The 115,343-nt window shown below is 61.4% G+C and carries 90 protein-coding genes and 5 pseudogenes (2 of these 95 cut by a window edge); 33 read left to right on the top strand and 62 right to left on the bottom strand.

What is annotated here, in order from left to right; all coding sequences use genetic code 11:
• The 4 genes and pseudogenes from WI560_RS12535 to WI560_RS12520 form a co-directional block, all read right to left on the bottom strand.
• Positions 1–621: the 5' portion of a serine hydrolase domain-containing protein gene (locus WI560_RS12535; RefSeq protein WP_375308254.1), read on the bottom strand. It extends 636 nt beyond the left edge of the window; the window shows 621 of its 1,257 coding nt (coding positions 1–621); the start codon lies at positions 619–621; its stop codon lies beyond the left edge, outside the window.
• A 308-nt stretch (positions 622–929) separates the two neighbouring features.
• Positions 930–1,940 (bottom strand): cytochrome d ubiquinol oxidase subunit II, encoded by a 1,011-nt coding sequence (gene cydB / locus WI560_RS12530; RefSeq protein ID WP_375308253.1) that lies wholly within the window; start codon positions 1,938–1,940, stop codon positions 930–932.
• Positions 1,937–3,379, bottom strand: a complete 1,443-nt coding sequence (locus tag WI560_RS12525) for a cytochrome ubiquinol oxidase subunit I (protein ID WP_375308252.1) — start codon at positions 3,377–3,379, stop codon at positions 1,937–1,939. Before WI560_RS12525 ends, cydB begins: the two co-directional genes overlap by 4 nt.
• 219 nt (positions 3,380–3,598) lie before the next feature.
• A pseudogene (locus tag WI560_RS12520) lies at positions 3,599–3,745 on the bottom strand (LysR family transcriptional regulator); the annotation flags it as partial.
• On the opposite strand from WI560_RS12520, the pseudogene WI560_RS12515 reads away from it, so the two are divergent.
• A pseudogene (locus WI560_RS12515) lies at positions 3,732–3,824 on the top strand (oxidoreductase); the annotation flags it as partial. The pseudogenes WI560_RS12520 and WI560_RS12515 overlap by 14 nt on opposite strands.
• Positions 3,825–4,075: 251 nt before the next feature.
• Here WI560_RS12515 and WI560_RS12510 read toward each other — a convergent pair.
• Positions 4,076–5,383 carry a cation:proton antiporter gene (locus WI560_RS12510; protein ID WP_375308251.1) on the bottom strand — a complete coding sequence of 436 codons (1,308 nt, stop codon included), beginning with the start codon at positions 5,381–5,383 and terminating at the stop codon, positions 4,076–4,078.
• Positions 5,384–5,626: 243 nt separating this feature from the next.
• A complete protein-coding gene (locus WI560_RS12505; RefSeq protein ID WP_375308250.1) occupies positions 5,627–5,995 on the bottom strand; it encodes a DUF2200 domain-containing protein in 369 nt (122 codons plus the stop codon).
• A 600-nt stretch (positions 5,996–6,595) separates the two neighbouring features.
• On the opposite strand from WI560_RS12505, the gene WI560_RS12500 reads away from it, so the two are divergent.
• A complete protein-coding gene (locus WI560_RS12500; RefSeq protein WP_375308249.1) occupies positions 6,596–7,381 on the top strand; it encodes a Crp/Fnr family transcriptional regulator in 786 nt (261 codons plus the stop codon).
• Between the two features lie 29 nt (positions 7,382–7,410).
• Here the strand turns inward: WI560_RS12500 and WI560_RS12495 are convergent, their stop codons facing one another.
• The 3 genes and pseudogenes from WI560_RS12495 to WI560_RS12485 form a co-directional block, all read right to left on the bottom strand.
• Entirely contained in the window at positions 7,411–7,683 is a 273-nt protein-coding gene (locus WI560_RS12495; protein WP_375308248.1) for a hypothetical protein, read from the bottom strand.
• Between the two features lie 388 nt (positions 7,684–8,071).
• Positions 8,072–8,455, bottom strand: a pseudogene (locus WI560_RS12490) (hypothetical protein); the annotation flags it as partial.
• 529 nt (positions 8,456–8,984) lie between these two features.
• Complete coding sequence (locus tag WI560_RS12485) at positions 8,985–9,671, bottom strand: LuxR C-terminal-related transcriptional regulator (protein WP_375308247.1); 687 nt, start codon at positions 9,669–9,671, stop codon at positions 8,985–8,987.
• 765 nt (positions 9,672–10,436) lie between these two features.
• Here WI560_RS12485 and WI560_RS12480 point away from each other — a divergent pair.
• Positions 10,437–10,943, top strand: a complete 507-nt coding sequence (locus tag WI560_RS12480) for an H-NS family nucleoid-associated regulatory protein (RefSeq protein WP_375308246.1) — start codon at positions 10,437–10,439, stop codon at positions 10,941–10,943.
• A gap of 40 nt (positions 10,944–10,983) precedes the next feature.
• Here the strand turns inward: WI560_RS12480 and WI560_RS12475 are convergent, their stop codons facing one another.
• Positions 10,984–11,205 (bottom strand): hypothetical protein, encoded by a 222-nt coding sequence (locus WI560_RS12475; protein WP_375308245.1) that lies wholly within the window; start codon positions 11,203–11,205, stop codon positions 10,984–10,986.
• Positions 11,206–11,481: 276 nt separating this feature from the next.
• Here WI560_RS12475 and WI560_RS12470 point away from each other — a divergent pair, with 276 nt between their 5' ends.
• The 3 genes from WI560_RS12470 (at position 11,482) to WI560_RS12460 (ending at position 14,424) form a co-directional block, all read left to right on the top strand.
• Complete coding sequence (locus WI560_RS12470; protein WP_375308244.1) at positions 11,482–12,360, top strand: 2OG-Fe(II) oxygenase; 879 nt, start codon at positions 11,482–11,484, stop codon at positions 12,358–12,360.
• A 98-nt stretch (positions 12,361–12,458) separates the two neighbouring features.
• Positions 12,459–13,421 carry a hypothetical protein gene (locus WI560_RS12465; RefSeq protein WP_375308243.1) on the top strand — a complete coding sequence of 321 codons (963 nt, stop codon included), beginning with the start codon at positions 12,459–12,461 and terminating at the stop codon, positions 13,419–13,421.
• 1 nt (position 13,422) lies between these two features.
• Positions 13,423–14,424 carry a methionyl-tRNA formyltransferase gene (locus WI560_RS12460; RefSeq protein ID WP_375308242.1) on the top strand — a complete coding sequence of 334 codons (1,002 nt, stop codon included), beginning with the start codon at positions 13,423–13,425 and terminating at the stop codon, positions 14,422–14,424.
• Between the two features lie 46 nt (positions 14,425–14,470).
• On the opposite strand, the gene WI560_RS12455 is transcribed toward WI560_RS12460, so the two are convergent.
• The 10 genes from WI560_RS12455 to WI560_RS12410 all read right to left on the bottom strand — a co-directional run bounded on the left by WI560_RS12455 (position 14,471) and on the right by WI560_RS12410 (position 29,491).
• Complete coding sequence (locus tag WI560_RS12455) at positions 14,471–15,085, bottom strand: transglutaminase-like cysteine peptidase (RefSeq protein ID WP_375308241.1); 615 nt, start codon at positions 15,083–15,085, stop codon at positions 14,471–14,473.
• Between the two features lie 818 nt (positions 15,086–15,903).
• On the bottom strand, positions 15,904–17,217 hold the full coding sequence (locus WI560_RS12450; RefSeq protein WP_257178622.1) for an HlyD family type I secretion periplasmic adaptor subunit: 1,314 nt from the start codon (positions 17,215–17,217) through the stop codon (positions 15,904–15,906).
• Positions 17,214–18,917: a type I secretion system permease/ATPase gene (locus WI560_RS12445; protein WP_375308240.1), complete on the bottom strand. Its 1,704-nt coding sequence runs from the start codon at positions 18,915–18,917 to the stop codon at positions 17,214–17,216. The genes WI560_RS12450 and WI560_RS12445 overlap by 4 nt, the downstream gene beginning before the upstream one ends.
• A gap of 326 nt (positions 18,918–19,243) precedes the next feature.
• Complete coding sequence (locus WI560_RS12440; protein WP_375308239.1) at positions 19,244–21,739, bottom strand: Ig-like domain-containing protein; 2,496 nt, start codon at positions 21,737–21,739, stop codon at positions 19,244–19,246.
• A gap of 769 nt (positions 21,740–22,508) precedes the next feature.
• Entirely contained in the window at positions 22,509–23,276 is a 768-nt protein-coding gene (locus WI560_RS12435) for a class I SAM-dependent methyltransferase (protein ID WP_375308238.1), read from the bottom strand.
• Entirely contained in the window at positions 23,263–24,558 is a 1,296-nt protein-coding gene (locus WI560_RS12430; protein WP_375308237.1) for an O-antigen ligase family protein, read from the bottom strand. The genes WI560_RS12435 and WI560_RS12430 overlap by 14 nt, the downstream gene beginning before the upstream one ends.
• A gap of 79 nt (positions 24,559–24,637) precedes the next feature.
• The gene (locus WI560_RS12425; RefSeq protein WP_375308236.1) at positions 24,638–25,507 is read right to left on the bottom strand and encodes a right-handed parallel beta-helix repeat-containing protein; all 870 of its coding nucleotides are present in this window, start codon (positions 25,505–25,507) and stop codon (positions 24,638–24,640) included.
• 122 nt (positions 25,508–25,629) lie between these two features.
• A complete protein-coding gene (locus WI560_RS12420) occupies positions 25,630–26,634 on the bottom strand; it encodes a glycosyltransferase family 2 protein (protein WP_375308235.1) in 1,005 nt (334 codons plus the stop codon).
• Between the two features lie 68 nt (positions 26,635–26,702).
• Entirely contained in the window at positions 26,703–27,872 is a 1,170-nt protein-coding gene (locus WI560_RS12415) for an acyltransferase family protein (protein WP_375308234.1), read from the bottom strand.
• 59 nt (positions 27,873–27,931) lie between these two features.
• Positions 27,932–29,491 carry a class I SAM-dependent methyltransferase gene (locus WI560_RS12410; protein ID WP_375308233.1) on the bottom strand — a complete coding sequence of 520 codons (1,560 nt, stop codon included), beginning with the start codon at positions 29,489–29,491 and terminating at the stop codon, positions 27,932–27,934.
• Between the two features lie 137 nt (positions 29,492–29,628).
• On the opposite strand from WI560_RS12410, the gene WI560_RS12405 reads away from it, so the two are divergent.
• Positions 29,629–30,948 carry a glycosyltransferase family 4 protein gene (locus WI560_RS12405; protein ID WP_375308232.1) on the top strand — a complete coding sequence of 440 codons (1,320 nt, stop codon included), beginning with the start codon at positions 29,629–29,631 and terminating at the stop codon, positions 30,946–30,948.
• Positions 30,949–30,968: 20 nt separating this feature from the next.
• Here the strand turns inward: WI560_RS12405 and WI560_RS12400 are convergent, their stop codons facing one another.
• The 9 genes from WI560_RS12400 to WI560_RS12360 form a co-directional block, all read right to left on the bottom strand.
• On the bottom strand, positions 30,969–32,165 hold the full coding sequence (locus WI560_RS12400; protein ID WP_375308231.1) for a DegT/DnrJ/EryC1/StrS family aminotransferase: 1,197 nt from the start codon (positions 32,163–32,165) through the stop codon (positions 30,969–30,971).
• Complete coding sequence (locus WI560_RS12395; RefSeq protein ID WP_211419293.1) at positions 32,105–33,106, bottom strand: NAD-dependent epimerase/dehydratase family protein; 1,002 nt, start codon at positions 33,104–33,106, stop codon at positions 32,105–32,107. The genes WI560_RS12400 and WI560_RS12395 overlap by 61 nt, the downstream gene beginning before the upstream one ends.
• The gene (locus tag WI560_RS12390; RefSeq protein WP_375308230.1) at positions 33,103–34,281 is read right to left on the bottom strand and encodes a DegT/DnrJ/EryC1/StrS family aminotransferase; all 1,179 of its coding nucleotides are present in this window, start codon (positions 34,279–34,281) and stop codon (positions 33,103–33,105) included. Before WI560_RS12390 ends, WI560_RS12395 begins: the two co-directional genes overlap by 4 nt.
• 121 nt (positions 34,282–34,402) lie before the next feature.
• The gene (locus WI560_RS12385; protein ID WP_375308229.1) at positions 34,403–34,915 is read right to left on the bottom strand and encodes an acyltransferase; all 513 of its coding nucleotides are present in this window, start codon (positions 34,913–34,915) and stop codon (positions 34,403–34,405) included.
• 31 nt (positions 34,916–34,946) lie between these two features.
• Complete coding sequence (locus WI560_RS12380; RefSeq protein WP_375308228.1) at positions 34,947–36,437, bottom strand: oligosaccharide flippase family protein; 1,491 nt, start codon at positions 36,435–36,437, stop codon at positions 34,947–34,949.
• Positions 36,438–36,468: 31 nt separating this feature from the next.
• Positions 36,469–37,530 carry a Gfo/Idh/MocA family protein gene (locus WI560_RS12375; protein WP_375308227.1) on the bottom strand — a complete coding sequence of 354 codons (1,062 nt, stop codon included), beginning with the start codon at positions 37,528–37,530 and terminating at the stop codon, positions 36,469–36,471.
• A 69-nt stretch (positions 37,531–37,599) separates the two neighbouring features.
• Positions 37,600–38,862, bottom strand: coding sequence for a UDP-N-acetyl-D-mannosamine dehydrogenase (wecC, locus tag WI560_RS12370; protein WP_375308226.1), 1,263 nt, complete (start codon positions 38,860–38,862; stop codon positions 37,600–37,602).
• On the bottom strand, positions 38,855–39,979 hold the full coding sequence (wecB, locus tag WI560_RS12365; protein WP_375308225.1) for a non-hydrolyzing UDP-N-acetylglucosamine 2-epimerase: 1,125 nt from the start codon (positions 39,977–39,979) through the stop codon (positions 38,855–38,857). Before wecB ends, wecC begins: the two co-directional genes overlap by 8 nt.
• A gap of 3 nt (positions 39,980–39,982) precedes the next feature.
• On the bottom strand, positions 39,983–40,774 hold the full coding sequence (locus tag WI560_RS12360) for a WecB/TagA/CpsF family glycosyltransferase (RefSeq protein WP_375308224.1): 792 nt from the start codon (positions 40,772–40,774) through the stop codon (positions 39,983–39,985).
• Positions 40,775–40,947: 173 nt separating this feature from the next.
• Here WI560_RS12360 and WI560_RS12355 point away from each other — a divergent pair, with 173 nt between their 5' ends.
• Positions 40,948–41,835: a glycosyltransferase gene (locus tag WI560_RS12355; RefSeq protein WP_375308223.1), complete on the top strand. Its 888-nt coding sequence runs from the start codon at positions 40,948–40,950 to the stop codon at positions 41,833–41,835.
• Between the two features lie 26 nt (positions 41,836–41,861).
• Here the strand turns inward: WI560_RS12355 and WI560_RS12350 are convergent, their stop codons facing one another.
• The 8 genes from WI560_RS12350 to rfbC form a co-directional block, all read right to left on the bottom strand.
• Positions 41,862–43,052 (bottom strand): hypothetical protein, encoded by a 1,191-nt coding sequence (locus WI560_RS12350; RefSeq protein ID WP_375308222.1) that lies wholly within the window; start codon positions 43,050–43,052, stop codon positions 41,862–41,864.
• 25 nt (positions 43,053–43,077) lie between these two features.
• Positions 43,078–44,505, bottom strand: a complete 1,428-nt coding sequence (locus WI560_RS12345; RefSeq protein ID WP_375308221.1) for an HlyD family type I secretion periplasmic adaptor subunit — start codon at positions 44,503–44,505, stop codon at positions 43,078–43,080.
• Complete coding sequence (locus WI560_RS12340) at positions 44,502–46,655, bottom strand: peptidase domain-containing ABC transporter (RefSeq protein WP_375308827.1); 2,154 nt, start codon at positions 46,653–46,655, stop codon at positions 44,502–44,504. Before WI560_RS12340 ends, WI560_RS12345 begins: the two co-directional genes overlap by 4 nt.
• Before the next feature lie 677 nt (positions 46,656–47,332).
• Positions 47,333–53,941, bottom strand: coding sequence for a DUF4082 domain-containing protein (locus tag WI560_RS12335; protein WP_375308220.1), 6,609 nt, complete (start codon positions 53,939–53,941; stop codon positions 47,333–47,335).
• A gap of 72 nt (positions 53,942–54,013) precedes the next feature.
• Positions 54,014–54,928, bottom strand: coding sequence for a glucose-1-phosphate thymidylyltransferase RfbA (gene rfbA / locus WI560_RS12330; protein ID WP_375308219.1), 915 nt, complete (start codon positions 54,926–54,928; stop codon positions 54,014–54,016).
• Positions 54,837–55,826 (bottom strand): dTDP-4-dehydrorhamnose reductase, encoded by a 990-nt coding sequence (gene rfbD / locus WI560_RS12325; RefSeq protein WP_375308218.1) that lies wholly within the window; start codon positions 55,824–55,826, stop codon positions 54,837–54,839. The genes rfbA and rfbD overlap by 92 nt, the downstream gene beginning before the upstream one ends.
• Before the next feature lie 8 nt (positions 55,827–55,834).
• The gene (rfbB, locus tag WI560_RS12320) at positions 55,835–56,893 is read right to left on the bottom strand and encodes a dTDP-glucose 4,6-dehydratase (protein ID WP_375308217.1); all 1,059 of its coding nucleotides are present in this window, start codon (positions 56,891–56,893) and stop codon (positions 55,835–55,837) included.
• Between the two features lie 10 nt (positions 56,894–56,903).
• Positions 56,904–57,461: a dTDP-4-dehydrorhamnose 3,5-epimerase gene (rfbC, locus tag WI560_RS12315; protein ID WP_375308216.1), complete on the bottom strand. Its 558-nt coding sequence runs from the start codon at positions 57,459–57,461 to the stop codon at positions 56,904–56,906.
• A 291-nt stretch (positions 57,462–57,752) separates the two neighbouring features.
• On the opposite strand from rfbC, the gene WI560_RS12310 reads away from it, so the two are divergent.
• The 3 genes from WI560_RS12310 to WI560_RS12300 all read left to right on the top strand — a co-directional run bounded on the left by WI560_RS12310 (position 57,753) and on the right by WI560_RS12300 (position 63,851).
• Positions 57,753–60,086 (top strand): AAA family ATPase, encoded by a 2,334-nt coding sequence (locus WI560_RS12310; RefSeq protein WP_375308215.1) that lies wholly within the window; start codon positions 57,753–57,755, stop codon positions 60,084–60,086.
• A 69-nt stretch (positions 60,087–60,155) separates the two neighbouring features.
• Entirely contained in the window at positions 60,156–62,243 is a 2,088-nt protein-coding gene (locus tag WI560_RS12305; protein ID WP_375308214.1) for a hypothetical protein, read from the top strand.
• A 141-nt stretch (positions 62,244–62,384) separates the two neighbouring features.
• A complete protein-coding gene (locus WI560_RS12300; protein ID WP_375308213.1) occupies positions 62,385–63,851 on the top strand; it encodes an exopolysaccharide biosynthesis polyprenyl glycosylphosphotransferase in 1,467 nt (488 codons plus the stop codon).
• 49 nt (positions 63,852–63,900) lie between these two features.
• Here the strand turns inward: WI560_RS12300 and WI560_RS12295 are convergent, their stop codons facing one another.
• Complete coding sequence (locus WI560_RS12295) at positions 63,901–64,269, bottom strand: H-NS histone family protein (protein ID WP_257177899.1); 369 nt, start codon at positions 64,267–64,269, stop codon at positions 63,901–63,903.
• A 709-nt stretch (positions 64,270–64,978) separates the two neighbouring features.
• Here WI560_RS12295 and WI560_RS12290 point away from each other — a divergent pair.
• Positions 64,979–65,362: an H-NS family nucleoid-associated regulatory protein gene (locus WI560_RS12290; protein ID WP_375308826.1), complete on the top strand. Its 384-nt coding sequence runs from the start codon at positions 64,979–64,981 to the stop codon at positions 65,360–65,362.
• Between the two features lie 89 nt (positions 65,363–65,451).
• Here the strand turns inward: WI560_RS12290 and WI560_RS12285 are convergent, their stop codons facing one another.
• The 3 genes from WI560_RS12285 to WI560_RS12275 form a co-directional block, all read right to left on the bottom strand.
• Positions 65,452–66,477 (bottom strand): nucleotidyltransferase family protein, encoded by a 1,026-nt coding sequence (locus WI560_RS12285; RefSeq protein WP_375308212.1) that lies wholly within the window; start codon positions 66,475–66,477, stop codon positions 65,452–65,454.
• A 37-nt stretch (positions 66,478–66,514) separates the two neighbouring features.
• The gene (locus WI560_RS12280) at positions 66,515–67,642 is read right to left on the bottom strand and encodes a serine/threonine protein kinase (RefSeq protein ID WP_375308211.1); all 1,128 of its coding nucleotides are present in this window, start codon (positions 67,640–67,642) and stop codon (positions 66,515–66,517) included.
• 166 nt (positions 67,643–67,808) lie between these two features.
• Complete coding sequence (locus tag WI560_RS12275; protein WP_375308210.1) at positions 67,809–68,051, bottom strand: hypothetical protein; 243 nt, start codon at positions 68,049–68,051, stop codon at positions 67,809–67,811.
• 676 nt (positions 68,052–68,727) lie between these two features.
• On the opposite strand from WI560_RS12275, the gene WI560_RS12270 reads away from it, so the two are divergent.
• From WI560_RS12270 to WI560_RS12250, 5 genes are all read left to right on the top strand, one after another.
• The gene (locus tag WI560_RS12270; RefSeq protein ID WP_257177893.1) at positions 68,728–68,943 is read left to right on the top strand and encodes a hypothetical protein; all 216 of its coding nucleotides are present in this window, start codon (positions 68,728–68,730) and stop codon (positions 68,941–68,943) included.
• Positions 68,944–71,228: 2,285 nt separating this feature from the next.
• On the top strand, positions 71,229–71,768 hold the full coding sequence (locus WI560_RS12265; RefSeq protein ID WP_375308209.1) for a hypothetical protein: 540 nt from the start codon (positions 71,229–71,231) through the stop codon (positions 71,766–71,768).
• Positions 71,769–71,957: 189 nt separating this feature from the next.
• Positions 71,958–72,308, top strand: a complete 351-nt coding sequence (locus WI560_RS12260) for a hypothetical protein (protein WP_375308208.1) — start codon at positions 71,958–71,960, stop codon at positions 72,306–72,308.
• Positions 72,309–72,737: 429 nt separating this feature from the next.
• The gene (locus WI560_RS12255; RefSeq protein ID WP_375308207.1) at positions 72,738–72,980 is read left to right on the top strand and encodes a hypothetical protein; all 243 of its coding nucleotides are present in this window, start codon (positions 72,738–72,740) and stop codon (positions 72,978–72,980) included.
• Positions 72,973–73,833, top strand: a complete 861-nt coding sequence (locus WI560_RS12250) for an alpha/beta hydrolase (RefSeq protein WP_375308206.1) — start codon at positions 72,973–72,975, stop codon at positions 73,831–73,833. The genes WI560_RS12255 and WI560_RS12250 overlap by 8 nt, the downstream gene beginning before the upstream one ends.
• Here WI560_RS12250 and WI560_RS12245 read toward each other — a convergent pair.
• The 10 genes and pseudogenes from WI560_RS12245 to WI560_RS12200 all read right to left on the bottom strand — a co-directional run bounded on the left by WI560_RS12245 (position 73,763) and on the right by WI560_RS12200 (position 84,539).
• Positions 73,763–74,176 (bottom strand): Rieske (2Fe-2S) protein, encoded by a 414-nt coding sequence (locus tag WI560_RS12245; RefSeq protein WP_375308205.1) that lies wholly within the window; start codon positions 74,174–74,176, stop codon positions 73,763–73,765. The genes WI560_RS12250 and WI560_RS12245 overlap by 71 nt on opposite strands.
• Entirely contained in the window at positions 74,148–74,852 is a 705-nt protein-coding gene (locus WI560_RS12240; protein ID WP_375308204.1) for an ABC transporter ATP-binding protein, read from the bottom strand. Before WI560_RS12240 ends, WI560_RS12245 begins: the two co-directional genes overlap by 29 nt.
• The gene (locus WI560_RS12235; RefSeq protein WP_375308203.1) at positions 74,845–75,627 is read right to left on the bottom strand and encodes an ABC transporter ATP-binding protein; all 783 of its coding nucleotides are present in this window, start codon (positions 75,625–75,627) and stop codon (positions 74,845–74,847) included. Before WI560_RS12235 ends, WI560_RS12240 begins: the two co-directional genes overlap by 8 nt.
• A pseudogene (locus WI560_RS12230) lies at positions 75,627–76,671 on the bottom strand (branched-chain amino acid ABC transporter permease). The gene WI560_RS12235 and the pseudogene WI560_RS12230 overlap by 1 nt, the downstream one beginning before the upstream one ends.
• Positions 76,668–77,540 carry a branched-chain amino acid ABC transporter permease gene (locus tag WI560_RS12225; protein ID WP_375308202.1) on the bottom strand — a complete coding sequence of 291 codons (873 nt, stop codon included), beginning with the start codon at positions 77,538–77,540 and terminating at the stop codon, positions 76,668–76,670. The pseudogene WI560_RS12230 and the gene WI560_RS12225 overlap by 4 nt, the downstream one beginning before the upstream one ends.
• 69 nt (positions 77,541–77,609) lie before the next feature.
• Positions 77,610–78,764: an ABC transporter substrate-binding protein gene (locus WI560_RS12220; protein ID WP_375308201.1), complete on the bottom strand. Its 1,155-nt coding sequence runs from the start codon at positions 78,762–78,764 to the stop codon at positions 77,610–77,612.
• A gap of 71 nt (positions 78,765–78,835) precedes the next feature.
• Positions 78,836–80,029 carry a 2Fe-2S iron-sulfur cluster-binding protein gene (locus tag WI560_RS12215; protein WP_375308200.1) on the bottom strand — a complete coding sequence of 398 codons (1,194 nt, stop codon included), beginning with the start codon at positions 80,027–80,029 and terminating at the stop codon, positions 78,836–78,838.
• Positions 80,026–80,862, bottom strand: a complete 837-nt coding sequence (locus tag WI560_RS12210; protein WP_375308199.1) for an FAD binding domain-containing protein — start codon at positions 80,860–80,862, stop codon at positions 80,026–80,028. The genes WI560_RS12215 and WI560_RS12210 overlap by 4 nt, the downstream gene beginning before the upstream one ends.
• Positions 80,859–83,252 (bottom strand): xanthine dehydrogenase family protein molybdopterin-binding subunit, encoded by a 2,394-nt coding sequence (locus WI560_RS12205; protein WP_375308198.1) that lies wholly within the window; start codon positions 83,250–83,252, stop codon positions 80,859–80,861. Before WI560_RS12205 ends, WI560_RS12210 begins: the two co-directional genes overlap by 4 nt.
• Before the next feature lie 9 nt (positions 83,253–83,261).
• Complete coding sequence (locus WI560_RS12200) at positions 83,262–84,539, bottom strand: amidohydrolase/deacetylase family metallohydrolase (RefSeq protein WP_375308197.1); 1,278 nt, start codon at positions 84,537–84,539, stop codon at positions 83,262–83,264.
• 154 nt (positions 84,540–84,693) lie between these two features.
• Here WI560_RS12200 and WI560_RS12195 point away from each other — a divergent pair, with 154 nt between their 5' ends.
• The 8 genes and pseudogenes from WI560_RS12195 (at position 84,694) to WI560_RS12160 (ending at position 92,996) form a co-directional block, all read left to right on the top strand.
• Positions 84,694–85,188, top strand: coding sequence for a MarR family winged helix-turn-helix transcriptional regulator (locus WI560_RS12195; RefSeq protein WP_375308196.1), 495 nt, complete (start codon positions 84,694–84,696; stop codon positions 85,186–85,188).
• 290 nt (positions 85,189–85,478) lie between these two features.
• On the top strand, positions 85,479–86,897 hold the full coding sequence (locus WI560_RS12190) for a cytosine permease (RefSeq protein WP_375308195.1): 1,419 nt from the start codon (positions 85,479–85,481) through the stop codon (positions 86,895–86,897).
• A 9-nt stretch (positions 86,898–86,906) separates the two neighbouring features.
• Entirely contained in the window at positions 86,907–87,845 is a 939-nt protein-coding gene (locus tag WI560_RS12185; RefSeq protein ID WP_375308194.1) for an acetamidase/formamidase family protein, read from the top strand.
• Between the two features lie 733 nt (positions 87,846–88,578).
• The gene (locus tag WI560_RS12180; protein WP_375308193.1) at positions 88,579–88,725 is read left to right on the top strand and encodes a hypothetical protein; all 147 of its coding nucleotides are present in this window, start codon (positions 88,579–88,581) and stop codon (positions 88,723–88,725) included.
• A 52-nt stretch (positions 88,726–88,777) separates the two neighbouring features.
• The gene (locus WI560_RS12175; protein WP_375308192.1) at positions 88,778–88,981 is read left to right on the top strand and encodes a hypothetical protein; all 204 of its coding nucleotides are present in this window, start codon (positions 88,778–88,780) and stop codon (positions 88,979–88,981) included.
• Between the two features lie 1,727 nt (positions 88,982–90,708).
• Positions 90,709–90,909 (top strand): annotated as a pseudogene (locus WI560_RS12170) (cyclic nucleotide-binding domain-containing protein); the annotation flags it as partial.
• Between the two features lie 89 nt (positions 90,910–90,998).
• The gene (locus tag WI560_RS12165) at positions 90,999–91,328 is read left to right on the top strand and encodes a Crp/Fnr family transcriptional regulator (RefSeq protein WP_375308825.1); all 330 of its coding nucleotides are present in this window, start codon (positions 90,999–91,001) and stop codon (positions 91,326–91,328) included.
• 1,449 nt (positions 91,329–92,777) lie between these two features.
• A complete protein-coding gene (locus WI560_RS12160; RefSeq protein ID WP_211419474.1) occupies positions 92,778–92,996 on the top strand; it encodes a hypothetical protein in 219 nt (72 codons plus the stop codon).
• A 658-nt stretch (positions 92,997–93,654) separates the two neighbouring features.
• On the opposite strand, the gene guaA is transcribed toward WI560_RS12160, so the two are convergent.
• A complete protein-coding gene (gene guaA, locus WI560_RS12155; RefSeq protein WP_375308191.1) occupies positions 93,655–95,253 on the bottom strand; it encodes a glutamine-hydrolyzing GMP synthase in 1,599 nt (532 codons plus the stop codon).
• A 177-nt stretch (positions 95,254–95,430) separates the two neighbouring features.
• Here guaA and WI560_RS12150 point away from each other — a divergent pair, with 177 nt between their 5' ends.
• From WI560_RS12150 to WI560_RS12135, 4 genes are all read left to right on the top strand, one after another.
• Entirely contained in the window at positions 95,431–95,802 is a 372-nt protein-coding gene (locus WI560_RS12150; protein ID WP_375308824.1) for a nuclear transport factor 2 family protein, read from the top strand.
• A gap of 152 nt (positions 95,803–95,954) precedes the next feature.
• Positions 95,955–97,064: an endonuclease/exonuclease/phosphatase family protein gene (locus tag WI560_RS12145; RefSeq protein ID WP_375308190.1), complete on the top strand. Its 1,110-nt coding sequence runs from the start codon at positions 95,955–95,957 to the stop codon at positions 97,062–97,064.
• 107 nt (positions 97,065–97,171) lie between these two features.
• Positions 97,172–97,504 carry a DHCW motif cupin fold protein gene (locus WI560_RS12140; protein WP_375308189.1) on the top strand — a complete coding sequence of 111 codons (333 nt, stop codon included), beginning with the start codon at positions 97,172–97,174 and terminating at the stop codon, positions 97,502–97,504.
• Between the two features lie 265 nt (positions 97,505–97,769).
• Entirely contained in the window at positions 97,770–97,979 is a 210-nt protein-coding gene (locus tag WI560_RS12135) for a cold-shock protein (protein WP_008141931.1), read from the top strand.
• Positions 97,980–98,189: 210 nt separating this feature from the next.
• On the opposite strand, the gene WI560_RS12130 is transcribed toward WI560_RS12135, so the two are convergent.
• On the bottom strand, positions 98,190–99,488 hold the full coding sequence (locus tag WI560_RS12130) for an RsmB/NOP family class I SAM-dependent RNA methyltransferase (protein ID WP_375308188.1): 1,299 nt from the start codon (positions 99,486–99,488) through the stop codon (positions 98,190–98,192).
• A gap of 38 nt (positions 99,489–99,526) precedes the next feature.
• The gene (locus tag WI560_RS12125) at positions 99,527–99,949 is read right to left on the bottom strand and encodes an MAPEG family protein (protein WP_257177887.1); all 423 of its coding nucleotides are present in this window, start codon (positions 99,947–99,949) and stop codon (positions 99,527–99,529) included.
• Positions 99,950–100,110: 161 nt separating this feature from the next.
• On the opposite strand from WI560_RS12125, the gene WI560_RS12120 reads away from it, so the two are divergent.
• Together WI560_RS12120 and WI560_RS12115 are read left to right on the top strand one after the other, a co-directional pair.
• On the top strand, positions 100,111–100,725 hold the full coding sequence (locus tag WI560_RS12120) for an acriflavin resistance protein (RefSeq protein ID WP_375308187.1): 615 nt from the start codon (positions 100,111–100,113) through the stop codon (positions 100,723–100,725).
• A gap of 69 nt (positions 100,726–100,794) precedes the next feature.
• Complete coding sequence (locus WI560_RS12115) at positions 100,795–101,637, top strand: metallophosphoesterase family protein (RefSeq protein ID WP_375308186.1); 843 nt, start codon at positions 100,795–100,797, stop codon at positions 101,635–101,637.
• Positions 101,638–101,650: 13 nt separating this feature from the next.
• On the opposite strand, the gene WI560_RS12110 is transcribed toward WI560_RS12115, so the two are convergent.
• The 6 genes from WI560_RS12110 to guaB form a co-directional block, all read right to left on the bottom strand.
• Complete coding sequence (locus WI560_RS12110) at positions 101,651–101,947, bottom strand: hypothetical protein (RefSeq protein WP_375308185.1); 297 nt, start codon at positions 101,945–101,947, stop codon at positions 101,651–101,653.
• 150 nt (positions 101,948–102,097) lie between these two features.
• Positions 102,098–103,048 carry a hypothetical protein gene (locus tag WI560_RS12105; protein ID WP_375308184.1) on the bottom strand — a complete coding sequence of 317 codons (951 nt, stop codon included), beginning with the start codon at positions 103,046–103,048 and terminating at the stop codon, positions 102,098–102,100.
• A gap of 54 nt (positions 103,049–103,102) precedes the next feature.
• Positions 103,103–104,923 (bottom strand): caspase domain-containing protein, encoded by a 1,821-nt coding sequence (locus WI560_RS12100; protein WP_375308183.1) that lies wholly within the window; start codon positions 104,921–104,923, stop codon positions 103,103–103,105.
• Between the two features lie 141 nt (positions 104,924–105,064).
• A complete protein-coding gene (locus WI560_RS12095; RefSeq protein ID WP_375308182.1) occupies positions 105,065–106,099 on the bottom strand; it encodes an NADP-dependent oxidoreductase in 1,035 nt (344 codons plus the stop codon).
• Between the two features lie 417 nt (positions 106,100–106,516).
• Positions 106,517–107,569 carry an IS110 family transposase gene (locus tag WI560_RS12090; protein ID WP_375306222.1) on the bottom strand — a complete coding sequence of 351 codons (1,053 nt, stop codon included), beginning with the start codon at positions 107,567–107,569 and terminating at the stop codon, positions 106,517–106,519.
• 176 nt (positions 107,570–107,745) lie between these two features.
• Entirely contained in the window at positions 107,746–109,239 is a 1,494-nt protein-coding gene (guaB, locus tag WI560_RS12085) for an IMP dehydrogenase (protein WP_375308181.1), read from the bottom strand.
• 512 nt (positions 109,240–109,751) lie between these two features.
• On the opposite strand from guaB, the gene WI560_RS12080 reads away from it, so the two are divergent.
• Complete coding sequence (locus tag WI560_RS12080; protein ID WP_375308180.1) at positions 109,752–111,242, top strand: MFS transporter; 1,491 nt, start codon at positions 109,752–109,754, stop codon at positions 111,240–111,242.
• Between the two features lie 205 nt (positions 111,243–111,447).
• Here WI560_RS12080 and WI560_RS12075 read toward each other — a convergent pair whose 3' ends face one another.
• Positions 111,448–112,143, bottom strand: coding sequence for an RlmE family RNA methyltransferase (locus WI560_RS12075; RefSeq protein ID WP_375308179.1), 696 nt, complete (start codon positions 112,141–112,143; stop codon positions 111,448–111,450).
• A 1-nt stretch (position 112,144) separates the two neighbouring features.
• Positions 112,145–113,218: a Ppx/GppA phosphatase family protein gene (locus WI560_RS12070; RefSeq protein ID WP_375308178.1), complete on the bottom strand. Its 1,074-nt coding sequence runs from the start codon at positions 113,216–113,218 to the stop codon at positions 112,145–112,147.
• Between the two features lie 209 nt (positions 113,219–113,427).
• On the opposite strand from WI560_RS12070, the gene WI560_RS12065 reads away from it, so the two are divergent.
• Positions 113,428–115,343, top strand: the 5' portion of a protein-coding gene (locus tag WI560_RS12065; RefSeq protein ID WP_375308177.1) for a xanthine dehydrogenase family protein molybdopterin-binding subunit. 457 nt of this gene lie beyond the right edge of the window; only the first 1,916 of its 2,373 coding nucleotides appear in the window; it begins with the start codon at positions 113,428–113,430; its stop codon lies beyond the right edge, outside the window.

The following is a 115,343-nucleotide window of genomic DNA, read 5'->3' as shown; positions in this document are numbered from 1 at the left end:
GTTGGCGCGCCGAAGGCCCCACACGTCCGAGTTCTTGTCGGTGTAGATTTCGGTGTAGGCAAGCCCCGTGGTCATATCCATGACCTCGTGCACCCGTGCGTCCCCGAACCCGCTTGTCTTCAGCTCCGGCACATAGTCCGTCACGAGCGCCTGCGGATCGATCCTGCCCTCGGCGACCAGCATGCCGGCGAGCACGCCGGTGAACGACTTCGTCACGGACATGCCGATATGCGGCTTGTGCGGCCTCAAGGCGCCGAAATAGCGCTCATAGATCAGCCTGCCCCGGTGCAGCACCGCGATGCCGTCGGCGTACGTCTCCTCCAGCATTTTTGCGAAAGTCATGGGCCGCCCGTCCATCGTGATGGAAGGCACCGCGCCGATATCGTGATCTTCGCGTGGCAACACGGATGCAGGTCCTGCCCCGCGCCAGACATTCACGGTGGGCACCAGCTGGCGGATGTTGCTCCAGGCCCAGCGCAATTCGGGGAAGCTGCGGAATGAGCCGTCCTGGAAGGTGATGGTGCGGTCGGGAGACGGCGGGAAGCCCCGCATCCAGCCGAGGGCTTCGGGATCGGTGGAGGTGGCAGCGGGCTGCTGGCTGGCGGCAGTCGCGACGGACATGAAGCGGGCTCCTTGAAGACGATGCGGATGTCGTATCACGGGAGCACAGGTCGGGGCATCCGACGTTTATGCCGGGTAGCTACGCACAGTCGGGATGACGTGGCCAAGCGTGCACGCGAGCGCCTCGCGGCGCCGCGCCATGCCGAGAGAGGAGTGACAGTCCTGCCGATCCTGCGCGCTCCGGACTCCTCATCCCGTCTTGAGCAACCACCGGATCGGCAATGCGATCACGAAGAGCGTCGTGACACCTGCGGCCCACAACGTCACGAACCATAGCAGTTGCCTCCAGGTCCGGGATGCGCGCTGCATCAGTGATATCCCTCGCCGTGCCGGACCTTGCCGCGGAATATCCAGTAGACGTAGCCGGTATAGACGAGGATCACCGGCACCAGCACCGCTGCCCCGACGAGCAGGAACAACTGGCTGCTGGGATGCGTGGCCGCCTGCCAGATCGTGACGGAAGGCGGCACGATCATCGGCCACATGCTGATGCCCAGCCCGGCATAAGACAGCAGGAAGAAGCCGAGCGCGCACAGGAACGGCATCCCGTCCTCACCCCTTGCGAGCGCGCGCTGAAAGCGCCATGCCAGCAGAGCCAGGAGGATCGGCACAGGCGCTGCGTAAAGCATGTTCGGCAGCGTCAGCCATCGCTCGCGAAAGGCCGCGCTTTGGATGACCATCATCAAGGATATGACCGCGATGAAGCCGAGCGTCGCAAAGCCGAGAACGCGTGCATAGTTGCGGCAGCGTGCCTGAAGGGCGCCGTCCGTCTTCCAGATCAGCCAGCACGCGCCGAGCAGGCCGTAGCCGACAACCAGGGCAATTCCGGTCAGCACCGAGAAAGGAGTGAGCCAATCCCACCAACCGCCGGCGTAGGCGCGCCCCTCCACGCGAATGCCCTGCACGATGGCGCCGAGGCAGACGCCCTGCAGGAAGGCCGCGGCAAAGCTGCCCCACGAAAATGCGCGGTCCCACCAGGTCTCACCGGCGGATGTCCGAGCCCGAAACCGCATCTCGAAGGCGACGCCGCGAAACACCAAGGCGAGCAGCATCAGAATGAGCGGCATGTAGAGCGCGGGAAAGATCGTCGCATAGGCCAGCGGAAACACGGCGAACAATCCGCCGCCGCCCAGCACGAGCCAGGTTTCGTTGCCGTCCCAGACCGGCGCCACGGAATTGACCATGACGTCGCGCTCGGCTCTTGCCGCCTCGGCCGGAAACAGGATGCCGACGCCAAGGTCGAAGCCGTCCATCACCACGTAGAGCAACACCGCCGTGGCGATCAGCAGCGCCCAAATCAGTGTGAGGTCGATGCTCATGGCCTGATCCCCGCCTGCCTTGGTTCTGTTCCGTGCGTCTCGCGATTGACCAGCCCTGGCGCCGGCGTGATGCCGGCCGTGCGCACCGGCTGGCCTTGCGGCGGTCCGTGCTCGCCGGCTTCAGGCGCCTGGCGGAAGAGGTGAAACAGATACGCGATGCCGGCGCCGAACACGACGAAATACACCACGACGAATGCGGCGAGCGATGCGGCCACCGCCGGCGCGGCGATCGGCGCGACGCTATCGGCCGTCCGCAGCAATCCATAAACCGTGAAAGGCTGTCGGCCAGCCTCTGTCACGGTCCATCCGGCGGTCACCGCGACGAGCCCGGACGGCCCCATCGCCACGGCAAAGCGGTGCAGCCATGGCGAGTCATAGAGATTGTCGCGCCAACGCAGGATGAGCGAGGCCACACCCAGCGCGATCATCAGCATGCCCAGACCGACCATGATGCGGAACGCCCAGAACACGAGCGGAATATTGGTGGGCCAAGTGTCCTTCGGAAACGCCTTCAGCCCCTTGACCTCTCCATCGAGGCTGTGCGTGAGGTAAAGACTCGCGAAGCCGGGAATGGCAATCTGGCCGTGGGTGACGCCGGCATCGGCATCCGGCATGCCGAACAGAATGGAAGGCGCGCGGCGCTCGGTCTCGAAATGACCTTCCATGGCGGCGACCTTGGTGGGCTGGTGGTGATACGAATTCACGCCATGCAGATCGCCGATCAGGAGCTGCATCGGCGCCACGATCGCGGCCATCCACATCGCCATCGAAAACATGATGCGAGCGCGCTCGTTCATCCTGTCCCGCAGGAGATGCCAGGCGCCGACCGCGCCCACGATCATCGCGGTCGTCAGGTAAGCCGCCGTCACCGTATGGGCGAACCGATAGGGGAATGACGGGTTGAAGATGATCGCGAGCCAGCTCTCGGGAATGAACTGGCCGTCCGGTCCTGTCCCATGTCCCATCGGCGTCTGCATCCAGGAATTCGCCGCCAGAATCCAGAAGGCCGAGAGCAAGGTGCCGCCCGCGACGAAGCAGGTCGCAACGAAATGCAGGCGTGGGCCGACGCGGCCAAGGCCAAACAGCATCACCCCAAGGAAGCCCGCCTCGAGAAAGAATGCCGTCAGCACTTCGTAGCCAAGGAGCGGTCCGAGCACCGGCGATGTCTTGTCGGCAAATACCGACCAGTTGGTGCCGAACTGGTACGACATGACGATCCCCGACACGACGCCCATGGCGAAGGCGACAGCAAAGATCTTCAGCCAATAGCGGTAGGTATCGAGATAGGCGCCGCGGTCCGTCCACAGCCACAGGCCTTCGAGCACGGCAAGATAGCTCGCCAATCCGATGGTGAAGGCGGGAAACAGGAAGTGCCAGACAACCGTGAAGGCGAACTGGAAGCGCGCAAGATCCAACGCGCTGGGCAGTAAATCGGACATAGCTCCGCCCCCGACATCAATTGCGGCCCGCAGGTAACGCTTTCAACCTGCGCGGGTTCCAGCGGCCTCGATCATGTCGAGGGCTTCAGGCATTCTGCAGGCACTGTCCCTGGACGATATCGTCGGCACATTACGGTCTCAATAGGCCTGAATGTCCTACCCTCGCACGGTCTGCAGCGGCTGCGCGTAGCGCCAGATAGCTGTGCCATGCGACGCAAATCATCGTGAACGCCGCAGATGCTCGACCAGCGCGCGCAGCTTGGGCGCAAGATTGCGCCGGCTCGGATAGTAGAGATAAAAGCCGGCAAAGTAGGGACAATAGTCTTCCAGGATCGGTACGAGTTCGCCCCGGGACGCGATTGCCCGCGCCGTCCGCTACGCGATCGAGCAGCCGGACGATGTCGATGTCAGCGAGATCGTCGTCCGACCGACAGCAAGCGTCTGAGCAGGGAGCGATGGGAACCCGGCTTCACCGCTGTCAACCGGGCCGAGTCGTTCCTCGCCGCCCTTGCCGCCTGCATGATCATGGGCATCGAGCGGTGACGCCGATGCATCCCGACTTCTTCCAAAGCAGCAATGTCGGCCCGGATACGGGTATCAGCGCCAAGACCTGCCCGCTTCTCCTTTAAGCCGGCACCTGATCGAATCTATCGCGTCAGATGCCGCGATACACAACCGAATGCAGCTCCCCTCCTCCTACGCCGACGCCGGTCTCTTCTGGCTTGGCGGCGGAGCTTCCTCGTCGGCGTCTGGATCGCGCCCCTGGCTCCTGTCGAGCAGTCGCATGACAGGCGTGACCGTCAGCCCGTGAAGCAGAATCGAGAACAGCGCGACGAGGCCAACGATCGCCCACAGCCGCTCGCCGACCGTCAGCTCCATATGGTTGAGCCCATAGGCCAGATAGTAGAACGAGCCCACACCTCGGATTCCGAAGAAGGCCAGCGTCATCTTCTCCGAGAAGCGAGCCTCGAATCCAGCCAGCGCGATCAGCCCGCCGATCGGCCGGATGATGAGCAGGATCGCCAACGCGGCCGCCACGTCCACCAAATGAAGCGGGCGGAGCAAACCGCTGACCAGCGCTCCGCCGAACAACAGCAGCAGGACCATCATGGCCAGGCGCTCCACCTGCTCGGTGATGTCGTGCATTTGCCGGTTGAATTCGTGATCGCGGTGCGATCGCCGTAGCGTCAGCGCGGTGACGAAGACGGCGAGGAAGCCGTAGCAATGGATCAGTTCGGTGACACCGTAAGAAACGAATGTGGCGGCGATCGCGATGAGACCGTCTCCCGTCTTCGCCAGCTTCGTGTCGGCGGGAACGTGGAACGTAAGCCAGCCGAACAGCCGGCCAATGAGCCAGCCACCGATCAGGCCGGCGCCAATCTCCCACAGCACATTGTGCAGCAGCCACTTCCCCGCCCATGGCTCCCCCGTCGTCGCCGCCAAGCCGAGGGCGATCGCAAGGTGCACGAAGGGAAAGGCGAAGCCGTCGTTCAAGCCGGCCTCGGATGTGAGGCCGAAGCGAACCTCATCCTCTTCGCCGGTCTTCGGAGGCCCGACCTGAACGTCCGACGCCAGCACCGGATCGGTCGGCGCCAGGCTTGCCGCCAACAGCAGCGCCGCGATCCAGGACAGGCCCAGCATCCACCCGCCCAATGCCGTGATTGCCAGGATTCCGATCGGCATCGTGATCGCCAGCAGCCGCCAGGTAACGCTCCACTTTCGCCAACTGAACGGGCGATCGAGCTTCAGGCCGGCCCCCATCAGCGCGATGATCACGACGAACTCGGTAAAACGCTCGGTGATCTCGGGATAATCGAGCGGCAATGGCCGGAGCGTGACCGCCGGCAGCGAAAAGATCGCAGCACCGATCCCAATGCAGACGATCGGCAGAGACAGCGGCAGCCGCTTCAGGGCGAGCGGCAGCCACGCGACGAGCGCGATCAGCAGACCCGCTCCCGTCAGGATCAGGATGTATGGTTCTGGGGCAAAGGAGGAGACCTGCACCGTGCTTCAACGCCGCAAGGTTGAGAACGGTTCACACGCGGACGACGATTCTGTGGGCTGTCGACACCTATCGATCAAGTCGGCGCGCCGTGAACGACCACGGTCGAGCCATTGCCTGGCCAAGCACTGTCATGTCTTCCGGATCGACACGACGACCTCGACTCTCATCCAGCTGGCCGCTTTACAGGGCCAAAACCGCCCATACGGACGGCTTCAGCGTGCGGACGATCTTTGATCAGCCACTCAGTTCGACCCGCCAGGCACTTCGCTACGCAGGATGGTTTTCATCGCCTTGCCCTTGGCGAGTTCATCGATCAGCTTGTCGAGATAGCGGATTTCCCGCATGAGCGGTTCTTCGATGTTCTCGACGCGGACGCCGCAGATCATGCCCGTGATGAGCGAACGCGAGGCATTCATGCGGGGGGCGTGAGCGAAGAAATCTTCAAAGGAGGTTTTCTTCGCGAGTTCCTTGTCCAGTGTCTTCTGCGTGTGTCCGGTCAGCCAGCAGATGATCGCGTCGACCTCCGCCTTCGTGCGGCCCTTCTTCTCCGCCTTCGCCACGTAGAGCGGATAGACGCTCGCAAAACTCATCGTGTAGATCTTGTGCGCCATCCGTCCTCGAAGTGTTTGCCCCTACTCCCACTCGATTGTTCAAAGCGACCGTAAGACGCTGACTGGTAACGACAAGTCGGAGGCGTTGGCGGCCAAATGCCGCTAACCGGTCTGTAAAAGACCAAAGCTCCTGAATCCACAGACAAATTTGCTCGCTTTGGAGCGTCGATGGTTTCAGCAACTATCGACGTCGATTGACTGAGCCAACTTGAGCACGCGCTGGTCCCTGTCAGTGCCCTGATTTGCAATACCGTCGATGTGGCGGGCCGACAAGCAACAACACAACGCGGACGACGCCGTGGCCGTTCGCTCCATAAGGTAGCAGCATTTGCAGTTGCGCGAGCTTGCCGCCCGCCCAGCGAACATGCTGCGCGCCAGATCGGGCCCGTAGGATCGATCGCTGCAAGTCACCAGCGCAGCTGCGATGGCACGATAGGCACAGGATCTTCACCGGAGCGTATGATTCTCGAGCTGGCACGCGAGCCATAGATCAGGGAACCATATCTGTGGTGGTCGGTTGGATTGCCGTTAGGCTGGCCCTGCAGAGCAGCCCATACGCCGGCGTGAGTTAGTGCCGAGCATCCGTCGGGAGACAATCCCATGATGGAACACGCAGTCGACAATCTCTTGTTAGCACCGCTGCCGCCAACAGATTTTGCTTTGCTTGCGCCTCATCTGCGTAGTGTCGTGATCCAACGCGATTCCGTGCTCGTCCGATCTGGCGATCGGATCGAACATCTCTTTTTCCCGCTCAGCGGCGCGATCGCCGCTATCACGGAGTTGCCGAACGGGCAGACCGTCGCCACGGCGATCATCGGGCACGAGGGGGCTGTGGGTTTGACGGCATCGTTAGGCGCGTCCGCCTCACCCGCGACGGCGGTCGTTCGCATACCAGGGACCGCGCTGCAGATCTCTCGCGCACAATTTCTGGCAGCGCAGCATCGCAGCCCTGCAATCGCATCCATGGTGCAGGTCTTCACGATGTCGTTGCTGACGCAACTCCAGCACGTAGCGGCATGCAATGCACTGCATTCCGTCGAAGCCCGCCTGGCGCGCTGGCTGCTTCACATTAACGATCGAGCGAATGGCGGCGAGCTGCTCCCGCTGACCCAGGAAACATTGTCGGAATTGCTGGGCGTCCGCCGCACCACAGTCACACATGTCGTGAGCACAATGCGCGCATCGCGAGCACTGAAATCCAATCGGCGCGGCCAGCTCGAGATTGATCGGCCACGGCTCGAAGCGTTGGCATGCGAGTGCTACAAAGTCATGAGCTGCGAAATTGATCGAATAGTTTCACGGGGCGCGATTGGACCGGTTCATGGGACGCGGACGCGGGGTGCCGTCCACTTGCCTGGCAGCCGAAGAGCCGGCACAAGCTCATAGAGCCCGTTTGCCTGTAGGCATCAAGCCCCTCATTCATTCGCCTTGCGGCGCTCGTTACAACAACCGGACTTATTGCGACCAAGCAGCGCGGGCAGGAGCTTTGCCTCTGCGAAGCTACGACGACCGCTCGCGGTCCGGGCTGGAATACGCAACCTGCCCACCTTCCGCAGCTCGCGCTGGCGATTCTCCTCTCGACTCACCCATTCTCTGAGCTCCTCAAGCTCCGCGAGTTCGGTGACAAGCGCTTCGAGGCGCTGTCGAAGCAGAGCCCGGGGATCGCCGGCTTGAACGGGGCTATTCATGACGCGCCTCCTGGTCGAGCTCTTAGAACTCGCCCACTTTCGAGAGTCGGGAAAAATATGCAATCCTGGGAAAATTGCACTAACATGTGACATGTTGCGCGCAAAGGCTGCGGCGGTGCATCGAGAGGCCGCTTTGCTGTCGGTATGCTTGCGGCCGGCGCGCCGGCGCCAACGGCCCAGCATTGCCTCGCCGTCCAGCCGCCCACGGAGGTGCGTGCCGTTGACAACGCTCCTACCGGCCCGTTTCGGTTACGATGGAAATCCGAGTACTAGCTCCGGGGCAGTCCGCCTTGCGCCTTTCCTCGTTCTCTTCGTCGGCGCAATCGACCCCGCCATCAGCGGTTGGAATTCCGGAGCCGCCGCCGGTTGCGAAAGGCCCTTTGCCTCCACCACCGGATCCGCCGCCTCCACCGGATCCGCCGCCGCCGGATCCGCCATCCTTGCGAGATGTCCCTCCGGCGCGAGACGATCCAGTAGAGGGACCGCCCGGCGCTCCGCCACCTCCCGATGACCCGCCGCTGGAACTCCCCGACCCCGCCGCGGACGGCCGATCATTATCGAAGACCGACGGCCCCCGGTCGTTCTGTGTCACTCCACGCAGTCCGCCCGAACTTGCAATGGCTCTGGAGGTCAGAGATGTGGATAGAAGAAGGGTCATCACTGGGGGTGTCACGGCCGCAAATCTTCCGCAGGTTTTCAAAAACGCCCGCCGGTCGTCGTCTTCGTTGCCGTTCCGGGTCACGATACGCACTCCTCGATTTAAATATTTCATCAAGGCTATTATATATTAAATAACTTTTCAACCAGGAATTTTCTTTACCCGAATGGCGCTGCCGAACGTGCGCTGCCGTACGATCGTCGGCAATTTTCGGGCTCGCCGCTTCCACTTTCCGACGCACCCTGTCGCTCCCGCGCGATTTCGAGTTGCCCTCGCAATTTAATATTGCTATTATCAATTTAATACGATTCAACACAGATGCGATATTTGATCATGTTGGATCATTGCGATGCCACTGCAATTCCATCGGTCCCTGGGCGACATGGAGATCTGGAGCGCGAGCAGCGACGGCTTCTCGTTCGTCATCAGTTTCGGAAGCCCCGGAGGTCCCGGCTTTCACGGCCGCACCGGCTACTTGGCAAGCTGGCGCCCGCTCTACAAGAACCAAGCTGCAATCAAGATTGGCGGCTCGCCGTTTCGAACGCTAGCCGAGGCCGAAGGGGCCTGCCGCACCGCAATTGGGCATCTGGCACCGCGATAAGCCCGCCGCTTTGCTCACGCTCCGGAACCGCAAGGCGCCCCGTTAGTCCTCGACCGGATCCTGCTGCAACAGAGCACGAGCATTGAGCTCACCCGACGCTGCGTGCGGTTCGCTCCGCGAAATCGCCAATGCCGCGAGCAGTGTACGGTTGCTCACATCCAGCTTCTGGAAAATGTGATGGAGGTGGACCTTGATCGTCCCGTCGACAAGATTCAGCCGACGCCCAATCGCTTTATTCGATAGACCCTCCGACACGAGCCGCACGATCTGACGCTCCCGGCCCGTGAGTAGCTTCAGGGCCTGATCACCGGCGCGGGGCTCCTCGCTGGCCTGCTCGGCGCTCGGCGAGACCGCTGCTTGGTCCTGCGTAGCCTCCCGCAGGGTCGCGACCAGCAACTCCGGATCCGCGTCTTTCGGAAGGACGATGCAGGCGCCGTCCAGGGCAAGCCTTTGTAAGTCACGGTCGCCCGTGGTAACGGCGAAGAAGACGATCGGCAGGCCCGGGCTCACAGCGATTGCGGGAGCGAGGATCTGCTGCGGACTGACGTCGGGCAGTGCAGCGTCGACAAGCGCGATGTCCGGCACAAGAGATCGGATGGCCTCGATGCAGCTCGCACCATCGCTGCAAGACGCGACGACCGTGAAATCACGTTGCATCGCAAGAACGCTCTTGATGCCTTGCAAGACGATCGGATGTCGATCCGCAATGACAATTCTGATGCGGCGCATGTTGCCCCTGCCTATTGCTGATAACCCCCCGTGCAGCCGTTTACTCCAACACGCTGTTCGCGAGGATAGCCAGTCCGCTCGACCGTAACGCCGCGCCGTCAAGTCTTGGCCTGCCCGGCAACATCTAAGGTGCGCCACCGTAACTTGCGCAGCGAATGCGCGCAGCACCGTAAGAATGCGGTGCTTTCCGCAAAACTTCAGCCCGTAAATCCCGAACCCAAGGACCGCGTCCTCGACAACTTAGGGCAGAATGGACCGGAAAATTCTCTCAGAAATGTCGTCCGTGCGCCGGTTGGTTGCCTGGCATTATGGTCAACACCCAATTAACTTCGTTGGCGTCGTTATTACGAATGATATATTGGTGCCTTCACGATTCAAATCTAACATTCGACGAAGTTTTAGCGAAAGCGACGCCTTCGACGGCCTCGCTTCAGAAAGGGAGAAAAGTAATACTATTCATCAAGACAAAGCTGGGCAAGTAATTACGAAAATGGCGGCTGCGTCGTTTCACGGCTCGTCCCAGCACTGATTAAAGCTGCTCACCCCACGTTGGAGTGCATTTCCTCAATTCAGCACCTTCAATGGACGGGTCGCAGGGGCGTCGTCGGCAATGAGTAGGTGTTCACATGTATTCTTCGGCTGTTTTGCGTCAAACTCATCAAGCCCTGATCATTCAATTCACTGAATTGCAGAACCTACGTAGTCGCGTGTCGATGGCCGAGCAGCGGTTGCTCGCGCCGAGGCGGCGCCCCCAGGGGCGGGCGCTTGGAAGGCGATTGCGCATTCGAAGGCACGAGCCCGGCCGGTAACTCCGACCGCCAGGTTGAAATCGGCCCAGGCGCGCGCAAGTGGATCGCGCTTGCCGGACCCCCGCTGGACCTGATAATTCCCCTCAGTTTCGGTTCGGGGGTATTGGGGACGGCTTCTATGGAGAAAGACGACTGGGCGTCCATGACCACAGCCGAGCTGTGGCGACTTTACGATGAGGTCACGACTGTCCTTGGCCGCAGAATGACCGCGGAGAAAGCCAAACTCGAAGAACGGCTTCGCAGGATTGAGGGGACGGCCGCTGCGGCCCAGAACGAGGAACGTTCTCGCCGCCCCTACCCCCCAGTGCTGCCGAAATACCAGAACCCGAAGAATCCCTCGGAAACTTGGTCGGGTCGCGGTAAGCAGCCCCGATGGCTGAAGGCTCAGCTTCGAGCCGGCAAGAAGCTGCATGATCTCCTGATCGATCGCCCGTCCGCACAAAGGCGCCGCCGGACCGGTTGAGCCCGGCCCGCTGCGGCGGCTGCCCGTTGCACCGCAAAATTTATCGGTCGTGATCTTCTTTCCGGTTGGGGCTGCCGTCACCGCCGCCATTGCCGAAGCCATTGTTGCCCCGCACAATGCGACCGCCTGAACTGGCTATCGCAGCTGAGGTCAGCGAGGTGGAGAGCAACAGCGTCACGGCTGGCGGGGTCACGGCGGCAAACTTGCCGCAGCTCTTCAGGAATTCGCGACGATCGTCGCCTTCTGCATCGAGATGAGTCATAAGCTCGTCCTACTCCAATCCCAGCCTCATTCAAGATAAACCGCGGCTCACCAGCGGGCAAATTAAATATGATAATTTTGATGATTTAATTTCGGCCGATCACATTTGCGCCGGGATCCGACGGCAGTTTCGATGACACCCCTACTGCGCCCTGAACTCAGACTCCGATGTATTTACTTTTGACATTTAATTTTTGATGATTTAATATTACATTTAATCTGGGAGAGGTCGACAGCCCGGGGATAGCGTCCCCAGGCACAGTCGGAGTCTGCGGAATTGCATGTTGATTTCCAACTTCACTCGCTGAGCGGCATCCTTGCCCGCATCGACTCTCTGCGCGACGAATATGTAGCCGCCAAACCTTGGCCCCACATCGTCGTCAACGACGCCTTTCCCGAGAGGCTGTTGGACGTGGCCGCGGCCGAATGCACCGCCCTCCAAGAGGCGCGTCTGATTACCACGAATACTGATTGCCAGGTGAAGCAGGAGATATCGGATCGATTGGGGCCGGCCACCCAGCATCTGCTGAACCTGGTGGACAGTGCCCGCTTCCGAGAATTCATTTCGGCGGTCACGGGCGTTCGTGATCTTCTTTGCGATCCGACACACAAATTTGCGGGAGTACATCGAACGCCTCCAGGGGGCTTCACGAAGATTCACCGCGATTTCGAAGTTCACCCGACGACCGGGCTGTTCCACCGGGTCAATTTGCTCGTCTATCTCAATCGGGATTGGCCCGAAGCTTACGGCGGCAGCCTCGAATTGTGGCCTGCGGATATGTCCGCGCTTGGATGCCGCATCTTCCCGCGGTTCAACACCATGATCCTCTGGGAGACGCACGGCGCCACCCTCCACGGCCTTCCGGATCCGGTCACCTGCCCGCCTGGTCGAATGCGCCTTTCAGTCGCATCCTATTACTACACGACGACGCGCCGCGTCGCCGCGTCGGGCGAACGCCGCGTCCGGTATTGGGCCGCGCGACCAGGCGAGGATCGAGCGATCGAGCGAATGTGTTGGCAGGATCACCTTCGTACGCTCATACCCGACCCACTCTACAACGTGCTCCAGGCAGCGCGCGATCGGATATCCGGAGTGCGCCGGTCGAAAGAACCAAAGCTGGCCTCTTTCAGCGGCAACAGCAGGATCGATCAATGACCGGGAACCGAACGACGGCGGTGCAATTGCGAGCTGGCGATGCGGAAACGAGGGTTCTTCGCAGGCCGGGCTTCTCGCCCGTTCGACTGCGAACGCTGATGAAGCTCGCCCTCGCGGACACCGGGCTGGATATGTCGGGAATGACTGTGCTGACCGAAGCCGCGACCGGCGCGTATGCCGTGACCCCGGTGCTTGCTGCAATGGCAGGAGCCAAGCACGTCTACGCGTTCACGAAATCTGGCCGCCATGGGACCGCGTCCGACGCCAAGCGGGAGACTTTGGAGCTCGCAGCCCCGCTGGGCGTCGCTGATCGCATCGAGATTCTGGGCACGATAAGTCCTGAGGTCCTCCACAGCGTCGACATCTTAACCAACAGTGGCCACCTTCGTCCTCTTACAGCCGAGCTGATCGCCCAACTGCGGGATGACGCCGTGATTGCCTTGATGTTCGAGGCTTGGGAATTTCGTCATGAGGACCTCGATATCGAAGCGTGCGCACTGCGCAAGATCCCGGTGGTCGGCGTCAACGAGCGGCACCCCGCTGTCGATGTCTTCTCGTTCCTGGGCCCGCTCGCCGTGAAACAGTTGCACGACTGTGGTCTGGCGGTCCTCGGCAACAGAATCGGCCTGCTCTGCGACAATGACTTCCTTGCCCCGGTGCAGAACGGGCTTCAACGCCTGGGCGCGAACGTCGAGGCGTTCAACAGCGTTGCGGCGGTCCATCCCGGCGCGTGGGACGCCTTCGTCGTCGCGTTGCGGCCCGCGGACTCGCCGCGCGTCGGCCAGGGAGAGGCTGCGCATCTGGCTGCATGCGCCCCTGCCGGCGCGATTGTGGTGCAGTTCTGGGGCGACATCGATCGAGCGGCGCTGCAAGCCAATGGTCTCGCGGTCTGGCCCATGCAGTCTGTCGGACAGGGCCACATGGGCATTCTTCTGTCCGAGATCGGTCCCGAGCCGATCGTACGATTGCAAACGGGCGGCTTGCGCGCGGCCGAATGGGTTCGCCGCGGCGGCGCCTTGACGCGAGATGGATTCGCCCAGCTCGTACCATGGCAGGGGTGACATGACAGAGCAGCTCCTGCCCGACGTCGTACTCCTCGCGGACGGACCGACCGGCTTCACGGCGCTTCGCTCATTGGCGGCGCGGTGCCGCGTAGTGCAGATCTTCCGGAAACCGGACCAGCCCGAGGCGGGCGCGCTAAGGTCATTTGCGAACAATCGCGACATCCCGATCGCGGAGCTGCAGGAACTGGCACAACTTCGGAAAGTGATCGCGGACGCGCGCCCGGCGGCCGTTGTGATTTCTTCGTTCGATAGGATCATCCCGCCGCACATTCTCGCATTGTGCCGCTTCGTCAACGTCCACTATTCACTTTTGCCGCACTATCGCGGTCGCGCCAACGTCAACTGGGCGATCATCAATGGCGAGACGACTGCCGGCATCAGCATTCATCTCGTCATCCCGGAGCTCGACGGCGGCAATCTGCTGTTTCAGCAGGCTATCCCGATCGGCAAGGATGACACGGTCACCGCGCTCTACGAGCGCCTCAACGCGATTCAGGAACGTGAACTCGGCGGGGTCGTGGTACGAGCGATCACCGGTTACCAGGGCACGTCTCAAAATGCCGACCATGCCTCCTATGGCTGCGCCCGTGTTCCGGAAGATGGAGAGATAGACTGGCGGCAACCTACCGATACCATCGACCGGCTGATCCGCGGCTTAACGCCGCCATTTCCTGGTGCCTTCACCCATCTTGGCGGCCATCGGTTCATCATTGCCAACGCTTCACCTCGGGTTGACGCGCCCTGCTATATCGGCCGCGTACCAGGCCGGATCGTCGGGCGGTCGCCTACCGATGGCTGGGTGGATGTGTTGACTGGCGACGGCGTGCTGCGCCTGTTCAGCGTCCTTCCTCCCAATTCCGAGCGGCCGTGTGCTGCCGCTTCCGTCATCGGATCGACGCGAGCGACCCTCGGGCTGTCGCGTCTCGACCTTCTCCACCGGATCGTCGCGCTTGAAGATAGGCTCGCCTCGCTGGAGCAGCTCAAATGCGCTCCCGAGTAAGCACAACCGTTCAGGCCAGGGAAGGCTCAGAGCATAAGCTCCTGTCTCATACCCCTTCCCGTCCAACCGTGGCCCACAGCCCGTCACGGCCCGGGCTCTGCACGCGAACCCAGCGATAGGACGTCCGCGACCACGGCTTGATCTGTGACGTCAGATTGTCGAGGACCAGATCGCCGCTTCTGGTACGCACGAGAAGCACCAGATGATGTTCACCGGAACTGACGACGACTTCGCCTAATAGGAGGACGCGCGAGGGCCAGCCGCGCCGAAGCAAGTCGTGGCGCTTGCTCACCGCGTAATCGTTGCAATCGCCACGCGCGGGGTGGATAGTCCATACCTCGCCCGAAAGACCAAGCTCGTTGCGGACCGGTTCTATCGCCAGATTGACGGTACGATTGATCTCCCGCAGGTCTGCCCATCGCTTCTCGGTCAACCGGATCGGGCCGCCTCGAAAGGAGCGTCGCGGGCGACATTCGGCCTGATAGCGCAGGCAAAACACCGTGTAAGTGAGGGGCGGCAGAGCCGGGCGCCCCAGCTCGATGTGCGAAGAATCCGCCTGGGGGACTCTCGGCATAACCAGCAAAGCCGCTCGCGCCCACTGAACGCCTCCGATGACGATTGCTATGGCCGCTGCGATGACCGGGCCCGAGGTTCGATGCATCTGCCGATCCCCCTCCGTGCGTCAAACCGTGTCGGTTCAGCCGGCGCAAACGCCCGACCCACATAATCGATATTTAATACATTATATTCCATTATATTTAAATAGCCATAAATATTAAATCCGCCACTCATGCGCGACGCGCAGCTGTGACGCCGCTTCAACCGACGCGCGGAAAAGGGGAACGACACCGTTTCGATCGGGGCTGTATATTCGGGTGAATGGTGTTTAAGCGGCGCGCGGCAAAGGGCTCGCTCCGCACGGCGGCGCAATAATTGTTTGGCACCAATGTAATTTAATCGTTGATTTGAATAATTACCGGCGTCAAACCTTCAAACGGGCGATCTCGGGCGGGACCAGTCACATGCCGGTCGAACTACTCGTCATTCTCGGAGCTGAAGCTTTGCTACTGGGCTTCGTAGCCACAATGAGGCTGCATGCCAGGCGAATGGACGTCCTGAGCGGACGATCATTCGAGCGCCCCATCGTCTCGCGGGGAGAGAAACGACATCCAGCGCGGTCGCTCCGTCGAAAGCTCCGCGATTTACCGCGGTTGACCGGGAGGTGGACGATCTCATTACGCTCGTTCCACCGGATTTTCTACAGCGCGCCGATAGCCACAATTCTGCTACGGCTCCTTCAAACCAGAGCGCCATCGCCGGTCCGGTTTCAGACGTGCGCGCGTCGGGCCGGCGCGCCCGTCCTCGGTGCTTGCGACCGCCCGGCCGTGCCTTCTTCGGCTGGTCGCAACACCGACGCGCAGGAAAAACACGCCGGTCCCGGATCCATGCAGTCGAGCGCTGCTGCCATCTTGCACCAACTCAGCGCTCCTTAAACGCCCTCCCGGCCTGATCCTGCAGCGGCTTGAGCAGGTATGAAAGCGCGGTCCGGCCTGCCGTCTTGATGAAGACCTCGACTGGCATGCCGGGCAGCAACTTTGCGGCCCCGAGCTCCGCCAGCGCTTCCGGCTTCAGCAGGACGCGGCCTGTGTAGTAACTCGTGCCGGCACGCTGATCCTGCGTGATGTCTGCCGAGACCATGCTGACCTCGCCATCGATTTCGGGCGTGGTCTTCTGGTTGAAGGCTGCGAAGCGCATTGTCGCAGTCTGCCCCACATAGACCTGGTCGATATCCTTCGGTGCGATCTTGACCTCGACCGCAAGCGAGTCCGCATCGGGGACGATCAGCATGATTTGCTCGCCAGGAGATATCACCCCTCCGACCGTATGGACGCTGAGCTCATGGACGCGGCCGGATTGCGGCGCCCTGATATCGACGCGATTCAACTGGTCGACCGCCGCTGTCTTGCGCTCGCCCAGCTCGGAGAGTTTCGAGCGCGTTTCGATCAGGTCCTTGCCGACCTCCGTTCGGAGGTCCTGGTCGATCTGAATGATCTGGAGTCCGATTTCGGAGATCTTGCCCTTCGACTGAGCGATCATTCCTGCGAGCTGGCTGCGCTCGCCTTCGATGCGGGCGGAGTCGCGCTCGAGGGAATTGAGCCGCGTGATCGGCACCAGATTCTTCTGCCAGAGGCTGCGCACACCCTCCAGCTCCTGGCGGATGAATTCGACTTCCTTCTGCTTGGCCTCGGTCTGACCCGTATAGCCCTTGATTTCGTTTTCCAGCTGCGCGCCTTTCTCCTGCAGTTGCGCTTTTTGGCCGCTCCTCGCCTGACGGCGAAGGTCGAACAGCTTCCGCTCCGCGGTGATCGCACGGCTCGCCTCGGAGTTGCTATCCCTGGCCCGGTCGAGCAGCAATTTTGGAAACACGACCTGCTCGGCACCATCGCGTTCGGCCTCGAGGCGCGCCTGTCGCGCCAGCAGCTCATCGATGCTATTGGTGACGATCGTCGCATTTGCGAGCGTCTGCGTCTGGTCGAGGCGGATCAAAACGTCGCCCGCTTTGACCCGATCGCCCTGGCGCACGCGCAACTCACCCACGATTCCGCCAGTGGCGTGCTGAACCTTCTTGACGCTCGAATCCACCACGACGACGCCCTGAGCGATCACCGCGCCCGACAATTGGCTTGTCGTTGCCCAACCGCCGATCCCGAAAGTGACCAGACCCAACATGATCATACCGACGATCATGTAACGCTGGATCGATTGCATCGCCGGCGCCACCTGGCCGCTCATCGGCTGCCTCCTTGAGCTTCCGCCACCACCTTGAGCGGCACGGGATTCCGCAAGACCTTCCTGAGGACCTCCTCTCTCTTTCCGAAGGACTGAACCCTGCCCTCCCCGAGGCACAAGACATGGTCTACGGCTTCAAGCGCCTTTGGACGATGGGCGACAACGACGACTATCCCGCCGCGGCGACGCACGTTTAGGATCGCCTCGGTCAGCGCCTCTTCGCCCTCGGCATCGAGATTTGACGAGGGCTCATCGAGCACGACCAGGAACGGCTTGCCGTAGAAGGCACGTGCGAGCCCGATACGCTGCCGCTGCCCCGCCGACAGCGCCAATCCCCCCTCGCCGATTTTCGTGCCGTACCCATCCGGAAGCGAAAGGATAAGATCGTGCGCACCCGCGGCATGCGCGGCCTCCAGCACAGCGGCGGCCGTCGCCTGCGGATCAAACCGCGCGATGTTCATCGCAATGCTGCCGTCGAACAATTCGACATCCTGAGGAAGGTAACCAATGTGCTTGCCGAGGGCGTCAGAAGACCAGTGCTCCAGCGCGGCGTTGTCCAGCCGTATCCGGCCTCGAATGCACGGCCATACCCCCACCAGCGCTCGGACGAGCGTCGATTTTCCGGATCCGCTCGGTCCAATGATTCCGACAGCCTGCCCGCTCCGCAGTTGGAACGACACTTCATGGACGGTGGGCCTCTCCGAGTTCGGCGCGCCAATAGAGAGATGCTCGACGGTGAGGGCTTCAACAGGAGGAGGCAGTGCCAGCCGTTCTTCCTCGGCAGGCAAAAGCTTCAGCAAAGCATCGAGCCGTTGTCCCGACTGCCGCGCGGCGACGAACCCTTTCCAGTTCGCAATGGCCAGTTCGACGGGCGCCAAGGCCCGCGCGCTGAGGATCGATCCGGCAATGATGATGCCGGCCGTCGATTCCTGGTTGATGACAAGGACTGCGCCAACGGCAAGAACCAGCGATTGCAGGATCGCCCGGAAGATCTTGGAGGCGCCTCCGAGGCTGTTTGCGACATCGCTGGCGCGCTCATGGGCTGCGAGATACTTCGCGTTGACATCCCGCCACCGCAGCGCCGCCTGCTGCCGCATGCCCATGGCTTGCAGAACTTCGGCATTTCGTCGGCCCTCGAGCGCCAATGCCGTTCGCGAAACTGCGAGACGCGAGGATGCCCTTGCCGGCCCGCGCGTCCGAGTCTCCGTGAGCATCGTGATGCCAACGAGCACCAGCGCGCCGGTCAACGCGGTGACGCCGATCCAAAAGTGAAAAAGAAAGCAAACGCCGAGATAGATCGGCATCCAGGGCAGATCGAAGAGCGCCGTCGGCCCGCCGCTCGACAGGAAGCTGCGGACCTGATCAAGATCCCGCACCGGCTGCAAGCCGTCGCCATCGGCCCTGGTCTTCAAAGGCAGGCGAACAAGCGCATCGAATATGCGAATGCCGAGCCGTTCATCAAAATACCGGCCGACCCGCGCGCTGATCCTGCTCCTGACGAAGTCGAGCCCACCCTGAAACAGGTAAAGGACCGTAGCCAGAACCATCAAGGCGACCAAAGTCGGTATGCTGCGCCCGGGCAGCACGCGATCATAGACTTGCAGCATGAAGAACGAGCCGGTGAGCATGAGGAGATTGCTCATGCCGCTGAAGGCCGCGAGCGCCCAGAATATCCTGCGGCAAGACCGCAGGAATGCGGACATCTCTGACTGCGGCTCCTCATAGTTCTCCGTCGGCCGGAAACGACCGACGAATATCCGTTGCCGAAGGGCTTCAACCAAGCGCCTTGCCCAGCCGACGAGCCGCGACGTCGGCGGTTCGGCCTCATTCGCCAGCCGGCGCCCGACCGACCATAGTCCTGACAAACGCATAATTGGGATTCGATAAAGATTCGCAGGCGGGGGAATTACCCCCCGCCGTCCAGTATCAGTCATGACACCTGCCCTCTAGTCATGCCTATGCGGGGGATCTCCTGAGAGATCCCCCGAGGCAATTGTTGAGTACCAGTTTTTGTCTGGCGAGCCGTCCCCTACGCGAAGTGGAAGTCGTGGCTGTTCAGCTTGTCGAGCTGCGTGTTCTTCAATGTGAGAGTGTCGCTCCCCGTCGCGATAACGACGTCGTGGCCTGACTGGGCGGCGTGGGAGAGAACGCTCGCAAAACTGTCGAATACGCTCTTGCTGAACTCGATCGTGTCGTGACTAGGTCCGCGGGCAGCGAAGTCCTTGATAACATCCTGGCCGAAGTTCGGCGCAAACTGGAACGTATCCGCCCCCGCTTTGCCAACCATGACATCGTTGCCGGTGGTGCCGGTCAGCGTGTCGCTGCGGCCCGAGCCGATCATCGCCGCGCCCGAGCTGGTTCCGACCACGTGGCCTGTCGTGTCGACCTGCTCCGCGGTGAAGGCATGGGACTTGCCCGACAGGTCGGAGGTCTGGAAGCTCCACTTGCCGTCGGCGTCCGTTGTGGACGAACCGACCGAGGTCGTGCCGTCATACAGCTTGATCTCGCTGTTGGGATCGGCCGTGCCCTTGATCGTTGCCGTGTGATCCCAGTTCTGGCGCACATTGGTGACCTCCACCGTCGAAGTGCCGCCGCCGCTGTGCGAGCCAATCGGCGGATCGATCGGCTGCGACAAGGCGCTGGTGTTGCCGGCTGCGTCGGTGGCCGTCGCGGTGAAGGTGTGTGACCCGTGCGTGAGATTCGGGGTCGTCACGCTCCAGTCGCCGTCACTTGCAACGGTCGTAGTGCCAAGCAGGGTCGTGCCCTCGTAGAGCTTGATCAAGCTCCCGGCTTCCGCCGTTCCGGAGACCGTTGCGCGGTTATGCGTGGTCGGATCGCTCAACAGAACCGGAGCATCGGGGGCAGCGGTATCCACCGTGACATCCAGCGAAGTCGATGCCTTGCTGGTCACGCCTGAGACTGTGTCGGTCGCAGTGAAGCTGTGCTTGCCGTCCGGTAGCGCGGCGGTGGTGTAGTGCCACGCTCCGTTCGCATCCGCCGTGACCGAGCCGAGCTTGGTCGCGCCGTCGAACACCTTGACCGTGCTGTTGGCGACCGCAGTACCCGCTAGGGTCACCGTCTTGTCGCTTGTGATGTGATCACCGGTAGTGCCGGTATCGTTTGAGAACGAGGCGATCTTCGGCGCGGCGGGCGCTGTGGTGCCCGTGCCCGACGTGCCCGAGCCGGTGGTACCCGAGGTCCCTGAACCGGACGTGCCCGAACCGGTGGAGCCCGTCGTCGTCCCAGAGCCAATGATCGCATCCACGGCCGCCGACGCAGCGCTGACGTTGCCGGCAACGTCGGTCGCCTTCGCCGCCAAGGCGTGCGAACCGGCCGACAATGCAGACGTCGTGACGCTCCACGCACCACTCGAGTTGGTTGTGGCCGTCCCGACCTGAGTCGTCCCGTCAAACACCTTGATCGTGCTGTTCGCTTCAGCGGTCCCCGACAGAACGACCTGGTTGGCAGAGTTGACAGTGTCGCTCGCGATCGTCGGTGCAGCTGGCGCCTTGGTGTCGACAATGACCGCCACCGCAGCCGATGCCACGCTCGTTTGACCCGACGAGTTGGTCGCGGTCGCCGTCAACGTATGCTTCGCATCGGTCAAGACCTTGGTGATGTAGTCCCAGCTTCCGGTCGAAGTCGCTGTCGCCGTGCCGATCTGCGTCGAACCGTCATAGACTTTCACGGTGCTGCCAGCCGCGGCGGTGCCGTGCAGAGTGATCTGATTGGCGTCAGTGATGCCGTCGCCAGTCTTGCCCGTATCGGGCGACCAGGATGCGATGGCCGGCGCTGCCGGGACTTCCGGCGTTGCGGGGGGCGTCGTCGGTGAGGTCGTCGTCGTACCGCTATTTGCCGACGTATTGAGCGTCGACGCCAGCTGCGCGCCGTCCGTGTAATTCCCGGAGAACACCGAATTGTTCCCGCGGATCAACGCGTCGCCGTATTGCGCGCCACCAATGTGATTGTTGGTGAACGACACACCGGTGATCGAGGCGGTGCCCAGATTGGAGTCCGCGTATACGGTGTAAGCGCCACCTGTTAGCAGATTGTTGGTGACTGTGACATTCGAGACCGGCCCGAAGTCGTTGTCGATCATGACCGCCGAGGTCCACCCCCACTGGTTGATGATCGAATTGCCGCTGATCTGAATGTTGGAAAGGCCTCCATCGATCTGGATGCCGTCATAGTGCGGCGATCCGCCTGCCTGGAGATCGTGGATGTAGTTGCCCTGGATGACGGAGTTGCTCCCGGGAACGATGCCATTCTCCACGTTGAAGATGTTATTCCCGATGAACGTGCCGCTCCCCATGATGCCCTGATTGCCCGTGCCATCCGGTGCCCGGCCGGTGCCATCGATGGTGCAATTCTGGACGACTGCGCCCGAGACTCCGGAATCGATGGTCACCCCGGCCCATCCGCCGGACGTGATCTTGCAGTTCTCAAGCGTCACGTTGTCCGCCTTGATGTAGACGCTTCCGGTGATGTTGAGTCCCGAAACCACCGCTCCCGCCTGCGTAATCACTACGTCTCCCGAAGGAGTGAGCGTTACCCCCGCAGGCACGCCGGTGTTCGTTGCGTCAGGCCATGCATTCGTTGTGGTCGCCAAAATGGTCTCTCCGTCTTTTCTGTATTATTCCCCGTTAATCGCCACCAGCATTTATTGTGGATTTGCACCCTCGATTTAATCGTGATCGAGATACGCCGGTGACGTGCTTGCACGGCGTTAATGGTCGTCAGCAGAAGGCCTTTTTTTGACAAGACCACGGCTCCGCCAAGGTCATTTCGCCGCAAACGCCGCCAGATTCTTGTTTTCGGAAATGCGGAGAAAAAATCTACGCCACGGGAATCAAAAGCGATTTCGTTTTAGCGGCGATCAGCTCGGCGTAAAATACGCCCGTCATGCACTTCACAGAAAAACTTCGCTCCAGCTAGCGACCTGGGCCAGCGATCACGATTGAAGAGCAGGCACGAAGACCAACTTCATCGCCCGCAGCATTAAATAAACCAACGGATGTATAAATAAATATGTCAGCGCATTATTAAATGCAGCGCACGAATCGTCGTTGCAGCAAATCGCGGCAAGACACTCCGCACATGGTTGCTGTGATCGCGACGCCCAAGATGACGTAGTGAATGAACTTGAATGATGGAGCGCGATCGCTTCGACTTCGCGCGAATGCAGAACAGCAAAAGGAGTCATTCAAATAGCGTCGCGGACGAGAGACTGCGGCAAGGGCTGTCGTCCAACCGCCAATTGTTTTCGCCGGCGGCCATCAAAGCATTACCGGCGTCTAAGCCTTCCGGCACAGAAATACTTTCTCACCCCGGATAAGCCCATATTGCGCAACTTGCGGCTCGACCGCGGTATATTCATCGACGACGAAGCCCGCACGTTCCAGGCGGCGCCGGAAATCACGACCGAAGAAGCGGACGTGATCATGCTGATTGAAGTACAGGATCCGATCCTCTACTGTTCTCTGCCTCGACCGATCCTCAAACGTCTCCTGCCACCCTTCGATGAGCGGGATCATCGCGACCAAGGTGCCCCCCTTGCGCAGGATCCGGAATAGTTCGGGGATTGCCAGGCGATCATTCACGTGCTCCAGGATGTGGCAGCAGATGATCAAATCGAGCCTGTTATCCTCGAGATCGATCTTTTCGATGTTGATGTCGAGATCAGCGCCGCTACCGCCGAATTCACAGGTGAGATAGCTGCGCGGCTTCCTCGCCTTTATATACCTCGTAACACCCGCTTCGGGCGCGAAGTGAAGGATATCCTTTCCCGTAAACAAGTTCTGCTCGGCGTCGCAGAGCGCCAACAACCGGTGCCGCTCGTGTGACAGACAGTTCGGACAGAGCGAGTCGAAGTTGATCCCCAATGCCAGCGGATTTGCGTACGCAAAGAAGCGGCCGCGATACCCGCATACCGGACAAGACCTCTCGAATCGTCCGAACAGGAAGCGGATCGTCCGTAGCCCGCTGCGCAATGACCAGACATAGGGGCGCAATCGTCCCTTGATGCTTCCGGTCGACGATGGTGCCACGTCAAAATTGCTCATCTTGCACTCCCAACATTTGCCATTCCCTGAGCGAAGCACGCACTCCGATGCAAACGCCCCAGAACGTCCACATGTAGTTCCAGAAATGCACCGTCAAACCTGTGAACAGGAAGACCATGCAGGCGATCGTAAAGCCCCTTTGAATCTCGGTCGAACGAAGTCCGGGCACGGGCAGCATCGCCGAGAGATTTAGAACGATAAGGAGGATGGTGACCGGTATGCCGTAATGCAGGCTCGTGACGAGCCACACGCTGTCGACGGTTCGGTCGAGCAGATAATAGCCGAACGTCACGAATCCCGCTCCGGTCAGCGGCGACTGCCACACCTGCGCGGAGACTGCGTCCCAGATCATGAGGCGATAGAATCCAGTCTGAGGTTCCAGCGTCGCGTGAGACAGCAGCCAGCTGAGAGGATTGTTTGTCACGGCAGTGACGGCAACCAGGAACATGCCCGCCCCGATCCAAAGGAGATGCCATCGCCAGGGGAGGCGACACAACAACCGGTCGTAGACGTAGCTCGACACGACGAGGACCATCCCCATGACGGCGGCCGAAGATAGCGACAGCAATCCGCCGAAGAAACATAGACATGCCCACGAAAGACGCTTGATGGGGCTCGCGGTCGAGAACAGCACGATGGCGGCAGCCAACGAACAGAAAACGCCGTAGAGAATTGGATGGTCGAATGTCGCTATTGCGCGCCGCAGACCCGCCCGCACTCCATCTGCACTCGACTTGCCGTCGTCCACAAAGGAGTCAGGCTGCGGTAGGAGTGTCGCCATGATCTCGCGAACGATCCAATGCCCCGTCAACACGTCCGCTACCGCAACGCATATCGCAATTGCCGTGAATGCCTTGACCAGACGAATGAACTGCTGGACCGCCGGCGGCTCCAGAACGAAGGCTCGCGCGACAAAATATGCTCCGACAAAGTCGAGGGCCTCTGCAACGGCGGAAAACGCCGATTGAGGTCCGGCGGCATAGGCGGCCGCTCCCACCATGGCGAGCGCAAGCGTCCCCGCCAACCCGTCCGACAGCAGGAGCCGCCGGGTGGGCTGCAATAACTGCGCAAGCGCCGGCATCAGCAGGAGTATGAGGGCTATCCTGGTCGGCGTTAGCTTTGCGCCCGCAATCAGCACCTGCAGCCCCGATGGCAAGACGATGCCCATGAGAAGGAGGGGGACGGCCCAACTGATGCGATGAGGAATGGTCGATCGGACCCCCGCCCCCGTCGCGCGAATTCGCGCGTCCCCCGCAACGAAAGCATCGCTGGGATAGCTCATGAGGCGATCTCCCCGAAGGGGCTGAAGCAGCCCATCAGGTCCGGCAGACTGTCCGGTTGGCTAGGCACGTGCGGGCGCTTCATCTGATTGCCTCCTGCGCCGCGACTTTGCCAAAGTTCAGATTGCGGACCAGGTGCCAGCCGTCAGTCGCATTTCGAAGATAGGTCGGCCGATTTTTCCGAAACAGGGTGGGCCCATACTGTCCGGAACCGATGTGATTGTCGGTGATTGAAACATTCGAGATCGGATTGTCATTGAACTTCCCGTCCGAATAGATCGTATAGCTGCCGCCGGCGAGAAGATTTCCTTCGATGACGATATTGGAGACCGGGCCAAACTCATTGTCGATCATGATAGCGCCGGCCGCGCCGTGCGAATTGATGATCGTGTTGTGCCGGATGACCGTGTCCGAGATGCCGCCATCTATCTGGATACCGTCGTAGTGTGGTGCCCCGCCGGCATTGAGATCGTGAATGAAATTGCCTTCGATCAGATTGTCCTTTCCGGTCAGCACGATCCCATTCTCGACATTGAAGATATTGTTACGTTGGAACGTGCCCTGTCCCATGATGCCCTGGTTTCCATTGCCATCGGGACCGGCACCCAGACCGTCGATCGAGCAATCCCTGACGACAATTCCTGTCCGATGCGGATCGATCTTGATGACGGCCCACGCTTTGGCCGAGATGCGGGACGTCTCGATCGTCACGTTGTCGGCGTTGACCGTTACGCCGCCCTGAATGTCCAGTCCCGAAATTGTCGTGCCGGCGACGGCAATCGTGAGCGGACCCGATGGCTTCAGCTTGAGATCCCGAGGCGGCCCCGTGTTGCTTGCGTCCGGCCATTCGGAGGCGAATGCCGGCTTTGACGGGTTATTCGGTTCAGCTACCACACCGGCCGGAATTTGGAGCGCTGCGACCGCAGCTGCTATACGGGCAGCGTAGAGCACAATTTCGCTCCCAGCACGCTTGCGCCCAAACGCATGCTCTCCGGCCGCTCGCCATCTCCGCCACGGTCCCGCTGCGCTATTGGATCTCATCGTTCTTCTCACCTGCCGCAGCCCCCACGCCCTCATGCCGGTTCGGCTCTCTGTACCTCGTAACCGCCAACCCACTCTCGCCGACGCCTCCAGACGGCTTCCCAGTACACCGCATTCTCCTGCCATTCCGCATTGCGCGCCAACGCGGCTGCCATCCTGTAGCCGTACCAGCGTGTGAGCGGCACGATCAGGTGCAACGCTTGCCCAATCGTCCGCGCGGGCCAGCCAAAGTGGCGGTTGATCAGGGTAATTCTCCCCTTGAACACCTTCACTCTCTTGTCGACGGGCACGACGTCCGATGCTCCGCCATAGTGGACAATGGTCGCCTCAGGCGTGATCGCAGGCCGCGCACCGAGCGATCGTGCGCGATGGCAAAGGTCCGCTTCCTCTCCGTACATGAAAAAGGTGGGGTCGAACCCGCCGAGCCTCTCCCACAGCGGTCGGTCGATCAGCAGAAAACACCCCGTAACGATGTCGACATGCCGCGAGGAATCTCGGTCCCAACCGCCATAGGCCTCGGAATTGAGAATCGGATTGCGACGACCGAAGTAGGTAAGCCCCAGCGCGAAGCACAACAAATTCCACAGACTGATTCTTCGAAAGCACGAGGTGCGATTGAGGCTGCCATCCGGAAAGACAGTGCGGCCGCCCCAGACGTGAAAGGAAGCGTTCGCGTCGGCGAACTCCAAAAGACGATCGATCGCGCGATCGAGAATAATGGTGTCAGGATTGAGTAGGAGCAATCGTCGGCCCCGCGCCTGTTTTGCAGCCAGATTGTTGGCGCGCGCAAAGCCGACATTACTGTCTAGGGTAAAGAGCTTAACGTCTGGAAACTGGCGCGCAATTGCGGCAGCCGACTGGTCGGAAGAGTTGTTGTCGACGACGATCACCTCATAGCTCACCGTCACCGTCTCCGCGTCGATCGATGCCAAACAGTCGAGCGTCATCTCGCGGGTATTGTAGCTCACGACAATGATGGAGAGATCCAGCTGCCGATCCACCCCCTGACGTTCATCATCATGGTATGCGCTGCACATAGCCGCTTCGCTCCTTTCGCCGCTCGTCGCGCTATCGCTTCGGCCTGAGATCGGGTGCTGGTGTCATTTCACTCCGCTGCGCCGGCCCCAATTGTTCCTGTCAGACTTTTGCTCTGCTCATGACGGTGCGCGGCCGGGTGACTCTCAGCGCGTCGTCCGCTGCCTGCGCGTGCAATGTGCGACGACACCCAACGCGAAACCGACGCCTTTTGCTTCAGCGCCGGCGCTTCGACAAATCGCCAGGAAGCATACGCCAGAACGAGAGTTACCGATCCCGCTAGCAAGGCCAGCGGCCAGCCGGTTGCGAGATCAAATAACGTCAGGAATGCCAATATGACCGGTGAATGGATCAGGTATACCCCGTAGGACAGATCGTGCTTAAGTGGCACTCGGCTGGTGACCTCGGAGAGCCCGAGATAGACTACGACGTACGGTACACACAGCGGCAGCGCCACCGCACCCATCCCGCTGGCAAGACCAATCAACGCGAATCCCGAGGCGGCTGCGGCCCCGATTCCGGAGAACGGGATAGTTTGACGGTAGAGGTAGAGGTTCGTACCGGCGATGAAGTAGACGAAGAGACCGATGAAATCCAAGAGCCGTTGCGGACAGGCAGCACGCAGCGATGGCGAGAGCGCCAGCCCAACATAGGCGAGATAGACCAGAGCGAAACTGATCACCGTCAGCACACGTCGGCGGAGAAAGCCGGCCACGCTCAGCGCCGCCAGCACCGCATATGACCAGACTTCGACATTGAGCGTCCATAGCGGTCCATTGACCTGCACCTCCTGTCCATGCCGCATCACGCCGGGCAGGTAGTGAGACATCAGGGTAAGAACGTTCTTCAGATACAAGTATAGCTCGGCGCTACCGAAGTATTCTGCCAGGGAATAAGTCGTCAGGGCTGGCCCCAGCACGAACATGGACGTGATGACGACGACGAACAGTGCAGGCAGAATGCGCAACGCCCTATTTACGCCGAACCGGATGAGATCGCCGGATCGGGCTAGGCCAGGCGCCAGTAGGAAGCCGCTGACGCAAAAGAAGATGATGACTGCAAATAAACCAAGCTGGATGAACCCACCGCTGAACCGATAAAGGACGTCGTTCACTCCCCACCAAGCATGGTGACCAACCACTACGAGTGCGGCCGCAAGTCGAATTTGATCAAAGCCGGGCCCTCGGGCCGAAAGGACGGCCAGCCGATCACCGATCGTCGTCGCCCTGACCGGAATCATCGATCTCTCGTTTCGTGATTTTCTGTCATTTTATCGGATACATACGATGTTAAGCTGCACTAAATCGGTCCATTTTGACCGAAACGGTGACCCTCCACCTCGGCTCCCTGATCCTGAAGGCCAGCAAATACGGTCGTCTCGTCGTCATTTGGCATCCCGCTCGAGGCGGTGACGACGATCGAAGCCGCAAGGCCAAGCAAAAGGAATTCCGGTGCGAAGGTGCTCAGCCTAGAGGTCATGCCGAACAATCCATCGTCACGATCCGCTGGAATTCCGAACATCTTCTCAATTCGCAACCCCGCGTCGGTGCACCACCTCGCCAGCCTGCGCGCCGAAGCAAAATGAGCGCCGGCAGCGTCGTAGCCGCTGCGCCGCCCGGATTGGAGACCCGCTCCGAGATAAGAACGAATGCCCCTGGGGGACAGCGTGTTGGGCATCTGGATCACTGCTATCGACTGCTCGTGCATGAGCGTCTGCAGCTTCCGAAGCAGCTTTCGCGGATCCGGAGCCAGATGCAACAGGTTGAGGCAGAGAATGCAATCGTAGGCGCCGCGATCGGAATCGATGCTATCCAGATCGGCGTAGATCATCTCAATCCCGTCGCTGGCGGGCCCAGCCGCAATGACCGGATCCAGAGGGATCGCCGCGACATGCAGACCTCGCGCTTGCAGCCGCCTTTCTGTTCTGCCAGAGCCACAACCGAGTGAGAGAACGCTGCGCGCCGATGCCGGCACGAGGGAGATCAACTCCTCGGATTCGGGTTCGTAATAGTTCTTGGAAAAACTTGCGCGACGAAGGCGCGTCTCCGTTGGAAGCAGCGAGTAAGGTAGGCGACGGCCGTGCGCGATCTCCAGCAGAATCTCCTTCTGCCTGCCAAGTTCGTCCAGCCCGACCCCCATCCGGCCGACATACCGGTTGGTGAGGTGATGGACCGTGAAATCCTCCAGGTGCGAGATTGGCACCAGCTTCTTCAGACCACATTGGGTGTATGGATCCGTGGCAGCCGAACAGGCGAGATCATACCTCCCCTGATGCGGAGCTACGTCGAAGCCGCCCGAACGCAGCGCCTTGCCCAGCTGCTCCCGGGTGAGGGCAAAGCAAGCGGCGTGCTCGTTGGTAAAATGCGCCAGAATATAGTCGCCGCGCCATTTGACCGACGAGGGATCCCAGTGAAAGTGAGCGTGGATGTCAGGGTAATTGCGCTGGCCGTCTTCAGCGAATTCAACCCGCAGAAACCCGGCTACTTCGTCTTCAGGCAGAACCGACGTTACATCCAGCCAGGCACGGATGTTCTTCTCTGTGATCAGAATATCGTCTTCAGAATAGATGAACAGATCGTACTGGTCATGACGTTCCACGAAGAGTTTCTTGTGTGCGAACGGCAGGGACCATGGGTCCTTGGTTGGCATGCCAACAATGCATTCCGCCCCGGCTGTCGGGCCCTTGTCGATGTTAGACAACACCACGATATCAATGGCGCAAGACATCGACCTGTACTCTCTAATGATCCGCTCGAGGTAGCGGTCATTCGACGTTCCATGACTTGCAATCGCGACCAGCACGCGGGCCGCGGTACCGCTGGTCGAGCTCGTCAAATGCTGGGCAGCATGCTCGTTCATTGCGCCGGGATCTCGGTGGAGGCGTCCAGCCATTTCCAAATTTAATATAAGCGCAGAGTATATAATAAAATTGGATTGGTCGAGATTATTGTGATTTAATTTTGGATTATTATGGCGACGCTCGGAGAACCTCTCGCATGAAGGTGCTGGTCTATCCGCATTCCATGGAACTGGGTGGATCGCAGCTCAACGCAGTCCAGCTTGCCGAGGCGGTTCGAGACCTCGGCCATCAGGTCACTGTGGCGTCGGAGACCGGGCCTCTTATGGACAGGGTAAGAGAGACGGGCCTCGAACACATTGAAATTCCCCGGCATCGAGCCCGCCCCTCGCCGCGTGTCAGCCAAATGCTCCGCAATATCGTTAACGGAGGCGGAGTGGACGTGGTGCACGGTCACGAATGGCCCCCAATAGTCGAGGCTTTTCTGAACGTTGGACTATCGACGCGAACTGCCGTGGTGGGAACGGTCATGTCGATGTCCGTCCCCTCTTTCCTACCTCGCAGTGTCCCCCTGACCGTGGGCACGGAGATGATCCGCCGCGCTGCCGTCGCTGCAGGACATCAAGATGTCACCCTGCTCGAGCCGCCAGTGGATACGAAATCTGACCATCCCCTCCTCGATGGCACGAGTTTTCGCGTCGCTCAGAATATCGGACCTGATGAGATCGTCATTGCGATGGTCTGCCGGCTGGTGCCGAACCTGAAACTGGAGGGCCTGCTCTCGGCGTGTGATGCCGTCGGAGCAATGGACCTCGACGGTCTTACGGTGCGGTTATTGATCATAGGTGATGGACCGGCCCGCCCGACCGTCGAAGCGCGGGCGGCCAGAATCAATGCGCTACTCGGCCGGACCGCCGTCATATTGGTGGGCGAGATGTCCGATCCTCGGCCTGGCTATGCTGCCGCGGATGTCATTATCGGCCAAGGTGGTTCGGCGCTGCGCGGCATGGCTTTTGGCAAGCCGCTAGTGGTCATTGGAGAGGACGGGTTCAGTGAGCTGTTGACGCCTGAGAGTGCGCCGACATTCCTGCGGCAGGGTTGGTATGGGCTGGGAAGCGGCTCTCGTGGTGCCGGCCCCGATGCACTTCGGTCGGCTCTTGAGGTCGTTCTCGTCTCAACGTCCCTTCGCCAGGAGCTTGGCAGTTTCGGCCGACGACTGGTGGAGAATCGCTTCAGCCTAGCACACGCGGCGAGGACGATAGAGCAAACCTATCTGCGCGCACTGCGCGGCAAGATTGCGCGCGGGCGCCGACTGACAGATGCCGGTCGATGTGCTGCCAGCCTTGCCCGCTATAAGATACAGCGAAAATATCAGCGTTGGATGGGTTTGGCTTCCGCGGAGGACGATAATGATCGGGCGCGAATCTCCCAGGTGCTGTCCGCAAGAGCGATCACCCCTTGTTCAGTCAGAGTCGCGCGGGATCCGGCAAGTGAGGTATCCCGGGAAACCGATTCCTGACCGGCCGCGATGGCCCAGGTTCAACGGGCGAGTTCATTCTTGACCGCGTCGGCGATACGCTCCTGGTCCGCTGAGCCCATCTGCGCATAAAGTGGAAGCAGGATCGCGTGATCCTGAGCAAGCTCGGATTGTCGTAGATCATGGCGCGGCTTCGCGTCCGCGTACGGCGGCTCGCGATGCGAGCACATGATGCCTCTCCGCGTAGCGATGCCCTGGTCGAGCAGCGATTGCATCGTTGCCCGCTGATCCAATCGATCGGGCAAGCGCACACAGTAGCTCTGCCAATTCGATCGCGCCCACTCCGGTTCGAACGGTAACCGCAGCCCCTCTATATTCCCAATCAATTGGTCGTAACGCGATGCCAGCGCGCGCCGGCGCGCAATCAGTTGCGGAAGCCGCTCCAGCTGCTTGCGCCCGATCGCGGCCTGCATATCCGTCATTCGATAGTTGTAGCCGACGAGGACGTACTCTTCGAAAATGACACGCTGCGAGCCGTGACGCACAATATCCGGGACGCTCATCCCGTGTTGACGTAGCAGCCTGAACTTGCGATCGAGCTCGGGATCGGACGTGGTGAGCATCCCCCCCTCACCTGTTGTGATCACCTTTCGTGGATGAAAGGAGAAGCAGGCAATGTCTCCATGCGGCTTGCCGATCGCTTCCCATTGCCCGTTCATGCAGATCTGCGATCCCGCGGCACAGGCCGCATCCTCGATCAGGGCGATCCCGTGGCGACGCGCCACGGCCACGAGCGCGGCCATGTCGCACGGCATGCCCATCTGATGGACCGCGATGATCGCGCGTGTGCGCTCGGTGATCGCTTCTGCCAGCCGATCGCAATCCAGGTTATATGTCTCGGGCTCGATATCGACAAAGACAGGGGTGGCGCCCTGATATCGGATCACGTTCGCCGTTGCTATGAAGGAATGGCTGACCGTGATCACCTCATCCCCGCTGCCGACGCCCAGCGCGGCCAAGGCGAGCTGCAGGGCGGTCGTGCAATTCGCGACCGCGCAGGCGTGCTGGGCCCCGACAAGTGCGGCGAACTCTTCCTCAAACGCAGCTACCTGCGGACCTTGCGAGACCCAGCCCGACAGTACGACGGCGCGCGCGGCATCGGCCTCTTCGTCCGCGAGCAGCGGCATAGCGATCGGGATCACGATGCCGCTGCCTGCCGCTGACGGTCCGAAGCGACATCGCGTTCTGATCGCCACCATTTCACGAGGTCGGCGAGCCCCTGCTCGAGCGAGACCGTGGCGCGGAACCCTAGCAGACGCTCCGCCTTTCCCGTCGATGCCAGCCGTCGCGGCACCGGATTGACCGAGCGCTCAGGTGCGAATTCGGGTGTCAAGCCGCGGCGTCCCATCACCGACGCAAGTACGGTAGCCAACTCTGTCAGGCTGGTTTCAGTACCGCTTCCGACGTTGAAGACCTCATCGGTAATCTTTGCCCGGGCGGCCAGGATGTTGGCGCGCGCGACATCGCGGACGTGAACGAAATCCATGGTCTGACAGCCGTCACCAAAGATTACGGGAGGTAATCCAGCCTCCAGCCGCTCCATCCAGCGGATCAAGACCTCGGTATACCGTCCGTGGATATCCATCCGGCTACCATAGACGTTGAAGTACCGAAATGCCACGTAATCAAGGCCGCAAACGTCATTGAAGGCGCGCAGCAAGCCTTCGTTGAAGGCCTTGGCTGCTCCATAGAGCGTCCGGTTGTTGTACGGATTTTGCCGCTCGGTTGTCGGAAACTCCTCTGCCATGCCATAGACGGATGCCGAGGACGCTGCGATGATTTTTTCGATGTCGTGCTTGATGCACAGCTCAAGGAGATCATAGGTGGCGTCAACCATGACCTCCTTGGCCAGGCGCGGCTCCGCCGCGCAATGCGTGATGCGCAGCGCGGCCTGGTGAAACACGATGTCAGCAGCCTTCACCAAGGCTTCCATCAACTTGCGATCGCGTATGTCGCCATGAACCAGTCTCACCGGCCCGCGTCCGAGCGCGCGCCGGAGATTTTCCGGTCGGCCTCTCACCATATTGTCGAGGGCAACGATCTCAATACACCCCTCATCGCAGAGCAGATCAACGATGTGGGAGCCGATGAATCCTGCTCCGCCGGTGACGAGAACACGCTTCCCCTTGAGCTCAATCAAGACGCCCTCCTGTTGCAGGAACTCGTTAAGATGTTTTGTGAATGCAACGATCGGTTGCTGACGGCCTGTGTGGGTCGCAATGCTCCGGCGTTCCTCAAAGTGGAGACAACTGTGGCCGCCCCGTCCGGCAGCAACTCCGGATAGATGGGAAGGGAGAGAAACTCGTTCGCAAGATTCTCAGTTACCGGCAGATCGCCGGCCCGACAACCGAGTTCTGCATAGGCTTTTTGCAGATGCACTGGGATGGGATAGTGAATCCCAGCGCCGATGCCGGCGTCCCGCAATATGGCCAAGGCTTCGTCGCGCCGTTGCAGTCTGACAGAATAGACGTGATACACGTGGCGGGAGTGCCGGGGCGGCTGAGGACGCGCGAATGGGAGCTCAGACAGCAGTTCGTTGTATCGTTCTGCCAGCGAGCGGCGGGCCTCGGTCCAGCGCTCGATGTAGTCCAGCTTGACATTCAGTACCGCGCTCTGGATCTCATCCATGCGATAATTGTATCCGGCAATGACGTGGTCGTACTTCGCCTCCTGTCCCCAGTCCCGCAGCAGTGACACGCGGCGAGCGAATTCAGGCTGATCAGTTACAACCGCCCCACCCTCGCCGAAGGCCCCGAGATTCTTGCCGGGATAAAAGCTGAAGCACCCCAGATCCCCGATCGAACCGGCACGCCGCCCCCGGTATTCGGCGCCGTGTGCCTGCGCGGCGTCCTCGATGACGACCAGACCATGACGCCGCGCGATCGACATTATGGAATCCATCTCGGCCATCAGCCCATGGAGATGAACCGGCAGAATGGCCTTGGTTCGCGGTGTTATCGCAGCCTCGATCAGACCAGGATCCATCGTCCACGTGACCGGATCAACGTCGACAAAGACGGGTTTGGCGCCGCTGTAGAGAATGGCCGCAGTGGTTGCCACGAACGTCATGGAGACCGTGATCACTTCATCACCCGGTCCAACGCCCGCGGCCAGCAGTGCAAGATGGAGCGCCGACGTCCCACTATTGACCGCAAGGCAATGCGAGGTCCGGCAATATTCCGCAAAGCGGCGCTCGAAGGCCGTCACCTCCGGCCCGAGCACGAAGTGTCCGCTGCTGACCACTCTGGCCACCGCGGCATCGATGTCCGGCTTGATTTGACGATATTGGGCTTTCAGATCCAGGAACGGTATCAAGATTGAACACCTTGGATTTGGCTAGCAATATGGATTTGGCTAGCAATATTTAAAGTTAGCTCGAATTATAATATTAAATCAAGAGCTATTTAAGACAATTAATAGCATTCAATTTGTAGCTTTAAGAGGCCTCGCTGCTGAAGGCACGATCTGCAGGAGCTCGATTTTCGGCTGCAGGCATAATTCGAGCCGGAATCCCCGCAACAGTGGCACCCGCGGGGACGTCCTTCGTCACGACCGAACCCGCGCCAACTAACGCCCCCGCACCGATTGTCACTCCACATAAGATGGTAGCGTTGGAACCGATGGAGGCTCCCCTACCGACGTGAGTGCGCTGCAACGTCCAGTCCGAGGCTTGTTGAGGACGGCCATCCACCGCCGTCGCCCTCGGATGCTTGTCATTTGTAAACATCACACCATGGCCGATGAATACTTCGTCCTCGATCGTTACGCCCTCGCAGACGAAGCTGTGCGAGGATAGCTTGCAGCGTGCACCTATCTTCGCTCCCGCCTGAACCTCGACGAACGTTCCGATCCTGCTCTCGTCACCAACAGTGCAGCCATACAGATTGACCAGCTCCGGATGAAGAATGCGAACATCGCGACCAAGTTCTACGTCGTCTTTGATGGGCATGTCCGAACTCCGAATGATTTGGCCGAAGCTGCTATGGCGCCGTCCGCGAAGGCCATAGCCCCAGCGCCATTCTTGCTAGGCCGGTTGCGGCATAGCGAAACTGATGCAAAAGGGGGTGCCCGGTCACCGTTAGCCCCAGCCACCAACAAAGCAGGGCGACGACAAAGGCAAATCCCAGGCCCGCAAGCGACGAAAGTCTTTGCATGTCCGTCAGTGCGGCACAGATCGATACCCCACCAATCACGAGAGCCGTTACAGCTCCGCTTCTGAATAGGCTGCGTACCAATTCGCCGGGTCGAATACCAAGGTGCCGCCCAAGAAAATGAAACGCCACCGCAGCTTGAAATGGCAACGTCACTAGCGCGGACGCCGCAACGGCGTGCACGCCCAGAAATGATGCGCCGAAGATGACCAAAAGCGAGGGGGGCAACGAAATCAGGGATGAGATCAGCGCATCCTGCACCCTTCCGAGCGCAACAAATACCGGGTAGGTCAGGCAGGCGGCAAAAAGTGCGAGATTGCCAATGCAGAGCAGCTGCACGAGCGGGACGATCTCCAGCCACGTCGGACCGAGCCAGATCAGAATGATTGGCCGGGCCATGACCGCCATAAACGCCAAGAACGGCCACTGCACGGCGGAGAGCATCTGAATGGCCTCCAGATAGACGGCCTTGAGATCGCCCCCTGCTTTGTGTCGCGCGACAACCGCGGGCATCACGACCGGACTTATCACTTGCGTGACCAGCTTGTCGAATATTTGCGTCGATGCGGTTGCTCGGCTGTAAAGTCCGACGGCCGTGAAGTCGAGCACTCTCGCCAGAAACAGCTGCGGTGCCAAGCCATAGAATACGTTTACAACACTCACCGCGCCCGAGTAGAGGCCGAAGCCGACGATCTCCCGGCAGTCCACCAAGGACGGACGCATTGCGCCAAGGTCGTTCCGCAAGATGAGCAACATCACGGCCAGCACGGCGTTACCGGCCACCGCTCCCCAGAGCGGGGCCATGTAGCTGAAGTGGGCCATCGCGAGAGCGACTGAAACGACAGCGATCGTCGCACCTGCCGCAAGGTTGCAGATTGCGAGTGTTCCAAATTGCATCTCGCGACGGAACAAAGCGGCCATGGTTCCAGAAAACGGCAGCAATAGAAAGTTAAGGGCGGAAATTTCGATACCGTAGCGGAGGCGGTCCAGCTCGAAGAGACGTGAGATGGGCTGCGCAAACACGAACAGAACGAAGGCGGTGGCCACCGAGATCATGAGGGTAATCGTGAACGTGGTCTGCACGCTTGCCCGCGACAACTCGCGCTTCTGAATTAGATAGCTTGCGCCTGCAAACTCCTGAAAGCAGGCGGCAATGATGGATGTGATCGCGTTCACCACGGCATAGATGCCAAACTCCTCCGGCGACAGCAAACGGGCCAGCACGGCGGTCGCGAAAAAGACCACCAGCAGGCCGATGTAACGGTCGAGCGCGGAGAACAGGATCGAGCGCTGCACGGACCTCGTTGCACTGTCTGCCATGTCGACTGGGTCCGCTAGGTCGCCGCACGCCTCATGCAATCGCTCTTGGACGCTGCCAGAGCCCATAGGGCTCTCGCAGCAATACCGGCGCCCCCTGTTTTGCGATCGAGCACGATGCCGCTTCCAGGACTTCGATCACGCGGAGCCCGGAGATACCACTGGAAATCGGCTGACCGCCGGTGCGTACGCAATCCACAAAATGCTCCACCTCCGTCTGCAGTGCTTCCGTTGGCGCAATATGCGGAGCCCACATGTCGCCGGCGCGGTACCCGATCCGGAATTGATGCGCATCCTCGGGAGGACCATCGAGTGTGATGCCCTTGTCATAGACCTTGATCTTCTCGGTCGGCTCGAGATCATCGTAGACAATCATCTTTCTACTGCCGCCGATGAACGTTTGGCGCACCTTAACGGGTGAGAGCCAATTGACGCTGACGTGAGCGACGCACGCGTCGGCAAAGAACAAGGTGATGTGCGCCATGTTCTCTGGCGAGCCGACGACGTGGCACGAACCGGTTGCCGAGACGGCGATCGGTTCCTTATCGAGGATATGGTGGATAATCGAGATATCGTGCACCGCCAGATCCCAGATCACATTTACGTCCTTTTGAAACAGCCCGAGACTCGCGCGCGTGCTGTCGTAGTAGTAGATGTCGCCGAGTTCCCGGCTCAGCAGGAGCTCTCGGATCCTCTGGACCGCGGGCGTATAGAGAAAGGTGTGATCGACCATGAGCGTCAATCCGCGCCGATCCGCCTCCTCAATCAAGCGAGTGACGAGCTCAGCGCTCGTCGCAAGCGGCTTTTCGACCAGCACATGCTTTCCGGCTCTCAACGCCGCGAGTGCCAGCTCGTAGTGGGTATGCACCGGCGTTGCGATAGCGATGGCATCGATGCTGGTGTCCTTTAGCAGATCATCGTAGCGACTGGTCGTTTCCACCGCCGGGTAAAGCTGCTTCACGGCGCCGAGTCTTCCTGGGCTCAGGTCGCTCACGCTGACGACGCGGGTGGCGGGATTGATCGAGAAATTGCGAACGATATTGGGACCCCAGTAACCGTAGCCCACTACGCCGATTCCCAGTTGACTGTCTCGCATACTAACCTCGATGCACCCAGAGAAGACGCTTCAATCCTTCCGCCACGGACGATCAGACCAGGTCGGTCGCTAGGTCCGTGCCGGCATGTCCTGCCATATGCCCCGCGTGTCTATGACGTCGAGATGTCGACGCTCTGCCAGGGGTACCATCTTAAACTCGTCGTGATCGACGAGGAGAATTGCGATTTCGCAGCTGCGCAGAGCTTCCTCGATGTTCACAAAGGCGACACGATGATCGGCCAACTGTGGCGGCAGACGGCGAAGGTTCGGCTCAACGACCTTGACTCGTTCTCCGTACTTTGCCGCGAGATGCGTGGCTATTTCCATGGCGGGACTTTCGCGCAAATCGTCGACATTGGCCTTGAAGGTCAATCCACAACAGGCGATGTTTGCATAGGGATGATCGTCGATCAGCGCCTCGGTGCGTTCGATGATCTTCTGCGTCTTGGTGTTGTTGACTTCGCGGCTGGTTCGCATCACCCGGGCGAGATCTGGCGCGGAGTCGATGATGAACCAGGGATCGACCGCAATGCAGTGCCCGCCCACTCCCGGTCCTGGCCGCAAGACGTTGACGCGGGGGTGGCGGTTCGCGATATCGATCACTTCCCAGACATTGATGTCGAACCTGTCGCAGATCAGCGAGAGTTCGTTCGCAAAGGCAATGTTGGTATCGCGGAAGGCGTTTTCCGTCAGCTTGACCAACTCTGCTGTGCGCGCCGTCGTCCCGACGCAGGCCCCGCGAACGAACATCTTGTAGAAGCGTTGAGCACGACGCGTACAAGTTGGCGTGATGCCCCCAATGCACCTGTCATTGTTGATGAGCTCGGTGAGGATCCGCCCCGGTAACACGCGTTCCGGGCAGTAGGCGACGTAAATCGCCCCGTCTTCCTTGCCGTTGACTCCGATGTGCAAATCGGGCCTGCGGTCAATGATCCGCTTTGCGATCGCCTCGGTGGTCCCGATCGGCGACGTCGATTCGAGGATGACGAGATTACCTGGCGCAAGAATATCGACGATTTGGTCGACCGCCGCATGCACGCTCGACAAGTCCGGATGGTTCTCGCGATCAATCGGCGTCGGCACCGCGATGATGAAGACGTCGGCCGCCTGCGGCTTGGTGGATGTCGTCAGGGCCCCGCTCGACACGACCTTGGAAACGAGACCATCGAGATCGGGCTCGGCGATGTGAATTCTTCCGGATGCAACCGTATCGACGATGCGCTCATTGGTGTCGATCCCGACCACCTGCATTCCTCGGCTTGCAATGAGGGCCGCCGTCGGTAGCCCGATATAACCGAGTCCAACGACATTGATCTTCTGGAACTCAGGCATTGAGAAGCACCTTCACGATACGCTCGCTCGCGTGCCCGTCACCGAATGGGTTGTGCGAACGAGCCATGGCCGCATAAGTCTCGTCGTCGTCGAGCAGGCGGAATGTCTCGGCAACGATTTTGTCGTAGTTCGCACCGACGAGACGCGCCGTTCCGGCTTCCACCCCCTCAGGGCGCTCGGTCGTATCCCGCATCACCAGGACTGGTTTCCCGAAAGTGGGGGCCTCCTCCTGGACGCCGCCTGAATCCGTCAAGACCAGATGCGACAACGAGAGAAGGCTCACGAAATCCGTGTATTCCTGGGGGGAAATGAGAACGACCCTCGGGTGATCCGACAACCGGGACGCAAACAGGTCGCGGACATTCGGATTCGGATGCACGGGGAGCACCACGGCAACGTCTTCCCTGCGCAGGATGGTTTCCAAGGCGTTGACGATGTTGATGACGCCGCCGCCGAAGTTCTCCCGCCGGTGGCAAGTCACCAGGATGATACGCCGGTTGCCGTGGCGCTTCTTGATGCTGTCCCAGCGGCCCGAGAGCCCCGGATCGGATTCGACCATGGCTTTTGCGAGGATAAGGGCGTCCACCACCGTGTTTCCGGTGACGTGGATTCGATCGTCCGAGACGTTTTCGGAGCGAAGCGCGCGCGCCGCGCGCTCTGTTGGGGCAAAGTGCTGATCGGCGATTGAGCCGACGATCTTGCGGTTCACCTCCTCCGGCCAAGGAGAATAAATGTCCCCACTGCGCAGTCCGGCCTCGATGTGAGAAACCGGTATCCGGTGGTAATAGGACGCAAGTGCGCCAGCCATGGCAGTTGCTGTGTCGCCTTGGACGATAACCCTGGTAGGCTTCACCTTCTCGAGGAGCTCACCGACTTCCGCGAGCAGCCGTGAGGTTAGATGATCCAGCGTCTGATTGGCAGTCATGACGTTCAGATCAAAATCCGGAACCACTTTGGCGAGCTTGAGAACCTGGTCAAGCAGCTGCCGATGCTGTGCCGTCGCGCAGATCGTCAAGGAAATGTCCTTGCGATTCTCGGCCTTGAGCCGGTTGATGACCGGAAAGAGCTTGATCGCTTCGGGCCGAGTCCCCAGGAGGACAAAGAAATGCTTGTGCACGTCTCACCCTCCGATCCGGCTCGGGCCCCGAGGGGCGGAGCTCGGCCCAAGCGTATGCTGAACCGCCTGCTTGACGAGCGCCTGTGCCAGGATGCCCGCAAACAGCGTGTTCGTCGTGGCATATCGCCACCACATCCGCCCGGGTTCTTGATAGACTCGGTACAGCCATTCGAGGCCCAGCCTCTGAATCGGTGCAGGCGCGCGTCGAACGGTACCTGCAAGAACATCGAACGCGCCGCCCACACCCATGATGAAGGGTACGCCGAGACCATCACGGTGAGCCGCCAGGAAGCGCTCCTTCCGCGGTGTCGGCATGCCGATGAAGAGACAATCGGCCCCGCTGGACCGGATGTCCCGAACGACATCGCCCTCCTGCTCGGGTTTGAAGTAGCCGTCATGCCAGCCTGCAAAGACGAGTGAGGGATGCTTCTCCCGCGCGCGCTGCATTGCCAGATGCAGTACGGGTTGGGCAGCTCCCAGGAAATAAGGCTTGAAGCCTTCCCGCGCACATACTGCGAGCAATTCGACCAGGAGATCGACGCCAGCGACTCGCGACCTCGCCGGAAGCCCCATTGCCCGAGCGCCCCAGAGAATCCCCATGCCGTCTATGCCGACAATGTCACTGTTGGCGACATCGGCCGCGAGCACCGGATCGGTTCGCATCTTGACGAATTTGGCGACGTTCAGCGCAACATGCTGCAGTCGGCGGCGGCTGCGCATGGAGCTGCACGCCAACTCTAGGGTCTCCGCCATGGTCAGCAGGTCGATGGGGCACGTCAGGAACGATGCACGCATTTGAATCGACCTCCAAAATGCAACTTGGTTTAAGTTCTATTTAAGATTATAATAACGATAATAAATGGCAAATATTTAAATGCAAGGATTAAATATGTGCATGCAGTCGACGGCAGGAGCGCCACCGCGCCGGCGGATACGCGCACCGACGGAAATTAAATGGGTGAGATGAAATGATTTCGGTAATTATTCCCCACCTCAACCAGCCGGAGGCTCTGGAAGCCTGCTTGCAGAGCCTCGATGCACAGACCCTGTCCCGGGACCTGTTCGAAGTCATCGTGGTGGACAACGGCTCGGCAATGCCCCCGGTGGACGTCGTTGCCGGCCATCCCGATGCGAGGTTGATGTACGAACCGCATCCCGGTCCCGGTCCGGCGCGAAACGCGGGCGCGGCCTATGCGAGAGGTGATATTCTCGCCTTCATGGATGCGGACTGTTGGGCTCATCCGGGCTGGCTGACCGCGATACACGACGCCTTCCAGCAAGTCAGGCCGGCGACGATCCTTGGCGGAGAGGTCCGCATCTGGTCCGCCGTCGAAGGATCTTTCACCGCGATCGAAGCCTACGAAAGCGTTTTTGGCTTTCGCAATCGCTTGTACGTCACCAAGCACGGCTACTCGGTCACGGCAAATCTCGCGGTCCGCCGCGGCGACTTTGCGAGGGTCGGACCTTTCCCCGGCATTCAGTTCGCGGAAGACATGCAATGGGGACAAATGGCCCTCCGTGCCGGCTGCGAATTTCGCTACGTCCCTGCGATGGTCGTGTTCCATCCTGCGCGGCGCTCGCTTCGGGAGCTGTATGCAAAGTGGGACCGGCAGATCACGCACTACCGCAACATGGCACAGGGCGCGCGCGGCTGGCAGCTACGCTGGTTTGCCACGGCCCTACTCGTCCTCGTATCCCCCGCGGCCGGCGCGTTCACCGTTATGACGAGCCGGCGCCTTCATGGGATAGGCGCGCGCCTCAAGGCGATCGCCGTTCTCTGCGCGGTTCGAAGCCATCGCACGGCCAAGATGCTGGCCTTGCTTCGGAAAGAGGGCGCGGTCGTCTGGAATCGCTAACTGATGCGGCTGCCGTTGCGCTACGACTAGTCACCCGGCAGGCGCGATGGCTTTTCGAAAGCGGCGTTGTGGCTAAGACCCCGCAAATCGGTACGCCGACCGAATGACCACAAGATCCAGCCGAGTTCGTAGCTGCGGCATTCGAGTCGGACTGTCACGTCGGCACTGTCGATCAACGCCTTCCCGTTTTGGAGCCAAGTGTTTCTGAGCGCGCGCAACACCCGCGGAGCCCTGGACTTCAGTTCATGCTCGCGAACCTGCGAGCGGATTGTCAGGCTGAGTTCCGGCACGAGCATGGATCTGCACAATTGGTTGTGGCCAAGCACCCAGTTGAATCCTTTCACCAGGGCATCCCTCGCTCCCCGTCGTCCGAAGCGCTCGGCCCATTCCAGCAGCGCCGGAGCCATTCCATACTGATGGACCGAATAGACCTCGTAAAAGTCGAGAACGCGGCCACTCACTGCATCGAAGAACCACGGCCACTCACCCTGAGGTCCCTGAAGCGCGATCAAATTGCCCACGCAGGCGTCGGCCATGACGAGTGCGGATACGTCCCCGGTGAATTCTCCGTACTGATAGCAGGCGATCGAAAGATAGGTCTGCGTCGCAAATGATGCAAAGCGGCGACGGAAGCCGGACGGCGCATCGAAAAACAATCCGGACTGGCTACGGAAACGCTCCTTCAGGAAACGATAGAGCTGGCCGGCGAAGCCCAGCCACTCCCTCTCGCCTGCCCTGGCCTGCGCGATAACTCCCGTCAGCAGCATGCCGAGATCCTGGGCTCGAAACGCTGACCATTGCGATTCATCCGAAAGAATGGCTCTCAGCTCGAACCTGACCTGCTCCGGGATGGGAAGGCGGAGCTCGGCGGCGGCCCACAACGCCATACCGAACGCATATTTGCGGACAGGAAGGGCGGTCAGACTCATGGCATTCCGTTGAAAGATCTCTGAGAGATCGATGTCAGCCGGAAGTTCCGCGACCCGCGACATCCCGAGCAAGACATTGAGGGTGTAGAACACGTCGCTATGGGCCATCGACTCGTTCGGCGACGCCCGCCCGTCGAGGTGATAAATATGCGACCAACGTCGCTCCCTTGGCAACCAGCAGCGCTCCAGCCCCCTGAGCGCATAGCTCACCAGCGGCGAGTTTGACGACAGCTGCTTCGCTGCAGCCGGCACCATGAGCTTCACACTAGAATTCGGGCTGATCATCATCGAAGTGCACCATGGTAAATCCGGCTCAGTACTCCCGGATGCTTTCATCCAAGCCGCGAAGCAGGGGATAGAGGAAATATGAAATCACCGTCCGCTGTCCGACCTTCATCTCGGCCGTGACCGCCATACCGGGCATCAGCTGAACCCTTTCGGACGGCAGCCGAAGGTGCGTGTCCCGCAGATCGATCAGTACGCGGTAATAGGGAGCTGACGAACGGCGCGCACCTTCGGCCTTCGCGTCTGGCGAGAATGAGTCCCGGCTAATGACGCCGACCTCGCCAGCCGCAGTGCCGTACTTCTGAAATGGAAACGCCTCGAACTTGACCCGCACGGTCTGCCCGACCGTGACCTGCCCGATATCCCTGCCCTCGACATTGACCTCCGCGCGGAGCACCTCGTCCCGAGGGACGAGCACAAACAATGTTTCAGCCTCGCGAACCACCGAACCCACCGTCCGATTGGCAATTTCGAGTACTACCGCATCCGCCGGTGCGTTCAGCACGATCAATTGACGGCGGAGCTCCGCCTTCTTGAGCTCTTCGGCAATGCCATTGCGTTTGGCCAATGTTTCGACGAACTCCTGATAGGCAGCGCGCAGAAACTCGGCGGCGAACACTTTCTGGTCTGCACGGGCTTTGTCCAGGCGATGAATGTTATCGACGATGCTGCCACGAACTCGCGCCAGATTGCTTTCAACCTCCAACCGGGCGTCACGGGATAGCAGGAAATTCAGTCTTGAACCGACTTCCTTGGCCATCAACGCGTTCCGCATGTCCTCAATGGACTGCATATTCTCCAGCCGCTGGGTCAGGACGAGTTCCTCGTTCTGCGCGGTTTTTAGGTTGGCCTGCGCGGACGCGATCTGCGCGTCATAGTTCTGGATCTGAAGGCCGTGAGCTGCCCTCCTCTGGAGATATACCCGCCTCTGCAAGGCCTGATCGGCGTTCGCTGTCTCTTCGACGACGTAGTCCGCGCCGTCCAACTCAGCTCGAAGCCGGTCGATGGAGGCATCGAGAGCGGCCAAGCGGCCGCGCAATTGATCAAGATCGGCTTGAGAAAACGTCGGATCGAGGATCGCGAGTACGTCGCCGCGATTGACGGAGTCACCCGCCTTCGCACGGATCTCCCGAATGACCGACGTTTCCAGCGGCTGCACGACCAGGTTTGGACGTGTCGTGATCAGCTTACCCTGTGCTGTCACAATCATATCCACGCGCGAAACACATGCAAAAGAGATTGCGGCAGCGATGAGGGCGGCGACACAATAGAGCGTGATCCGTCCCACCCGTGGTGGAGCCCGCTGCTCGATCTCGGCTGCGTCTGACTGAAATTGCGCGACAACGCCGGGCCCTGCTGGCGTTGGCCGCTGGAGCCGGCGTCGCGGCCGCGAGACTGGCGGAGACCCGGATCCGCCGGGTGCGGCTTCAACTCTGGTCTTATCAGACGCGGTCATGCAACCTGCCTCGTCTGCTGGTTCCAAAGATGTCGGTAGAAGGTGCACTTCGACAGCAGCGCGTCGTGACGATCGACATCGACGATCCGTCCGCGGTCGATCACCAGAATCTGGCTCGCATCCGACAGCATCGAAAGTCGATGCGATACAATGATGACCGTTCGCCCCTCCGCGATGCGCCGCAGATTGCGCCGAATGATCGCTTCGCTCTCGGAATCCAGCGCGCTGGTGGCTTCGTCGAGGATCAGGATACGCGGGTTCCCCATCAATGCCCGAGCGATCGCAAGCCGCTGCCTTTGCCCTCCCGACAAGTTCGATGCCTGCTCCTCAAGCATGGTATCGAATCCCCTCGGCAGTCGTTCAATGAACTCGTCGGCGCCGGCAAGCTGAGCTGCCCGGACAACCTCCTCGAAAGTGGCGTCACGCCTCACGCAAGCGATATTTTCTCGGACCGTGCCGCGAAACAGGAAATTCTCCTGGAGCACGACCCCGAGGTTTCGCCGCAGATGGGTGAGATCGATCTCGCGCGAATCGTGACCGTCGATCCGCACCAATCCCTGTTGCACCGGATACATCCCCGCGATCAGCCGCGTCAGCGTCGTTTTTCCCGAGCCGCTCCGGCCGACAACTCCAAAGATCGAACCTGGAGCAATTGAGAACGACACCTCATCCAAGGCCGGCGCCCCCTCGTCGTAACGGAACGTAACGTTTTCAAACTCGATCCGGCCGGATAAGTCGGGCCGCAGACCCTCGCGATGATCGTCGCGTTCCAGCTCCTTATTCATGACCTCGCCGAGCATCTTAACGGCCAGCGCCACTTCCTGATATTCGTGCACCATGGTCACCATCTGCACCAGCGGCCCCGAAACCCGCCCCGCCAGCATGTTGAAGGCCACCAGTGCGCCGATCGTCATCTCGCCGCCGAAGACGTCGAGCGCGCCCAAGGCGACGATGCCGAGTGTCATCATTTTCTCGAGGAACCCGGTCAACGCCTGAGCCCCCGCCGAGATTTTTTCGACGCCAAACCGCATCGATACCGCCTGCGCGCAACGATCGTCCCATGTTTTGTTCTGGCTTGGCTCCATCGCCAGCGACTTTACCGTGCGCATGCCGTGCACGGTCTCGACGAGGAGCGCCTGGCGCCCGGCCTCTGCCTGATAAAGCTGGTAGAGCCGCCGCCGGAACGGTCCCATCAGAATGGCAATCACGCTCGCGCTGATGGCGGTGAAGGCCAGCACGACGCATGTCAGTTTGACGCTGTATAGCGCCAGAACAGGCAGAAAGACGAACAGCGAAAGCGCGTCCAAGGCAGTCAGGAACAGTCGGCCGGTCAGGAACTCTCGTATTCGTCCGGCCTGCTGCATGTGCTTCACCAGCACGCCGGCCGAGATGCGCTCGAAGAACGTAACCGGAAGCCCCAAAAGGTGCCGAAACGTCCTGGTGGCGACCCGGATGTCGATCTTGTTCGTGGCGTAGAGCAACAGGTAGCGCCGCAAGAAGCTGAAGATTGCGTCGAAGCAGAGCGCGAGGATAGCGCCGGCGGTGAGCACGTAGAGCGTCGTAAGACTCTCGTGGACCAGAACCTTGTCGATGACGAGTTGAAAGAAGATCGGAAGCGCCAGCCCCAACGCATACAGGAACACCGCAGCGATTGCGACATCGGAGAACAACCGCCACTCTCGCAGCATCTCGGGCACGAACCAGCGCAACCCAAAGGATCTCTGGTTCTGCGCTGGAGCGGTTTCGCGCTTGAACAAAACAACCTTTCCCGACCATCTGGCACAAAATCGGTCCGCATCGACCAGCAGATGCTCGCCGCTCCGCTCCGCCAGCGGATCGAAAACCGTTACAGCGTCGCATTCCGGCTTCGCACCGATGACCAAGACCCAGTTCCGGTTCGAGAGCTCAACGAGAGCTGGATAGGCTTCGCCGAGCCCGCATATCTCCTTCCAATCGAGCTGCACCGCGCGGGCGCGAAGGCCCGCATCACGAGCCATGCGCAGCAGGAGATCGGTCGAGATACCGGTCTCGTCGACAGCATAGGCGTGCCGCATGCGGTCGGAAGGCAGATCGATACCGTGATGGGAAGCGACCCTCGACAGGCATTCAAGTGCGGTTTGAGCAGCCCGACGTGGCTCGTCCTCCGACATGGGCGGTGCCGGTTCACGCCTGTCGATTTCAACGGAAGTTGGTTGAGACATTTGGAGATCGTAAGTTGTCCGAAACTGGCGAGGCGGGCTCGGCTCGCGCGCCCGCCTGTGGTGAGACAATCGGCCCTCTCGGCCGAGAGCGCTGGACGACCCCAGCGTCGACCAGCCCCTGAAGCGCGTTCTGCATCACCTCCACGGAGTTCGCGAATGACTCCACGGAGAAGATCAGCCTTTGGCAAAAGACTTTCTTGGGCGCGTTGTTGCCGTCACGTTCCGTGGGCGAAAGACTGATCAGGTCCACCCTAACGATCGACCCGCCAATCATGACCTCGTCGACCCCGTCTGTATAGAGCTCCGCATGCATCGACCCACTCCTTATGTCGATTGAGATGGTTGGCCTACTCCGCTCATGTCATTCGGGCGCATCGCGATGACGCCGCAGACCGGCCATCTCCACGAAGAACTCCAACTGATCCCGTCCGGTATCGTGAAATCGACCCATGTGGGCGAGATCCATGCGCGCAGGCGCCGCGGCGGCAGCCCGGCGACGGCATATGAGATCCTGTCGTATGCAGCGCGGAGCACGCTCCGTACCGGTTGCGACGTGACGCGTCTCGCGAGCGTGACCGGCGACGCGATAGTCCGTGATAGGCCCGACATGAACTCCCCTTTCTTGTCTATGCAGCGAGCTGCGGCCTGAAGAGAACGTCGACCGCATAGCTGGTCGCGCCGAACGTGTTGGTTGGAAATAGGCTGCCGGATCCGTACGCGTAGACGCCGTTGCCGCCGCTCGAAGAGGACGACGGCGCCGTCAGCGGTCCGTTCGTCACCGCATTGGCAAACAGGTTTGGATCGTCCGAATAGTTGCCGGCAGTGTGGTAGGAGGCGACATAGGTCGTTCCTGCCGTGATCGTGACCGGCGTCGCAAAGTTGACCTGCTGCCAGCCGCTCGCCGTCTCGTTGGTAAAGGAAGCAGTGGCCAATAGGCTCCCCGTGCTGCTCCAGAGATTCGCGACATGCTGCCCGGTGTTGGACGGCCCCTTGTAGAAGCGGAGACCCATGATGTCTCCCGAAGTGGACGCTTGGAACTTCATACCAAGCTCGACCGGGTTCGGGTCATTCACCGTCACAATGCCGGGCGTTGGATTCGAGCTGAACAGGCTTACGGTGGTTGCCGACGGCGCACGAACAATTACGCTCACCCCGGCATTTGCCGAACCGCCCCGGCCATCGGAAACGGCGTAATTGAACGATGCCGGTCCGGTGTATCCGCTGCTGGGAGTGAACGTCACCGTGTCGTTCTGAGCACTGAAGCTGACGGTGCCGTTGACGGCGCCGCTGACGCCGGTGATCGTCAGGGCATCCCCGTTTGGATCGGTATCGTTTGCAAGGAGCGCCGAGCCGGAAATGCTGAGCGGGACGCTTTGGGTCGCGTTGAAGCCGCTGTCGTTGTTGGCGATCGGCGACTGATTCGTGCCGCCGCTCGCATTGCTGAACACGACATCGACCCAATAGTTCGTCGCGTTGAATGTGCTCGTCGGAAACAGATTTCCCGTTCCGTAGGTGTACACACCATTGTTGCTCGCGGAAGCCGTGAGCGGCCCATTCGTGCGATCGGACGTGAAGTAGTTTGACGTAACCGCATAGCGGCCGTTGCTGTGAAAGCTCGCGACGTAGGTGGTTCCGGCCGCAATCGAGACGGGGCTGTTGAATACGAGGGTTTGCCAACCGCTGCTGGTCTCGTTGGAGAAGGCTGCGCTCGCAAGGAGCGTTCCCGTGCTGCTCCACAGGGAGCCGGTGTGGGTGCCTGTGTCGTTCGCACTCTTGTAATATTTGATCCCGGTAATCGCGCCGGCGGCGGAGGAAGTAAACCGTACTCCCAGGTTGACCTGAGATGGATCGGATGTCGACAGCACCGAAGGAGTATCGGAAGCCGAGAACAAGCTGACGGTCGAGGAGACTGTCCCCACCGCAATGTTGAACGTCTCGCTGGCCGTGAGGCCGCCGAGATCAGTTGCGACGGCTCTCACGCCGAACGTGCCGACATCGGCCGAAGTCGGTGTACCGCTGAAGGTCCGAGTCGAGGCGTTAAAGCTCAGCCAGGCCGGCAGTGCCGAACCGTCGGCGGCGGTAGCGCCGTAGCTGAGTGAATCGCCGGAATCCACATCGGTGAACGTGCCCGCCGGCAACGTCAGCGAAAACGCCGAACCTACCGTTGCAGTTTGGTTGACGGTCTGCGCCGCCAGCACCGGCGCATCGTTGGCGCCGTGAATGGTGACCGTGAGCGTGGTCGAGGATGTCGCACCGGCGGCATCACGCATTGTGTAGTTGAAGACGTCCGTCAGTGTGTTGGTCGAAAGCCGCAAGGCTTGAATGGCGGGGTCAGTCTCATTGACCGTATAGGTGAAAGCACCTGAAGCATTGAGCACGAGGCTTCCGTGTGCTCCATTCAGCGCCGAGCCCAGCGTGCCGGACGTCGTACCGAAGCTGACCGCAGTCACGGCCTTCGTATCGCCCGCGTCCGGATCGGTGTCGTTGGACAGTACGTTTCCCGTGGCGGGTGAGCCGCCAGTGCCGTTATTGACACCGCCCTTCTCGGTTGCGTCGCCCGCGTCGGTGACAGCGTTTGGCGGCGCGTTCGCGGTCGTCGTTACGACGATATTGAATGTTTCGCTTGCGGTGAGGCTGCCGAGATCCGTTACAGTTGCCTTCACATCCAGCGTGCCGACGTCGGCTGACGATGGTGTACCGCCAAACGTTCGGGTTGATGCGTTAAAGGTGAGCCAGGCCGGAAGTGCAGAGCCGCTAGCCGTTGTCGCGGTGTAATTGAGCGAGTCGGCGGAATCGACATCGGTGAAGGTGCTCGCAGGCAGCGTTAGCGAGAACGCCGAGCCCACTGTTGCGGTTTGGTTGGCGGTCTGGACCGCCAGCACCGGCGCATCGTTGGCGCCATGGATGGTGATCGTGAGCGTGGTCGAGGATGTCGCGCCGACGGCATCACGCATCGTGTAATTGAAGACATCGGTCAGCGCATTGCTCGCAAGCCGCAGGGCCTGCACGGCGGGATCGGTTTCGTTGACCGCATAAGTAAAGGTGCCTGAGGCGTTGAGCACGAGACTTCCATGCGCGCCATTCAGCGCGGAGCCGATCGTGCCGGAGGTCGAACCGAAGCTGACCGCAGTTACGGTCTTCGTATCGCCCGCGTCCGGATCGGTGTCGTTGGTCAGGACGTTTCCCGTGGCGAGCGAACCGCCGGTACTGTTATTGACGCCGCCCTTCTCGGTGCCGTCGCCCGCGTCGGCCACAGCGGTCGGAGACGTGTTCGTAGCGGCGGATCCATTGAAGATCACGTCGACAAAGTAATTGGTCGACTTGTAGACGTTGGTCGGGAATACGGCTCCGGTACCGTAGGCATAAACGCCATTCCCTGTGGCAGGAGCGCTCAGCTGACCATTGCTGATCGGCGCGGTGAAATAGCTCTGAGTGTTCGAATAATTGCCATTGGTGTGATAGGAAGCAACGTATGTCGTGCCTGCGGTAATGGCTATCGGGCTCGAGAAACTGACCTGCTGCCAACCGCTGGCTGTCTCAGAGGCGAAGGTCGCCGTGCCGAGCAGCGTTCCCGTCGAGCTCCAGAGATGCGCGACGTGAGTACCTGTGTTCAGCGACCCCTTGTAGAAGCGCAGGCCGGTTATCGTCCCGCTGACCGATGCGCTGAACTTGACGCCGACCTCGACCGGGCTGGTGTCGCCCGAATTGGCAACGCTCGGCGTGTCGTTGGTTCCGAACAGGCTCTGCGCCGATATCGGATAGCTGACATTGAGGAAGACCTGGCCCGTTCCACTGGCACCCGCGGTGTCCGTGATCGTGTAATCGAACTGGGCCGCTCCCGCGTAGTTTGCGGCTGGCGTGAATGTCACCGTCTGAGACTGGACGTTATAGCTTACGCTGCCATTGGCCGGATTGCTCACGCCGCTGATCGAAAAGGACAGGCCGGCCGGGTCGGTGTCATTGGCGAGCAGCGCCGATGCCGGAATGTTCAGCACGCCGCTCTGAGTGACCGTGAATCCGCTATCATTATTGGCTTGCGGCAGCTGGCTCGTATTCCTGAAGACGACATCGACCCAATAATTGTCACCATCCTTCATCGAGATATTGGAGGGGAAGAGCGGACCCGGTCCGTAGGCGTAGACGCCGTTCAGGCCACTCCCTGTCGCTGTCAACGAGCCGTTGGTGTGACCTGGGTTGTCAAAATAGAAGTTTGTCGTGGAATAGTGGCCGGTGTTGGTATGATACGAGGCGATGTAGGTCACTCCGGCCTGTATATGGACCGGCGTCGCGAAGTTGACTTGTTGCCAACCGCTCACTGTTTCGTTGGCGAATGTTGCGCTTGCAAGCAGCGTGCCGCTCGACGTCCAGAGATTGCCGAGATGCGTTCCCGTATTCTGGGCGCTCTTATAGAACCGGATGCCTGTAATATCACCCGGCGCGGCGGTGACGAACTTAACTCCGAGCTCCACGGCAGCGGCGTCCGGCGTATCGACGACCGCCGGCGTGTCCGTTGGACTGAATATCGTCAGGTTCGAAGAAGGAGTCACCGTGTAGGCAACGCCGCCTCCTGGGGCTTCGAGGTTCAAACTATCGTCAACGGCCCTGCTCCGAATCGTCAATTGCCCCGGCGCGCCTGCGGCAAACGTATAGGTCCAGGTGGCATTGGACACTCCCACGGTGCTGTTGGCCGGATGCCAGGTGCTGCCGCCGTCGGACGAAACCTCAACACCGCCGATGAGCCCACCGGCATCGCTTGCCGTTCCGGTCACGGTGATGGACTGCCCCTCCACGACGCTCGTGGCGGAGAGATTGGTGATCGTGGACGTCGGGTCGGTGTGATCGGTCGATTGGCTCGCAATCACCAGGCTGGCCTGCAGCGTCGCAGGCTGCACGCCCATGTCGGCGAACAGGTTGACCATGGCCTGTTGGACGTTCCGATCGGTCGGCGTCTGGGGCGCGATGTTGTGCTGGTCATGATCCGACGCAAGGCCCCAGGACCAGAATACAGTACCGGCGCCAAAGACAAGAGCACCACTCACCGGGTCACGAAACTGAACCAGATTGTGAGTGGCTGTCCCGTTGCCGGTCGTGTTGCCGTAGTCGAGCAGGTATTTTGTGGTTTGCACAGTGGTCGAGGAGACACTGACCAGACCGGCCGGGCGGAAGCCGTTGTCCGGTGACGCATCCCATTCATAGCCGAGCAGGTTTGGCGTCAGAGACGCAGTCTGGCCCTGAGCAGTCCCGGCAATCGGCGCGTTGCGCCAGAGCCTCAACTGCGTCATCCCATACGGGATCTCGATCGCGCCGTAAGAATCCCCGTCCACCTGGAAGACCGTTCCGGTCAGCGCGTTGGAGGGGATACCTGACATCCCTCCGGTCGAAGCAAAGCGCGCGTCCATGAACGTTCCCGTCGCCGTCCCTGTCGGGTCGATCAACTGGTTGGCATGGGTATCCTTGTACGAGATCAAAGTCCGATTGGCGGTCTGACTGGGATCAATGCTGGCAGCCAGCCTGGTCTGCCAGTACACCTCGTTGCCGCTCAGAAAGGCCAGATTGACACCGGCACGGCCGGCCGCCTGGACGTTGGCAAACTGGCTGGCGGTCCAATATTCGTCATGACCCACATCCATATAGATCTGGTGATTGAGCAGCAGCGATCCGTTGGTGGCAGCATCGATGCCTGAGATGTAGGAAACGTCGTATCCGTTCTGCTCGAGCCAGTAGATCGCCGGATATTCGGCCGAGAACACCATGTCGTTGGCAGAGCTCGCGAGCCCGCCGTCGCGCGTCGTGATCGGACGATTGTAGCTCACGGCGTAAGCGGAGCCGCCGTCGCCAGGCCCGTTGCCGAAGTAGAGATTGGCTCCGCCCCACGGGTTGTAGGCCTGCCAGGTCTGATCGGCGGTCTGGAACACGATCGCGCTTTGCGATGCATCATTGCGGACCACAAATGGAATTTGAAACACCTGCGTTCCGTCGATCACGTTGGCGATGTACACGCCAGAAACCGCGTCGGTCGGCACGTTCCAGGTATCGGTCACGCTCCAATTGCCGGCATCGACCAGGCCGGTCGAGCTGTCTTTCAACGGCGCCGGTTGCACGACGGAGGTCGCCGCCTGATGCTGCATCGTCGTAATCAGCCTGGCACCGTTGCCGCCGTAGTAGCCAAGCCGGTAGATGTCGATGCGATAGTTCGGCGTGCCTGTTTGGTTATCGACCTTGAATTGGACGGCCCCGCCGACATTGGTGCTTATCGCCGTCGTGAACCCCTGGATTCTGGTCGAGTTTGCGCCAACATCAATCTGCCAGATGTTCGGCGATGTGCCTTGCTTCTGATTTTCCAGAACGATCGGGTTCGTAACTGGATCTGCAACGGCTGTGCCGCCCTGCCCATCACTTGCAAAGGTCCAGTTCGAGTCCTGGCCAGAGAACAGCAGGGTGACATTGCCAGCTCCATTGCTGAAATCGACCGTGCTGATGTTTGAGCTCCGGTCGTAATGGACGGATGCTGACATCGTCGACGTGAAGGCGAAATCCCTGAGATCAATCAGATTGCCGGCTGAAAGCGGCCGATCCGGCGATGAGCTTCCGATCAGGCCATGGAATTCGGCAGAGCGATCGAGCACCAGGGTGCCGACGTCCGTCTCGAAGGAGACGGTTATGCCAGAGAATGAACCGTTGGCGAGGTGCCCGGAGACCGCCCCTCTGATCTCAAGAACTGATCTATCGGCAATCGCGAAGTCACCCGCTCCCCGGACGTCGCCCTTGAAGTCCGCTGCAGCACTCCCCTCACCGCCGGACGGTCCGAGCTTTATGCTGCCGTTGTTGATGGTGTCACCTTCAACGACAAAGGAAGACTCTCGTCCGAGCGCAACAGTCGCACCCGCATCAACGGTCAGGCTGCCGACATCAACATTGACCCTGGTTGTGACAACATAAGATCCCGGCGCATCGATGAAGGCGGCGGACCCGGCGTCCGGAATCCCGCCACTCCAGTTCGCAGCGACGTTCCAATATCCGCCGCTCGAGCTGATCCAATGCGTCGCAACAGTCCTGGAACGTGAAGGCCCAATCGCGCCCCGCAGATCGGACACCTGCCGGGCGGCTAAACCGCCGCTCCAGGACGCATTCCAGGGCGGCACTCCCGACGGGAGCAGATCACTCTCGCTGGAATCGCTCTCCCCCCAGAGGAGAGGCCTTGCTCGATAAAAAACGCTCGCCTTTTGATATAACATGGCCAGCCTACCAATTCGCAGCAAAGCATTTAAATTAAATATGCGGCGCCAGTCAATTATTTAAAATAGAAATCACAGATTTAAATCAGCGTCGGCTGCGACGTCGGTAGGCATCCCGGGCGAGCGCAGGAGTTCATTCAGATACCTGCCGTATCCGCTCTTCTCCAGCGGCTGAATCAGTCCGCGAAGCTGATCTTGACTGATGAATCCTTGGCGAAAGGCGACCTCCTCAACGCAAGCCACCTTCATGCCTTGCCGCTTTTCCAGCGTTTGGACGAACGTCCCTGCATCGATAAGCGACTCGACAGTGCCCGTATCCAACCATGCGAATCCCCTTCCCATGCGCTCGACGTGGAGAGTGCCGGCCGCGAGATAGCGCATTTGCAGATCGGTGATCTCGAGTTCTCCCCGGGGGGATGGCTCGACCCTGCGGGCATACCGCACGACCCGGTTATCGAAAAAATACAGACCGGTGACGGCCCAGTTCGATGTCGGCCTTCTCGGCTTCTCGTCGATTCGTAGTGGGCGGCCGGCGTCGTCAAACGTAACAACGCCGTACCGTTCAGGATCGCGCACGTGATACGCGAACACGGTTGCGCCTTCCTCGCGGGCCGCGGCTTTCACGAGCAGTTCGCGCAAGCCGCCGCCGAAAAAGATGTTGTCCCCGAGTATCATCGCGACGCGATCAGTTCCGATGAAATCGGCACCTACAATGAACGCTTCAGCAAGCCCGCCCGGGCGCGGTTGTTCGGCATAGCTGAGCCGGATTCCCCACTGGCTTCCGTTCCCGAGCAATCGCTCGAACTGGGATCGGTCCGCCGGGGTCGTGATGATCAGGATCTCGCGGATGCCTGCCAGCATCAGTGTCGACAGCGGATAGTAGATCATCGGCTTGTCATAGATGGGCAGCAGCTGCTTGCTGACCACACGTGTGATCGGGTAGAGCCGTGTTCCGCTGCCGCCAGCCAGGACGATTCCCTTCAGCATCGGTGTCTGCTCCTTCGACAAGTTGGTCGAGACAGGTTTCGAGAGAATGGCGCCAGCAGGGTAATCGAATTCCAAACACGCGTTCTGCTTTGGATGACTCCAGGCGCGAGTTTACAGGCCTGCGCGCAGCGCTCGGATACTGCGCTGTCGTGATCGCCTCCAGCGTCGGCGGTCGCCCTCCCCGACGGGATAAACCATCGAAGATTGCCTCGGCAAAGCCATGCCAGGTCGTTGTTCCCTGGCCGGCCACATGGAAAATGCCCGCCGCTGTGCGGCGGTCATCGGTGAGCGACCGCTGTGCGATTTTCAGCAGCGCTGCAGCCAGATCCGCGGCCGACGTCGGGCTTCCGTATTGGTCGCAAACGACCCTTACGATCGGGCGCGTTTCGGCCAGCCGCAACATTGTCCGAACGAAGTTGCTGCCTATCGAGCTGTAGATCCACGACGACCTGACGACGGTCGCCAGGGGATGCGCCGCCAATACGGCCGCCTCGCCGGCTAGCTTTGATGCACCGTATGTGTTTAACGGCGCCGGCACGTCGGCCTCGTCGTAAGCCTCGCGCTTGGCGCCGTCGAAGACGTAATCGGTGGACAAGTGCACAAATGGAATGTTCCTCTGCCATGCAACATCCGCCAGCGCAGCCGCGCCGTCGCGATTGATGCTGAAGGCCTTTCCGACCTCGGACTCCGCCAGGTCCACAGCCGTATAGGCCGCGGCATTAATGATCATGCAGGGGGCGATCGAGGCGACCGTCCTGTCGATCCCGTCCCGGACCTCAAGGTCGAGATCCTCGCGTCCGAGGGCCACCGCAGACAGGCCGCGAAGAGCAGCGGCATCACGAAGGCAGCTGCCCAATTGGCCATTTCGACCAGCAATCAGAATCGGTCGTTCGATCATTGGCAGCCTCAGTGTTGGGTGGCTGGAAGGCCAAGACGCGAGCCGTCGTAAACCATGTTGCGAGCCCGCGCCCACCAGGCGCCGCTGGCCAGATACCATTCCACCGTCTCGGCGAGACCTTGTTCGAAGCTTCGGGTCGGCCGCCAGCCCAGCTCGCTGCGAGCTTTGGACGCATCGATCGCGTAACGTGCGTCGTGTCCCGGACGATCCGGCACGAACGAAATCAACGATCGCCTCGCTGCTGGCCCGGGACGCAATCGATCAAGCGTTTCACAAATCTGGGTGACGACTTCCAGGTTGGAGCGCTCGCTGTCGCCGCCGAAATTATACTTCTCTCCGGCCCTGCCATCGCTTAGCAGCCTGATCAGGCCTGCTGCGTGGTCCTCGACATGAAGCCAATCCCGCACGTTGCTTCCGTCGCCGTAGACAGGCAACGACTTGAATTCAATCGCGTTGAGAATCGTCAGCGGAATGAGCTTTTCCGGGAATTGGAATGGTCCGTAGTTGTTCGAACAGTTCGACACGATCACCGGCAAGCCATAGGTCTTGTACCAGGCGAGCGCGAGGTGGTCGGAGGCCGCCTTGCTCGCTGAATAGGGAGAACTCGGCCGATAAGGGGTATCTTCGCGGAAGCAGTCGGCTGGCCCCAATGAACCGTACACCTCGTCCGTCGACACGTGTATGAACCTGAACTGTCTCTTCCGCTGACTCGACAGCCCGTCGTAATATCGCCTGGCGGCCTCCAGTAAAGTGTAAGTGCCGACAATGTTGGTACTGATGAACGTTGCCGAGCCGGTAATCGACCGATCGACATGGCTTTCGGCCGCCAAGTGGATAACGGCGCTCGGCTGCCATTTGTGGAATAAGCGAGTGACCGCCTCCTGATCGCAGATGTCATGCTGCTCGAATCGATAGCGGCTGGTACCGTCGATGGAGGCCAACGAGGCCAAATTGGCTGCGTAGGTCAACTTGTCGACATTGACGACCGAGGCCTCAGCTTCCAAGGCCAATTGGCGGCAGACCGCAGACCCGATAAATCCCGCTCCGCCCGTCACCAGAACACGCATGAGACGTCCTCTACTCAAACACGGAAGCAAGCTGACCGAAGGTGGGAAGCGCTCGATCCTTCGGCGAAAGCTGGGCCTCTGCGGCCTTCACCGGCCACTCAATTGCCAATTCGGGATCGGCCCAGTAGACGCCGCCATCGTGCTCCGGCGAGTAGACCTCATCGACTTTATAAAGGACGGTGGTTTGAGGCTCGAGCGTACAGAAGCCGTGAGCGAACCCTTTCGGAACGAGCAACTGCTCGTCACTCTCGCTATCCAGCTTGACCGAGACGTGCTTGCCGAACGTCGGCGACCGACGCCGCAGATCGAGCACCACATCAAGGATCGCTCCTCTCAACACGCGAACAAGCTTGGCCTGCGCGAAGGGAGGCCGCTGGAAGTGCAACCCGCGAACCGTGCCGACCCGCTCGGAGCATGACTGATTGTCCTGGATAAAGTCTTGAGAAATCCCATTTTCAGCAAACGCAGAGCGACGGAAGGTTTCGCAGAAATAGCCCCGCGTATCGGACAAGCGCTTTAATCGGACGACCTTTACGTCCGGAATCGCCAAACTTCGCACTTCCAGCATGACCGCACGCTCCGATACGCTATCGCTCGGACGATCGGCCTGATCCCCCAATGTCCTGAACCGAGCGCCTTCGCCAACCAGTTCCGCTTCGCTCCGTTCGCGGTAGACATCGGTTCAATCAGCCGCCGCACCCTTCCTCATCCCAATTAATTATTCTCCCAATTAATGCCAAAGCCAGATTTAATTGGCAATACAAATTTTATCCTATATATTATTTTAAATGTGACAGCGGCCCAATATCTGCCGCGGGATTGCCCCCGCGCGATTGCCGACAGCCGAGAGAAATGTCCGATGCTGCAGACCAATACGCTCCAGAACGATGGGTCACGTCTCCCTCCCCCCATTCAGATGCAGCTGAACGGACAGAACACAGGCGGCATCGGCGAGCTCATTAAATTTGCGCTGGTATTTATACGGCGGCAATACCTCGTCATCATTTTCGTCACTGTCCTCGCAGGTGCCGCCAGCCTCGTTTACCTGAGATTGGTCTCGCCGGCCTATACCGCGCAGGTTCAGGTCCTGTTCGAAAATCCAAGGGCGCAGTTCCTTCAGAAACAATCGCTTCTTTCCGAACCGCTCCTCGACGTCACCCAGATCGAGACGCAACTGCAGATCATCAAATCGCAGGCGACTGCTGCGACCGTGATCAAGCAGCTGAAATTGGCCGATCACCAAGACTTTAGGGAGGGACGGTCGCTGCAGTCCTGGTTAATGGGGTGGCTTCAACGATGGCGGTCGGATCCGTCAGAAGGTGCGCCACCTGCTCCGCGGGAGCAGCCCTCGGAAGCAACGATTGCAAGCTTTCTGGATCGCCTGTCTGCAGGTCGAGTTGGCTATAGTCACGTCATTGAAATCGCATTCACCGCGAGCGATCCAGCGCTGGCGGCAGAGATCGCGAACGCTATTGCGAGAGCCTACATCAATGATCAGCTCGAGGCGAAATTTGAAGCCACGCGAACTGCAACGACTTGGCTGCAGGAACGGCTGCGGAGCCTCGGAGAGGAGGCGCTGACCGCCGAACGTGGAGTCGAGGCTTACAAATCTCAAAATAACATCGTATCGCCCGGGGGAAAGCCGATCGACGAGCAGCAGATCACAGAACTCAACACCCGGCTGGCTACCGCTCGCGCGCAGAGTTCAGAAGCCGCGGCCAAGCTGTCGCGCTACGAAGTTCTCCTCGGCGTCGACCCGGCAAAACCATCCTCGATCGGCAATCTGGACGCCATCGGCTCCGACGCGATGAACAGTCCGATCATTACATCGCTACGCCAGCAGTATCTCGAACTCGCCAGGCGTGAGGCCGAATTGTCCGCCCGCGTCGGCCGAGATCATCTCGCGGTGGTCAACGTTCGAAACAGGCTGCGCGAATTTCGCGTTTCCATTCTGGACGAGGTTAAACGACTTTCCGAGATCAGCCGCAGCGAAGCCGAACTTGCAAAGCAGCGGCAGCAGGAGATCGAAAAGCGTCTTTCCGTGGCCATTGCGCAGTCGCGCCTCACGAACTCGGCAGAGCTGACGATAAGAGACTTGGAAAGTCGGGCGAAGAGTCTGCGGGCCCTCTACGACACATTCCTTCAGCAATATATGGGCTCGGCGCAGCAGGAGACCTTCCCGATCTCAGAAACCCGCGTCATCTTCCCCGCTTCTGCCGCTCAAACCAAGAGCAAACCGAAAGCGAAGGTCGTGCTGAGCTTCGGTCTTCTGGGAGGGCTCGCGCTGGGACTGCTCCTAGGTTTCGTGCGAGACGTCATGGATCGCGTTTTCCGCACGTCTTCACAGCTAGAAGCAGCGCTGGACCTGCCTTGCCTATCCCTCGTGCCGATCCAGAGCTTGCCCAGGCAGCAAAGGTCGGCGGCTCGGCCGCAGCAGGCACAGGAAGCCCCGAACCAACGCATACTTCCGAGCGCTCCGGACATTTGTCGCGCCGTCGTGAGCATGCCTCTCTCGCGGTACACTGAGGCGATTCGATCAATCAAGATCGCGATCGACCATAGCCCGGCGAAGACTCCCAACCAAGTGATTGGCGTGACTTCGGCCCTTCCAAATGAGGGCAAGACCACGATTGCCGCTTCCGTGGCACAACTTATCGGGCACAGCGGAAAGAAGGTGATCATCGTCGACTGCGATCTTCGGAATCCATCGCTCTCGGCTCGACTCGTCCCAAAGGCCGTGGATGGCATTATTGAAGTCTTGAAAGGGACTTGTTCACTCGAAGAGGCGGTATGGCGGGATCCGAACACGACTCTTGCCGTTCTTCCGGCCGTTCAGCGTGGGTCCGTACTTCACTCAAGCGAACTCTTGTGCGACGGCTCGATCTGCAGGCTGTTTGATCGTCTGCGACAAAGCTATGACTATATCATTGTCGATCTTCCGCCGCTGAGCCCGCTTGTCGACGTACGGGTCACCGCTCCTCTGATCGATTGCTACGTTCTCGTCGTCGAATGGGGACGCACGAAGATCGACGTCGTGCAGCATGCACTGCACACCGCTCCGACGATCTCGGACTCGCTGATCGGCGCAGTACTGAACAAGACTGACATTAAGGCGATGGCCCGATACGACGCCCACCGAAGCGATTATTACGATGACAGTCACTACGTTCGATATGGTCTTTCGAGCTCCTGAGCGGCCTTTCGCCATGCATCATGAGCCTGCCGGTCCAAGCGTTGACTCAAGCCCGAGGGGTGACGTTGTATGCTGGACAAGTTTCTGATTGTGGCACTCTTGGTGTCCGTCGCCGCGGCTTTTGCAACACCCGAGTTTCCGCAAGCGCAAGTTCTTTGTCCTGCTCTTCTCGCGATCGCGGTGCTGGCAGCCGCAGTTTTCACCTCATCCTTCGCAATCGCGCGCCTGGTACGACGGTTACGACTGTTTCTGCTCGTCATTCTCGTTGTACCGGCGGTCTACATGACTGTTCAACTCGTTCCAATTCCGATCCACGGGGCCGGCAATCCGATATGGGCCGCCGCATCGGCTGCATTGAATGCCCCCCCTTCTGAACGGCTCACGGTGGACATCGGCGCAACCGTGCAAGCATTCTCGAAATACATTGCTGCTGTCGCCCTCGCGCTCATTGCGGCCATCGTCGCGCTGGATAAACAGCGCGCCTGGCAACTCCTCACCATGCTGGTCTCGATCTCAGCGATTGTCAGTGCGTACCTGCTAATGCGACAGATAATGGGAGCTGACGGTCTCTCGCCCGTCGGCAATCCCGTACCCGACGTGACCGACGCAGCACCGTCGGTGCTGGGCTTGGTGATGTCGGCAGCGATGGCGGCCCGCGCGTTCGAGGAACGCCGCCAGGCCAAGCAAATCTCATTTCGGCTGGCGGCGCCCTTATCGTTCGCAATGCTGGCAACGTTTCTCTGCCTGTCGGCGATCCTTGCCAGGGCAGACGGGACGGGAACCGCCATAGCTGCACTGCTTGGAGCGGGAATCGTTTTCGCAGCGTTCGCGATCCAGAACTGGTTCTATGGGGTTTGGGGAATGGCGAGCGTGTTTGCCACGGCCGCAATTCTCTTTTTGGCGGCCTTCACCCTGCTGCCGGTGAGGCCGAATACCGATCTCGCGATCGCCCTATCTGCGCAGCACCCGGCGGCGACTGAACGGATGCTGCAAGATGCCGGCCAGGTTGGGTCCGGTGCAGGAACGTACGTAGCGCTGCTGCCGATCCATCGCGATATCGGAGGGCCTTCATCGCGAGAGCGGCCGACCGCTGCCGCCGTCATCGCCATCGAAATGGGCCGCCCTTTCCTGTATGGGCTGTTGATAGTTGCGGTACTTGCCGCCTCGGCTTTGCTCAGATGTTCCCTGCAGCGAAAGCGGGACTACGCCTACGCCGCTATTGGTTCCGGTGCTGCGGCTGCGCTAGCCATGCTGGCCTTGGTCGAGGACGGCATTCTCGAGTTCGGCACATCGCTGTTGGCTGCCGCCACGTTAGGGTTGGCGGTTGCCCAAAGCCAGCGTGATACGGCTACTGCGGCCTTGTCGCCGCAATCAACGCGCTCCGTAAGTGAGCCGGATAGTCCGAATCCGGCATCTAAGCCAGCCCGCCAATATGGCAATGTATCCATGCGTATTGGATTGGGCTCTGTCGCTGTCGCCCTGTGCGCGCAAACGGTCTGGCTATACGCTCACCCGCGGTATCCGGGCGGATTGCCGCTTGAAGCGCCTTCCGCCAACCAAGCGGCACGCCAGGCGTCCGTAGGGGCGCCGCTTTCGGGCTCACTGCGCGGGGGCGGCGATTTGCATCCGAGGACACCTGTTCTTGAACAGTTGCCCATAGCCAACGAAGCCGCAGCGTCAAAGCCGGAGATCGGAGCCGATCCGGCTGCGCCGACTGCATTGGCACGGGCACTGCAGTACTCACCGCTACGAGGTGATCTTTGGCTCAAGCTTGCGGCGCTCTCGAAGGAGCAGAGATCGGCGGAATACGACGTCGCAGCTCTGCTGAAACTGTCGTACTACACAGCGCCAAGCGATTTGGCCTTACTTCCGCTACGGCTGACTGTCGCTCTCGGCGAGGTCTCGACGGCAAACGAACCGGAACTGCGTGAACTCGTGCAGCGTGACATCAAGATTGCCCTGACCACACAGCCCAGTCTCCGCCCCGCTCTTGTTGCCGCCTATCAGTCGGCGTCCGCGGAAGGAAAGAGCATTGTGAACAATCTGATTGCGGAGCGGGATTCAGCCGCTCTTCAAAGGAAGGAAATCCGGGCTCCTGCGCCCGGAACGATCGTCTATCCGCCGAACAGTGCACCGGGCCGCGGCACCGGTCGGTAACTCCCGAGGTATTTTGGTCGATCCGATAACGACCGCCCGGCTCGAACCCTACCAAGTGCGGCCAATATTTAAATTCTATATTTTCACTTGAAAGATTCAATAAATTAATAATAGATTAAATGCTGGTCAGAGTACCTCGTCATGAACTTCGTGAACCGACACCTCCCCGATCAAATTGATACGGCTCATGTCAGTCTCGAACCGCCAATATCCCGGCATAAATGGCCCTTGCGGTATGACCGGATCGAACACGTTGCGCTCTGTGCCGATATCGCGACGATTTTGCTCGCGAGCGTCATCTCCACCGTCTTATACCGGTTCCAGAACGTACAGACCGGGGCAGACCACGGCAACGCATTTGGCTTGGCGCTGATTAGCGCGGCTTGCGTGGCTCCCCTCCTGAAGGCTCAAGGCCTCTATCGGCCGATTGAGCTTCTTGTGCTCAAGAACCAGGTTCGGGCCGTCTGTGTCACTTGGGCGTCATTGTTGCTCTTGATCTGGGCCGCATATGGCTTTGCAATTCCCCCAGGTGCCTCTCAGAAACCAGGCCCGCTGTTCGCCATCCTCGGCTTGGCCTTGCTTGTGGCAGAGCGATGGGGGGTCAGGGCACTGCTGATAAGGGGTCTTAGCGAAAGAAAGTTCGCCAGCACCAATATCGTTCTAATCAGCGACCAACCGCTTTCCAAAAACGCCGGCCTGCCGGAGACCCTGGCTATGCACGGATATTGCGTCAGGGCACGGTTCAGCCTGCCGCCGATCGGCTTCGGGCCCGCCGGTCGAAAACGGCTCGCCTCTCGCGTAATCGACTATATTCACAACGTCCCACTCGACCAGGTGGTGGTCGAGGCCTCTCCAGAGCGGTGGCCCGAGCTGCGAGCACTTGTGGCCGATCTCCGGGTTTTGCCCTTCCCGATCATGTTCGTGCCCGTCGGCACAACATCCGAATTGCTTCGACATCCGACACGCAATCTTGGAAGTGCCGTTTGCGTCGAGTTGCAGCGCGGTCCCCTCACCTCCCTCGAGTGCGCATCCAAGCGAATGATTGATGTTTTCGGCGCAGGGCTCGCGCTGGCGATGGCTGCACCACTGCTGGTACTGGCTGCAATCGCAATCAAGCTGGACTCTCCGGGCCCGGTGTTCTTCCGACAGCAACGCTGCGGTTTCAATGGTCGGACATTCCTGATCCGGAAGTTTCGGACCATGCATGTTCTCGAGGACGGCAACGTGATCACTCAGGCGGTCCCTCTCGATCGACGGGTCACCCGCGTGGGCAAGTTGCTGCGGCGGTCGAGCTTCGATGAACTGCCGCAATTGCTAAATGTTCTCGAGGGCAGTATGTCGCTGGTGGGCCCGCGTCCCCACGCCTTGGCCCACGACGGACAGTTTGACAAGCTCGTGCGAAACTACGCCTTTCGCCGCAGGGTCAGGCCTGGGCTGACCGGATGGGCGCAGGTTCACGGCTGCCGTGGGGCAACGCCCACGGCGTCGATGATCGAAGCACGCGTCCAATACGATCTCTGGTACATCGACAATTGGAGTCTTCGGCTGGATCTTGCAATCCTGTTGCGAACTCCTGTGGAAGTACTGCGGGGGCGCAACGCCTATTAGCTCCAAACTCGACCAAAGGCGCCTGCGCCAGTCCCCTCGTGCAGCTAGTTCACGCCCGCTGCCGAAGTTTCGGAGCCGCTTCCCCGATGCGAAACTCCTCGATTCGACGACCGGATTTCACCGCAGCAACCAGCCAACGAGGTCGCTTGCCACGCCCCGACCAAGTTTCGGACGTCTGCGGGTTACGGTATTTCGGCAGCACGCGCGGATATTTGCGCCTCGGCTTGCCCGAGGGAGAGATGCCCGGCGTGCCGGTTTCGGCTAACACGGCCATTCCGCCGCCGAGAACCGCCAGGCGCTTCTCCAGTTCCTGCTTTTCCGCTTTGATCCGATCCGATAAAATGCCGCTAATTTCTTCATGAAGCGACCATAGATCATCGAGGGACATTGCTTCTAGTTCGAGCTTCTTGGTCGACATGCTAGCATCCTGTAGTTGCGCCCATTTAATACTGCCCCAGCGGAGCAATCAAGAACCCAATGTCGGGCCTAGCGAAGAATATTCGGAACCCAACAGCATTTTTATGCTCCACATAACTGCGTCGCCGGTTCCAATCAAGACTGAAAAATGAATTATTCGCTGAATTCAATAGCGGCCCGAGTATAACGCGCGCCCTACGTGCGTCGGCGCCGCGATTCAACCGGATTATGATTGATTAAAGCGTCGCGAGGTCGATCTTCCGCGCCGCCGCCCTCGTGAGGAACACGACTGCGGGAGGCCGCATCCCGGCATTCGTCCTGAAATGCGGATGTCAGCCCGCTGCAGCCGCGACGTTATGATTGCGATATCTCTAAGCGCGAGCTTTCGCAGCTGGATTTGGAGCTGCAGATCTTTGAGGTCGGTCAACGGTTCCGCAGGAGCTATAAACTGCCTGATCGCAACTCGAAGACGTACCAACGGGCAACCGATAATATCCAATGTTTCTCTTCGAGAGCGCGGCAAGCCTTCTTCACCCATCAATAAAACAGAAAATAATCCTCGCAATATACATTTAATAATATATTATTTATTTATTATCACGTCAAATGAAAGCCGACACTGATTCTCAGTCTTTTTGTTCGCCACGCGAAAAACCTTTATTCGGCGTCAGAGACGACTGTTGGGTAGGTTGGTCGATGACGAGAATGCTATGCGCCGGCAAGATCTCGAAGCCATGGATTTTGAAGAACTTTGGCTCCTCCACGAGGAGCTCACGAAGATTCTTGCTGAAAAGATAACGGCCGAAAAGCGCGAGTTGGAAAAACGCCTGGCGCAGCTCAATCAGCCGGACCAATTCGGCGAGGCGGAGGGCGAGGCGACAGAGATGGGCCCAGGCCAGTCCCCTCGCCGTAAATACCCAAAGGTCATGCCGAAATACTTCAACCCCCTCAAGCCGACAGAGACTTGGTCTGGGCGAGGCAAACAGCCGCGCTGGCTGGTCGCAGCGCTTCAATCAGGACACACACTCGAGGAGTTCAGGATTCGCGAGAACGGCGAAGCGTCCAACCGGAATGCCGGTAGTCACGAGCATTGATGGTTTCATCGACGCAAACACCCGCGGGCGCGAATCTTTGGCGAACGGATGGGAGTTACCGGTCGCTCGGCTCGCAGCGCGCTTGCGGCCTACACCTTCCCTGTGCGCACAGCGACGGCCGCCTTCAACAAAAACTGCAAGGTGTCCATTTTCGGGAGGGACCACGATCTACGCGGATGGGCGGCGGCTTGCCAGGCGCCGTTTGCCGCTTTCCGGTAGTTTCCGAGATCCAGCGCCGTCATCGCGAGGAACAGCAAACGCGTGGACGGAAAACGTGCCTGCATTAACTGTCGCATGAACTGCAGGCGGGGAATCAGGCGGGAGCGCATCGTCTGCGGAATATCGACGCCAAGCAGCCCGGCAAGAGCGACCAGTTGGGTTTCAACCGCATTCTTCATCAATTCGCCCGAGACAAGCGAGGCAAGCTTCTCCCAATCAAGGCCTTCGGCGGAATCGTTTAGATCTCGCAATTCAACAAGGTGCCGCAGGTCGAGGTCGCCGAGCCAATAGCCGTAGTCTTGAAACTGATCGTGGATGATCAGCGTGAGCGCTCGGTAGACAGGCGTGGGGATATACACGCGTCCGCTTCCCAGCGGCTCGAGGACGCAATGGTTCAGCGCCTGCCCGATACTTTGGTAGAGGTACGCGGGACCCGGCGCGGCCTGCTGCAGGTCGATGGTCCCGACATCCTGTGACCGGTTCAGCTCGACGTGCCATCTCTGGCCTTCGGCGGGGGTCTGGTAATCAATATCGTAGCCAATTGCACATAGAGCGGCGATTGCCGTTCTGGCCTCGTCCGGCATGACGATGATGTCCAGGTCGGACATTAGCCGAACGCCTCGGCGCTCCCCGGGTGCGGTCGCCAGTGTCGATGTGCCCTTGAGCATGATCGGGGTGATTCCCAAGCGGTTCATCGCAACGACGGCTTCTTCCAGCTGAGCGAGGAGGCGATTATTGCGCAGCTCGTTTCGGCGGTGGATATTGCGGATATATGCGCAGACGTCCTCCGGCAGCGTCGATTCATATTTGCCCACAAAGTCGATAAGCGCCGGCGTCGTCAGAGTCCGATTTGCGAGCCCGATTACGGACGTCCACTCCACGTCGACGGGCGGCATGCCTCGCAAGCAATTGCAGAGGCTCGAGAGCGCGCTGCTATGCCTCACCATCGCACAATTCCACAAGCAAGCGCCGAGCTTCCACCGACTCGCAGTAGGTGAGTTGAAATGATCGCGCGCCCGCGACAATCCGCTTCAAAGCGAAAAAGCCGGCTTGCGATAGCCTTCCGTCAGCGGCGAATGCGTTTTCGATAAGCCGCTTCATCGCATCCAACTGGTCTATCGCGATCAGTTCTTCCGGACCGCTCGCGACCCGATTCAAGAAGACGATCCAGCTCGCGGAGACGCATTGGTTCTGCGCATCTGGAATGGGGATGTACCGCACCCGAACCCCGTCGGAGCGGCAATGCGTCGCGTCATACCTGTCGCCATGCAGCCGGGAGAGCAAGTCCCACGATCCCTCCTTGACAGTGAGCGCAAAGGGAATTCCGCAGATGGTCCCGTCAGCTCCAACCAGCGCAACATCATCGCCGGCGTAGCTAAAGCCGGCGTCCACGAGCTGCAGTGTCAGGGTTGACTTTCCAGCTCCCGGCCGACCGCACAACAGCAGGCCCGCATCGTTTCTCACGAGAGTAGCTGCATGAAGGGAAAAGACCCATCGATCGCTTCGAATAAGCCGCTCGCTGATGTGCGCTTTGATCGTCGGCGCCAGTGCTTCGACTTCACATCTGGAGATTCTAGAATCCTCTCCGCGGAAGAACACTTGCTCGTCCAGCATCGTTGCCTCGATCACAAGGTCGTTGTCGCACGCGCCCTGGTCCGCGACGCAGAATACCGAAAGCAGCCGTCTCAAGAGGTCTCGATTTGCAGTTCGGACGCCTATTTTGTGCCGACCCAGGATCACTGAGAAGGAACAGTCAATCGGCACTTGCCAGTCCGCTTGGAGTAGCGCTTGATCGGCCCAGACATTTACAACCTGGCGGGTGAACTGGCGTGACGCATCCTCGTCAATACCTAGCGCCCCAAGCCCCTGATAGACATCTTCCAGAGAGGCACCTTGCGCCAGCTTGCACCAGATGAATGCCGCTACCTGGTCCAGCTCGAAGATCTTCTGCCCTGCTTCGCTGAAGAGCATTGATCGACCATCCAGCAGCACGAACACTGCATCTGGAGCGGGTCTCAACACCATCTCTGCCGACGATCTTTCCAGCACGGCTCCAGCCAATGTACGAAGGTCCGTCTCGCCCGACGAAGGGCAACGCTATGTCGCGGCCGCGACAGAGGGAAGCCTCGACTACGAGATTCGATCTAGCCCGGCCTGCGGCGCTGCAATTCCCGTTCAGCTGAGCACAAACACGATCGGGCTCTCTTCGAAATGACAATCCGGCCCGTCATGCCGCCAGCTGGCCGTCCTCGCCTCCTCCCTGTGGCGCAACGTTCAAAAGCAGCTCGCCAAGAAAACACTCGCTCGCGGTCAACCGATGAGCATCCAAAAGGTAACGATGAGCTTCGCGATCGGCACTCCGTTCTTTCAGAATGCGCTCCTTCTCGCCGATGCTGGCCAACTCCGCGCGCATCTGGGCCAACAGCGGTGCGTGCGAGACGACGCAATTGTTATGATTTAATTCCCACATCGCTTCCTCCAGCCGAATGAAAGCTTGAATAGGCCAAAGATTACGTGATCGGCAGAAATTGACAACGCTATTTATACAATTAACCTTACATCACAATTTATTTCATGTTTGAACCTGATGCGGCCCACCTAATACAGCTCGCAACCGCTGCAATTGCCTTCGCAAGTGTGAAGAAGCTGCACCTTACCGTATCCCGCTTACATACTCGATTGCGGCCCGCTTCGCGCAGGCTCGCGTAGAAAATATATCCGCGAGAGTCGCAAATCGGACCGACAATGCGCTTTTCTATTTACAAATTAAATTTCAGCGGAGAATATTCGGAAGCTACACAAATGGGAGCCGAACCAGGTGACCGTCAAGAATGATAATGGTTGCGCTGCCGTCGGGGCATTTCGCTCGAAGCCTGAAGAATTGAGCCCTAATATTTGTTTGCGGCTTACCCGCGACTTTACGTTGAGTCTGGAACATCATTCATAACTGCCGAGCCAAAGCCCGGCGGTATCCCACAATTCACGAAAGTAGGAATCCGGTCGGTTGGAGAAGCGCCGTCACGAGCAAGCTGCCCTTTGCTCGACAGCGACCCAGGTGCGATGCCCCCCAAGTGAAGCCGCATCGAGGAGAGCGCACTCCAGCCGACCGGCCCCCCTTATTCGACAACACATCCAGGGAGGTTGGCGTGGGTATGATTATGGTCAAGTGTCCGCAATCCGGTCGCGCGATTCCTACCGGCCTCAAATCCGATCGTGAGACTTTCCTGCGAAGCATCGTGTTTTTCGGCAATACGCTTTGTCCGGCCTGTCAGGCCAATCACAACTGGTTTGCCCGCGAGGCCTGGGTCGAGGAGCCGGTCATCAGAACGATAGAGGTCGCTCGTACTGCGCCGACGTACTGACGCAAATGACGAGGGCGCTTCCGCGACTGCGCCAGCTCCCCTTTCCGATGCAGTCGTTGTTCTTGCAGCGCAGTAGCCGATTTGAGAAATCTTTCGCGCATCGTCGTAAAGCGAACCCGGCGCCTCCGGCAGCCATCGGTTAGACATTATTGGCACATCGTCACAAATCCCAGCTTCCCGTCATGACTTCGGCCAGCGCCTGTTTTAGGGGTGTTACTGTGAGTAACAGAGTTTGCAGCCTGGCTGTTCTGCGTGACACAAGCATCGAACTCGTTAGCCTTCTGGCGCAATTGAAGCGGCTCCGCGAGAGAGTACGAATGGCAGGAGCACGGTGCTCGGGAGAAAGACGACGATCATCGTCGGCATCCGGCGCGCCGAGGCCCCGAGCAATGAGATATCCCACGCAGGGGATTCGCAACTCTAGGCTTTTCTGATCACTTCGCTGCCTGGATAGAACACTAACGCGGATGCGCGGCCTGTTCTCTGGCACTCCGCGAACTGCTGGAGCACTCTTCCTTCCGACATCACGCTTGATGGTTCGCCATTCTCTATTCCGCCAATTCGATCGCGATGAGTTGGTGTCCAAAGCATCCGACGCTCGGTGGACCTCGCTGCTTTGAACGTGACCGATCAAATTTTCCATCTTGAAAATGAAGTCGCGAGCCGCTGCCCATTGGCACGATGGTAGATTCGGCATGTCGGCGCGCACGCAGATCGCGCTGGTCTTCGGGTAAGCTCGGCGCGCGCCATGGTGCGCACAAGCGCGCTGGTGGCTCGAAGCTGCGCATTGAGCGTCGAGGATGAGCACGACGGGGTGGACAATTGGATTGCAACGTACGGCACACGTGGGGCGCCGGGTGGCGCCCCGGTCACGATACCAGCGCGCCAAAAGCCGATTACCACTTAGGAACGATCCCTCGAACTCTCGGGTTGCACTTGTGCTGGTCCACGTTGGACCCGGGGGGCGGCCCCGGGCAATGTCCCTCCCTCCAGTGCCGTACCGGGGCCGCACTCTCGCTTCGACGGCTCAGGCCGCCGGGTGTGCTCCCGCCTCAGGCGGACGTCGACGCGGGAGCACAGAAACAATCGTCAAAACTGCCCACTACTCCCGATCACCAGGCGCAGCACGAAGAATGATCTTTGCCGTGCGTTTGGCGTACGAGCGCTGCTTGGCTATCCCAGCCAGCGAAGAACCAGCAGAAGCGCTTAAGAAAGTTAGGTAACGAGTGCTGACTGTTAGATTTAATCGCGATTTAATGTCGATGAGGAGCATAACTTGATGAAGGTATAAGAGATTCATTTTTTTACTAGCTTTTCCCGCCCGAACGATTCAGACTTCCTTTCATTGAGAACCTATTTTCTCGGGGGAATTCAGATGGGAAAACCTCCTGTTTCCCGTGATGCCTTCCGTGGGCTATTCGCTTTCTATGCGGCAAGGGCTCATCACGACCACGACTCCAAGGGCGAACATTGCCTCTTGAGGCTGTTCAGATCTGCAGAAGATATACCAGAAACTTTACTGCTGCAGTGGTCAGACAGAACTGAGCTACTCGGGTCCGAAACCGTCGGTCGGTTAATGGATCCGCTCGTTCGGCAAATCACAAGAGGCAACGCTCAATACGACCATGCCAGCGACTTTCTCCACACGCTGCTGAGAGACCTCGGGCAAAAAGTGCAGTAATCGAGACTCGCCGGCTATCGTCGCTGCAATCGTCAGGTGCGCGAATTCTCCGCGCTAGCTACCTGCGCCCTCTTCGCGTGCTGCGAAATCTTCGTTTTCGGATTATAGAAGTAAGGATAATTCAGTTGCTTGCTGCGAAAGTCTTCACGGACGATTTTTACTGAGCATTCGATGCCTTAGCCGCGGATCACTCGAAGGCAATCGCGGATCACAGCTGATCACTGAGCTCAGGCTGGGGCTCGTCCTGAATTTCAACATACCTGTGACTATTGCGAGCCGGAGTCTGACGTCCGTTTACGACCACCACGGAAGGAGCTGCAGCGTCGCATGGATGCGCAAACGATCCGGCTTACCTTCTCAGAAGTCGAAGAATTCTCCGTGGACATTGCCGCCACCAGCCTACGAGTTCAGTGCCTAGTGGATGAGGCCTCATCAACGCAAAAGGTTCAAGGCGCACTCTCTCAACGAGTTAATTGATCGAGCACAACGTAAGGCCGTGAGGATTGACAAGAGCGTCGAGGGATTCCTGTCATTTTAGCCTCTTTTCAGCCTAAAAAAGTTCGTTGTTTGGCGCGGGGCAGGATCTCAGCTCGGAGTTCCTGCAATGTTGAAGCAAGTATTTTCTGCGTGTTTCCTTGTTGTCATCGGCCCAATCTGTTCAGAAGCAAGACCTTATCGCATCGGCCAAGCGCCCGAATGCAATGTCATCATGCCATGTGACTTCTCGGCCACCCAGGCGCGCCGCGAACGAACTTTGCTCTCACTGCAGGCGCATCGCCCCAAGCAACTCGCGTTAGCCACGCCCAACAGCGTAGCGGCGGTGAGTGACCGTACTCACGGCCGGATTGTCGGCGGTCGGCCGCCCGGCTGCCCGTCTTCATTCTGTGGTTGTGGCGCAGCGCTGCGAGTGTTTGGTCGTGTCGTGCCTGAATTGAACCTTGCGGCCAACTGGCTACGCTTCCCGCGGACTTCGCCCGCGCCGGGAATGGTCGCGGCGCGGCGCGGGCATGTCTTCGTTCTGGAACAGCACCTCGAAGGCGACATGTGGATGGCGTATGACGCCAACTCAGGCGGACACGCGACGCGGATGCACCCGCGATCATTGCGAGGCTACACGGTTGTCAATCCTCGCGGTGCGGGTTGAACGGTCCCCACGACCGTTGGCCTAACGGTTGGTCGCCGCCCTAACGCCAGCCAGCAGCCATGAACGTGGGCCAGGTGTTGCAATATCCGCCCCCCGAGCCCAGCCGGTGATCTGTTGCGGTCCTGGGCCGCTGCCGCTGCTTGGGTCGCTAGGACTCTGACAAGCAGCTCAATTGCGAGCGTGTCGACGGTGAAGCAGAACATCGCCTTCGGCCTGATGCTCAACGCCAACCATGTCTCGACCGCAGAGCGCGACGCGATCCGCGGCCATTACATCAAGGGCTGGGCCGAGGCGAACGACTCAATCGTGGCAAGAGCGCGGAAGCGATGGAGAATCTTCAGAAAGGGGCACCACAAACAGACGCCGATGGCCGACATCACTGATGTCGTTCAAGGCTCAGAAGATGCTCACGTCCAAGGACTGGAAACGCATGTATTCAGGTGGGACCTGTCACGAACTGAACTGGCTACAACAATCGACAGATTTCTTCATGGCCAACGCAGGCATCAAGGACTTCACGCCCGCGAGCAAGTACTTTGATCCGGGCCTCCATTCAATGCCATGACCTAGATATCACGAGCCTGAGGGGATGTTCGCGCCGAACACCAGTTGTGCGGCGCGCCCCAATCAGAGCATCTGGAATGCAGGAGAAGCTCCGAAGACTGCGCCAAACTACGCGATAACTGCCCGCAGCCCCTACTCCCACTCAATCATTTCGAACGACGTTGCATCGTTGATTTGTAAGCGCAAATTTCTAAATCTGACCGACAATTGCCGACGGTATACCCGCCGCGCTTTTTTGGTCTTGAATTCACATGAAAATTTGAGCCACTCGTAATACTGGTGCCTCCGATACCTATCGGAATCAATCGACTGATCAGGTGGCCTGCCTGGACAAAGACTGCGATACTCGCTCCAGCCCAGAATGCTTACAAATGCCGTCAAGAACGCGTCAGACCTCGCGATCGCTTGGCCACCGTGCCCAACCAGAATAGTCCGCTTTGCGCCAGAAGCTGCCTTACCCGCGAGGGCGGCAAAGTCGCCGACGAGATCGACAAGGCCGAAGACCAGATTGGCATCTCGGCGGCCAGCCCGGCGGAAACCAGAACACCGTTCGATCTGGACAAGGCCAACCCAACGCCTCATACACGTGAGCTGCCGGCCCATTGGACGATCATTCGTCCAGGATCGCATCGGAGAGTTCATGGCTGAAGATGCTCCTTCGAAAGTTCGCCCGCTCGACCCTCGCGCAAGGTGGTCCGAGCTTTCCCTTGCCGAACGCAACGCGGCCTATGACAACAACGCGGCGGTCCAGAACAGCGCGGCCCTGATCGCCGAGCGCAACGAGGCGTCCGGCCGGCTGCGCAGCACGTTGAAGTCCCATCTCGACCTGCCGTACGGCGAGCGGCCGAACAACAAGATCGATCTCTATCTGGCCGAGAAGGCCGATGCGCCCTGCCTCGTGTTCATCCACGGCGGCTATTGGCAGCGCAATTCGCGCGAATTGTTCGCCATGCTGGTCGAAGGCGTCGCTGCGCATGGCTGGTCGGTCGCCATTCCCGGTTATTCGCTGGCGCCCGGAGTGTCCCTGACCGACATCGTCGCCGAGATCCCGCGCGCACTGGACTGGCTCGCCGCGCGCGGCGCATCCTACGGCGTCGGCGGCCCGGTGATCCTGTCGGGCTGGTCCGCTGGCGCCCATCTCGTTGCAATGGCGCTCGGTCATCCCAGCGTCCGTGCCGGCCTTGCGATCTCGGGCGTCTACGAACTGGCGCCGATCTGCGACACGGGACTGAACACCGCCCTCAAGCTGGCGGAGGAGGAGATTGCCACGCTCTCGCCGCTTCGCCTGCCGGTCACTCCCAAGCGGCTAGACATCGCCTATGGCAGCCGCGAGCTCCCCGCGCTCGTGTGCGACTCCATGGACTTCCACGCCAAGCGGGTGGCCGCGCAGGCGCCCGGCCGGCTGCTGCCGGTCGAAGGCGCCGACCACTTCACGATCCTGGAGGCGCTTCGTCGCCCGGACGGCATCCTGGTCGAGGCGGCCCGCCGATTGCTGGATTAGAAAGCCAGACCTGCCCTCCGGTGACCCGGACTGGATAGAGCCGCAGCGGCGGGCTCGGCCAGCCCGGGCAGATCGTTCCATCGCGCAAATCGAACGATGCGGCGTGACGGGGGCAGAACAGGCGTCCTGCGGCCACATGGCCGAGGCCGAGATCTGCCTGTTCGTGCGGGCACGCCCGGTCGCAGGCAACGATATCGCCATCGTTCCAGATCACGAGCACGTCGGGCCTGGCGACGCGCACGGTCCCCTCTGCCTTCAGCCGGTCCAGATCGCAGACGGCAATCCACCCAGGCTCCCCTGCGCCGTCATCGGCATCATCCACCGAGATAGGCCTTGCGAACATGCTCGTTCTCGATCAACTCCGCGCCCGCCCCTGAGAGCACGATGCGGCCATTCTCGAGCAGATGGGCATGGTCGCACATGTCGAGCGCGGCGAAGGCGTTCTGCTCGACCAGCAGGACCGTGGTGCCGGAATCGCGAATGCTGCGGATGATCGCAAAGGTGCGCTCGACGATGTTCGGGGCCAGGCCGAGCGACGGCTCGTCGAACATCACCAGCCGCGGCCGGGACATCAGCGCGCGGCCGATCGCGAGCATTTGCTGCTCACCGCCGGACAACGTGCCCGCCGCCTGCCGGCGCCGCTCCGCGAGACGCGGAAACTCGCTGTAGATCCGGTCGCGATCCGCAGCGATTTCACCCGAGCCGCGCCGTAGATAGGCGCCCATGTCGAGATTCTCCTCGACGCTCATGTGCGGAAACACCCGCCGCCCTTCCGGGCAATGCGCGATGCCGCTCGCCAGCACGACCGGCGGCTTTGCGCCGGTGATGTCGATTCCCTCGAACCGCATCTGCCCGGCGCGCGGCGGAACCAGGCCGGAGATTGCGCGCAGGGTCGTGCTCTTGCCGGCGCCGTTGGCGCCGATCAGCGCAACGAGCTGTCCAGCCTTCACCTCCAGCGAGATACCGCGCAGCGCCGTGACGCCGCCGTAGCCGCAGACCATGTCACGGATCTCAAGCACGTCCCGCTCCATGTCCAAGATAGGCCTCGACCACGGCTGGATCGTTGCGGATCACCTCAGGCGTTCCCTCCGCGATGATCCGGCCGTAGTTCAGCACAACGATGCGGTCCGAGACCGTCATCACCATCGGCATGTCGTGCTCGACCAGGAGGATGGTGATGCCGCGGTCGCGGATGCTCCGGACCAGTTCGACGAAGCGATGGGTCTCCGAGGCATTCATGCCGGAGACGGGCTCATCAAGCAGCAGCATCGACGGCTCTGCCGCGAGCGCCAGCGCGACGCCGACGAGACGCTGCTCGCCATAGGAAAGTGAGCCGGCCGCATCCTGCGCACGGCGTTCGAGCCCGACCCATTCGAGCAGCTCGCTCGCCCGCTGCCGCAGCTTGCGCTCCGAGGCGCGCGCACCCGGCAGCCCGAGGATGGCATCGAGCAGCCGGACCCTGCCTTGCCGATGCAGCCCGATCAGCAGATTGTCGTAGACGGTATCGTTCGGGAATACGCTGGTGCGCTGGAAGGTGCGGATCAGGCCAAGATCGGCAATCTCGTGCGGCCTCAATCCGGCGAGCGTGGTGCCTTGATAAGTCACGCGGCCGGCGCTCGGGGTCAGAAATCCGGTCATGACGTTGAACGCCGTGGTCTTGCCGGCACCGTTCGGTCCGATCAGGCTGACGATCTCGCCTTCGCCGACGGTGAAGCTCATGTCGGAGATCGCGACCAGGCCGCCAAAGCGGACAGCGACCTGCTCGATGGTCATGGCAATGCTGCGTGCCGTCATCACGCCGGCTCCTTGGCTGCGGTCTCAGCGAGCGTGACCGGCGACACGGCTGCCACACGCGGCCGCTTGGCGAACCGCAGCAGAAGCGACGGCACGATGCCACGCGGCAGCATGAACAAGATCGCGATCAGCACGCCGCCATAGGCGATCCATTGCGCCTCCGGCGCCATCACCGGACGCAGCGCGACCGGCAGCAGCCCGAAGATCAGCCCACCGACGACAGGTCCCGCAAGCGATCCCTTGCCTCCGCTGATGACCATGATCACCATCGTGACGGTGTTGATGAAGGCGAACACTTCGGGATCGATGATCCGGATGTAATGCGCATAGAGGCTGCCGGCGGCTCCCGCGATGGCGGCCGAGATCACCGCCGCGAGCGTCAGGGTCTTGGTCACGTCGATGCCGACGGAGACGGCGAGGGTTTCATTCTCCATCAGCCCCCGCATCGCACGGCCGAAATGCGACCGGACCAGCCGCGCGATCAACAGATAGGCGGCGAGCGCGACCACCAGCACGAGATAATAGTTCTGCATCTTGCTGCGTAGCGTCAGCTCGCCGAAGCCGGGCAAGGGCACCGCGAGCGAGGGAATGTTGGTCAGCGCCAGGGGGCCCTGCGTCAGCTCGACCCAATTCAGCGCGACGAGCCTGACGACTTCGGCGAACGAGATCGTCACGATCACGAAATAGGCGCCCGCGAACGCGGAAGGACAGCAAGCCGACGAAATAGCCGCACAATCCGGCAGTGAGGATCGCAAGCACGAAGCCTGCAATTGGCGGCCAGGGCGCATGAACGATGCGCAGTCCGCCGGGTAGACCGATGTCGAAGCCGAGCGAGGTCAGCGCACTGACATAGGCACCGATTCCGAAGAAGGCGATATGGCCGAGGCTGAGCTGGCCGGTGAAGCCGAGCAGCAGATTGAGGCTCATCGCGCCGATGATGAAGATACCCGTCGTGATCAGCGCATTGAGCAGATAGGGATCGCGCAGCCAGAGCGGGACCGAGGCAAGGGCCGCGACGGCGAGAATGGTGATGATCGCCTTCATCCGACGCGCTCCGCGCGCGCGAACAGGCCGGTCGGCCGGAAGATCAGCACCGCAATGATGATCACGAAGCCCATCGCATCGCGATAGCCCGAGGACACGTAGCCGGCACCGAGTTCCTCGGCCAAGGCCAGGATGAAGCCGCCCATGACCGCACCCGTGATGTTGCCGAGGCCGCCCAGGATAACGATCGCGAAGGCCTTGACCGCGGCGAGGTCACCCATCTGCGGGAAGATCACATAGACCGGCCCGAGCAAGGCGCCCGCGGCAGCCGCGAGGCTGGAGCCGATCGCGAAGGTGGAGGTGTAGATCATGTCGACATTGACGCCCATCAGCGAGGCCGTGTCGTGATCCTGGAACGTGGCACGCATCGCACGGCCGAGGCTGGTCTTGTTGATCAGGAGATAGGTCACCACGATCAACACGCCCGCAGCAGCGAGGACGAACAGGCGCAACCAGGACACCGAAACCGGTCCAAGCACCAGCGGCGCCTCCGGAAACGGGCTCGTCACCGATTTGGCGACGCCGCCCCAGATCCAGAGCGCACCGGACTGCATGGCAATCCAGGCGCCGATCATGACCAGCATGGTGGTGTCGATGTCAGAGCCCCGCAATGGACGCAGCAGGGTCAGCTCGATCGCCGCGCCCAACAACCATCCGGCCAGGACCGCAACGGGCAGAGCAAGGAAGAAGTTCATCCCGAGTTGATGCACCACGATGAACATCACATAGGCGCCGAACGTGTAGAGCACTCCATGGGTGAAGTTCACCACGTTCATGATGCCGAAGATCAAGGTCAGGCCGATGCCCAGCAGCGCATAAGTGCCGCCGAGCACGAGCATGTTGACCAGATGCTGGAGAAATTCGCTCAAGGCTGTTCCCGATTGGAGGGAGGATCAGGCGAGAGCGACAGAAGGCGCCCTCGCCCGCGACCGACTGACTTACAGCGTCCTCATGCCGATCTTGCCGTCTTCGATCTCGATCAGGTAGACGTTCGGCTGGCTCTGCCCGCTTTCCTTGCCCTCGGGGCCGGACTTGCGGAACACGATGTCGCCGTTGAGCCCCTTCACCTTGATGTCCCACAGCGCGGCCTTGATAGCGGCCGGCTCTGCCTTGCCGGCCTTCTCGATCGCGGCGGCGGCGGTGCGGATGCCGTCATAGCCGCGGAAGCTTTCGGTGCAGCCGGCGAATTCGAAGCCACGCTTCTTCCATTCCGTGATGAAATAGTTGGTGGCCTCGGGGTTCGGCGTCTTGCCCGGGAACCAGGGCAGGAAGGTGGTCAGATGCATGGTGCCGTTGGCGGCAGCGCCGGCCTGGGCGATGATCTGGTCCGGATTCTGCGAGCCGCCGGTGGTGATGATGCGCTTCTTCAGGCCGAGCGCAGCCGCCTGCTTGAAGATCAATGTCAACTGGTCGACGGCGGTGGTGACGATGACAGTCTCGGAATCCGAGCTTTTGATCTTGGAGAGCTGCGCGCTCATGTCCTGCGCGCCCTGGTCCATGGTTTCGACCAGGCCGATGCCGATGCCCTTCTCCTTCATCATCTTGCCGAAGTCCTCGGCGGTGCCGCGGCCCCAATCATTGTTGATGACGAGGAAATCGACCTTCTTGAGCGCGAGCTTGTCGACGATGCCCTTGAATGCGGCGGCCTCGATCGACGAGGGCGGCGAGATCCGGAAGATGTAGGGATTGCCGGTCGTCGTGATCTTGCTGGATGACGAGGTCTCCACCACCATCGGGGTCTCGTATTCCATCAGCTTCGGCATCACCGCGAGCGTGAGGCTCGAACCCCAGGCGCCCATCAGCACGGGCACCTTGTCGCTGGTGATCAGCTTCTCGGCAACGGCGGCAGCCTCGGTCGGGTTGCTCTTGTTGTCCTCGATCACGAGCTCGATCTTCTTGCCGAGAATGCCGCCCTTGGCGTTGATCTCGTCCGCCGCGATCTTGGCGCCGTTGACGACGTAGGTACCGGACGCCGCGAACGCGCCGGTGAGCGGCTCGTTGACGCCGATCTTGATGGTCTGCGCCTGCGCCGCACTGCCGATCATGGCCGCGGCCAGCGCAATGGCCGGAACCAGTCCTGATGTTCGTGTCATGTCGTCTCTCCAAGATCTACGCTGTTGATGTTGAGTTCAGGCTTCGTCACGTCAGGTGTGCTTGCACACCGTCACCCCGCGCCGCTCCGGCGGCTGAAGACGCGGGCGATTCGCGCGCGCACGATGTCGGTGGCGATCAACCAGAAGCTGAGCTCCGAAGAACTCTCCTGCTTGGGCGGCACGCCGGACATGTGGCGATCCAGATTGGCGGCAAACTCCGCGACCAGGCGCCGGGCCAGATCGCGCACGAGGCCGGGACGGCCGACCTGCGCGAGCATGCCGGTCAAATTGTAGCCGATCGACAGCTCCACCGCGGTTGCCGCGCCGTCGTCGATCGGCACGAGGCGGTAGCGGATCTCGCCTTGCGTCGCAGAATGACTGCGCCGGTCGGCGCCGATGCCGACGATCCGCCCCGACAGCGTGGCGGGATCGCGCTCGACGCGCGCCGCCCCCTCAAACGCGGCCGCGATCGGGCCAAGCCTGATACGGATCACGCCTTCAGTACGCTCCGGTCTCGGCGGCGACGTCAGCGCGACGCCGGGCAGGCACGACGCAATGGCGGCGATGTCGTCGAACATCGCGAATACTTTTGCAGAGGCATGAGGGAGCGTGAAACGCTGTTCAAGCACGATGGCCGGGGTGAAATCGGGGATATCAGCGGCCGCGATGCTGCCGCGGGCAGATGACTTATCTTGCGGCGCTATCTGCAGCGCCTGCGGGTCGCGATCCACCGCGGCCCGCCCTGATCCCGCGGGGCCGAGACAGGTGCGTCCGCCACCGACCTGCGGTGCGATGCTGCGCGCCCGTCTCGCCGCGATCACGGACTGCACAGCGCGCACGATGCCGACATAGCCGGTGCAACGGCAGAGATTGCCGCTGAGGCCGATGCGGATCAGGCGCTCATCGGGCTCGGCGAGACGCAGCACCAGATCGCGCGCCGAGACCAGCATCCCCGGCGTGCAATAACCACATTGCAGGGCATGTTCGCGAGTGAAGGCAGCGCGCAGCTCGACCGTAACCTCGTCCTCGTCGAGGCCTTCGATCGTGGTGACGTCGGCGCCCTCGCATGCCACTGCATAGGTGATGCAGGACCGCGCCGGCACGCCGTCGATCAACACGGTGCAGGCGCCGCAGACGCCATGCTCGCAGCCGAGATGCGTTCCGGTCAGATCGAGCTTGTCGCGCACGAAATCCGCAAGGCTGGTGCGCGGCTCGGCCGCGATCTCGACCGCACGGGCGTTGACGCTGAGGGCGACCGTGCTCATGCGGTGGCCTCCAGCACGGCGCGTTTCAACACGCTGACATGGATATGGCGCTGGGCGGCGTCGTCGATGCCGGCCTGCACCAGCAGCCGGTCGGCGAAATTGGCATCGAAGCGCTGCTTGTAGTCGGCCGCGATCCGGCCGCCGAACAGCTCCGCTGCATCGGCCAGCACCAGCGGCGCCCTGTCGATGGCGCCGATGACGACGCGGCCGGAGGCAGAAGCGGGATCGATCAGCACCGCGCCGATCGCGTGGGCGAACTCGCCGGTCTTGCGGCAGCTCTTGGCATAGCCCCACTGCGCCATGATCGACCGCTGCGGCACGTGGATGGCTTCGACGATCTCGCCGGCCTGCAGTGCCGATTCCAGCGCGCCGACGACGAAGGCTTCGACAGCGAGCGTGCGCGAGCCGCGAAGGCTGCGCAGCGTCACCCGCGCGCCCAGCGCTGCCAACGCCGAGACCCAGTCGGCGGCGGGATCGGCGTGGCTGAGCGAGCCGCCGATGGTGCCGCGGTTGCGCACCGCGCGGTAGGCGATATTGGCGGCCACCGCGCGCATGGCGCCGCGCGTGACGTCCGCGGTGCGCCCGTCCTCGATATCGGCATGCGTAACCAGCGCGCCGAGCACGAGCTCGCTGCCGGATATCTCGGCGCGCTTGAGCTCGCCAAGGCCCGAGATGTCGACGATCAGCTCGGGTTGCACCAGGCGCAGATTGAGCATCGGACCGAGCGACTGTCCGCCGGCGATGATCTTTGCCGCCCCGCTGCCGGCCGCCAGCATCGACAATGCGGCCCCGAGGTCACGCGGACGCTCATAGCTGAAGGGCGCGGGCTTCATGCCGCGCTCCTGTCGGCCGCGCGCGCGGCCAGCATGGCCTCGACAATTCGGTGCGGCGTGATCGGCGACTGCATCAGCTCGACGCCGAGCGGGCGCAGCGCGTCATTGACGGCATTGGCGATTGCGGCCGGCGGCGCGATCGCCCCGCCCTCGCCGATGCCTTTCACGCCGAACTGGGTGTAGGGCGACGGCGTCTCCATATGATCGAGCCGCGCGGCCGGGACCTCGGTCGGGCCGGGCAGCAGATAATCGGCGAGCGTCGTCGCCAGCGGCTGGCCCGAAACGTCGAACGGCATCTCCTCGTAGAGCGCGGTGCCGATGCCTTGCGCCAGGCCGCCATAGATCTGCCCGTCGACAACGAGCGGATTGACCAGCACGCCACCGTCCTCGACGATCACATAGTCGAGGATTTCGACCTCGCCGAGATCTGGATCGACGGCGAGGACGACGGCATGCGCGGCATAGCTGAAGGTGCCGCTGTCGCGCACCGGCTTGTATCCTTGTGTGACTTCCAAACCGCCGGGATCGACGTCGGTCGGCAGATCCTGCGGGCGGCGATACCAGGTATGGGCGATCGTCTTGAGGTTGACGCTGCCGTTGACGCCACGCACCTCGCCATCCTGCAACACCACCGCGGCCGGATCGTGCTGCAGCAGCTTCGCGCCGATGCGCCGCGCGCGTTCGCCGAGCTCGCGGCAGGCCGCGGCCACCGCCCCGCCCGCCATCACCATCGAGCGGGAACCCCAGGTTCCGGTCGAATAGGGCGTCATCGCGGTGTCACCGAGGATGATGCGCACCTTGGCGACGTCAACGCCGAGAATCTCGTGCGCGACCTGGGCAAGCGTGGTCTCCATGCCCTGCCCGTGCGAATGCACCCCGACGCGCAGCTCGAGGCCGCCATCCGGCGTCAGGCGCGCGGACGCCTGCTCGTGTCCGGGCACCATCGGAATGCCCCAACCGGAATAGACCGAAGTGCCGTGCGCGGCCTGTTCGCAATAGATGGAGACGCCGACGCCGATGCGGCGGCCGTTGGCTTCGCCATTGCTTTGTCTGGCGCGGATCGATTCGATATCGATGGCGGCCAGCGCGCGGCGCATGGCTTGCGGATAATCGCCGCTGTCAAAATGCTTCCTGGTGATGTTGTCGAACGGCATCTGCTCGGGCTGCACCAGATTGCGCAGCCGCACCTCGGCGGGCTCGAGCCCTGCTTCCGCGGCGACGAGGTCGAGCATCAGTTCCAGCGCAAAGCAGACGCCGGTGCGTGCCACGCCCCGGTACGGCAGGATCGGACATTTGTTGGTGGCGACCGAGAAGGTGCGGCAGCGATAAGCCGGCATCCGGTAAGGCCCCGGCAGGATGCTGGCGACCTGCGCGGCTTCAAGGCAGGCCGAGAACGGATAGGAGGAATAGGCGCCGGAATCCACGGTCGCCTCGCAGTCGATTCCGCGCAGCGTGCCGTCGCGCTCGGCATAAACCGTGATCTTGTAATGGTGCTCGCGGCAATTGGAGCTGGCGACGAGATGCTCGCGGCGGTCCTCGGTCCAGCGCACGGGATGGCCGCGCAGCATCGTCAACCACGATAGGCACACTTCTTCCGGCAGCAGAATGCCCTTGTGGCCGAAGCCGCCGCCGACGTCGGGCGAGATGACGCGAATACGTCCCTCTTCCAGGCCGAGGCATTCGGACAGGCCGCTGCGGGTGATGTGCGGCATCTGGGCGGCCGAATGCAGCGTAAGCTGATCGAGCCTGCGGTCGAAGGTTGCGACCACGCCGCGCCCTTCGAGCGGCGACATGCATTGCCGCGCAGTCGAGATCTCGCGCGTCACCTTGATCGGCGCATCGAGCGCTGCGGAGATGTCGACCTCGAAATTGGTCTCGAGGAAGACGTTGTCGCCCCAATGCTCATGCACCAGCGCCGAGCCCGGCTGGCGCGCCTTCAGCATGTCGTAGACGGCCGGCAGTTCCTCCAGATCGAGCGTGACGGACGCCGCGATGTCCTCGGCCTCGGCCCGCGTCGGCGCCACGCACATCGCAACGAGCTCGCCGACCTGGCGCACCTTGCCGGTGGCAAGTACCGGCTGCTCGGAGATCTTGAAGCCGGGGAGGCCCGACACCGCGCGGATCGGCTTGATGCCGACGAGATCGGAAGCTGTGAATACGCTGCCGCGATAACGCTCAGGCACGTGGACGCCGCGGATCCTGGCATGGGCCAGCGGGCTGCGCACGAAGGCAACGTCCTGCAGGCCGGCCATCCTGATGTCCGCAACATATTGGCCGCGGCCGCGCATCAGGCGATCGTCCTCCTTGCGCGGAAGCCGTACGCCGACGCCCTGCCCGGACTTGCCTTCAGGAAACTCCCGCTCGCTACGCACGCCAATCCCCTCCTTCACCGTATCGCCTTACGCTGCGACGGCCTGGGGCAGGATGGGAGCGACCGCCTCGAAGCGCGTCCCGGCGCGCAGGCAGAACGCCGGCTGCAGCAGACGCTCGGCAATCACCTCGTTTTTCTCGTTGTCCTTGAGAACGAAGCGACCCGTCTTTTCCGCGAGCACCGAGACGTCGGCATCCAGGCCGACCTTGAGCGCGCCAATCTGGTCACTGCGACCGAGCATCTTCGCCGGATTGGAGGTGACCATCGGCACCACCTGCTCGAGCGACAGGCCGAGCGCCATCATCGAGCTCATCGCCTGGACCAGGCTGAACTTGGCCTGGCCCGCGAAAGGATGGTTCTCCTCGTCCTCGTGCTGGTCGGGCGTGCCTGCTGGCGCCGGCACATGGGTGTTGTAGCCGTGGATGTCGGCGCCCAGCGTGGTCGGCAGGATACCGGCGGCGATCGCCTTCTTCGCCAGCCGATAGGAGAAGTGGCTGCCGTGGCCGACATCGACCTTGAGACCACGATCGAGCGCGGCCTGGATCACCGGATGCACCTCACCCTCGCGGTTGACGAAGCCGCCGGGATGGCGCGTGAAGGGATGAGCAAGAATGTCGCCCTCGCGCAGCAGCGGGATCACCCGCGTGAGAATTGTGTCGGCATCCTCGCCGTTGGCGCCGCTCTCCGGCAGGCCCCAGAGCTGGCCGAAATGCACATAGACCGGCAGATGGGCACGCCGGCCGATCTCCGCCGCCATCTCGATGACGCGAATGCCCCAACGCGCGAAGCCGCCGATCTCGGCATGAGCCTTGATGCCGCGCACGAGATCGGGATTGGCCGTCGCCGCCTTGACGGTCGCATCGATGTCGACGCCATCGGGGCTGTAGAGCTGCGGATAATAATGGCCCTCCAATCCGCCGACGAGATAGGCGGATAAAAAGGCGTAGACGCGCGAGGCCGCGGGCTCTGCGATGAAATGGCGAAAGCCGGGCAGCGTCATGCAGGACGGCCCGCCCTGATCCACCAACGTCGTCACGCCGGACTGTACGCCGACCATGTCGGGATTCATGCCGAAACGGCCTGAGACATATTGATAGACATGCGCATGGGTGTCGATCAGCCCCGGCAGCACCAGCATGCCGCTGACGTCGACAATCTCCTTGGCGCTGGTCGGCAGGATGTCGGCCGCGACAGCCGCGATCTTGCCGTTGCGGATCGCGACGTCCTTGAGCCCATCGACGCCCGAGGCCGGGCAGATCACGCGCCCGCCGCGCAGCAGAAGGTCGAAGCTGGCAGTGACTGACATGGCTGTCTCCCTGATTACGTGGCGGCTGGCCAGCCGCCGAATTACGAAGCATGCTTCGCATTTGCAAAAGCAAGCCGCGTGCCATGATGCGGCGGTGGCGGATGCATTCGAATCGAGCTAAGCGCGAGAGGGGTTCCAGGTGGGAGAGCGTGCAGTGCGGCAAGCCCAGAAGCGTCGCAGCGGGAGCAGGCATCGGCCGTGGCCTTTGGCTGAGCGCCCCGGTTATCTGATCCGGCGGCTGCACCAGATTCACGTCGCGCTGTTTCAGGAAGCCTGCGGCGCGTTCGAGGTCACGCCGTTGCAATACAGCCTGCTCTCCGCGCTGGCCGCGCGAGAAACTGCCGATCAGACCACATTAGCGGCCGATATCGCGCTCGATCGGACCACGACGACCGGCGCATTGAAACGGCTCGCCGCACGGAACCTGGTCGAGCGCGCGGTCAACAAGGATGATCGCCGGGCGCGACTGTGCCGGCTGACGCCCGCCGGCGCCGCGCTGCTGGTCAAGATCGAAGGCGCCGCGCGACGGGCGCATCGCGCAACCCTCGGCGATCTCAGCGCGCGCGAGCAGGATATCTTCATCGAAATGATGCAGCGCATCGTGGCCGGCAACCCAAGCCGCAATGGTTCCGGCGCTCTATTCGACTAGACGCCACTGCCGCGCTTTTGAGTGCGGCTGCTTAATTTATCATCATACCGCTGCCCGGCCGTGCAGCGGTACGCTCATCCTGCCCCGGGCGCTGCCGCCAGGCATCACCGCTCTCGCGACGCAGTTGCGCACGCGCGGACAAAGTCCACCCGCGCTTGAAATCTCAGAAGCAATCCGACGCGGGCCGCGTGGCGCAGCCAACAAGGCGCACCCCTGCCCTGGGACCCGCCGCTGCCATGGCACGATCTATGCTGCGACGATACGAAGCGTGCTTCATATTGGGGGATGTCATGACGGATTCCGAACTTCGCGCCGATATTCACAGCATCGAGCCAATTCCCGAGGCGGATCGGGATTCGACCGGACCGCAGCAGATGTGGATCTGGGCCGGCGCCAACATCGCGCCGGTGAACTGGGCGCTCGGTGCGCTCGGCATCATCCTCAAGCTCGGCCTGATGGAGACGATCGCGGTGATCGTGCTCGGCAACATCGTCGGCTGCGCGATCTTCGCGACCTTCACGGTGATGGGGCACAAGACCGGCGTCAACCAGATGGTGCTGAGCCGCTCCGCCTTCGGCGTGCGCGGTGCCTACCTGCCGAGCATCCTGATGTTCCTGATGACGTTGGGCTGGATCGGCGTCAACACCTACTTCCCGGTGAAGATCTCGATCGGCATCCTCGGCCAGTTCGGCGTTCCCGACACCTGGCTGATCGAGATCCTCATCATCACGCTGGTGATGGCGGTGCAGGTGCTGATCGGTGTCTACGGCTTCTATGCGATCCGCACCTTTGAGAAATACACGGTGCCGCCGACCATCGCCATCATGGTGCTGATGAGCGTCCTGGCCTGGACGCGCCCCGGTGTCGTCAACTGGAACCTCACGACGTCCCTGCCGCCCGGCGCGCATCTAGCGATGCTGACGCTGCTGACGACCGCGATCGGCGTCGGCTGGGGTATCTCCTGGGTGACCTGGGCGTCGGACTATTCGCGCTTCGTGCCAAAGAGCGTGCCGTCGAAATCCGTGTTCTGGTACAGCTATGCCGGCATGCTGGTGCCCAGCGTCTGGCTCGCCACGCTCGGCGCGACCATCGCCTCGACGACGCTGGACACCGACCCCGCCAAGATGGTGAGCGCGGTGTTCGGCGGGCCGGTCAGCGTGCTGGTGCTGCTGATGGTGCTGCACGGGCCGATCGCGACCAACATCCTCAACGTCTACTCGGCCGCGCTCGCCGCGCTCAGCGCGGGCCTGAAGTTCTCGCGCTTCTGGCTCACCGTCATCGTCGGCATCGCCGGCTATCTGGTCACGCTGTATTTCATCTTCGCCCCGTCCTTTGCCAAGGCGTTTGACAATTGGATGATCAGCCTGCTGCTGTGGATGAGCCCGTGGGCGGGCGTCGTGCTCGCCGACTTCTTCATCAAGCGCAAGGGCAAGATCGAAGTTGCCGAGCTCTATCGTTCGCCGGAGACCAGCGCTTATGGCGACATCAACTGGGCCGGCATGATCGCCTTCTTCGCCGGCCTCGTGGCGGGATGGCTGGTGGAGGACGGCCTGGTCGGCGCGCTGCAGGGGCCGATCTCGACCAACCTGCTCGGCGGAGCCGATCTGAGCTGGCTGTTCGGCATCGGCGTTTCGGGCCTTGTCTATCTCGGGCTCGGCAAGCTGGTCGCCTCGCCGTCATCCATCGTCGCAAGCAGCGCCGGCAGGTAACGGCCCGTCATGGAGTACGTTCTGCGATCCACACCGGGGAACGTCCAGTGGGGGCTTTGGGACGGACGGTCGGCGCCGGTGCTCCGGATCGCATCCGGCGACCGCGTCACCATCGAGACTCTTTCGGGGGAGCCGGACGATCTTCCGGATCCCTCGCTCGGCTTCGACGTCGTCCCCGGCCACGCGGAGGTGCTGGCAAGCACGTTCCGCGGTCCGGGGCCGCATCTTCTCACCGGACCTGTTTACGTCGAGGGTGCCGAGCCCGGCGACGTGCTCGAAGTGCGCGTGCTCGACATCACGTTGCGCTGCAATTGGGGCTGGAATCTCCAGGTGCCCACGCTTGGCACCTTGCCGGAGGACTTTCCCGAGTTCCGGCGCATTCACATCCCGCTTGACCGCGCCCACAAAGTCGCGCGCCTGCCTTGGGGGCAGGAGCTGCCGCTTGCGCCCTTCTTCGGCAATTTCGGCGTCGCTCCGCCGGCCGGCTGGGGACGGCTGTCATCGAAGGAGCCGCGCGCCTTCGGCGGCAACATGGACAACAAGGAGCTCGGAGTTGGCAGCACGGTTTACTTCCCCGTGTTCGTGCCGGGCGCGCTGTTCTCGGCGGGCGATGGTCATGCGCTGCAGGGCGACGGCGAGGTCTGCCTGACTGCGATCGAGGCCGCGCTCACTGGGACATTCGAATTCCATATCCGACGCGATCTCCGCCTCGCCTCGCCACGCGCCGAAACGGCGTCCGACTGGATCACGATAGGGTTCGACGAAGATCTCGATGATGCAGCCAAAGCAGCGCTGCGCGACATGATCGCGCTGATCTGCGAGCAGAGCAGCCTCTCTGCGCAGGAAGCCTACACGCTCTGCTCGATCGCAGCCGACCTCCGGGTGACGCAGCTGGTCGACGGCAACAAGGGCATTCACTGCGTGCTGGCAAAATCCCGCATGCCGTGACCAAGTGGAGCATGCGAGCCCGCCCTCGCGGATGGGATTCACGTCAACCAGCTTATCCGCGATCGATTGAAGGCGCGCACGCATCAGCTTACAGCTGATCCTCGATAGCAGTCGCCCAGGAATTCCTGTCTCTGTAGGGATCGACGCCTCGGCTGGAGTGTCCGCTTTGCGCCAACAGCTGCCCTCCCCGCGAAGTCGCAGTTTGACCCGAAGCGGTCCTGACGCTTCCTTGTTGCACTCCTTGAAGACAACGGGCCAGCATCCCTGAAAGGGCGAAAGACGATAGGCGACCTAGCTGGTCGCGAGTTGCTCAGCGTACATTCCTTCGAGCCGGCGTTGTCATTCGCAAGCTGCCGACAAGTGGACGATGTAACCATTGCGATCAGCCGCTTACTATGCGCGGTAGGGATCATTGCCGAGGGACCGAGTACCGACGTGTTCGCGACAGTAAGCAGGGAGGCAAACTCTTCCGGACTAAGCGGTTGCGATGTTGAAGCCAAAAATTGAGTGTAGCGCCATCCGACAGCTTTGGCTGTTCAATTTTGTCACCTGAAGGGAGTGAAATGGTAGCAGGTAACCTTCTCGGTTGGACGTTGCTCTGCTCGACTATCGATTTCGCCTACAGACAGTATGGCTGGTCACGTGCTAGCGTTCAGTATCACCGCACGGTCCGTGGCCTCTATCGCTGACTGAGAGCTGAAATGTCCCCGCCTCTTCCGGATGGGAGACGGTGATGGAAAGCGGCAGCGGACCCTTGTTCAAGACTGAGCTGACAACCGTGGAGCGCTATAAACGCGCCGCACGTGAAGACATGGATGGCTCCGAAGTCCTCAAGTTGCTCAAAGATATTGAGGACGGGATCGGAAAACGCGGCCTTTGACTCTCGAGGCATCACAGCGTGCTTACCTGGAGAGTTCCAGTCACAAGGGGCGATGATGACGAAGCGGAACCGCAAACGACCGACGAACTCTCTTCATGATCGCATAGAAGAATTCGCGCGGCTGGCCAAAGAAGATGCCGAGAACCTGCCGGCGGGGCGCGAGCGCGATGCCGCCCTTCGAAGAGCGCGGCAGGCGCGTACCGGAGCTCAAATTGACGAGTGGGTCAATTCAACAGGTCTAAAACCTCCGAAGTGAACTCTGCGTTGAAGTGAGCAAAATAGACCATCCTCCAAAAGCGGCCCGATCGCCCTTGTCAGCAGTGCGGGATGTGTATGCAAAGCGCTTTCATTCCAATTCAAGCGGATCCGCCGCTTCCTTAAAGGCGTGGACGGCTGCCAGCTCTAAAGCTAGGGTTCGCGCTTGTTGAGATCCCAAATGCCCTACTTCACAACTGACCAAGACCGAGGCGAACGCATCACTAAAGTACTCGCCGACGTCTTTTGCGCGCTCTTGCCCCTGATTTATTCCATCGTCTGCAGCGAAAGATTGCCAAAAGTCGACTCGAGGCTCTCCGCGCCGTCCGAATGGAGTTAGCGTCAACAGCCAACGAAGCCCGAGCGCTCCGGCTGGACCAAACCCCAGACCAGAAAGCACGGATGCCACAATCTGCCGCCCCCCGGCGCACGTTCGCATGAAATCACCGAAGAAGCTTCGAAAGCCCAGGTACCAGTGATCACCTGCCTGAAGGCAGCGATCCGCCTTCTTTCAAGGCATGAAATTGCCGAACTGAGGACAGCGGTCACCATTGAGTGAACCTTCCGAAGCGTGGCCCGTTGATCCGCATCACCGGCCAAGGCTTTGTCCTGCAGGCGCCGTGACTGAGAGCCCCTAGCTCCCCCTGCCCGAAGTGGAGCGATCAATGGCCAGTCCATTTGGCGTCGAACACTACCCGATCGATCCTACTCTGCCCTCCGCCCCCGCCAGGAGCAAACAGGGTCGGTTTGTCGACTTGGCTCTCGGTTCAATCTTTTTCGCTACGATAGCCATCGCCACGTGCGGCTGGCTGTACGTGCTTTTCCTCCTTATCCAGACCACTGCAATCTGGCTTTGGGCGTAGCACTCCGTGTCAAGAGTGTGCCTAATCAGTGCTGGGCGTCGATCCTGATTGGCGCAGAGCCCCTTTCTTCTCGTCGCTGGCTAGCTGGCATCGTCGCGACTAGCCTGCTTTTGCGCTTTGGACAGCCCACATCGGCTGTGTCAGGACTTCGGCAGATATCGTTAGGGTGTTCTCGCCCCGATACTTGCGACGCCTGAGAGTACGGCCGCTCCCGGAGTGGTTGGAAGGCTTTCGATGATCACCGTCAAAGCGCAAAAGACGCGCGGCCAAATGCAAAACTCTGGGAAGGAGATCCTATGTTTCTGCTCGCCGATCCACTGCGCTTCTCAGCATTTCACGTCGTTGGACGTCGCTGTGATAGTCAAAGACGAACAGAACTAAGGCCGTCCCTAGTGGTCACCCTCCATGCAATCCCTGTCGCCTGTTGGCCCTCGCTCCTCTCACCACGGCCTGACCTCGACTTGCGGAATGCAGTCGAACCAAGGCGGAATATGGAGCGATGCCCGACATGTAAAGCTTTCCGCGCCTGACCAGACATATGTCCGGTGACGTACGTTTGTCTTGTATGCACACGTTCCGCCGTCCCGCCTGATAGACAATAGCGAGCAATCACAAGCCCGTCTTTGAGGTGGATTCGGATTTTGCCATAAGACCGGTACCGTACGGACAATTACACAAATTAGTTCCTATATAGAGTCCTTCCCGCGAGGACCGCCCTATCGGAGCGGCACCAACCACTCTGCGAGAAACGGCCCGACCGACCGGGCAGGATTTCGCTGTGCACCCCAGAAATTTGGGCCGTCCCTTGGACAACAAGCTGCTCGCCGCGCTGCCGCGCGATCAGTTTGACTTATTGGCGCCCTACATGATGGCTGTCGACTTAAAGCAAGGCGAAGTCTTGGTAGAGCCGGGGGATGAGTTCGATCACGTTTACTTCCCGCAGAGCGGGATGCTCTCACTACTTGCCGTGCTGCGGGATGGCAAAGCCATCGAAACGGCAACTGTCGGACGCGAGGGAGTGGTTGGCGCGATGGCTGGACTGGGACTCTATAAGTCTCTCGTTCGCGTCGTGGTGCAGCTTCCGCTGCTGGTAAGTAGAATACCCGCTTCGCGGTTCAGGAGCGCCGCCACCAAAAGTGATGCTGTCCGGAATATGTGCATCCAATATATGAAGTCTTGCTGTCTCAGGCGAGGATTACGGCGGCATGTAATGCGTTGCATATTGTCGAGGCTAGATTCTGCCGTTGGCTGCTACAATCTGCAGATCGCGCAGAAAGCAGCACGGTGGCGCTCACCCAAGAGTTTCTCGCCGAGATGCTTGGAGTGCGCCGAACATCCGTCACCGAGGTTGCCAGCAAGATACAAGCTTTGGGAGCCATCAATTATTCGCGCGGACAGATCACGATATTGAAGAGATCCACTTTGGAGGAAATGTCGTGTGAGTGTTATCAGACGCTTGTGGATCAGGCAGCTATCCTAACCTAACTCGCTATCACTTATGGTGTGCCAAAGTGGTGGCCAATTGAGCTTCGAGTTCGGAGAGGGCAGACGAGATTAGCAAGCTGTCTATAGTCATTCAGCAGGCAAGTAGGACCTTGGCTGGAGGACTGCCGTGATCAAGCGACTCGCGTGGCACACAAAAACGACATTGAGCGACTGAACGGAAGAGTCCCGGCAGTTCCAGGGAAGCGTCCGAAAAACAGCCTGTCGGCAGTGTGGCTCGAGAGTTGCTTTGCGACATGCACGGCAAGCAGAGACGGCTTCGCGCATCGATGATCGGCTCAATTCGGTGAGCCTCACCGAACGATGTGACGCCGTCCACTCGACGGGCCCTGAGGCCAACGTGAGCAGCAAGCGGGGCGTAAGTTCCTTAATTGTCTATGTCAGAGACCGGACATAGTTGATATAGTCTGCTTCATCATCGACCAGCCCTAGGCATTTATCGATGACTGAGAGCGCGTTTGCTCCCGCCTGAATTGCCAGCGGTGAGACATGTGCCACATTTGCAAAACCCTCGACGATCAAATCCGTCGCTACCGTCGTCTACAGGACCGCATCAACGACCGTCAGGTGGAAGAGGCTACGCTCCATATGGTAGCCGAGCTGGAGGCGAGAAAGGCCGCCCTTCACCCCGCAGACAAGTAGACGGTCTCAGTTGGCTGTTTCCCAGCTTCGACTGCCAAGCGGCTAGGGGCCATGAACGGGAGCGAATCGCAATGTCGGAACCTCGCTGTCCGTGTCGGGATACCGGCGGAGGCTTGTTGGTTTCCTCGCTCGCAGTTCCTTATGTCTGAGGCCCGACATATACGATAAGGTCTTGCAATCACCGTTCCCTGAATTGGCGACTACCGGTGACTGAGAGTGTTGTGCTCCCGCCTAACCGCAGGAATGCCACGTGTCTCCATCAGATCCCCGCTTCCCCGATGAGCCTCAGCGCTGCCCCAAATGCCAAGAGGCCCTTTACCTGGTCGGTATCACGACAGGTCCTAAAGGACTCAATGTACGATCATTCGAATGCGGCGGATGTAACCATGTCATCACAGTGTCGGCTGTCTTGTCTCGATGAAGCAGGATGGGCCAGCCGCGTCCGCGGCAGACGAGCGAGCATCCGACCAAGACGTTCGTCGGGATCTCGAAACAATGTCCACCAGCGAACTTCGACAATTGTTGTTTGAGGTTGAGCAAGTCATGCTTGTCAGAGGTTTGCGGCCAGACAGGTTCTTTTGAACTCAAGAGACTGCCTGGAAAGTGGGTAGTCCGAGGCGAGCGCCCACCTTTGCTCGTTGGCAGGCAATTAGCTGGCCGCGACATGACGTCAGCTCATGGCCTTTAAATGACCTTCACGGCGATGCACGCTGAGGACAAGCCCAAATGCTATGTCCGGATCGGACTTACCAAATATCCTTAGAGTGTCGCTCGCGAGCGGAAATATCGATGACTGAGAAGCACGTCGCTTCCATACCGATTGGGAGGCTTTCGATGATTTCCATCAAAGAGTGCAAAATATTCGCTGCCGAATACAAAACTCTGGGATGCGAACCTGATATTTCCGCTCGCCGATCCACTGTGCTTCTTAGCATTTCACGTAGTTGGATAGCGCTGGCACACCAGCTTGAAAACCTGACGATGATAGTCAAAGACGAAGAGAAGTAAGGCCGCCCCAGGCAGGCCAGGATGCAATCCCTGTCGCCTTTTGACCGTAAACGGACTCTGGATGTGCGGCCGGCGGTTCATGATCCGTCCTGCGTCACCCAATTGTTCTCATGCGGCTGAAATGTCCACTTCGATACTTAGAAACTTACCGCCGGCACGGTGAGTACTTTGAATTATTTCAGTAGCGATAAAATTCTCAGGGTCTAAGCGCGGGAAGACCAGCGTTGCAAGTGCGGCGCCCAGCCCGCGCCAAAGCACACGATGATGGACTCCATGCATGGCCTCACCGGTCGGGTTTTTGAATGCCAGTGCGGCGAACGCACTTGGACCGAGGACAAAGAGTAAGGCCGCCGCCTCAGTTGGCGGCCTCCTTCATGTTGTCGATGTGGTCCATGTCGCCTATTGGCCTTCGGAGACATGCGCGCCGAGCCGTATGTCCGCTTCGCGCCAATACCTGCCGGCGGGAGGCTGGAGCTTTGCAATTCCGCCCTTTTGTACGAACGGATGCGCGGCAATACTCGGCTCGTACGCCCACCGTAGATTACGTCCCTCGATCCGCGATAAGCGATATCACTACTTTGATCAGGGGCCTCGATATGAAAGGAAGGAGAACCACTCATCTACACTACGCTAAACTCCGCGATGCCAACCGACAGCACTACTCCCACTCGATCGTCCCCGGCGGCTTGCTCGTCACGTCGTACACCACCCGGTTCACGCCCTTCACCTCGTTGATGATGCGCGTCGCCGTTTCGCCCAAGAACTTCATGTCGAACTGGTAGAAGTCCGCGGTCATGCCGTCGGTGGAAGTGACGGCGCGCAGGCCCACGACGTAGTCGTAGGTGCGGCCGTCGCCCATGACGCCGACCGTCTTGACCGGGAGCAGCACCGCGAAGGCCTGCCAGATCTCGTCGTAGAGGCCGTGCTTGCGGATCTGATCGATGTAGACGGCATCGGCCTTGCGCAGGATGTCGAGCTTGTCGCGGGTGATCTCGCCGGGGCAGCGGATGGCAAGGCCCGGGCCCGGGAACGGGTGGCGGCCGACGAAGATTTCGGGCAGGCCGAGCTCGCGCCCGAGCTTGCGCACCTCGTCCTTGAACAGCTCGCGCAGGGGCTCGACGAGCTTCATGTTCATGCGTTCAGGCAGACCGCCGACATTGTGGTGCGACTTGATGGTGACGGAGGGGCCGCCGGTGAAGGAGACGCTCTCGATCACATCAGGGTAGAGCGTGCCTTGCGCCAGGAAATCGGCGCCGCCGATCTTCTTGGCCTCCTGCTCGAACACCTCGATGAAGAGACGGCCGATGGTCTTGCGCTTGGTTTCGGGATCGGTGACGCCCTCCAGCTCGCCCAGGAACTGCTTGGAGGCATCCACGTGCACGAGCGGGATGTTGTAATGGTGGCGGAACAGGTCGACCACGGTCTTGGCTTCGTCGAGACGCAGAAGGCCGTGATCGACGAAGACGCAGGTGAGCTGGTCGCCGATCGCCTCGTGGATCAAGACGGCAGCGACGGCGGAATCGACGCCGCCGGAAAGGCCGCAGATCACCCTGCCCTTGCCGACCTGCTGGCGGATCTTCGCGATCTCCTCCTCGCGGAAGGCGCGCATGGTCCAGTCGCCGGTGAGGCCGGCGATCTTGCGGACGAAGTTGCGGATCAGCTTTGCGCCGTCGGGCGTGTGCACCACTTCGGGGTGGAACATCAGGCCGTAATATTTGCGCGTCTCGTCCTGGATGATCGCGAACGGCGCGTTCGGCGAGGTGCCGGCGACGGAGAAGCCCGGCGGCATCTTTGTGATGCGGTCGCCATGGCTCATCCAGACCTGGTTCTTGCCGCCGGGTGACCAGACGTCCTCGAACAGCTTGCTCGGCGCTTTCACCTCGACATCGGCGCGGCCGAACTCGCGGTGATGGCCGCCCTCGACCTCGCCCCCTAACTGCGCCGCCATGGTCATCTGGCCGTAGCAGATGCCCATCACGGGCACGCCGGACTCGAAGATCCGTTGCGGGGCGCGGGGCGAGCCGGCCTCGTGCACCGATTCAGGGCCGCCGGAGAGGATCACCGCCTTCGGCTTCATCTCGTCGAAGGCGGCTTCGGCCTTGTTGAACGGGACGATCTCGCAATAGACGCCGTCCTCGCGCACGCGGCGCGCGATCAGCTGCGTCACCTGGCTGCCGAAGTCGACGATGAGAATCTTGTCATGCGCCGAGGCCACGGAGGGCGTCGACGCGGAGCGGTCGTTCTGTGCTGCTGTCATGGCCAGCAAATACGCTGGCGCCGCGCGCGCCGCAACCGCAGCGGCGGGACGCCCACATGCTTCTTTGGGCATGGACAAACTGATCTAGGTCAGTATTATTGACCTATTATGCTCCACTCTCAAACCGGGGCGATCAGGGAGAACGCCATGTCTTCAAAGCACATGTCTTCACAGCAGATGTCTTCGCGGCATCAGCCCTCAACCCTGGCCGCGCTCGGCCGGAGCTGGGTCGAGGCCTGGAACGCGCGCGATCTCGAGCGCGTGCTCGCGCTCTACGACGAGGCCGCCGTCATGACCTCGGACCGCATCCCGATGCTCGGATTCGACGCCAGCGGCACGGTGCGCGGCAAGGATGCCTTGCGGGCCTATTGGGGCAAGGCGCTCGGGCTGGTGCCGCAGCTGCATTTTTCGCTGATCGATCTGTTCGTCAGTCCCGACAGCGTGGTGGTGTTCTACGCGAACGAGCGCGGCAAGAAGATCTGCGAGTATCTGCGCGTGAATGAGGCCGGGCTGATCGTGCAGGGCTCGGCGAACCATCTGGTGGGGTAACGGATCTCCGCACCTGATTGTGACAGTATGACGAAGGCGGCGCCGCTCGCCGCACGCAGCCCTGCGAGCATCCGATCGCCTCGACTTGATGCGAGGCTCCTGATAATCTCTACCATTGATTGAATTTTATTTTTCATCCCTGGGAGATTTTCATGAAGCTCGCATCCTTCAACGTGGAAAATCTTTTCATGCGCGCGCGGGCGCTCAGCGGCCCCGGCTTCTCGGAGGAAGGCAAGACCATCCTGAAGGCGCAGGCCGACATCAACGCCATCCTCGGCAAGGACAAGTACACAGCGAACGACAAGAAGAAGATCGTCGAGCTGCTGGAAGTGCTCGGCCTCAAGAAGTCCGACGAGAACAAATACGCGATCCTGCGCCAGAATCGCGGCCATCTCGTCAAGCGGCCGCAAAGCGGACCGATCCAGGTCGTTGCAGACGGACGGGGCGACTGGATCGGGTGGGTCGATCTGACGGTGGAGCAGGTCAACGAAGAGGCGACACGCAACACCGCGCGGGTCATGAAGGAGATCGATGCGGACGTGCTCGGCGTGGTGGAAGCGGAGAGCCGGCCCGCCCTCGTCCGGTTCTGCAAGGACGTGATGCCCTCCGTCGAGGCAACGCCCTACGACCACATCATGCTGATCGACGGCAATGACGATCGCGGCATCGATGTCGGGCTCATGACCAGGAAGAAATTCGAGATCGTCTCGATCGCGAGCCACGTCGATGACGAAGACGAGGATGGCCTCATCTTCAGCCGGGATTGCGCGCAGTTCGAGGTCCAGACGGCGGCGGGAAATTCGCTCGTCGTCCTCGCCAATCACTTCAAGAGCAAGGGATTCGGCTCCCAGGCGACGTCGAACGCCAAGCGCAAGCGTCAGGCCGCACGCACCGCGACCATCTATCGCCAGCTCCGCCAACAGCACGATTTCATCGCGGTGATCGGCGACTTCAACGACACGCCGGACAGCGATCCGCTCAGCCCGCTGTTTCATCAAACCGGGCTGAAGGACATCAGCGAGCTCGACGGGTTCGATGATGGCGGCCGACCCGGCACGTTCAAGAACGGCACCGCGTCGAACAAGATCGACTACGTCCTGCTGTCACCGGCCCTGTTCGACAAGGCGACGGCCGGCGGCATCTTCCGCCTGGGCGTCTGGGGCGGCAAGAACGGCGACCTCTTCCCTCATTTTCCGACAATTACAAGAGAAGTCGAGGCCGCCTCCGACCATGCCGCAATCTGGGCCGAGCTCAATATCTAGCAGCCCGCCCGTCGGCGCCGGCCGTCTCCGGCGCCGCCGATGACTTGCGACGGTCGCGTTTGCAGCTATGAGGGAGACCGCACAACCGCATTGACCGGATTCTCCCCATGAAACTCCCCACCTCCCCCTTCACCGTCACCGACTGGAGCAAGGTCGAGGCAACCACGCATCCTGGTGAGACGGGAGAGGCCAAGTGGCGCACGCTCAATATCGGCGAGCTCCGGGTGCGAATGGTGGAATATTCGCCGGGTTACCTGGCCGACCATTGGTGCGACCGCGGCCACGTGCTCTACGTGCTGAAGGGCGAGCTCGACTCCGAGCTGCGCGACGGGCGCACCTTCAAGCTGACGGCGGGGATGAGCTACCAGGTCTCGGATTTCGGCGACGCCGCGCACCGGTCCTCGACTGCAACCGGAGCGACGCTCTTCATCGTGGACTGAGTTGCGGCGAGCGGTTAATTTGCACCGCAAAATAGCAAAGTCCTGCGACGTTCCGAGCCACGGGTGGTGCCTTGAACTGGCCCCAAATTCTCGCTATATTGTGATCATCGATACTTGGCCGAACGACTGGGCCGCTTCGCCTCGTTGCTAACGGGCGCGCACGCTTCAGATGACTTCTCCAAACATCGACTGAACAGGGCTATGGGCGCAATGCTGCGTTCCGGTCCACGTGCGTACTCTCTCTAACTAACTAAAGGAAATTCCCATGGCTATGGGCACCGTGAAGTGGTTCAACACCCAAAAGGGTTATGGTTTCATTCAGCCGGACGACGGCCAGAAGGACGTGTTCGTGCACATCAGCGCCGTCGAGCGCGCTGGCCTTTCCTCCCTCAACGAGGGTCAGAAGGTCTCGTTCGACATCGTCGCCGACCGCCGCAGCGGCAAGTCGTCGGCTGACAATCTCCGCGTCGGCTAACGCCCGCGCAACGTTCTGACCGCGGACGTACCGGCAGAACGCCAGAGTTAAAAGGCCCCGCGACCGGGATGCGGTTCGCGGGGCTTTTGTTTGGGAGCGCCATGGGCGGTGTCGCAGGGTGGGCAAAGGCGGGCACTTCGCGCCGTGCCCGCCACCTTTCAACAATGGGCAAGCGCGTGGGCACGCTTCGCTTTGCCCACCCTACAAGAGCTACGTCTTTTTCAGCAGCGCCACGAAAAACCCGTCCGTGCCGGTACGGCGCGGCGTCATCAGCCAGCCTTCGTCCGAGCGTCGTGCGGCTTGCGCGAAATCGTCCGCCTTGTCCCAGAGCACGCTTGCGGTCTGCTCGGGCGGCACGACCGCGAACTCGCCATGGCGCGCGACGAACGCCCTCACCTGCTCGCCGTTCTCTTCCGCCAGCACCGAGCAGGTGATGTAGGCGATGCGGCCGCCCGGCTTTACAAGCGGAACCGCCCGCGCCAGCACCTCGGCCTGGTCGCGCAGGCGAATCTCCAGCGCGCCGGGGCGCATGCGCCATTTCGCATCGGGGTTGCGGCGCCAGGTTCCGGTTCCCGTGCAGGGCGCATCGATCACGACCAGATCAGCCGAGGCACGGATGTCGGCCAGCGGATCGGCCTCGCCCTTGGGCGTGCGCACATCGGCATTGTGCACGCCGGCGCGCGACAGCCGCTCGTGGATCGGCGCGAGCTGGCGCTTGTCGCGGTCGGTCGCGATCAGCCGGCCCTTGCCCTGCATCAGCGCGGCGAGCGCCAGCGTCTTGCCGCCGGCGCCGGCGCAGAGGTCGATCACCTGCTCGCCGGGCTTTGCCGCGGTGAATAGCGCCGCCAGCTGCGATCCCTCATCCTGCACTTCAACGGCGCCCTTGATGAAATCCTCTTCCGCCTGGATGCCGGGGTTGCGCGCATCGGCCGAAAGCTCGATGCGCAAGCCGGTTGCGGACCACGGCGTCGGTTTCGCATGAAGATGAGCAAGATTGCGCAGCACCTTGTCGCGATTGGATTTTAGCGTGTTGACGCGCAGGTCGAGCGGGGCCCGGCTGGCCATCGCGGCCGCCTCCGCCGCACGGTTCTCGCCGAACACCTTTGCAAGGTGCGGATCCAGCCATTCGGGATAGTCGCCGGCGATCGCGGCCGGCGCACCCTCGAGCGACCGCGAGGCGAGCGCAGCCTGCTCGGCCTCGGTCAACGGCGCCGGGGCGAAGCGGCTGCCGTCGAACAAGGCGCCCATCGTCGCCGCGTCCATGCCGCGCTCGAGCCGGAGCATGCCGATCAGCCGCGCGCGCGCGGTATCGGAATCCATCAGATACGCGCTTGAGGCGTAGCGGCGCAGCACGTCCCAGACCAGGCCGGCGATGGCGGCGCGGTCGCCGGAACCGGCGAAGCGGTGCGCGGTGCCCCACTCCTTCAGCGCCTTGGCCGCGGGCACGCGGTCCTTCTCGATGGTCTCGATCAGTTCGATGGCTGCGGACAGCCGGGCAGCGGGGGTCATTCTCGATCTTTCAGATCAGCATGGACGGGCGCGGGCGCCTAGATCAGCAACAAGAGCTTCAGCGCGAAGTAGATCCACATCGCCAGCAGCACCAGCACGCCGGCGAGCCAGACCGTGGAGCGCCGGCCGAGATCGTTCGAGGAGACGAAGACCCCGGCATGGGCAAAGCGCGTCACCACGAACACCCAGGACATCAGCACGATGAAGAGATCGGCGCGGCGCAACGGTAAGGCCAGCGCGATCAGGACGTAGAACAGCACCGGCAGCTCGAACTGGTTGCGGTAGCAATTGGCGATCTGGGTGGCGCCCTTGGGCCAGTTCGGCTCGCCGAGCGCAATGTCGCGGATCCTGGTCTCGCCCGAGACCAGCGTCCTGCGGCGCGCAACGACCATACCGATCAGCAGGGCGAAGGTGAGCCCGATCTGGACGAAGACCGGCAGCAAGACCATTTGAACGGACATCGGAACTTTCCCGGAAGGCGAAACGGCGCGCGGACCGTCATTAGCTGCGACTTCCGACGCTGACAATCGGCGAGTTGAACCGGCCTTCCCGATCTTGCGACCAACCACCGATAGTTAAAGCGATTTCGGCCCCTCTCGGGGGCCCAAGGCGAGATGGCGCCATGACCACCCTGTCCAGCCTCTGGACCGTATCCGCCGACGGCCAGCTCGGTATCCTGATGTCGGCGCTGTCGGGTATCGCGATGGCACTCGCGGTCGCGCTGGCGATGACGGTGTATTTTCGTCTGAGCTACCGGAGCTGGCGGGACGTGGCCCGGCATGGCCTTGCGGCGCTCGCCGCGCTCGCTCTGTTCGCCTTTGCCGCCTACGACATGCGCCACGCCGCGCTTGCCTATCTCGGCCTCAATCCGTCCAAGCCCGCCGTCGAGTTTGAGATCCGCATGCCCCGCGAGATGCTGACGGCCATGACCGACAGCCAGATCGAGTTGCACACCGACCGTAACCAGACGCTGGCGCTGATCGGCGGCGTGCGCGATCTCGCCGACGGCCGCGCGCTGCTGCGCGGCGCCGTCGCGCTCAACCACCGCACCGCGGACCGCATGCTGGTCGTGAACCTGCCGGGCAAGGGCACGTTCGAGTTCCGTCTCCGCCTGCCCGCCGAACCGCATCGCACCGGCGAGTTCGGCCCCTGGCACCTCGCCGACCGCATCGCCTCGCCGCTTGCCGGTCCGATCGCGCCGCAGGACGGCTACACGATCCGCTACCGCGTGCTTTAAGCTTTGTTCGGCGCGATCCATGCCGGCGCCGTCATCGTTCCGACGCGCGACAACGGGTAAGTTGGTCGCATGTCCGAATTTCGCCTGACCCAGATTTCCGACACCCATCTCGGCCGCCGCTTCCCTGGCCTCGTCGCCAACTTCCACCGGGTTTGCGAGCACATCGACGCCGAGAGGCCCGACCTCGTCGTCAACACCGGCGACGTCGCCTTCGACGGCCCGACCGGCCGCGACGATATGGTCTTCGCCAAAGGCCTGCACGACGCCCTGCCCGTCGCATGCCGCTACATCCCCGGCAATCACGACATCGGCGATAATCCGACCGCGATCGGGCCGGCGCCGAAGCCGCCGGTCAGCGAGGCGCATTGCCGGCAGTTCTGCGACATCATCGGCGAGGATCATTGGGCATTCGAAGCCGCGGGCTGGCGCTTCATCGGCCTCAATTCGCTGGTGATGAATTCAGGGCTCGCCTTCGAGGCGGAGCAATTCGATTGGCTCGCCTCGGAGATATCACTCACGAACGGCGGGCCGGTCGCGCTGTTCCTGCACAAGCCGCTGTTTCTCGACCTGCCCGACGATCCTGAAGCGCCGGAGACCTCGATCCGCTACGTGCCGCAGCCGGCGCGGGCACGGCTGATCGAGATGCTCGGGACGATCGATCTGCGCCTCGTCGCCAGCGGCCACGTGCACCAGCGGCGCGACTTCACCTTCCGCCACACCCGCCATGTCTGGGCGCCATCGGCCGGCTTCATCATCAACGATCGGCGGCAGGACCGGGTCGCGATCAAGGAAGTCGGATTGGTCGAATATCGCTTCCGCCCCGACAGTTTCGAGGTCCGCCATATCAGGGCCGCAAGCCAGGTGGATGTCGATATCGAAGAGCTCCTCGCCCAGATGGGCGGCGAGCACTAGCGCATCGATCGGCTCAGGCGATGCTCTTGAGATCCTGCTGGATCGCGGCGAGCAGGGATTGTAGCGCTTCGCTGTTCACCGGCCTGGCCGCAAGCTCATTGGCGGATGGCTGCCTGGCAGGTTGCACGGCCTTGACCGGGCGCTTCGGGAATGGTGGCGGTGCCGGCATCGCGGGACGGGTCAGATCGCCCTCCTCGTCGGCATGAACGAACTTGCCATGGATGACGTCGTCGCGACGGCCCATGATGAACATGGTCGTCCAATAGCCGGCCGCCAGCAGGATAACGCAGAAAACACTGATCTCTAACATCGCAACACCCAAAATATGCGCGATGATTCAATGCCTTCGTGGGCCCGTCAATGAACCGCCGGTCACACCTGCGGCTTTTGCGGGCAGGTGTGGCCATTTGGTGACTCTTTGTTAACCATTGAGGGACCTGCGGTCGGGTTTCATGGGAGTTCAGGAGCCCAGCGCGTCGAGAACGTGCCGCGCAACCACGGGATCGTCGAGGTAGCCCACGATGCCGTGGCGGTTGTCTGTCCCGTTGCGGACGTTCGCATAGTTCTCGATGGCAGGCGTAACCGGGAAGTTCGCGCCATCGAGCGGATAGAGCGCGACCACGTCCTTGGGGTCAAACGCATTGTACCAGGCTTTGGCAGGCGCCGGAAAACCGATCGGCCGGAGCTGGTCGCGGATGGCCCTGATACCCAGCGGCGAACCCACCGTGACATACGCACGCACGTTCAGCGTACGCCGGTCGGTCCGCATAACATTGTACGCCACGACCGACCCCAGCGAATGCCCGACCACCACGCAGGGCCGCTCATCGAAGCCGGCGCCGACGATGAGGTCGATCTGGTCGCGGACGCCTGACCGCGTCGTATAGAGAAATACGTCTCGCATCAGGCGTTCGATCCCGGACTGGCTCAGCCCGCCCCCGAAGCGATCGATCGTGCGGATGATCGCCTGCACCCATGCCCAATTCTGCGGACCTCGTGCAGTCGGGTTGTTGCCGAACTCCTGCTGCACCTGGGCATCCGTGATGCCGGCCTTGTTGCGGATCGACTCCGCGACGGAAGCCTGAAACCTTAGGAAATCGTCATCGACCGCGCTGCCGCGCGCCTGGATATCGTCGGTTAGAGGCACCTGCGCCTCGCGCGCAAGTTCGTCCAGACGATCGCCGTAATAGGGAAATGCCACTTCAAGATTGTCGGGGACGGTACGATTGATCTTGGCCGCGCCGCGTTTCAGCGTCTCCATCCAGATCGATTGCAACTCGACAGGATCCAGCCCCTGTTGCGAACGACCATGTACCAACACGAGACGTACAGGAAACGGATCCGCACGGCCTCTCGTCGCGATCAGCGACATCAGGCCGGCCGCACCCGCAAGAACTTCACGACGACGCATCGCTCTTCCTTTCGCGTCCGGTACCCGTGTTCGGCCGCGTTCGGCCGCGCACGATCAGCGGCTGGCGGTGGCCAGGGCTTCCAGCATCAATTTCATTCCAGGGGGACCGAACGTGGTCCAGAGCGACGACCGCAGGCTGTCCCTGGCCCGCAGGACCTGGTCCCGAAGCACCACATTGCGAGTGCGGATGAGCTGCCAGCCCTGCGAGAACATCGGGCAGAATGGCACGGCGCGCTCGGATATCCTGCTGTCCGACAGTACGTCGGCCAGCAGCGCAAGATCGAACAGCTCGCCTTCGAGGTCACCCGCCATGAAAGACCGCACCGAGGCGACCTGCTGCGGCAAATTGGCATCAGCGTAAGCATAGGCGGCGTAAATTCCGAGCGTCGGATCAATTCCCTTCAGCACACGAATCTGATCGGCAAGTCTCGACGCCGCCGCCGAGCGCGTTTGCCGGTCGCCTTCGATGCGGAGCACGCCGAACTGGGCCGACGTCGCCATGAGCGCCCGCAGCTGATCGAGGCGGGGTCCGGCCTCCTTGTACTCGCTCCATCGCCGGCTTGACGGCGACGGGGCATACGTGACGTCCGCCACACCGCCATTGCGGACGGTGAGCGACCCTATGAAGCCGGGCAATGCGGCAAGCACGGTCCCGCTGCCGTCCGCAAACACCAGCGCGGCCGTCATTGGAGAACCATCCTGGACGGGAATGTTCACGAGGCCGGACTGGTCGGTACCGTTGCCGGGTGCAACGATCTGCGCCTGCCTGCCGCCAGCCAGCCATGCCTCGCGCAATTGGGCGCCGGTGACCGAGAATCCGGTCGGTGCATTGAAGGTCGTGGCGGGCTGCTTCGCCACAATCAAGGATTGCTGGGCCGCGTTGAAGCCGGTGTTCGAAGCGACCTCCAGCTCTCTGACGGAATCGATCTTTCGCAGCGACGCAAGCGCTCCAACCGCGGTGCGATTGAATTGATGGGCGGCAACGTCGACCAGCGTCACATCTCGCGGCTGGTCGACCGCCGCGGTTACCGATCCGCGCACGCGTCCCAGGTAGGCATTGTCGGGGGATTCGATACGCGCATCGGGATATTGCGCGAGACTCGCATTTTGTACGCGTAACCGCTGCGGCACCTCGTCGAGCAGGAACGTTTTGAGCTTCCGGTTCGAGACCACGCTCACGCCCCCGACCGTTGATACCATATCGGGTCGGGGCTTGCGGAAGGCATCGAGAAAAGTCTCGGTGAAGACGCCCTGGAACTCATCGGCCGCCTTCTGACGAAATTCATAGGACGGCGCGCCGGGGCGGGTGCTGAAGAAACGATCGACTTCCGGAGAGGGACGTCCGGGGATGTAGCTTCCCAGCGGGAAAATCACCGTTCCATGCAGCAGCGAGCTGTCGAAGTCCGAATTGGACCGGCAGGCATCGCAGATGATCACGACGTTTGATACGGCGCTACGCCCGGCAAGCGCCACGCATTCCGTGAGGCTGACCGCCTCGTTGACATCGTCCGGAGCTCCGCTCAACAACCAGAACTCGTTGTTGCCAAACGCAATTCCATGACCGGAAAAGTAGATCACGAGCTGTGTCAGCGTGCCGCGATTGACGAACTCCGTCACGGCCGCCTTGAGCGCTACGCCAGTGACCGGCGCGACCTCATCCGTGATCAGCTTGACCTCGAAACCTTCCGTCGTAAGCCATTGTGCGATCGACTTTGCGCCCGAGACGGCCGCTCTCAGCACGGGCAAGTTGCCGGTCTTGTTGACCCCGATCACCACAGCGCCGCGCGTGGAGGCCACAGGCTGCGCTAGGACCCTTCGAGCCGCCAGCAACTGCCCCCAGACAAGTCCGCCGGCAAGCACATCGCGCCGCCGCATGCCCGCAACCTCATATCGCAGGACCCAATTGCTGACCCTATGGTAGTAGCATTTCCGCGTTTGCCAATCGGATTTTGCAGCCGTCGTCGGCCGCCCGGCCCTAAGCCAGGGGCGGCCAACGTGGTTTCGGGAGCACTCGCCTCAGGCCTTGTCCGGCCCGACCCGGACCAGCTGCTTGCCGAAATTAGCGCCTTTCAGCAGGCCGATGAAGGCGCCGGGAGCGCTCTCCAGGCCCTCCGTGACGAACTCCTTGTACTTGACCTTGCCGTCGCGGACCCAGGCGGACATGTCGCGCAGGAAGTCGCCATGGCGTGCGGCGAAGTCGGACACGATGAAGCCGCGGAAGGTCAGCCGCTTGGTGAGGATGTTGCGCATCATCGCGCCGGCCCATTTCGGCGGCTTGGCCTCGGTGTCGTTATAATGGGCGATCAGGCCGCAGACCGGCACGCGGGCAAACGGGTTGAGCTGCGGGAACACCGCCTCGAACACGGCGCCGCCGACATTCTCGAAATAGACGTCGATGCCTTTCGGGCAGGCGTCCTTCAGCTTGGCGGCGAGATCGGGATCGCGGTGATCGATGCAGGCATCGAAGCCGAGCTCCTTGACCACGTAGTCGCACTTGTCCTTGCCGCCGGCGATGCCGACTGCGCGCGCGCCCTTGATCTTCGCGATCTGCCCCACCGCCGAGCCGACTGCACCGGAGGCGCCGGCGACGACGACGGTCTCGCCCGGTTGCGGCTTGCCGATGTCGAGCAGGCCCGTATAGGCGGTCATGCCGGGCATCCCGAGCACGCCGATCGAGGTCGAGATCGGGCCGAGCCTGGGATCGACCTTGATCAGGCCCTTGCCGTTCGAGATCGCATGGGTCTGCCAGCCGGAACGAGTGCGCACGATGTCGCCGACCGCGAAATCGGGATTGTTGGACGCCGCAACCTCGCTGACCGCCTCGCCTTCCATCACCCCGCCGACCGGCACCGGCGCAGCGTAGGACGGCCCCTCGCTCATGCGCCCGCGCATATAGGGATCGAGCGACAGCCAGATCGTGCGCAGCAGAACTTCGCCCTGCCCGGGTGTCGGAACTGCGAATTCCTCCAGGCGAAAATCAGACGGTTTGGGTTCGCCGACGGGACGCGCGGCGAGAACGATGCGTTTGGCACTGTGCTGAGCTTGGGACATGGCTTCCTCCGAATTGTCTTTCGACGTGGACGGAAGCGGAGGCAGCTAGCCGCGTCAATACAAAAGCGGCGGAGCATGATGACGCTTCATCACAGCTCTCGTGTCCCGGACGCGCTGCAACGTGAAACGTTGCTGCGCAGAGCCGGGACCCATATGTGGACGGCCCCCGTGGCACAAGAGCTTTGTAAGGTTTGATCGGATCGCTTGCATCCATATGTCCGGCCTGTTGATGCGGCGTGTTGAACCGCGGGCCAAGATGGTTTTCGCGACGCGAGTTCCAATCAGAAGGGCGGTCTTGTTCGACCACTGGGTCCCACGGATTTGCTCGCATCTCGGAACGATCGATCGCACCATCTCCTCTGCTCTTGCAGCTCCGGTTCGGCCGGTGGGCGAGCCCGCCGGTCGGCCGAATCTCAACTACGCGGCGGCGGCCACTTCGGCATCGCTTTTGGCATCGAACCGCGCGCGGTCATAATCCTCTCCCGTCACCATCAGCTTCCAGGCGATGCGTGCAGTCTTGTTGGCCAGCGCCACGGCTGCCTGCTTCGGCGTCTTGCGCTGGAGTAGGTCGAGCAGCCAGCGCGATCCACGACGGCGCTTCCCGGTCGCTTGCTTGACGACCGCGGTCGCCCCGACCACAAGAAGTTGACGTAATCTCTCGTCGCCGGCTCGGGTTATCTTGCCGAGCCTGGTCTTTCCTGCGGTGGAATGGTCTTTGGGCGTCAGGCCGAGCCAGGCTGCGAACAATCGTCCCGAACGGAAGGCGTGCGGATCAGGCGCCTTCATCACCAGCGCGGCCGCCGTCACCGGGCCGACCCCCGGGATCTGCGCCAATCGCCGGCTCGTGGCATCGGCCCGGTGCCAGGCCCGCAGCTTGGCCTCGATCGCCTTCAGCTCGGTCTGCACCTGGTCGTATTGCCGAGCAAGCATCACAAAAAGCTCGCGGGCCAGCACGGGCACACGTTCGTCCCGCTCGATCGCGGCCAGAAACGCAGCGAGCTTGTCCAGCCCCTTGGCCTCGGTCAGACCGAACTCCGCCGCATGACCGCGGATCGTGTTGGAGAGTTGCGTGCGACGCCCGACCAATTGCTCGCGGACGCCAAGCAGCATCAGTGCGGCCTGCTGCTCCGCCGTCTTTACAGGCACATACCGCATCCGCGGCCGGCTCGACGCCTCGCAAAGTCCCTCCGCATCGCGTCCGTCGTTCTTGTTGCGCGGCACGTAGGGCTTCACCAGTTGCGGCGCAATCAGCTTGACCGTGTGTCCCAGCCTGCCGAGCTCCCGTGCCAAGTGGTGAGCAGCCCCGCAAGCCTCAATCGCAATCACCGTCGGCGGCAGCTTAGTGAAAAACTCCAGCATCGCCTTGCGGGTCAGCCGCTTGCGCAGCACCACCTGCTCGGATGCATCAACCCCATGCAGTTGAAAAATATGCTTCGACGTATCCATCCCAATACGGATAATCTGGTTCACGGACGGCTCCTGTGAATGGGTGTCTGACAACCTCATTCTGGCACAACTGATGCCGTAGGGGGCCGTCCACCCCATCAGATCTCGCGACACGCCCAAGTCCGGCGATGGGCTCCGGCTCTGCAGCGCATCACCGAAGTGGTGCTGCGCTGCGTCCGGGGCACCAGAGCGGAGAGAGACTAAACCCCGCCCGGATAATTCGGGCTCTCGCGCGTGATCGTGACGTCGTGGACGTGGCTTTCGCGCAGGCCCGCACCGGTGATGCGGACGAACTGGGCCTTCTCGTGCAGCTCCTTCATGTCGCGGGCGCCGACATAACCCATCGCGGCGCGAAGGCCGCCGGCGAGCTGGTGCATGACATTGCCGACCGGGCCCTTGTAGGGCACCTGGCCCTCGATGCCTTCAGGGACGAGCTTGAGCGTGTCCTTGATGTCCTGCTGGAAGTAGCGATCGGCCGATCCCCGCGCCATCGCGCCGACCGAGCCCATGCCGCGATAGGCCTTGTAGGAACGGCCCTGCCACAGGAAGACCTCACCCGGCGTCTCGTCGGTGCCGGCGAGCAGCGAGCCCACCATGGCGATGTCGGCGCCGGCCGCGAGCGCCTTCGCAAGGTCCCCGGAGAACTTGATGCCGCCGTCGGCGATGACGGGGATGTCGGCCTTCTTCGCCGCTTCCACCGCATCCATGATCGCAGTGAGCTGGGGAACGCCGACGCCCGCGACGATGCGGGTGGTGCAGATCGAGCCCGGGCCGATGCCGACCTTGATGCAATCCGCGCCCGCGTCGATCAGCGCTTGCGCGCCTTCCGTGGTAGCGACGTTGCCGGCGACGACCTGCACCGAGTTGGACAGGCGCTTGATGCGGTTCACCGCATGCAGCACGTGGCGGGAATGGCCGTGCGCGGTGTCGACGACGACGAGGTCGACGCCGGCATCGATCAGGCGCTCGGTGCGCTCGAAGCCGGTATCGCCGACAGTGGTCGCGGCGGCGACGCGCAGGCGCCCCTGCGCATCCTTGCAGGCGAGCGGATGAGCAACCGCCTTCTCCATGTCCTTAACGGTGATCAGGCCGACGCAGCGATATTGCTCGTCGACGACCAGCAGCTTCTCGATGCGATGCTGGTGCAGCATCCGCCGCGCCTCGTCCTGGCTGACATTCTCGCGGACCGTGACGAGGTTTTCGTGCGTCATCAGCTCGGAGATCTTTTGCTGACGATTGGTCGCAAAGCGCACGTCGCGGTTGGTGAGAATGCCGACCAGCTTGCCCGGAATGTTCTTGCCGGCGCCGGTGACGACGGGAATGCCGGAGATCCCGTGATCGCTCATCAGCTTCAGCGCGTCGTCGAGCGTGGCCTCGGGGCTGATGGTGAGCGGGTTCACCACCATGCCGGACTCGTAGCGTTTGACCTGCCGGACCTGTGCCGCCTGCCCTTCAGGGTCGAAATTGCGGTGGATGACGCCGAGGCCGCCGGCCTGCGCCATCGCGATCGCCATGCGCGCCTCGGTGACGGTGTCCATGGCCGAGGCCATGATCGGGATGTTGAGCGGAATGGCGCGGGTGACGCGGGAGCGGATGTCGACCTCGCCCGGCATGACGTCCGACAGGCCCGGCTTCAGCAGCACGTCGTCGAACGTAAAGGCTTCGCGGATGCCCTGAAGTTGCACCGTGGCCATTTGCCAACTCCTTCCTGCGGCCTTGCCGCAAATGCTGATGGATGAGCGCCGCCCTCGGCGTACCTTGCGGCATCGCCTTGAGAATCGGAGCCCATCGGTGGGGTTGACGCGGGTCGATAGCACGGCCGCGCGACGAATCAAAGCAATTCGGACCGCCGGCCAGCCATGCACAGGGTTTTTAGGCAATTTCAGCGGGGATAGGCTCGGTACGCCCTCCCCCCGCCGTCATTCCGGGGCGCGCCACTTGGCGCGAGCCCGGAATCCATTGGGCCGCAAGATCCGCTGCACGATGGATTCTCAGGTGCGCAATTGCGCACCATAGTTCGCGACTTCGTCGCGCCCCGGAATGACGAGAGTGGGGGAAGCGACCGCCCCGGAATGACGGGTGCCGAGGGGTCACACCGTCGTCACGCAGGAGTTAGGTGCCATGCGTCGTTCCACGATGGTCGCAGGCGGGCGGCGATGATAAGCCGCGAGTGATCCATCCCTCCCCCTTTCATTACCAATCCGTCATGGTCGACAAGCAACGTGTCATTCCGCTGATCGTCGCCACTGCTCTCTTCATGGAGAACATGGACTCGACGGTGATCGCCACCTCGCTGCCGGCGATCGCGGCCGACATCGGCACCAGCCCGCTGACGCTCAAGCTCGCGATCACCTCCTATCTGCTGTCGCTGGCGGTGTTCATTCCGGCGAGCGGCTGGACTGCCGACCGGTTCGGCGCACGCATGGTGTTCGCGGTCGCGGTCGGGGTGTTCATGGTCGGCTCGGTCGGCTGCGCGCTCTCGACCTCGGTCACCGACTTCGTCTTCGCACGCATCCTGCAAGGCATGGGCGGCGCGATGATGACGCCGGTCGGACGCCTCGTGCTGCTGCGCTCGGTCGACAAGAGCGCGCTGGTCAATGCCATGGCCTGGGTGACGGTCCCTGCCCTCATAGGCCCCGTGATCGGCCCGCCGCTCGGCGGCTTCATCACCACGTACGCGTCCTGGCACTGGATCTTCCTGATCAACATCCCGATCGGGCTGCTCGGCATCTTCATGGCGCTGCGCTTCATCGACCCGATCAAGAGCGAGACCCAGGAGCCGTTCGATCTCTACGGCATGGTGCTCGCTGGGCTGGGGCTCGCCGGCATCGCCTTCGGCCTGTCGGTTGCCGGCCTCAATCTGCTGCCATGGAGCACCGTCGCGGCGCTGGTCGTGGGCGGTGCGATCTCGATGACGCTGTATGTCCTGCACGCCCGGCGCACGGGGTCGCCGGTGCTGGACTTCTCGCTGCTGAGGCTGCCGACCCTGCGCGCGGCCGTGTTCGGCGGCTTCCTGTTCCGGCTCGGCATCGGCGCGCTGCCGTTCCTGCTGCCGCTGCTGATGCAGATCGGCTTCGGCCTCTCCCCGTTTCATTCCGGCCTCGTCACCTTTGCTTCCTCGCTCGGCGCAATGGGCATGAAGACGCTGGCGGCGCGCATCATCCGCACCTTCGGCTTCCGCAATCTGATGACGGTGAACGCGATCATCAGCGCATTCTTCCTCGCCGTCTGCGCGCTGTTCACGGTGACGACGCCGCTGCTCATCATCATGGTCATCCTGGTGGTCGGCGGCTTCTTCCGCTCGCTGGAGTTCACCGCGATCAACACCGTCGCCTATGCCGACGTCGAGACCGCACAGATGAGCCGCGCCACGACGCTGGTCAGCGTCAACCAGCAGCTGGCGATCTCGGCCGGCGTCGCCGTCGGCGCGGCTTGCGTCGAGACCACGATGTGGTTCAGCCATGTCAGCGAGATCAACGCCACCGTCTTTGCGCCGGCCTTCATCGTGGTCGCACTGGCCTCGGCGGCGTCGAGCTGGTTCTTCTGGCAGATGCCGGCGGACGCCGGCCACGAGATCTCCGGCCGCAAGGCCGTGGAGATCGCGAGCCGCAAGGGCGCCGGCAAGGGCGCGGAGAAGGCCGCCGTCAAGGCGGCGAGCGAGGATACGCAGGACGTGCGGGACCAGCGGCTGGGGTAGAAGCGGCAGCGGGCCCCACACACGTTGAGTCGTCCCTGCGCACGCAGGACCATAACCACAAAAAGGAGACGTTGCGCGAGGCTCCCACCCAGAGTCTTCGCCAAACTTCTCCCTGTGGGTATGGGTCCCGGATCGGCGCTGCGCTCCAGACAACGCTACGCGTTGTCTGGAGCTGCACTTGTCCGGAACGACAGTAGAGATTGGCTCAGGCAGTCCCGCCGCGAAATCCCGTGGCCAGCACGTAGCGTTCCGAGGAATCCTGCCGGCTCGCCGCCGGCTTGACGTGGCGCACGGCGGCGAAGTCGCGCTTGAGCTGGGCGAGCAGGTCGGCGTCGGCGCCGCTCTGGAAAGTCTTGGCCAGGAACGCGCCGCCGGGCTTGAGCACGTCGCAGGCAAAGGCGGCTGCGGTCTCGACCAGGCCGACGATGCGGAGCTGGTCGGTCTTGCGGTGGCCGGTGGTGTTGGCGGCCATGTCGGACATCACGACGTCGGCGCCGCCGCCCAGCATCGCGGTGAGCTTTTCGGGCGCGTCGTTGTCCATGAAGTCCAGCTGCGCGAAATCGACGCCGGGAATCTCGGGCATCTCGAGCAGATCGATCGCGACGACCTTGCCCTTGCCTTCCGTGGAGCCGACGCGCTTGGCGGCGATCTGGCTCCAGCCGCCGGGCGCCGCGCCGAGATCGACCACGGCCATGCCGGGTTTCAACAGCCGATACTTGTCATCGATCTCCAACAGCTTGAACGCGGCGCGCGAGCGATAGCCCGCGGCCTTGGCCTTGGCGACATAGGGATCGTTAAGCTGCCGCTCCAGCCAGAGCTTGGACGAGAGCTTGCGCTTGCCGCCGGTCTTGACCTTGGTCTTGACCTGGACATGCAAGCGGCCGGTGGTGTCCTTGGCCATCTCACCAGCTCCTGAGCGCGCCGTCCTCGCGCATCATCTCGACCAGCATGCCTTCGCGCAGGCCCCGGTCGGCGACTCGCAGGCGCGGCAGCGGAAAGGCGCGCCTGATCGCATCGAGGATGGCGCAGCCGGCGAGCACGAGATCGGCGCGCTCGACGCTGATGCAGCTGTTGGACGCGCGCTCCTCGTAGCTCATGCCGAGCAGCTTGTTGATGGTCGCGGCGATGTCGGAATCGTTCATCCAGATGCTGTCGATGCGGCGGCGGTCGTAGCGCGCAAGGTTGAGATGGATGCCGGCGAGCGTCGTCACCGTGCCCGAGGTGCCGAGCAGGTGCATGTCGGCGAGATCGCCGCCGTGCTCCTCCGCGAACGGCGCGACATGGTTCGCGACCTCCTGCTCCATCGCAGCGTAGATCTCCGGCGTCACGTCGCGTCCGCCGAACTGCTCGGCGAGCGTGACCACGCCATAGGGGATCGACATCCAGGCCTTGATGCGCGGCTCCGGATTTTCCGGGTCGCGCTCGATCCGCACCAGCTCGGTCGAGCCGCCGCCGATGTCGAACAGGATGGCGCCGCGCCCCCTCGGGTCGACCAGCGGCGAGCAGCCGAGCACCGCCAGCGCGGCCTCGGTCTCGCGGTCGATCACCTCCAGCTCGATGCCGGTCTCGGCCGCTACGCGGCTGCGGAACCCCTCGGCGTTCGAGGCCGCGCGGCAGGCCTCGGTCGCGATCAGCCGCAGCCGGCGCGCTTTGCGCAGGTTGATCTTGTCACGGCAGATGCTGAGCGCGGCGATGGCGCGCTCGATCGCGGCCTCGCTGATGCAACCGGTCGCCGAGACACCCTCCCCGAGCCGGATGATGCGCGAGAAGGAATCGACGACACGAAAGCCGTCCTGGGTCGGACAGGCGATCAGCAGCCTGCAATTGTTGGTGCCGAGGTCCAGCGCCGCATAGACGCCGGTTCCCGACGCCTGTGCGCCTGCCGCCGGTTCGGTGGCCAACGCCACTGCCGCCATCGACCGCTCCAGCTCGCCGTGCGGCGCATGGCCGTCGCGGAGCCGCGTGTGGTCATTCATACAAACTGTCTTTCCGCGGCCGGTCGGGCCGGTCTGGAATTGCTTTTTCGCCTGAAACATTAGCAGCGCGGCGGGTATGCGCAACAACGCATCACATGGGACCATGCCCATTCGTGCGTTGTCGTGAACGGGGTCGTGGGTTATCTCAGATAAGTCCGGTGCCATGCTGCCGCGAAAATGCGCAAATGCCGGCTTTTCAGGTCAATTCCATGCAAGAACACACCAAATCGTCCACGCTCGAGAACGCTATTGCACTGCAAAAATATGGCGTCGGGCAGCCCGTCCGCCGCAAGGAGGACGACACGCTGGTACGCGGCAAGGGCCGCTATACCGACGATTTCAACCTGCCCGGCCAGGCCTATGCCGTGGTGGTCCGTTCCACCCACGCCCATGGCATCATCCGAGGCATCGGGATCGATGCCGCCAAGGCGATGCCGGGCGTGCTGGGCGTGTGGACCGGCAAGGATCTCGACGCCGCCGGCTACGGCCCCTTCACCTGCGGCCTCCCCCTCAAGAGCCGCGATGGCTCGCCCCTGCTGCAGACCAACCGCCAGCCGCTCGCGACCGACAAGGTCCGCTTCGTCGGCGATCCCGTCGCCTTCGTGGTGGCGGAGACGCTGGCGCAGGCCCGCGATGCCGCCGAGGCGGTCGAGCTCGACGTCGAGCCGCTGCCGGCGGTGACCGACCCGGAGGAAGCCGCGAAGCCCGGCGCGCCGCAGCTCTATGAGCACATCCCTGATAACGTCGTGCTCGACTACCATTATGGCGACGTTGACAAGGTCAACGCGGCCTTTGCCAGCGCGGCCCACGTCACCAGCATCGACATCGAGAACACCCGCGTCGCCGTGGTCTCGATGGAGCCGCGCGTTGGGCTAGCCTCCTACGACAAGACAACCGAGCGCTACACGCTGCAGGTGCCGACGCAGGGCGTGGCCGGTAACCGCGCCAACCTCGCCAAGAACCTGAAAGTGCCGAACGAGAAGGTGCGCATCCTCACTGCCAATGTCGGCGGTTCCTTCGGCATGAAGAACATCAATTATCCCGAATACATGTGCATTCTGTATGCGGCGAAGGCGCTGGGCCGGCCGGTGAAATGGCTCGACGAGCGCTCGACCGCCTTCCTCTCCGACAGCCACGGCCGCGCGCAGAAGATCCACGCCGAGCTCGCGCTCGATGCCGAGGGGCATTTCCTCGCCGCCAGGCTGTCCGGCTACGGCAATGTCGGCGCCTACATCACCGGCGTCGCGCCCGGGCCGCTCTCGCTCAACACCGGCAAGAACTTTTCCAGCGTCTACCGCACGCCGCTGATGGCGGTCGACATCAAGGTGGTGCTGACCAACACCACGCTGATGGGCGCCTATCGCGGCGCCGGCCGGCCCGAGGCCAATTATTACATGGAACGGCTGATCGACCGCGCCGCCGACGAGATGGGCATCAACCGGCTGACCTTGCGCAAGCGCAACTTTATCAAGCCGAGCCAGATCCCCTTCGCGGCCTCCTCCGGCGTCACCTATGACAGCGGCGACTTCCAGGCCGTGTTCAACAAGGCGCTCGAGATCTCCGACCACGAGAACTTCGCCAAGCGCAAGAAGGAGAGCAGGAAGGCCGGCAAGCTGCGCGGCATCGCGGTCGGCTCCTACCTCGAGGTCACGGCGCCGCCGAGCCCCGAGCTCGGCAAGATCGTGTTCGATGCTGACGGCACCGTGCAGCTCATCACCGGGACGCTCGATTACGGCCAGGGCCATGCCACCCCGTTCGCACAGGTGCTGAGCGCGCAGCTCGGGATTCCCTTCGACAGCATCAAGCTGGTGCAGGGCGACAGCGACATCGTCCACACCGGCAACGGCACCGGCGGCTCGCGCTCGATCACCGCAAGCGGCCAGGCCATCGTAGGCGCCGCCAAGCTCGTCATCGAGAAAGGCAAGCGCGCGGCGGCGCACCTGCTCGAAGCGTCGGAGGCCGACATCGAGTTCGAAGGCGGCAGGTTCACGATCGCCGGCACCGATCGCAGCATCGACATCATGGAGCTCGCCAAGCGCTTGCACGACGGCAAGATGCCGGCGGGCGTGCCTGACAATCTCGATGTCGATCACACCAGCGAGCCGATCGCCTCGGCGTTCCCGAA

This window comes from Bradyrhizobium sp. A11, from assembly GCF_042077125.1.
In the GTDB taxonomy this organism is placed as follows: Bacteria; Pseudomonadota; Alphaproteobacteria; order Rhizobiales; family Xanthobacteraceae; genus Bradyrhizobium; species Bradyrhizobium japonicum_B.
Note: the sequence above shows the minus strand (reverse complement) of the source record. Positions and strands in the feature narration are given on the sequence as shown.

Bases quoted from the DNA above. Each gene is read 5' to 3' on its own strand.
- cydB (WP_375308253.1), bottom strand. From the start codon at position 1,940: ATGAGCATCGACCTCACACTGATTTGGGCGCTGCTGATCGCCACGGCG.
- WI560_RS12525 (WP_375308252.1), bottom strand. From the start codon at position 3,379: ATGTCCGATTTACTGCCCAGCGCGTTGGATCTTGCGCGCTTCCAGTTC.
- WI560_RS12505 (WP_375308250.1), bottom strand. From the start codon at position 5,995: ATGGCGCACAAGATCTACACGATGAGTTTTGCGAGCGTCTATCCGCTC.
- WI560_RS12500 (WP_375308249.1), top strand. From the start codon at position 6,596: ATGATGGAACACGCAGTCGACAATCTCTTGTTAGCACCGCTGCCGCCA.
- WI560_RS12495 (WP_375308248.1), bottom strand. From the start codon at position 7,683: ATGAATAGCCCCGTTCAAGCCGGCGATCCCCGGGCTCTGCTTCGACAG.
- WI560_RS12485 (WP_375308247.1), bottom strand. From the start codon at position 9,671: ATGCGCCGCATCAGAATTGTCATTGCGGATCGACATCCGATCGTCTTG.
- WI560_RS12475 (WP_375308245.1), bottom strand. From the start codon at position 11,205: ATGACTCATCTCGATGCAGAAGGCGACGATCGTCGCGAATTCCTGAAG.
- WI560_RS12465 (WP_375308243.1), top strand. From the start codon at position 12,459: ATGAAGCTCGCCCTCGCGGACACCGGGCTGGATATGTCGGGAATGACT.
- WI560_RS12460 (WP_375308242.1), top strand. From the start codon at position 13,423: ATGACAGAGCAGCTCCTGCCCGACGTCGTACTCCTCGCGGACGGACCG.
- WI560_RS12455 (WP_375308241.1), bottom strand. From the start codon at position 15,085: ATGCATCGAACCTCGGGCCCGGTCATCGCAGCGGCCATAGCAATCGTC.
- WI560_RS12450 (WP_257178622.1), bottom strand. From the start codon at position 17,217: ATGAGCGGCCAGGTGGCGCCGGCGATGCAATCGATCCAGCGTTACATG.
- WI560_RS12445 (WP_375308240.1), bottom strand. From the start codon at position 18,917: ATGTCCGCATTCCTGCGGTCTTGCCGCAGGATATTCTGGGCGCTCGCG.
- WI560_RS12435 (WP_375308238.1), bottom strand. From the start codon at position 23,276: ATGAGCAATTTTGACGTGGCACCATCGTCGACCGGAAGCATCAAGGGA.
- WI560_RS12430 (WP_375308237.1), bottom strand. From the start codon at position 24,558: ATGAGCTATCCCAGCGATGCTTTCGTTGCGGGGGACGCGCGAATTCGC.
- WI560_RS12420 (WP_375308235.1), bottom strand. From the start codon at position 26,634: ATGTGCAGCGCATACCATGATGATGAACGTCAGGGGGTGGATCGGCAG.
- WI560_RS12415 (WP_375308234.1), bottom strand. From the start codon at position 27,872: ATGATTCCGGTCAGGGCGACGACGATCGGTGATCGGCTGGCCGTCCTT.
- WI560_RS12410 (WP_375308233.1), bottom strand. From the start codon at position 29,491: ATGAACGAGCATGCTGCCCAGCATTTGACGAGCTCGACCAGCGGTACC.
- WI560_RS12405 (WP_375308232.1), top strand. From the start codon at position 29,629: ATGAAGGTGCTGGTCTATCCGCATTCCATGGAACTGGGTGGATCGCAG.
- WI560_RS12400 (WP_375308231.1), bottom strand. From the start codon at position 32,165: ATGGTGGCGATCAGAACGCGATGTCGCTTCGGACCGTCAGCGGCAGGC.
- WI560_RS12385 (WP_375308229.1), bottom strand. From the start codon at position 34,915: ATGCCCATCAAAGACGACGTAGAACTTGGTCGCGATGTTCGCATTCTT.
- WI560_RS12380 (WP_375308228.1), bottom strand. From the start codon at position 36,437: ATGGCAGACAGTGCAACGAGGTCCGTGCAGCGCTCGATCCTGTTCTCC.
- WI560_RS12375 (WP_375308227.1), bottom strand. From the start codon at position 37,530: ATGCGAGACAGTCAACTGGGAATCGGCGTAGTGGGCTACGGTTACTGG.
- wecC (WP_375308226.1), bottom strand. From the start codon at position 38,862: ATGCCTGAGTTCCAGAAGATCAATGTCGTTGGACTCGGTTATATCGGG.
- WI560_RS12360 (WP_375308224.1), bottom strand. From the start codon at position 40,774: ATGCGTGCATCGTTCCTGACGTGCCCCATCGACCTGCTGACCATGGCG.
- WI560_RS12355 (WP_375308223.1), top strand. From the start codon at position 40,948: ATGATTTCGGTAATTATTCCCCACCTCAACCAGCCGGAGGCTCTGGAA.
- WI560_RS12350 (WP_375308222.1), bottom strand. From the start codon at position 43,052: ATGATGATCAGCCCGAATTCTAGTGTGAAGCTCATGGTGCCGGCTGCA.
- WI560_RS12345 (WP_375308221.1), bottom strand. From the start codon at position 44,505: ATGACCGCGTCTGATAAGACCAGAGTTGAAGCCGCACCCGGCGGATCC.
- WI560_RS12340 (WP_375308827.1), bottom strand. From the start codon at position 46,655: ATGTCGGAGGACGAGCCACGTCGGGCTGCTCAAACCGCACTTGAATGC.
- WI560_RS12335 (WP_375308220.1), bottom strand. From the start codon at position 53,941: ATGTTATATCAAAAGGCGAGCGTTTTTTATCGAGCAAGGCCTCTCCTC.
- rfbA (WP_375308219.1), bottom strand. From the start codon at position 54,928: ATGCTGAAGGGAATCGTCCTGGCTGGCGGCAGCGGAACACGGCTCTAC.
- rfbD (WP_375308218.1), bottom strand. From the start codon at position 55,826: ATGATCGAACGACCGATTCTGATTGCTGGTCGAAATGGCCAATTGGGC.
- rfbB (WP_375308217.1), bottom strand. From the start codon at position 56,893: ATGCGTGTTCTGGTGACGGGCGGAGCGGGATTTATCGGGTCTGCGGTC.
- rfbC (WP_375308216.1), bottom strand. From the start codon at position 57,461: ATGCTGGAAGTGCGAAGTTTGGCGATTCCGGACGTAAAGGTCGTCCGA.
- WI560_RS12310 (WP_375308215.1), top strand. From the start codon at position 57,753: ATGCTGCAGACCAATACGCTCCAGAACGATGGGTCACGTCTCCCTCCC.
- WI560_RS12305 (WP_375308214.1), top strand. From the start codon at position 60,156: ATGCTGGACAAGTTTCTGATTGTGGCACTCTTGGTGTCCGTCGCCGCG.
- WI560_RS12300 (WP_375308213.1), top strand. From the start codon at position 62,385: ATGAACTTCGTGAACCGACACCTCCCCGATCAAATTGATACGGCTCAT.
- WI560_RS12295 (WP_257177899.1), bottom strand. From the start codon at position 64,269: ATGTCGACCAAGAAGCTCGAACTAGAAGCAATGTCCCTCGATGATCTA.
- WI560_RS12290 (WP_375308826.1), top strand. From the start codon at position 64,979: ATGCGCCGGCAAGATCTCGAAGCCATGGATTTTGAAGAACTTTGGCTC.
- WI560_RS12285 (WP_375308212.1), bottom strand. From the start codon at position 66,477: ATGCCGCCCGTCGACGTGGAGTGGACGTCCGTAATCGGGCTCGCAAAT.
- WI560_RS12275 (WP_375308210.1), bottom strand. From the start codon at position 68,051: ATGTGGGAATTAAATCATAACAATTGCGTCGTCTCGCACGCACCGCTG.
- WI560_RS12265 (WP_375308209.1), top strand. From the start codon at position 71,229: ATGTTGAAGCAAGTATTTTCTGCGTGTTTCCTTGTTGTCATCGGCCCA.
- WI560_RS12250 (WP_375308206.1), top strand. From the start codon at position 72,973: ATGGCTGAAGATGCTCCTTCGAAAGTTCGCCCGCTCGACCCTCGCGCA.
- WI560_RS12245 (WP_375308205.1), bottom strand. From the start codon at position 74,176: ATGTTCGCAAGGCCTATCTCGGTGGATGATGCCGATGACGGCGCAGGG.
- WI560_RS12235 (WP_375308203.1), bottom strand. From the start codon at position 75,627: ATGACGGCACGCAGCATTGCCATGACCATCGAGCAGGTCGCTGTCCGC.
- WI560_RS12220 (WP_375308201.1), bottom strand. From the start codon at position 78,764: ATGACACGAACATCAGGACTGGTTCCGGCCATTGCGCTGGCCGCGGCC.
- WI560_RS12215 (WP_375308200.1), bottom strand. From the start codon at position 80,029: ATGAGCACGGTCGCCCTCAGCGTCAACGCCCGTGCGGTCGAGATCGCG.
- WI560_RS12210 (WP_375308199.1), bottom strand. From the start codon at position 80,862: ATGAAGCCCGCGCCCTTCAGCTATGAGCGTCCGCGTGACCTCGGGGCC.
- WI560_RS12200 (WP_375308197.1), bottom strand. From the start codon at position 84,539: ATGTCAGTCACTGCCAGCTTCGACCTTCTGCTGCGCGGCGGGCGCGTG.
- WI560_RS12190 (WP_375308195.1), top strand. From the start codon at position 85,479: ATGACGGATTCCGAACTTCGCGCCGATATTCACAGCATCGAGCCAATT.
- WI560_RS12185 (WP_375308194.1), top strand. From the start codon at position 86,907: ATGGAGTACGTTCTGCGATCCACACCGGGGAACGTCCAGTGGGGGCTT.
- WI560_RS12180 (WP_375308193.1), top strand. From the start codon at position 88,579: ATGGAAAGCGGCAGCGGACCCTTGTTCAAGACTGAGCTGACAACCGTG.
- WI560_RS12175 (WP_375308192.1), top strand. From the start codon at position 88,778: ATGATGACGAAGCGGAACCGCAAACGACCGACGAACTCTCTTCATGAT.
- WI560_RS12160 (WP_211419474.1), top strand. From the start codon at position 92,778: ATGACTGAGAAGCACGTCGCTTCCATACCGATTGGGAGGCTTTCGATG.
- guaA (WP_375308191.1), bottom strand. From the start codon at position 95,253: ATGACAGCAGCACAGAACGACCGCTCCGCGTCGACGCCCTCCGTGGCC.
- WI560_RS12150 (WP_375308824.1), top strand. From the start codon at position 95,431: ATGTCTTCGCGGCATCAGCCCTCAACCCTGGCCGCGCTCGGCCGGAGC.
- WI560_RS12145 (WP_375308190.1), top strand. From the start codon at position 95,955: ATGAAGCTCGCATCCTTCAACGTGGAAAATCTTTTCATGCGCGCGCGG.
- WI560_RS12140 (WP_375308189.1), top strand. From the start codon at position 97,172: ATGAAACTCCCCACCTCCCCCTTCACCGTCACCGACTGGAGCAAGGTC.
- WI560_RS12135 (WP_008141931.1), top strand. From the start codon at position 97,770: ATGGCTATGGGCACCGTGAAGTGGTTCAACACCCAAAAGGGTTATGGT.
- WI560_RS12130 (WP_375308188.1), bottom strand. From the start codon at position 99,488: ATGACCCCCGCTGCCCGGCTGTCCGCAGCCATCGAACTGATCGAGACC.
- WI560_RS12125 (WP_257177887.1), bottom strand. From the start codon at position 99,949: ATGTCCGTTCAAATGGTCTTGCTGCCGGTCTTCGTCCAGATCGGGCTC.
- WI560_RS12120 (WP_375308187.1), top strand. From the start codon at position 100,111: ATGACCACCCTGTCCAGCCTCTGGACCGTATCCGCCGACGGCCAGCTC.
- WI560_RS12115 (WP_375308186.1), top strand. From the start codon at position 100,795: ATGTCCGAATTTCGCCTGACCCAGATTTCCGACACCCATCTCGGCCGC.
- WI560_RS12110 (WP_375308185.1), bottom strand. From the start codon at position 101,947: ATGTTAGAGATCAGTGTTTTCTGCGTTATCCTGCTGGCGGCCGGCTAT.
- WI560_RS12105 (WP_375308184.1), bottom strand. From the start codon at position 103,048: ATGCGTCGTCGTGAAGTTCTTGCGGGTGCGGCCGGCCTGATGTCGCTG.
- WI560_RS12100 (WP_375308183.1), bottom strand. From the start codon at position 104,923: ATGCGGCGGCGCGATGTGCTTGCCGGCGGACTTGTCTGGGGGCAGTTG.
- WI560_RS12095 (WP_375308182.1), bottom strand. From the start codon at position 106,099: ATGTCCCAAGCTCAGCACAGTGCCAAACGCATCGTTCTCGCCGCGCGT.
- guaB (WP_375308181.1), bottom strand. From the start codon at position 109,239: ATGGCCACGGTGCAACTTCAGGGCATCCGCGAAGCCTTTACGTTCGAC.
- WI560_RS12080 (WP_375308180.1), top strand. From the start codon at position 109,752: ATGGTCGACAAGCAACGTGTCATTCCGCTGATCGTCGCCACTGCTCTC.
- WI560_RS12075 (WP_375308179.1), bottom strand. From the start codon at position 112,143: ATGGCCAAGGACACCACCGGCCGCTTGCATGTCCAGGTCAAGACCAAG.
- WI560_RS12070 (WP_375308178.1), bottom strand. From the start codon at position 113,218: ATGAATGACCACACGCGGCTCCGCGACGGCCATGCGCCGCACGGCGAG.